This window comes from uncultured Treponema sp. (assembly GCF_934725225.1).
Taxonomy (GTDB): domain Bacteria; phylum Spirochaetota; class Spirochaetia; order Treponematales; family Treponemataceae; genus Treponema_D.
The window spans coordinates 1-115343 of record NZ_CAKVAM010000005.1 but is presented as its reverse complement, the minus strand read 5'-3'; the positions used below and the strand labels follow the sequence as shown (position 1 = coordinate 115343).

The window sequence follows — 115343 nt, the reverse complement described above, 5'->3', positions numbered from 1 at the left end:
TGACTACGCAGGAACACACGAAAGCGGATTTTCTGTGCGCGGAATTTTTGACATCAATTATTCAAGTTCAAATCTTAAAATTTCAGCTGAAGAAGATGATGATGAACTGAACGGATTGAACGGACTTTTTCTTATCGGTGCTGGATACGCGCCAATTTGCACAGACAAGATGTTTCTTGGACTATACGGTGTTCTTGGAGCAGATGTAACTGTGCTTTTCCGCGAATATACTAAATCTTCTTATTACTATGAATCAGAATCCAAATACAGCATGACACATGCGGCCTCTGTTCTTGGAGCAAACGCAACATTTGTTTATACTCCTGCAAAGCATTTTTCAGTTTTTGCTTCACTGTGCGCAAACTATATGTTCCCTGCAAAAGTAGAAGCTGAAATAACACAAAAAGTAAATGGCACAAAAATTTTTGATAGTGATGAAAAATTTGACTACAAAGGTGCTTTTAAATTTGTTCCTACAGTAGGAATCTGCTGGAAGTTCTAATTTTCTGCGCAAAAGGGTGTCTGCAGCAATGCAAGCGCCCTTAACTTTTAACATTTCTTTTAATTGACCAAACAAGACAAAGATATTAAAATTGTTCCCATGGAAAAATTCTTTACAAAACTAAGCTTAATTTCAGTATTTGCATTTTTATCCTGCGCCTCTGCCCCTGTAGAAAATACTCCGCAGATAGAAGAGCAGCCAGCCAAACCAGTGGTAATAGAAGAACCAGAGCCAGTTCCAATTCAGGAAATTGAAGAAGAGCCTGTTGTCATTGAAAAGGCAGACGACGAGTACACAAGGTCAACATCGGCGGTTTCTGTTTCAAAGGAAGTTTTCAACGAAGACAAGTCAAGAATTCTCAATATAATCAAAGACCTTGACACTTACATGAAAAACATGGATTACCGCGGCTGGATTTCATATCTTGATGCGGACAGCTTGAACTATTGGTCAAAAAGGCAGAACCTTCAGAAAGCGGCGAACAGGCTACCAAAAAAAGGTCTGCGCCTAAATACAATCGAAGATTATTTCAAATTTGTCTTTATTCCCGCAAGAGCCGGACACACAGTTGACGAAATCCGCTACGAAACAAAGTCGCTTGTAAAAGCTGTTCAAGTTCAGAACAACACAGACGTAGTTTACTACAACTTCCATAAAGTCAACGACCAGTGGAAAGTTGTGCTTCCAAAGAACCCAGACTAAGTTACATTTTTCTTGCTTTTTTGCGAAATATATTCTAAACTTGAAAAGATTCCATAAGGAGGAATAGTTATGAAAGTATCAAAGCTGATTGCAAGCGCCTGTTGTATTTTTATTTTTCAGGCAGTTTTTGCACAGGAACAGCAGAATGAAAAAGACCAGACTTCAAGAAACGAAACGACTGTAGAAGATGAATACTTAAGCAGCGTACAAGATGTAATAATTGGAGAACTTGCCGCTTCTGATGAATATGACAATAAGAATGTAGCTTTGCAGTATTTGGAAGAAGCTATTGGAGAGGGAAGAAGCTCTCCAGAGATGACAGCAGCTCTTTCCAGCCTTGCAGGTGAAGGAATAAAAAAACAGTCGCGCACAAACGGCCGCATAATGAACAACTTCCCGGACATCCGCGCAAAAGCCTGCGATCTTCTTGGACAAATTCCTACAGTTGAATCAAAGAATACGCTTATTTCAATTGCCACAGAAGACAAAGAGCCTATGGTTGTTACAGCAGCTATCCGCTCGTTGGGAAATATCGGCATGAACGACAATGATGACGTTGTAAGCATGATTGAATTTGTGCATAAACGATATGCCGCTCTCAATCCTACAAGTTCGCTTGCTCTCGAAGTTCTTAACGCTTACGAAAAGCTTGCTCCTACAGTTCAGAATAAAAATGAAATGATTCAGTCAATTACTTCAATTGGAACAAACTACAAATATGTAAGACCTGTAAGAGAAAAGGCATTGAATCTTTTAAAGTCAATTCGGGGAAGCAATAATTCAAACAACAATAACAACAATAATAAAGAGGAAAAATAAAAGACTGCGGGCGTTTTTTCGCCTGCAAGTTTTACAAAAGCGGCTGAAATATTCAAACCACAGTCGCTTCAAAAACTCTTAATTTTCTATTCGGATTCTTTTACACAATCAGTCTTATTTTTGAAAGGAATTTACATTTTAGAAAAGTAACTGAGAGATACGGGATTCGAACCCACAACCTTCGGCTCCGGAGGCCGACGCTCTATCCAGTTGAGCTAATCTCCCGAAAAGCATGAATAGATTATATTTTTGCTTTTAAAATGTCAACTGAAAAAACATTATGGAACCAATAATATTAGCTTCATCCTCTCCTAGGCGGCAAGAGATTTTAAAATTCCTAAACATTCCTTTTGTTGTAAATCCTGCGGATATTGACGAGACAATTCCTGCCGATATAAAGCCAGAGGAAGCCGCGGAATTTTTAGCAGCAAGAAAAATCGATGCGGTTGCAAGAAAGATTCCGGCGGAAAATGAAATCGGCTGGATTTTGGCAGCAGACACAATAATTCTCTACAAAAATAAAATTTTCGGCAAACCAAAAAATCAGGACGAGGCAAGAGAATTCCTAAATTCACTGAAAGGAACAACACACAAAGCAATCACAGGAATCGCTCTTTTTAACGGAACTGCCCACTACATGACCACAAGAACAAGCATAAACAAAGTAACTTTCGCCGAAATGTCGGAAGCCGAAATTGAATCTTATCTTGAAACAAGCGAATGGCACGGAGCGGCTGGAGCATACAGGATTCAGGGAAAAGCCTCGTGCTTTATAAAAAAAATCGAAGGAACTGAAAGCTCGGTTATGGGCTTGCCTATTTTCGAGCTATATGATATGCTTAAAGAGCAAAATTATAAGTTTACAGTTTGATAAACGATTTTGCCGGACATTTTTTCGCAAAGAAATCATGTTACGAAATCATCCGGGCTGATTAATCAGCTACGAGAAACAAAGCCGGTGGAAAATTTTCAGCATTAAGGAAATTTTCCGGTGAAGGAGTTAATCATGGCAGTTGTAACCATGAAAAGTCTTCTTGAGTCTGGAGTTCATTTCGGACATCAAGTAAAACGCTGGGATCCACGTATGAAGAAGTACATCTTCGCAGAACGCAATGGAATCCACATTATCGACCTGCAGAAAACAATCACTGCAATCAAAGACAGCTATGATGTTGTACGCAAAGTTGCATCATCAGGAAAATCAGTTCTTTTCGTAGGAACAAAAAAACAGGCTCAGCAGGCTATTGCAAAAGAAGCAGAACGCTGCGGAATGTACTATGTAAACAACCGCTGGCTTGGTGGAACACTCACAAACTTTACAACAATCAAAAAATCACTTCTCCGTCTTAAGAAAATTGAAAAAATGGAAGTTGACGGAACTTTCGATAAGCTCACAAAGAAAGAAGTCGCCGCATACATGAAAGAGAAAGAGACTCTCACAAAGAACTACGGCGGAATGAAAGACATGAAGGAGCTTCCTGGTGCAGTATTTATCATTGACACACACAAAGAACAGATTGCTGTTGCAGAAGCACGCCGCATGGGAATTCCTATCATTGCTATTGTTGATACAAACTGCAATCCAGAAGGAATCAACTACCCTATTCCTGGCAATGATGACGCAATCCGCGCAATCAGCCTCTTTACTTCTATTATTGCAAACGCTGTAATCGAAGCAGACAATGAGCAGGGACTTAAAATCATCGACACTCTTGGAGACGAAGACGACGTTACAACAGACGCAACAACCAAGAAAGAAGATGAAGAAATTGTTGACTATTCAAACTACACTCCTACAGAGCCAAAAGAAGAAGACACAGAAGCTGACAAAAGAGAAAGCGAGCTTTTGGACGAGGACAATTACACAAAATAAAAATATCTCGGAGTAGAAAATGGCAGATATTACAGCCGCTATGGTAAAAGACTTGCGCGAAACAACAGGCGCAGGAATGATGGACTGCAAAAAAGCTCTTGTTGATACGAACGGAGACTTTGACGCAGCAGTAAAACTCTTAAAAGAAAAAGGACTTGCCGCAGTTGCAAAACGCGCAGAACGCGCAACTTCTGAAGGACGCATTTTCATCCGTCAGAACGGAAACAAAGTTGCTGTTGTTGAGCTTGTATGCGAAACTGACTTTGTTGCAAAGAATGCAGAATTTATTGCTTGCGGTGAAAAAATCCTTGATGAAATTTTCGCAAAGGGATACACAGAAATCAACAAAGAGCTTTCTGATGTTCTTTTGGACTTTGCAACACGCACACGCGAAAATATGTCTTTGTCAAAGATTCAGGTTATCGATGTTCCTGAAAACTCAGTTGCAGGAATTTACATCCACTCTGACTTCAAGACTGCCGCTGTTACAGTTATCAAAGGTTCTACAGACGAAAAAGTAAAGGAATTTGCACGCGACTGCTGTATGCACCTTGCTGCATTTACTCCTGCTTACAACAAACCGGAAGATGTTCCAGCTGAATACATCAATGAGCAGAAAGAAATTTTTGCAAAACAGATGGAAGACGATCCAAAAATGGCCTCAAAGCCACAGAATGTAAAGGACGGAATTCTTCAGGGCAAAATCAACAAGCACCTTGCTGAAATCTGCTTTGTTGACCAGATGTTTGTAAAAGACGACAAAAAGTCTGTAAAAGCAAAACTTGATGAAGTTGGAAAATCAGTGGGCGCAACCCTTGAATTTGCCAGCATAAATCTTTTGCTCTTAGGAAAATAAAATATTGCGGCAGGCATTTTCAAAGCGAAGTGCTTGCCGTAGTTCTTTTTTATCAACTAAAAAAAATACAGACTTAATTATTTGGAGAAATTATGGCAGACAACGAAAGCCGAATGGAAAAAACGGTTAATTCACTGAAAGAAGAATACAAATCAATCAGAACAGGAAGAGCCAGCGCAGCAATTTTTGACAAAGTACGTGTTGACTACTACGGAACACCTACTCCGCTGAATCAAGTTGGAAACATTTCAATTCCAGAAGCCCGCACAATTGTAATTTCTCCTTTTGACAAGTCAATTATGGGCGACATTGAAAAAGCTATCCAGAAAGCAGAGCTTGGACTAAACCCAAACAATGACGGAAAGGTAATCCGCATTGCAATTCCGCCTCTTACAGCAGACAGAAGAAAAGAGCTTGTAAAGCAGGCAAAAGCTACAGCGGAAAACTACCGCACAACAATCAGAAATATCCGCCGCGACGGAAATGAAGATTTGAAAAAGCAGCAGAAAGCAGGCGAACTTACAGAAGATCAGCTCAAGACTGAAACTGAAAAACTTCAGAAGCTCACTGATAAATATATTGAAGAAATCAACAGAATTTACGAAGCCAAAGAAAAGGAAATAATGGAATAAATTCCATGTCTGATTTATTCAACAAAGACGCATTGCCGGTTCACGTAGGAATAATTATGGACGGCAATGGTCGCTGGGCAAAAAAACGGAACCTACTCAGAACAAACGGCCACACAGAAGGCTTAAAAAGAGCAAAAGAAATTGCAAAGGCGGCTTCTGACATCGGCTTGAAATTCCTTACATTTTATGTTTTTTCAACAGAAAACTGGAAACGCACAGAACAGGAAGTTGGATTTTTGATGAATCTCATACATTCCTACCTTTTAAAGGAATTCGATTTCTGCAAATACAACAATGTTAGAGTCCGTATGCTCGGCGACAAGTCAAGATTGCCGGAAAATGTAAGAAAAGACATTGACCAAATCGAAAAAGATACAGAAAATCTTACAGGACTTACAATTTGCCTTGCAATAAACTATGGCGGACGGGACGAAATTATCCGCGGCGTAAAAAAACTTATTGCGGAAAGAAAAACTGAATCTGATATTTCAGAAGAATCTATTTCAAAAAGCTTTGATGTTCCAGAGCTTCCTGATGTAGATTTGCTTATAAGAACTGGCGGAGAAAAACGACTGAGCAATTTTCTGATGTGGCACTCGGCTTATGCGGAGCTGCTTTTTTCAGATACGCTTTGGCCTGATTATTATAAGGAAGAATTTTTCAAAGACATAGGAGAGTTTCAAAAAAGAACTAGAAGATTTGGAGCTGTTCCAGTATGAATAAAGTTGCTTCCCGTTTGTTGATTTTTTTTATAGGAATTCCTATTGTAATTGCCTTCATAGTCGCGCCTTTTTGCAATCACATTTTGCTTCATATTTTGGTTTGTGTGATTTCTGCATTGGGAGCATCGGAACTTTACGATATTTTTTCTGCAAAATACAAGCTTCTGAATAAAAAACTTATTATAACGGAAAGCATTTTCATTCCGATTGTGGCGGCTCTTTACGCTATTTTGCCGTCTTTGGGAATCAGCTTTTATTCCGGGCAGGAAATTATAACTTTCGCGTATATCGTAACAATTTTAATTTCATTTACAGTCGAAGTTTTTTCCCAAAAAGAATTTGAAGAATCAAACGCGCGGCTCGCCTCCTCTATTTTTATAATAACATACACAGGATTTTTACTTACATTTATTTCAAGAATGACAACTTGGACTCTTGACGGAAAAAACATAACAGTTCCAGTTGTTTGCGTCTTTATCCTAATGGTTTTTATGTGCGACAGCATAGCCTGGTTTTTGGGCGTTTTATTCGGAAAAGGCAACCGCGGAATTGTAAAAGCAAGTCCAAACAAAAGCTGCATTGGCTTCCTAGGCGGATTTATTGGTTCTGTCGGAGCTGGAATTTTGGGCTATTACTTGTGGCCGCAAATTTTTTCAGGCTCAGTTCTTAAGATTGTCTTTACAGGACTTTGCATGGCGCTTTCTTCAATTGTCGGCGACTTGACAGAATCTGTATTCAAACGCTCATCTGGAATAAAAGATTCAGGCAAAATAATTCCTGGGCGCGGAGGAATTTTGGATTCAATTGACTCCATCGTTGTTTCCGCTCCTATTTTCTACCTTTTAGTTTCAATTTTATTCGGACCGTTCAACTGATGAAAAAAAGAATTCTTGTTTTAGGCTGCACCGGCTCAATCGGAAGCCAGACTCTTGACATTGCACGCAAAATGAGCGGCAGTTTTGAAGTATGCGGAATTTCAGCTGGGAAAAATGAAGAAAAAGTAAAAGAATTATGCCGCGAATTCAACTGCAAAGGAACTGTTTTTTCAAAAGACGGAATCGAAGGTCTTGAAAAGCTCATAAAAGAAAGCAAAGCCGACATCGCGGTAAACGGAATCGCAGGAGCTGCCGGGCTCAAGCCTTCAGTTCTTGTTTTGGAAAATGGAATCGACTTGGCTCTTGCAAACAAAGAAACTGTTGTAATGGCGTGGAATCTTGTAAAGGAAACTGCCAAAAAAAACGGAGCAAAAATAATTCCAGTAGACAGCGAGCATTCGGCAATCTTCAACTTAGTGCAGAAAATCGGCTCGGAAAATATAAGCGAAATCGTAATAACTGCAAGCGGCGGACCGTTCAGAAATCTTTCAGATGAAGAGCTTAAAACCGTTTCAATTGAAGACGCATTAAAGCATCCGACTTGGTCAATGGGATCAAAAATCACAATCGACAGCGCAAGTCTTGCAAACAAAGGCCTTGAAGTCATTGAAGCTTGCAGACTTTTTGATTTTCCGCCTGAAAAAGTAAGCGTAGTTGTTCATCCGCAGAGCTTGATTCATTCGCTTGTAAGAACAAAAGACGGAATGTTGTATGCGCAAATTTCAAATCCCGATATGCGCCATCCAATATTCGGTGCTTTAGTCTGGCCAGAAATTTCAGAAAATTATCTTGAAAAATTTGATCTTGCCTCTTGCAAAGAGATGACATTTTCCGCACCAAGATTTGACTCGTTTCCGCTTTTAAAGACGGCGTTCAGTTGCGCAAAAAAAGGCGCAGGCTACACAATCGCATTCAACGCCGCAAACGAAATTGCAGTTCAGGCTTTTCTTGAAAAAAAATGCGGCTTCACTGACATTGCAAAAATTGTAATCAACACACTTGAGCTTGACTGGAGCGCACAGCCAGCTTCGATTGAAGAAATTTTCAGCATTGATAAAAAAGTCCGCCTTGAAGCAGAACGTCAGCTTGGTTTGCTGGCAGGAGGAATCCGTTGACATTTGTCTTGGGAATTCTAGGGCTTGGCTTTCTTGTATTTTTCCATGAATTAGGGCATTTTATAGCCGCAAGAATTTTCGGAGTAAAAGTTGAAGCCTTTTCAATTGGAATGGGACCTGTTTTACTTCATCACACTTGGAAAGAAACGGACTACAGAATTTCACTTATTCCTTTTGGCGGATACTGCGCAATGAAAGGCGAAAAGGATTTCCAAGATGCAATGGAAAAAAATCTCAAGGAAATTCAAGGTGAAAAAGATTCGTTTTATGGCATTAATCCTTTAAAAAGGCTCGCAATAGCATTTGCAGGTCCGTTCGCAAATTTTTTGTTCGGATTTCTTGCGTTTTTTACAATTGCAATTATCGGCTACACGTACTACAGCGCAGGCACAAAAGTTTCCATGGCAGACGAAATTTACCCGGAACTTTCCTCTCCTGCCCACAATGCCGGAATGGAAAGCGGAGACAAAATTTTAAGCCTGAACGGAACAGCCGTAAATGACTTCAGCGAAATCGCAGCCTTTATTTCAACTCATCCAGACGAAAACATAAAAATTGAAGTTGAACGTGAAGGTGAAATTCTTTTCTTTGAAGTGAAAACTGAACTGGACAAAGAAACTGGAGCTGGAAAACTCGGAATTGTTTCAGACCCGGAATCAGTTGTTGCGCATGAATATCCGAAGCACGGATTTTTCGGCGCATGCAAAGAAGGATTCACCCAAAGCGCAAAAATTATCGCATTGACTGGAAAAAGCATAAAAATTTTATTCAAAGGCGTAAATCTTACAAATGCAGTTTCTGGGCCGGTAAGAATTACTTCGATTTTGGGAACAACCGTAAAGCACGGATTTGCAGCAGGATTCAAAGAAGGCGTAGTTTCAACATTGGAATTTCTTGCGCTTATAAGCATTTCACTTTTTTTAACAAACCTGCTTCCTATTCCAGTTTTGGACGGCGGACTGATTCTTTTTGCGCTAATAGAATTTTTGGCACGCAAGAAAATGAATCCAAAAGTTTTGTACTATATTCAGTTTGTCGGAATATTTTTTATAGCTTTTCTTTTTATATTTGCCATGACAGGCGACATAATTTATTTCCTAAAAAAATAGAGGTTTTCCATGAAAAAACTCATAAATATCATTCTGCTATTTTTATCGTTCAACCTTTATTCTCAGACAATAGCTTCAACTCAGTCGCACGAAGGAAAAGTCAACGCCCTGATCTCTTCGGAAACAGAATCTTTTTCGGACGATTCATTTTATTCAGTTGGAAACGACGGATTTATCATAAAATGGACTTCGGACGGAATGGGCGACCACTACCAAGTTTCCGACCTGCAAGTGCGGCTTGTGGCAAAAAATCCAGTTTACGGAGACATCGCGGTTTATGAAACAGACGGAGTTTCAAATCACAGGCTGACAGTAATAGATTCAAAGACTTATGCAAAAAAGTTTTCCAAAAAATTCGCAAATTCAATAGTTTCAATTTCGTTCTCAGCAAAGGGAAAATATCTTTTTGCGGGAACAACAGCGGTAAACGGAACTTTTGTTTTAAATGCGCGCACTGGAACTGTAATAAAAAAAGCAACTGATGTTTCAGGAATTGTTCCGCTCATTCTAACAGGCGATTCAGAAAAAACTGCCGTCATGTACTCAAAATCTGGAACGCTCTATTATTACGATTTGATTGGAATGAAAGTCAAGGCGAAATTTTCCGCGCCAAGTTCCTTGAACCAGCTTACACTTTTTGGCACAGGGAATTTCAAAAACAGATTTATTGCCGGAGAAAAAAACAACACAATATTTATAATCGATGCGACTTCGGGAAAAACACTTGCGCAGTATCAGGCAAATTCGCCGCTCATTTTCGCTTCCAAATCCAGCCACGAAAGCAAACAAGGACTTTATTTTATAGCTGACGGCGGAAAAAACTTTTCGTTACAACTTGTAGACCAAGAATCGTTGAAAAAACTTCTTACAGGAAAATCGGCAGTTTCACCACTCATCATCAAAAATTTTACAGGACTTAAGAGCCGCGACAAATTCACTTGTGCCGCAAAAAATGCAGAAACTGTAATGCTCGGAACGCAAAATGGCGCACTCTATTCAATGACGGACATTCCAGAATCAGAATTGTACAGCATTTTTGCAATCACAGAAAATATGTACCAGAAAATCTATGACATTGATTCAGACGAAAGCCTTTTCTACCTTTTGACACAAAACGCAATATTTAAAACTTCTTACGACACAAAAGCCATGTACAGACTTGGCTCAAGTTTTGCGCACACAAATATTCTAAAGTACAACGATTCTCTTATCTTGTGGTCAAAAAATACACAGCGTCCAGTTCAGCTTATGTCTTTGGACGGAAGCGAAAACACAAAAACTTTATTCACGCCATCTGCTCAGCTTAGAAACTTAAGAGCATTCAAAAATAAAATTGTCTATATTCTTGGAACTTCCATTGTCGCAATCTATGACATGGAAACAGGAGCAAATTCAACTGTATACACAGGAACTTCGGTTCAAGATGCGGTTCTTGTAAATGAAAATCTCGTTGTCGTGGCAAAAACTTCTACAGGAAAAGGAGATTCCGCAGTTATTTCTGTAAACACTCAGACAAAAGAAACTGTTCCGCTCAAATTCAATGGAGATGTTGCATTCTCGCTAAGCTATGACGAAAACAAGGAAAATTCTCCTGTATACGGAATTTCAATTGACTCGATAAACGGCACATCAAAGACGCTTGTATTTTCTTACTATCCGAAATCTGGAATCCAAAATTCACTGTTCACGTTGCAGGCAGAAGACGCCACCGCATTTACAGAACTTGAATATCCGTTTGTGTTCACAAACATCGGCAAAAACCAAGTACGCTCATACAATATTTCAGCAGGAAAAACAACTGTATTCCGCCGCTCCGCTTCTATGCCGCTAAAAGCCGCCGCATCAAAAGACAGAGTCGCAGTTCTTAACTACAACGGAAGCATTTCCTGGTACAATCCAAGTTCGCAGATTCTCCTTGCGGACTGGTACTTAACAACAGACGGCGACTGGATAGAATTCTAATTTTCGCTCAAAAAAAATCCGCGCAAAGCAAACAAATGCAATGCACGGATTCACACAAATTTTCGCTGAAACTAGATCCTTATCTTTTTATTCAAGCCGGCGTAATATTCTTTTCTAAGCTGCTTAACCTGATCATTCTTGAGATAATCGTCAAAATTCATCATGCGGTCGATTATTCCCTTTGGAGTAATTTCGATGATTCTGTTTGCAATTGTCGAAATAAATTCATGGTCGTGGCTTGAAAACATTACAACGCCCGGAAACTTTACAAGCCCTTCGTTCAAGCTTTCAATTGACTCAAGATCCAAGTGATTTGTAGGATCGTCAAGAATCAAAACATTCGCGCCGCTAAGCATCATTTTTGAAAGCATACAGCGCACTTTTTCGCCGCCGGAAAGAACCTTTACTTTTTTAAGTCCGTCATCGCCGGAAAAAAGCATTCGTCCCAAAAATCCGCGGACATAAGCATCGTCCTGATCAGGAGAATACTGCTTGAGCCAATCAGTTATTGTAAGCTCATTGTTAAAATACACTGAATTGTCGCGTCCCATGTAGCTATGGCTTGTAGTCTGTCCCCAGCTGTAAGTTCCGCTTTCCGGCTTTTTTGTTTCCGAAACAATGTCGAAGAATGAAGTTATCGAGTTGTGCTCCATTCCAACAAAAGCAACTTTTTCGCCAGGATGAATTGTAATGCTGAAATCATTAAGCAGAATATTTCCGTCATCGTCCTTTGAATTCAGTTTTTCAGCGGTAAGGACAAAGTTTCCAATCTCGCGTTCAGGCTGAAATCCAACATAAGGAAATTTGCGGCTTGTAACTGGAATGTCTTCAAGCTCCATTTTTTCAAGCATTTTTTTGCGGCTCGAAGCCTGTCCTGACTTTGAAACATTGCTTGCAAAACGCTGGATAAACTGCTTAAGATCCGCCATTTTGTCCTCGCGTTTTTTCTGCTGATCCTTTGCCTGCTTTTGAAGAATCTGGCTCATCTGATACCAGAAATCATAGTTTCCAGTAAACTGCGTGATTTTTCCGTAGTCAATATCGCAAGTAAATGTGCAGACTGCATTCAAAAAGTGGCGGTCATGCGAAACAACAATAACGCAGTTTTCAAATTCCAAAAGAAATTCCTCAAGCCAAATAATGGACTCAAGGTCAAGACCGTTTGTAGGCTCATCGAGAATAAGATAATCAGGATTTCCAAAAAGAGCCTGAGCAAGAAGCACGCGAACCTTTTGGCTTTCATCCAGCTCGCTCATCATTCTGTCGTGGAATTCTTCCTCAAGTCCAAGACCTGAAAGCATCTGTTCAATCTGATTTTCAGCCTCGTAGCCGCCAAGCTCGCCAAATTCCGCCTGCATATCCGCAGCTTTCATCCCGTCTTCATCAGAAAAATCTTCTTTTGCGTAAATCGCATCGATGTCTTTTTCCAGCTGATAAAGCTTCGGATAACCCATTTTTACGGTTTCCTTTACCGAATATCCGTCGTACTTAAAGTGATCCTGACTCAAAACCGACATACGTTCGCCGGGAGTAATTGTGATTGTTCCCGTGTCATGCTCGATTTCGCCGGAAAGAATTTTCAAGAAAGTTGACTTGCCCGCGCCGTTCGCACCGATAATTCCGTAGCAGTTTCCTTTCATAAATTTTATGTTCACATCTTTGAACAAAGGTTTTTCACTGAATTTTAGGCTTACGTCTGTTACTGTAATCAATTTTTTTCTCCGATTTATTTTTTTCCAAAGAAGGATTTTATTCTAGCAAACACGCTTTTTTTCTGAGGCGATTTTTTAGATTCCGCAGGCTTTGAAGAATAATTCTTTTTGCCTGAAATATTTTTTTGCGCTGAAGAATTTTTCTTTGCAACGCTCTGTTTTTTTGAAGAAACTTTCTGCTTATTCGAAGATGAAGAAGCAAGGGACGCGTATTTTTCCTTGTAAACTTTCATGCGTTCTTCTGTTGACATTGCGGCGAGTTTGTCTTCATCAATATAAACACGTCTGTCACGCTTGTATTCTTTTTTGGCTTCTTCGTTGCGTGAAGAATAACGTCCGCTTCCTTTTTTTGAAGAACGTCTTCTGTCTGAACTGCCATTTCTTCTATTGTATTCAGCTGCTCGGCGGCGGCCAAATTCGCTTTTGTCATTATAATCTTCGTGGTAGCTGTCAAGTTTTATGTATACGCCTGCGCTTTTGTCTTCCGCAAACATGGATTCATCCGCAACACAGCTAGGAATGGGCTTTTCGATATAACGCTCAATTGGCGGCAAGGAATAAACGTCCTGCTCACTACAAAACGTGAATGCTTTTCCTGATTTTCCGGCGCGGGCAGTTCTTCCAATTCGATGAACGTAGTTTTCAGCCTCGTTCGGCAAGTCGTAGTTTATAACCATCGCAAGGTCGTTTACGTCAATTCCGCGGGCGGCGACATCGGTGGCAACGAGGCACTTTATAGCTCCAGCTTTAAATTTGTCCATTATAGCAAGGCGTTTTTTCTGCGGAAGATCTCCGATTATGAATTCGCTTTCAAATCCGTTCATTCTAAGACGTTTTGCGACAATCTCGCAGCTTTTTTTTGTGTTGCAGAAAACAATCAGGCTTTCAGGCTTTTCACGCGAAATAATTCCAAGCAAAAGTTTCATTTTGTCATCGCTTGAAACATGGAAAAGTTCCTGGGCAATTTCGTCAACTGTTATATTTTCCGCGGCGATTGTAATTTCAGCTGGATTGCGCGTATATTCCCAGGCAAGATTTTTTACATAAGAATTCAAGGTCGCACTAAAAAGCATTGTCTGTCTCTGCTCGCTTGAAGGCAAAACTTTTATAAGCGTTCTTAAATCCGGGTAAAATCCCATGTCAAACATTCTGTCGGCTTCGTCAATCACAAGAAAAGCAACAGAACTCAAGTCCATCTGGTTTCCATGGTTCAAGTCAATTACACGACCCGGAGTTCCAATCATAATGTCCACGCCTTTTTTCAAGGATGAAACCTGTTTGTCATAGCCAACGCCGCCATAAAAACTTGCGCATTTAAGCGAAGTAAACTTTGCAAGCTTTTGAGCTTCCTCCTGAACTTGAACCGCAAGCTCCCTTGTAGGAACCATAATCAATGCCTTTTTTCCAGCCGCTTCTCCGCGTGTTAAAAGCTCCTGAATAACGCTTGTCAAATACGCCGCAGTTTTTCCAGTTCCTGTCTGCGACTGAACATACAAATCTCTTCCTTCCAAAGAAGATTTTAAAACCTGCTCCTGAACCGGCGTACAATCCACGTAGCCTGCACCTTCAATTCCCTGCAAAAGGCTTTCGTGTAAAGAAAATTCTGTAAATTTCATTGCTAAATCCTAAAAATATAATTGCATTTTTTCGACAAAAGTAAATTTCTTTCTATAATAAAGAGTCTGATTAGTATACAAGTTTTTTCAGATAGTATCAATTGAAATAAGATAAATGAATTTTTATTCACGCAAAAAAATCCCGAGGAAAATTCCCCGGGAAAACTTTTCAACTTCTAAGTTTTTATTTTATTTGAATATCAGAAACTTCATAGCTTCCTGCATCCAATGGCTCAAAGAAAACTTGCAGATTTTTTATCCCAGAAGCAGGAGTCGAAATTTCAAATTCACTTTCGCTTCCTGTGCAGAATTTAGTAAAATACCAACCATACCTTTTGTTTTCATCGTTAGTATTTTGATAAGAAATTCCCATTTCAAACCAGTTGCCAGAAGTTCCATTCACCTTTGCTTTTACAGATTTTACAGAAGTATAACCATCAAAAGCTTTTTTGAATTTCACACTTTTTGTTGAAAAGTATACGCGACTGTCATATTCTCTCATTACATCTTTGCTGATAGAAAAAGAAATTCCATTTGCACTTTGATTGCTAGACGCAGGATTCATGCCAGTTGGAATATAACCACTTTCAATGCTCCAGCCATTTTCCAAAGTTGCACCAGAGTAATAAGAACAAGCAGATTCATCATACGCATATTTATACTTTACGTTGCTTGTATCAACTTTTACGCATCCATTGTTGTTGCAATTATGATAGCTACGAATCATTTTATTGTTATAATTGATTGAATACAAAATAAAGTAATAAACATCTTTTTGATTAACGCCATATACTTTGCTCAAGTCCAAATTGTCAGTTTCATATTCACCCAAACCTCCATTCCATTCAGGATCTTCCCATAATTGAATTTGACATTTAGGACTGAATTTGCTTTCAATTTGACCTTTAAATTCTCCTCTTGTAACTTTTATGCAATTATCAGAATAATCAACTTTTATAGGCTCTTTTAGACGGAATTCTCCCACGCCGGAATCTGGAACTATAGCAGCCTTACTGGAAGGGATTTCATTGCCATTGACTTTTGTTACAACATAAAATTTATAAGTTTGCCCCGCCTCAACAAAAGGATACTCGAGCTCATAGTCATCAGAAGCATTTCCATTGTGATAAATCAAGTCATCACTTCCATCTTCATATAAAATCCTTACACTGTTTTCTACTTTTGGAAGATTTGAAATTTTTAGAAGAACGCCACCATCTGCGGATTTGCTTTTTTCAGCCTGAATCAAAACTCCATTTTCAGACTCATCCGAACCAGAACTTCCACCGCCAGAACAAGACACAAAAAACGCCAAAAGACATAGAAGTACTGCTTTTGCGCAAAAAGTGCAAAATTTTTTCATAAGAAATCTCCTTGAGAATGTTAAAAATTTTAATTCCTTTGGCCAAAAGTTTTTAATATTTTAACATTTAAAGGATTTAAAGTCAAAATTTTAATCAAAAAACAGTACAATATTTAAAATTTTGATATTTTATTTTTATGTCTTTCTGGCAAAATGTGGAAAATGAGCTTCAGTATCAAAATATTTCACGCAAAGAGCTTGCGGCAAAAGCAGGATTCGCAGTAAGCGGAATTTCGCTTGGAATAAACAACGGAAATGTCCCAAACGCAGAGCTTGCTGTAAAAATCGCTGATGTTCTAGGAGTTTCAGTCCGCTATCTTGTTACAGGAAAATCAGAAAAAATCCCAGAATCTTCCTGCCAAGCAAAACTTATTCACCTTATAAACGATTTAAGCAAACTTTCATCTTACGATTTAGAAACTGTAAGTTATATTGTAAACCGATTTCTAGCAAATAAAACTGTCTAAAAAGAATTTCTTAAAATTTCAGAGCCGCTGAATAGAAAAATATTAAAACTGAAAGATTTTTACTGATTGGAAAAATGAAAAGCGTTTAAAATAAAAATACGGCAACTTCTTACTTTCCCGCGTTAGCAGTATCATCAGCGTAGAAGAGCTTGACTTCCGTGTTCGGGATGGGAACGGGTATTGCCTCTTCACTTTGGTTACCGTGATTAAGAATATATACTTTCCTAAAAAAAATGTCAATATGAATTTGCAAAAAATATTATTTTTTTAGAAAAATTTTGAATTTTTCAGCATAAAAACAGCTAAAATACGATTTCAAGCACACAAATTTCGTTAAAGCGGCTTAAAATCCGAGGCTGGATGCTTGCATATAGGACAAACAAAATCGTCAGGCAGAGGTTCGCCTTCGTAAATATATCCGCAGACAGTGCAAATAAAGCCCTTTTTCTTTTCCGCGGAAGCTGGCTTTGGCTTTATATTGTTCTGATAAAATGAATATGTTGCTGAAGGAACTTGCGACAGAACTTCACCGTCTGTTACATCAGCAATAAAAAGCGTGTGCGTTCCCAAATCCAAAGTAGAAACAACTTTCGCGCTCAAAAATGCGTTTGTTTCCTCCGCAATATAAACAAGGCCGTTTGCAGATCTTTTAAAAGAAATTGATTCAAGTTTGTCTGCATTTCTGCCGCTTTGAAATCCCCAATGCTTGTAAGTTTCAAATTTAGAATTTTCTGCCAAAACGGAAACATTGAATTCTTTTGTTTTCAGAATCATATCGTGCGTATAATTCGCTTTGTTTACTGTCAAAGAAATTCTGTTTGGCTGGGAAGTAACCTGCCCCACAGTATTCACAATGCAGCCGTTGTCCTTTGCGCCGTCTTTTGCAGTCAAAATAAAAAGCCCATAAGACAAATTGAACATAGCCTTGTTATCCATAAAGAACCTCCGTTAAGAAAGAGAATTACTTTAAATATAATAAAAGCTATAAAATATGCAAAGTTATTTCAGTTTTTTTTCAATTTCCTGAATTTTTTCAAGAATAATGGGCTTGTTTTTTTTGTTGTAGGATTCCGCAAGTTTTCCAAGCGAAAGAAGCTCGTCTTTTAAGGCAAGAAGTTTTTCCATGGGCAGATTTTCAGGAATGTATTCAACAAGAATACTGCCGGTTCTTTCATTGCGCTCAATTTTTTTTACAGCGGAATGGCTTCCCACGGCTGAATACAATGCGGAAAATATATCATTGTCTTTAAAAGCTTCATCGCGTAAACGGATTCTTCCAGGAAAAAAACTTGAAACAATCATTTTTTTAATCCAAAGAACTCATCGCATTCACGCTGATTGCAACTGTTGAGCTGTTATGAAGCAAGGCAGCCATTTGCGGCGTTATAGTGCCTGCAAGTCCGCCAGCAATAAGCGCAGAATTTATTCCAATTATAGCGCGGTTGTTTCCGTGAATTCTTGAAATCAAGTTGCGGCTTATTTTCCGCAGAACTGGAAGCGAATCCAAGCCGTCATCAGGAAGAAGAATATCCGCAGTTTCGCTTGCAATTGAACTTGATTTTCCCATTGCGATTCCAACATTTGCCGCAGAAAGAGCCGGAGAATCATTAATTCCATCTCCAACCATAACAACTTTGTGCCCTTCTTTTTTAAGTTTTTCAATCCAAGACACTTTTGTGTCAGGCAGAGCTTCAGCAACAAAATCCGTCACGCCAGTTTTTTCCGCGACTTCTTTTGCAGTGTGCTTGTTGTCGCCTGTAATCATAATCACATTTTTAAAGCCGGAATCTTTCAGTTTTTTTATCACAGCGCAAGATTCTTTTCTGATTGGATCTTCAATTACAATTATAGCGGCAAGCTCTCCGTCGATTGCAAAATAAAGCTGGGAACAACCAGTTATTGTATTTATGCAGTTCTCGGCTTCCTTTGTAAGCGGAATTTTTTCGTCATCAAAAATAAAATGCGCACTTCCTATACGTAGCTTTTTTCCGTCAAGGCTAGAAGCAATTCCATGCGCAAGAATATATTCGACTTTTGTGTGTTCTTCCTTGTGATTCAATCCTCTGGACGCAGCTTCGTTTACAACCGCACGCGCCAAAGAATGCGGGAAATGCTCTTCAAGGCAAGCGGCAAGTTTTAGAACTTCATTTTCATTTCTGTCGCCAAAAACAACAACCTTTTTTACAACAGGATTTGATTCTGTCAATGTTCCTGTCTTGTCAAACACAATTGTGTCAGCTTCAGCGAATTCCTCAAGAAATTTTCCGCCTTTTGCAAGAATTCCATTCCGGGCGCAATCCCTCATGGCAGAAAGAACTGAAATCGGAGCAGAAAGTTTCATGGCGCAAGAATAATCCACAAGCAACGTTGAAGCCGCCTTTGTAAAGTTGCGCGTAAAGAAATACGCAAGACCGGCAATCAAAAAGTTGTATTTTACAAGATTGTCCGCGACACGCTCCGCTTTTTCCTGGCTCGCAGCCTTAAGCGAATTTGAGCGGTCAATCATATTTGCAATTTTGCTTACTTTGGTTTCGCCGCCGCAAGCCTTCACTTTTATTTTTATTTCGCCTTCTTCAAGAATTGTTGAAGCAAAAACGGATGAGCCTTTTTCACGCTGAACAGGCATCGCTTCTCCAGTCATCGAAGCCTGATTTACCATTCCAACGCCGTCTACAACAGTTCCGTCAACAGGAATTACAGAGCCGGCACGCACAATAACAACATCGCCAGCCTTTAAAAGCTGCGTGGAAATTTCTTTTTCTTCTCCGTCCTGAACAATTGTAACAGTTTCATCAGTTATAAGAAGCGACTGAGTCAAATTGTCGTGGGACTTTCGCTTTGTGTAATCTTCGAGAGTGTCGCCGATATTCAAAAGGAAATTTATAGTTCCAGCCGTATCGATGTCGCCAGTCAAATATGAAAGAGAAATCGCAGCCGCATCAAGAGTTTCCGCGCAGAATGGCTTTCCTCTCGCCACACTTGCCAAGCCTTTTTGAACACGAGGAACAATCGAAACAAGAGAAATTATCTTTCTCAACGGAAGCGGAAGCAGTTTTTTTAGAAAATGTTCAATTGTAAGGGACAGCAACGATTCCAAAAGACTTTCCTGCACAGAAGGCACAGAAACGCTCGAAAGCAGATTCTCATCATCAAGATACTTTCCATCAAGAGCCTTTATATACGAAAGAACTGTTTCCAAGGAAGTATCTTTGTATTCAATAAGAATGCTTCCTGAAACTGTATTAACAGAAACAGAAATTATTCCTTCTTGAAGACCAACAAGCATCTGCACAAGCATTGCCTGACGCAAAGACAGAATATGACGTTCATATCTAAGCCTTACTCTGCCCGGAAGACTGTGCGAAATCTGAAAATCCATTGCAATCCCTTTTTAAAAAGATATTTTTAAATTTTACTGTCATTATCGGGCTTGACCCGATAATCTATTGAAATGCTACAACAGATTCCCGTGTCTTAGCACGGGAATGACACTTAAGTGATATTTTATCAAAACTCGAAATTCAAGGTAAGCAATTTAAGCGTTTGCTTTTGCTGCGTTTCTATTGTAAGCAGCTTCTGCCTTTATATCTTCCGCGTCTTCTTTTACAGTTTCAACAAAAGAAGCAGCGTCATCTTTTAGCTGCATTCCTGCGCTGATAACTTTAGAGCAGACTTTTTTGAATCCAGCTGTTTTTACCAAGGCAAGAGTTACTCCGCCAACCGCAACACCAATAGCAAACGCACCTAATTTTGTCATAAAAACACCTCGCAAGTATTATATTTTCTTTCATTATATAAACTGAATAAAATTTTTCAAGTCTACATTGCACCCAATAAAGATAATCATTTTCAAAATAAAAGCAACTTTTTCACAAAATTTTAACAAAAAAACATAAATTAATGCAAATTAAACAAAAAAATTGTATATTTAAATTGAAACTTTTTACCGGAGGATTTTTTATGGAAAACAAGGAATTGAAAATTGCGTTTTATGATGCCTGCAGCTATGACAAGGAATCTTTTTCAGAGGAAAACAAGAATTTTTTGTTCAACATTGATTTTTTTGACTTTCATCTGACAGAAAAAACTGCATTGACCGCATCTGGCTATGACATTGTATGCACATTCGTAAACGACACCATAAACAGAACCGTTATTTCCATACTGAAAAAATGCGGCGTAAAAATGATTGCATTAAGATGCGCAGGTTTTAACAACGTAGATCTTGAAGCCGCAAAAGAATTCGGCATAAAAGTTGCAAGAGTTCCAGCATACTCTCCACATTCCGTAGCAGAACACGCGCTTTCACTTTTGCTTTCCCTTACAAGAAAAATTCCTCAGGCATATTTAAGAACTCGCTCTGGAAACTTCACCTTGAACGGACTCACAGGCCGGGATTTGTGCGGACTTACAGCCGGAATCATTGGAACTGGAAAAATCGGAAAAGTGATGGCAGAATGTCTTTCTGGAATCGGAATGAAAATCGTAATGTACGACGCATATCCAGACAACGACTGGGCTGAAAAAAAAGGATTTACATACATTCCGCTTATTGAATTGTTCCAAAAAAGTGATGTAATCAGCCTGCATTGCCCTTTAACAGACGACACAAAGCATCTTGTAAACGAGAGATCGCTTTCCATGATGAAAAACGATGCAGTTATAATAAATACAGGACGCGGCGCTTTAATCGACACTCATGCACTAGTAAAAGCCTTAAAGAAAAGAACTATCGGAGGCGCGGCGCTTGATGTTTACGAAGAAGAAAGCCGATATTTCTTTGCCGACTGGTCCGCAGACGTTATAAAAGACGATATGCTTGCCCGCCTTTTGACTTTCCCGAATGTAATTATAACTGGACATCAGGCCTTTCTTACCCAGAATGCGCTCAAGGCAATCGCAAACACAACGCTTCAAAACATTTTGGACTTTACAGAAGGAAAAGAACTTAAAAATGAAGTCAAATAAAAGTCAATAGATTTTCATTATTCCGAATGCCTCCTTTTTAGGGGGCATTTTTTTGTCCATTTTTAGAAATTTCAAACTAAAAGAATTTTGCTAAATTGCATATCTTATAGAACACATTGTATAAGTTATTTCAAAGTGATATAATTAATAGAATATATTTTTTATAGAGGTAAAAAAATGCTTACTTATCTTGCCGGGCTGTGTTCCTCCACACTGTCGGTTATTTTCATTATTTTTATTATTGGCGCGCTTGGTTTTATGCTCGGCGGAATCAATGTAAAAGGAATTTCGCTGGGAACTGCTGGCGTTCTCATTGTTGCCCTTGCTTATGGTATTTTAATCCATTATTTTCCAGAATTTTCAATTGAAGCAAAAAAAATCACTTTGTGGAGCAATTCAATAAAGTCAAGTTTCGGCTTAGTTTCAAATATCGGAACAGCTCTCTTCGTTACAGCGGTCGGACTCATTGCAGGTCCAAAGTTTTTCCGCACTTTCAATAGAAAATCAATTGCATATCTTTTGCTTGGTGTAATAATAATTGCAATCGGCGGAATCACAGCGGCAATTTTCGTTAAATTTGACAACACGCTTTCTCCAGAAATGGCGGCAGGACTTTTGACAGGCGGACTTACAAGCACACCAGGATTTTCAGCGGCAAAAGAAGTTCCAAATGTAAATCAGGACGCAATCAGCGCAGGATACGGAATTGCATATCTTTACGGAGTTCTTGGAGTTGTTCTTTTTGTTCAGCTTGTTCCAAAAATTTTAAAAATTGACATGGCAAAGGAAAGAGAATCATTTGTCGCGGCAAATTCTGTAGTAATTCCTGAGCCAAAGGCAAAGCTTATTCAGCTTGAAGAATTCGGATTTTTTCCATTTTTCCTTGCTGTTGCATTTGGCTGCATAATCGGCGCAATTGAAATTCCAAAAATCAACTTTTCACTCGGAAATTCCGGCGGAACTCTTGTCGCAGGACTTATAATCGGTCATTTCGGAAGAATCGGAAAACTTGACTGCAGAATCAGCAAGCAGACACTGAATTTTATGCGTGAACTCGGACTTGTCTTGTTCCTTATTGGTGCTGGAGTTCCTGGCGGCGTAAACTTTGTTTCAAATGTAAAATTCTCATACTTTATTTACGGCGCAGTTATGACAACAGTTCCAATGGTTGTAGGCTACATAATCGCACGCTATGTGTTCAAGCTAAGCATTTTCAACAACCTTGGTTCTATAACAGGCGGAATGACAAGCACACCGGCGTTGGGTTCATTGATTGCAACTGCTGGAACAGACGAAGTTTCTTCTGCTTATGCCGCAACCTACCCGCTCGCACTCGTTTCAGTTGTTTTGACAGCAAAAATAATCGTAATGATTTTATAACAAATAAAAACTTTTAGACAATATAATTTCTGCTTAGTATAAAATTTTTCATTCCCCGGCATACAGCTGGGGAATTTTTTTGTCTAAAAAACTTTCTATTCAACTTGCTTTAAATAAAAAAAAAGACCTTGAAATTATCAAGGCCTTTAACATCTCCCACGGGAATTGAACCCATGTTGTCGGGATGAAAACCCGATGTCCTAACCACTAGACGAGGGAGACATATACAAGAGCTATTGCTCATTGCGATAATCAGAATATATCATACATCAGCATTTTATGTCAATAGCAAAATACTAAAAAAGTCATTTTTTTTACATATTCATATCAAATTTTTTTATCAGTTTTAGCTTCAGGGTATTTAAATCTTCATTTTCAAGACCAAGCTTCAATGCATTGTTCACATCTTCCATTGCCTTTGTATAGTTTCCAAGATTAAAAAGCGCCAATGCCCTTCTGTAATAAACGTGGCTCTGGAAAGCATCAATTGCAAGCGAACGGTCAAAACATTCAACAGCTTCTTTATCCTTCCCCTGAACAGAATAGACAATGCCTTCATAGTAAATCGACCTAAAGCATTTTGGATCATGTTCAACACTTTTCTTAAAGTCCCTCAAGGCTTCTTCATAAAGACTTTGCGCAAAATACGCCATTCCCCTATGTTTGTAAATTACACTCAAAACCATTGTAGGCGGAAGTGGCTCAGAATTAATTATCTGTGTATAAATTTCAACCGCTTTTTTGAAATTTCCTGTGTTATGCTCGTGCAATGCTGTAAGAACCAAATCATCTATGCTGCCTTTGGAAAACGGACTTTCAATGGAACAAGACTCTGCCGCTTGATGATGAGATTGCCCAAGCATTTCTTCTGAAAATTCATCAGCCTTTTCATAAAAGGAATTCCGTCGCTCACCAAGCTCATTTTGAAGTTTTTTCTGATAATCTCTGATTTCCTGAAAAATAATATCCGCCAAAGTAAGACTTGCGTTTATGGAAGCCAGTTTTCTTCGCAAAGGCTTATCAAAAGGATTAAATTCAGACTTATAAATAAGCTCATGCTCAACTTCCGCCCAGGCATCCTGCAAAATTGTGCGAACCTGAATTTCACACACAAGATTTTTCCTAAGCTCAGGAGAAATTCCTGATTCAGGCAGGCAGTTTTCAGGAATTGCAATAAGAATATGAACTGACTCATATCCAAACTCTTTAAATGACTGGTCTGCGCCTTTACGCTCAATTTCCTTTACATCAAAAGATTCCACAACTTGCTTTTCAACAAGCGCAAGATCTTCAACAAAAGCGCAAATTACACGTATGCCAATCATATCCGTAAGAGTAACAAGCTCATTGCTTTCCGAAGATTCCTTGGCTTTTTGCCTAAGGATTTTTTTATAGTAGCTAGGAAAAGATTTTATTCTGGCTTTATAAGTAGGATTTGAAGGCAAATTGATTTTCTGTTTCAACAGATTTTCAATTTTCTCCAGAATTTCATTGAATGCGGGTCTATAGCTTTCATAGCGTTTTTCAATTTCAAGTTTATTAGGAAGTGTAAAATTCTTTTCAGACATAAGCAAAATATAACAAATTTATTGTTTTATATTCAATTTCATAAAAAAAGACCGTCCCACAAGGACGGTCTTTGACGCAACACAAGTTTCAGAAATTACTGAACAGTAGCTGAAGAATCCTGTGTTGAAGACTGTGCGTTAGAATCAGAGTTTTCTTCAAGAGAAGATGTGAATTCTGCTTCTGTAGCCATCTTAGACTTTTCGAGATAGCGGTTAACCTGCTTGTTTCCAAAGCGAGCCATCTCACCATTCTGGCGGTCTCTTTCTTTCTTTGTAATAATGCCCCAAAGGTCTTCGTCATCGATGTCGCGATCAGAAGTAAGGATTGCGAGGTCATAAATAACCTTTACATCTTTGAAGTAACCAATGAAGTTGTCTCCAATGTGAGAAGCATCACGTGCAACCTGGAATCCAGAGAATTTTACAAATGGAATTCCGCGTGGATAGATTGGGTAAACTCTGATCTCACGAGTGCGAACTTCAGAAATGTAATCTGGGTTGTTCCAAATAAGAGTCTTCCATCCGTCGAAATAGAGATTTCCCATAAGATAGCGGCGTTCTACTCCGTCATTGTCCTTAAGAAGAACATAAAGAGCGTGTGGGTAGTTCATGCCCATTGTTGTAACAGCAATTGACTTCAATGTGCCAACGTTTCTTACAACACCGTATCCGTCTTCAAAAAGATATTTTCCTTTCTGCTCATCTGTTGGCTGCTGGCGTTCACCGTTCTCATCAGCGTCAGAGAGTGGCTCGTAAGCAGGAATATCGAATGCAGGAACGATTTTTGCATTTGCATTGTTTGCCCAAGTTGGGAAAATAACACGAACGCCCATTACATTCTTTCCAGCGAAAGGAACATCTGCTGATTCTTTTACAGGAGCAGCAACTACCTGAGAAAGAGCAACAGAAACCGGGTTCTTGGCAGAAGAATTAAGTACAACTTCCCATTCAGGAAGAGCCAGTGAAGTCTTCATAAGTGTTTTCTGATCACTTGTGAAAGTTGCGCCGGCAGCAACAGAATAATCCATTACAGTTCTGCTGTTCTGTGTTGGATTTCCGTTTTCGTCTGCTACAGTGTCTGCATCGAGCTGTGTGAAATCAATAAGAACTGATTCTCTTGCAACAGCAACTGAACCTGCCAAAATCATTGCAGCAACGGTTAAAAATAAAGTCCTCTTCATTAGAAGCTCCTTTTAATACATATATGATGTAGCCTTGTTATAATAGTATCTATTAAGAAAACATTTTTGTCAACTTCTTTTATTTTTTTTTGGATAAAACACCGCAAAATAAAACAGGCAAACAAAAGCTAATTTTCCGAAAATACTGGCTTTCCATCGATATATATATAAATTTTATTGATATTTGTGAAATTCTTCACAATATTTTTTCTTAACAACGAAACATTTTGTTTCATATTAAATGTTTCTGAATTGACAAAAAGAGCCTGCTTTGAAAGTCCAACGTAAAGCTCTTTTCCGTTTGAAAAACAGAATTCAGTTCTTGTTCCGGGAGAAAAAAGAAATTTAAAGCGGTTTGTCATCGGTCCAAGCAAAAGGTCGTCAACAAAAGCTTTTATTTCCTCATCGCCGCTCTTTTTTTCTGAATAACGAGTTTCTGTGCAAATTCGGCTTGAATCATAGGATTCAAAATAAAAAATCTGCCTGCAATGGTACTTGTAAAAATAAAAAGCCGCGCCCGAAACAATCAGCGAGCCAAAGAAAACGCCTGCAAAAACAAACGCGAAAATATTTATTTTTGATTTTCTATTCAATTTTAGTTTCCTGTAAATCCGCGGGTCCGCTCAAAATTCGTAACAAATTCTTGAAGCCCATTATATATTCCAAGCGACAGTTTCTGCAAGTACTTGTCATCGTTCAAAAGCAAGCCTTCTTTTTTGTTTGTAAGGAAACCAAGTTCTATAAGGACGCTCGGCATTTTTGAATTTCTGACGACAAACCACTCCTCTTCTTTTATTCCGCGTGAATTGCTCAAAGTTCCAACCTGAGCTGAAATTCCGTTCATTATAAACTTTGCCATCAGAATTGATTCAGTTGTGTATTCCTCTTCTGTCATGCTGTTCAAAATCGGCAGAATCGAAGCGTCCTCATTCACTGACTTGGAATTCAAAACCTGACGGCGGTATCCCGGAGAAAGATACCAGACTTCATAGCCGGTAACTTTTTCGCTAAGGCTGGAATTTACGTGGACAGAAACATAAAGAATCGCTTCGTTATCTTTTAGCTTTACTGAATTTGCAATTTCGGTGCGCTGAGAAAGTGTAAGGAAAACATCCGTGCTGCGAGTCATAAGAATATTTTTTTCAGGATAAGCTTTTTTAAGATAATCACGGAGCTTAAGTCCGACTTTTAAATTTATGTCTTTTTCAACAACCTTGATTTTTTTTCCGTCTGAAACATGGCTTGAACTTGCGCCCGGATCTTTTCCGCCGTGTCCCGGATCAATAAGAATCGCGCCGATTTTATAAGGAGCTTCCGAACTCTGCAATTTAAAGAAATTTTCAGCAAGGTTGAAAAATGACTGGGAAGAAACAAGCTTTCCGTTTTCAAATGAAGGAGCGTCTTCCTGCACAAGAGTTTTGTAATCCTGAAGAAAAAATGTGTCGCCTGCCCTGAACGAAATTCTGTGCCCGTTTTTTTCAAGAAGCCCGGAAGAAGTCAGCGGATCCCAGTAAAAGGAAATTCCAGATTTCTGCACATTCTGAAGAAAATCGACTTTTGCGCCTTGAGAAAAAACTGAAAATGGAAAAATCAAAAGCAGAAAAAAAACAAAACTTTTAATTTTCATTTTTCCTCCAGCTGAACAGAATCTGAATAATACAAAATTCCTTGAATGCCGGCACGCAAAAGGCAGCACCAGAATTTTTTGGAATCAAGCCGCGGATGCTCAGGTGAAATTTTATCAAAAAGAAAAAGCGTATCTTTTATTGTTCTGAAATTCCAATCGCGCATTTCCATAAAATTTTTTATGCTTTCTGGAACAAAATTTTGCGCAGGTTGATTTTTTTCAATGAAAGGAATCTGCTCAAGCTCGGCCAGAAATTTTTCATCTTTTGAATTGAAGCAAAACGCGCTGAATGGAAATCCTTTTTCCTGCGGAAGTTCAATGCCAGAAAGAAAATTTTCAGTCTGCGGATTCTTCGGCTCCAATCGAAGAACAATTTGGGCAACGGAGGATTCTGCGCCTTTTTTTGAAAGCTCTCGTTCTTTTGACGACGATATGACGTTTCCGCATTTTTCAACATTGTTCCGCGGAAAATCAACTTCACTTCCCTCTTTTACTCTGAAAAAAATATTTTTTACAAATGGAGAAGCCCAAGCTTTTTCTTCGCCGTATATTTTTTTTATTTTTCCGGGAATTGAAATGAACGCTCTTTCATGGCTGAATTTCGTAGAAGGAATTTCTGTAATATTTGAAAAGTCAGAAGGAATTCCCAACGCGATTTTCATTGCTTCTTTTGTAAGCTCAAATCCTGATGAATAAGGAAAAGTCCAGCCCGACATATATCCGCCGGAAAGTCTCGCCGCAATTTCGCCAATCATCGGACCTTGCTTTGTATATTTTACGTCTCCCTTTGCAACTCCGTTTGTAAGTCCGAGCGCATGAGCCGCATCTGTAAAAACTTTTATAATTTCCTGCTTTTGATTTTCTGAAACTTCAGAAGGCATTGAATGTCCAAGCTCAACAAAATACGGCTCAAAAAAAATATGACGGTCTGCAAATCCGGCAACGATAACTTTTCCGTTTACAACAAGCGCGTCAATTGAAAATTCAGGGCCTTCCATAAAATCTTCAACAATAGCTTTTTTTGTGCGGGAAAAACAAACTGCGTCTTTTAAAGCCGGAAGAAATTCATCTTTATTTCTAACAAGCCGGCATCCGCGCGCTCCCATATTGTCCACTGGCTTTACAACTTTTGGAAAATGAATTTCTGGAGTTTTGTTATTCTGAAATAAATTTATATAATTTTCATCGGCTTCAAAAAAATCAGGAGAAGGAATTTTGTTTTTCTTAAAGCATTCACGCATAAGAATTTTATTGCTGGCATTCATCGCCGATTCAAAACTGTGAGAAACAAATCCGCATTTTTGGCAAGCAAGAGAAACTGGAGCTGAAAAATCCGTTCCGGCTGTAAAAACCGCGCAAAGATTTTTTCCCAAAGACAAAGCAAAATCAACAATTGCGTCCGTATCTTTTAAATCTATTTTTTCAAAGCGATCTGCAAACGGAACACAAACTGCGTCTGGATTCGCATCTATTACAAGAGCTTTGTAGCCAAGTTCTTTTGCTGCTTCTATTGAAGGACGCTGCATTAATCCTGCGCCCAAAATCAAAATATAACGGTCATTCATTTACTTATTATTTTCGACATAAAAGCAAACTGATTTTAGGATTTAATTTTTTTGCAGTAAACCTCGAACGTGTCGCCTAGCTTAAAAAGTTTGCACAAGTCAGCTAAAAATTTCATCGGCAAAGAATTTGAAGTCCATTTCATTTTTTTTGCAAGCGGAAAACGTTCCGGATGAATTCCAGTTGAAACAACTTTTACAATTTTGAAACCGTATTTTTTCAAAATTTTTCTTGCGCATTTTATTTCCCAAATTGTGTAATGGTCGGCAGGACTTTTTTCATAGAAATCATCACTAGAATATTTTCCGCTGACTCCAGAAGCAGATGGAGTGCTGAACGCAAATATTCCGCCGTCCTTTACAATTTCAGAAATTTTTTTCAGCACGGAATCAAGATTTTTAAAATGTTCTATAACGTACCACATTGTAACCGCGTCAAATTTTTCAATTCCGAATTCTGAAACAAAATCCACGTCTGGAAAACTTACGCAGCTAGCCGGAAAATTTAAAGTCTGCTGAACATACTCGACCGCACTTTGAGAAATGTCCGCGCCAAAAACTTGCCATCCAGAATCGTTTGCCGCAGAAAGGAAAGGTCCCATTGCACATCCAATGTCCAAGACAGAAGGAACGTTTTTTGAAATTCTATTTGCAAGTCTGTAGAAAAAATCGATAATTGAAATCCGCCTTAAGCAGACAGATTTTATTGAATCGAAATCATCAAGATAAGTTTTTCCGTATTGCTTTTTATAGTCTTCAAAAAAATACGCATGATTATATTCAGTCTGAAATTCCGACAAAGTCCAGGACATATAAATCATTCCGCAGTTTGAGCATCTTCGGTAAGTTCGATTTTTATTTCTCGCAACAATTTTATTTTTGAAGCCTTCGCCAGTTTTGCAGACAGGACATTCAAAATGACTTCCAAGCGAAAGTTTTTTTGTAAATGAAGCAAGACTTTCAGAAGCTTCTACTTTATTTTTTACTAAAAGATTTTCAGGCTGGATTAAAAGATTTTTGAAATTTTTCTGATTTATTTTTTTAGGAGCAAGGCATTTAAATCCATTTGCAATTGCAAGGCGAATATGCAAAGGTGTTGTTCCCAAAAGAATTACAGCGCAATTTGCTCCAGCAGCTTCAAAAGCAGTAAAACCAAAGTGTGTAACAACAAGCTCATATTTAAAAAGCTCCTCTTTTAAATTTTCTATTGGCGAAGAAACAGTTATATATTTTTTTAAATCTTCTGGAATATTTTTTTCTGTTTCAAAAACTTTTTCTTTTGAAGACGCAACTGCCAAAACATGAACATTATTTTTTGCAAGCGCAACAGCAGATTTTAAAAGAAGATTTGCAGGATCTTCTCCGCCAATGCAAATCAGCGCATTGTTTATTTTTGCAGGAAAAGAAGCGCGTTTTTTTTCTGGCAAAGGAATAAAAGCCGGATTGTAGTAATTTACATTTCGGTTTGATTTTAAAGAAGGAATTATATCAAAAAGATATTCAGCATAGTCATTGTCGCAGTTTCCCTCATCAATGCTTGCAACAGGAATTTTTGATGCAATGGAACGAATAAAATTATTATCAGCAAAAAACAAATCTGTAATTGCAAGACAATATTCAGACAAATCCGAAATATTATTTACAATCTGAAAATCATCAAGTCCGTTTTTGCGCGCATCTTCAATCAAATCCAAACGTTGGGTTAAATCAGCGTCATCTGGAATAAAAATATCCCAGCCATTTGAAATTGCAAGTTCAAGACATCTTCTTAAATGTCCGGTTCCGTGACCTTTCTTTACAGACGGAATTAAAAGGACAGGATTTTTCACAGCAGGAAATGAAAGCGCAGATAAAATTTCAGTTGTAGAATAAGGCTCTGATGGAATTTTCTTATTAGAAATTTTCTTTACAATTCTTAAGGCTCTTTTATAGTCAGAAAAAGTATCAACTGTAGTCCGATAATCTGGATAATAAAATTCCTGCGGTGCTTTTACAAATGCGCAAATATATTTTTCAGAATGATTGTAAAGTGCAGGACCTACATGCTCATGGTCATAAGGCAAGTCGGTTTCTGATGCCGCTTCAAGCAAAGAGTCCGCATTGAACACTTCAACTCCAGAGCCATGAGGAAGTCCAGAAAATGTAATGTAGTCAACAGGAGAATTTTTTTCTCTTGAAAAATATTCATCAACAAGTTTTTGTGCAGCCTCATAAAATAAAAATGGATTATCAGCAGTCGCTCGTAAAACAACATCAGCTTTGGAAATTTTTATAACATTGCAAAATCTATCAAGCACATCAGATTGAGAGCCAGCGTAAAAATCCCAGCCGCATTTTTTTGCAATAGGCACTAGTTCTTTTCCGCTTTTTTCATCGACCGCAAGAAAATATTTTGAAGCCTCAACTTTTTTCATTGAAGCTAAAGTCCATTCAAGAATTGTTTTTCCGCCAAGAGGCAAAAGGGCTTTTCGAGGAAGTCTTGTGGAAGACAAACGGCACTGGACAATTACAACGACACGTTTTTTTCCAGTAACAATTTTTTTAATTCCTTCTTTTATTTTTTTTAAATTCATCTTTTACCTCGGAATTATTTTCCCCAGTTTTCAATAAGAGCAACAGCGTCTGTTTTAAATCTATACTGATTTTCTTTTGTCCACCGCATAGCATCTTTAAATTGTCGCATTGACTCAACAAATCCGCAAGAACTTTTTAGTTTAAAAGCAAAATATGAAATCCACGGTATTTTTGCATGGTCTGATAAAAAAACAGGCAAAAGATTTTTCAAGTAAAACCTAAGATAAGAAATATCTACCGTTAGGTTTTCTTCAGGAACTGCGCCTATGTATTTAAACTCAAATCCTGTGGATAAATTTATTTTTTCCCCCCAAAGCCATGCTCTAAAAAAGAAATCAATTTTTTGCCAGTATTCAGAAGAAATCGTATAATCAATTCCGCCAAGAAGAATAAATTTTTCACGGTTATAAAAACCTGCGTAATCAGCCGGATACAAAGTTGGCTGTCCGTCTAAAAAAACAGAATCAGCTTCAACTTCAAAAACAGATTTTCGTGCTGAAGGAAAAAGCGCAACAGGAAGTTTTGTAGAGCTGTCAGAAAAAAGTCTTGGAGCAATGCAGAACTGATTTTTCTTCATAAACTTAGAAACCATAGAAGCGTCAAAAGAAAATTTTTCAAGGCACATTTCTTCTTGAACAACCAAAACATACTGGGTTTCAGCTTCAGAAAAAGCAATATTCAAAAGCTCGCCCTGCGAAACATTTTCCAATGCAACTAAAAATTTTACAGTAGGAAAATGTCTCGCAAAAGAATCCACAGCTTTCCGCTCATTTTCAGGATTCACGCTTATAATTTTTTCAAATCCTTTATGCAATAAATTTTCAAGAACTCTTGTTCTATAATGCCTACCAGACCTGCTAAGAACCACGCACGTGATAGGCATAAGAATTTGCTTGGGATTTTCCGTTCCGCCGATAACCGTGTAAGAAATTTTATGCTGATTAAAAATTGAAGGTATAGTATTCATCGCAGTCCTTGCATTTTTCTCCATATTTTTTTTCAAGCTGATTTTGAACTTCATCAAAATGTTTTTTCCAGATATTCTCTACACCTTCATCAAAAACGTTTCCTATTGAAGAAAACAAAAATTGTCTGCAAAGCGGAACTTCTCCTGTGCAAAGAATTGTCATGTCGCGCTTTAAATGCCAGCAGACATTTCTTTCAAGCGGAGACAAATCGGCAGGTTTTCTCGAAGGCAAGAGTTTGCAAAAATCATTGTACTTTTGAATTATAACTTTTCCGCCGGAAGGAGAATCTTTTGAGTGCCAAAAACGATAAAATTTTTCAAGTTCATCTTCGTTTTCATTCATTCTTGTAAACTGCGGATAAACAGAAGATGGGAAAAATTTATTTAAAGCAAGAATTGAATTTACAGCTGAATTAAAGTTTCCATTTGAAAAAATTTTGTTGTACATATCTTCGCTAAAAGAATCAATTGAAACTATCCAAGTTACAGAATCAGTTCCATTTTTTCTTTTTCCGGCTCGCTCTGAAATTTCAAAAATTTTTGAAGCAAGCTGCTCAGTAACTAAAATTCCATCTGTTTCTACAAGAACGGAAAGATTTTTATGACGCAAAACAATTTCAACAAATTCAGCAAAGTCTTTATTAAGCAAAGGTTCTCCCCAAGCGCTCAAGCCAATTACGGCATCTTCTGAAAAGCTTGAAATCTGCTCAACAAGAAAATTAAATTTTTCCAAAGTCATATCCTTTGGATTTGGATTTTCTTTTTCAAATGGGAAAAATCCGAATTTATTTTTAAAAGCTTCTGGATAAGGATTGTAAAAAGGATTTGCTAGGCAATTTTCTGAAATCTGAATATTGTAAAACGCCGGCAAAGTCTGCTGAACATCAGCGCAGTTTTCAGCAAGCTCGGAAAGTTTTTCAGCAGTAAATGAAATTTTATTTTTCAGCGCATTCGAATAAAGTCTCTGGCAGGCAAGAAAATTTCTTTTTTGTGAACACGAAAAATCAAAACGCAGCATTCTGAAATCTTTGGGCGCAATCACGGATTCAATTTCAAAAGAATTTATGTCAGCCTTCATAACATTGAAAATGCATTCATTTGAAACCGACAACTCTCCAAGCTCCTTGTGAGTTTCAGATGCAAAAGTTGAAAGAATTTTTAATGTTCCAGAATTTATAATTTCCGGCGTAAATCCATAAGGATAACCGTCAGCAAAAGTATATTCAGAAATATATTTTCTGTGGCTTTCAAGAAGTTCATTTGTAAGCTCTTTATCAAGAAACGGTCTGTCCGCCGAAGAATAAACAACATCGTCCGCTGAAAAACTAGAAACCTGCGCAAACATTTCTTCTATTAATATTGCAGTATTCCAAAAATTTTTTGAAACTATTTTTATTTTTACTTTATCAAACGAAGATGCAAAAGTTTCCACTGTATTTTTATTTTCTTCCGAGCAGGCAACAACAATTCCGCACAAACTTGGAACATCAGCCGCCCAGTCAAGACTTCGTTCAAAAGCTGATTTTTCGGAAAAAACTTTTTCAAAAGCATGAGCTGAATTTTCATCTATGTATAAAAAAACTAAATTCTTCATCATTTCATTATCGGAAAATATCTTGTCTAAATTAAACGGAATGTTTACAATCGGAGCAAAATGGAAATGCAAAACGAATCAAAAAAAGACAACGCTCTAACAGTCTCGCAGCTGACGGAACTTATAAAGACAATGCTTGAAGGCTCTTTTCAAAATATAATTTTAAAAGGAGAAATTTCAAACTATAAGCCAAGCTCATCCGGGCATCTTTATTTTTCGCTTAAAGATTCAGACAGCCAGATTTCAGCGGTAATGTTCAGAGGAGCGGCTTCTGCATTGAATTTCATTCCAAAAGACGGAATGCTTGTTCAAGTAAGAGGAAAAATAACAGTCTACGGCCCGCGCGGAAATTATCAGATTCAAGTTTCGTCAATGATTGAAGCCGGAGCCGGAAACATAATGGAAATGATTGAACTGCGGAAAAGAAAACTTGCCGCAGAAGGACTTTTTGATTCAGCAAGAAAACGTCAGATTCCATTTTTTCCAAAAACTATCGGAGTTGTTACAAGTCCAAACGGAGCAGCTCTGCGTGACATTTTAAATATAAGACGACGCAGAAATGACAAAGTAAGCGTCATTGTTTTTCCTGCGATAGTGCAAGGCGAAAATGCCGCGGACACAATCGAACACATGATAAAAGTTGCAAACGAATATAATATGTGCGATGTTTTGATTGTCGGAAGAGGCGGAGGTTCTTTAGAAGATTTGCTTCCGTTCAGTGAAGAAAAAGTTGTGCGTGCAATTGCAAAATCAAAGATTCCCGTAATCTCTGCGGTCGGACACGAAATTGACTGGGCGTTAAGCGATTTTGCGGCGGACGTAAGAGCACCAACACCAAGCGCGGCGGCGGAAATTGCAATTCCAAGAAAATCCGACATAGAAAGCAATATTGAAAATTTCAAATCAATTCTTTTTTCGGAAATTCAAAACAAAACAAATTCTTTGCGACTTATGCTAAGAAATTTCGATCCTGAAAATATGCGGACCAGATTGCAAAATATCGAGCAAAAATATTCAGAAAGATTTGACAAAGCGTTTGACTCAATGAAAGACGCAATGGAGAACATAATAAAAGATAGAAGAATAAAAATAAAACTTTGCCTGCAAAATTTGGAAAACTGCAATCCGCAGAATATTTTCGACAGAGGATATTCTATGGTTTGCGATGAAAATGGAAAAATAATAAGAAAGTCATCGGAACTTTCCAGCGGCGCAAAAATAAAAATCAGGCCGGCGGAAGGATTGATTTTCGCAACTGTTGATAAAATAAATTAACGGAGAATAAAATGACAAACTTTGAAGAAAAACTAAAAAGACTCGAAGAGCTTTCAGCTTCCATAAAAAAAAGCGACATCAGCCTGGAAGATGCGCTCAAAGATTTTGAAGAAGGAATAAAGCTTGCAAAATCCATGGAAAAATCTCTTGATGAAATGGAAAGCAAAATTCAAATATTAATGAACAATCCTGATGTTTCAGAAGAAGATGAAAAATCCGCGCAAGGAAAAAAGCAAAAGTCAAAAACTGAAAACGCTCCTGTGCTCGGTCTTTTTGATGAATCTTCTGAAATCACAGGAACGAGAGCATGATAGAACAAAGACGCGTAAAAATTCTCAATGCAGAAGTTGCAAGAAAAATTGCCGCTGGGGAAGTCATAGACAAACCATGCGCTATTGTCCGCGAATTTATGGACAATGCAGTTGACAGCGGCGCAACAAGAATCAGAGTTGAAATTTCTAGCGGCGGAATTGAAAAAGTCAGAGTCATAGACAATGGCTGCGGAATGTCAAAAGAAGATTTGATTCAATGCGCACATCCACATGCAACAAGCAAAATTTCAACAGAAACAGATTTGCTTAGTCTTTCAACTTTAGGATTCAGAGGCGAAGCGCTTTCTTCAATTGCAGCAGTTAGCCGTTTGGAAATAAAAAGCGGCGGCTGGAAAATGAACGCTTCTGTAACGGAAGATCACATTATAGAGCCGTGCGCTTCAACAGAAGGAACAATAGCGCAGTCATCAGGTCTTTTTGAAAATTTTCCTGCCAGAAGACAGTTTTTAAAAAGACCTGCTTCAGAAGGAATTCAGTGCAGAACAATTTTTGAAGAAAAAATTCTTCCACGGCCTGACATTGCCTTTACTTTTGTAAATGACGGCGAAGAAAAACTTTTACTTCCCGCAGGACAATCCTTAAAAGAAAGATTCGTTCAGACAAATGAATTTTTTGAAAGCAGCGATTTATTTTATGAGTTGAAGCATGAAGACTCTGAAAAAAATTTTTCATTTACGCTGATTATTGGAGAGCCTTCTGTTGCAAGAACTTCCCGAAAAGATATTTTCATTTACGTGAACGGAAGAAAAATTCAAGAATATTCTCTTGTGCAAGCCATTGTCTACGGAACACAGGGATATTTTCCAAACGGAACTTTTCCAGTCGCCTGTCTTTTTGTAGAAATGAATCCTGCGCTTGTAGACTTCAACATTCATCCTGCAAAACGTGAAGCTAGATTCAAAGACATAAATGCGCTTCACCATGCAGTAAGCTCAACAACAAGAAATTTTTTCAAGCAGTATACTGTAAAATCAATGCTTGTTCAAAATGCAGAAGATAAAACAGAAGACGCGCTTTCAAATGAATTTTCTTTTAATTCTAGCACTGAAAAAAATAATTTTGTTGAAGAAAATTTTTCTCATCAAAATAATATTCCAAAAATAAATTCAATTTATTCTGATGTAAAGCGCGGAAATCCTAGGACAAATTTTTCATCAGGCGGAACAAGACAATCTTTCTTTAAAACAAAAACTTCGCAAGATTTTTTTCATCCGACGAAACCGAATTACGTTCCAGAAATCAGCAGCGAAAATTTTTCAGAATATGAAAAAGGATTTCATTTTGCAGGCTGTGTTCTTGGAACTTTTATCATTGCAGAAAAAAATGAAACACTTTATATAATCGATCAGCACGCCGCCCACGAAAGAATGATTTATAATCAAATCATGGCAGAGGCAGGACAAAAACAATCGCTTCTAGTTCCATACATTGTGCAGACAGATTCCGCCGCTGATGACAATTTTATCCGCGCAATAAAAGACAAACTTGAAGAAGCCGGATTTTCATGCAAAGACTGCGGAAATGGAAAATGGGAATTTTCAACAGTTCCAATAAGATGGAAAGGCACAGAAGCAGATTTAAAAAAAGATGTGCTTGACCGGCGGGTAAATCCTGCGGACATGATAAATGCAGTTGCCGCATCCACAGCATGCAGAAGCGCAGTTATGGACGGAACAGTTCTAGATGAAGAGACTGCAAAAAAAATTGCAAAAGGCGCACTTGAATTGCCAGATCCGCACTGCCCGCACGGACGGCCTGTATACACAACGATTACAAGACAGCAACTTTTTGCGCTTGTAAAGCGGACATAAAGTCCGCTCTAAAAAACAAATCACTGCAACTCAGCAAGCAATCCGTTTACTTCTGAAGTTTTAAAATCAGGAGCCTTGGATTGCAAGTAAAGCAAATATTTTTCCGCGCCATTTCCATCGCCTTGAGCAAGACAGACTTTTGCAAGCTCAAAAAATAAAGCCCATTCACTCTGCTGCTTTTTTACAAGTTCTTCATAAACAGCCCTTGCATTTTTATAATCTTTTGCAGACGTATATGACTTTGCAAGATTTTCTTTTACTGTCAGATTTTCAGGTTCTATGTCCAAAGCATTTTTATAAAATTTAACAGAGTTTGCAAAATCACCAGTATCTCTATAGGCGCTTCCAAGATTATTGTTCACTTCAAAATTCTTAGAATCATTTTTGTAAGCTTTCAGCAAAAGCGCAATCGCAGTATCAGGTTGATTTTTTGAAAGAAGAATCATTCCTAAATTTGTATTTGCTTTTACATGATTTGAATCAAGCTTTAAAGTTTCCTGATAAAATTTTATGCCTTCAGTTTCATTTCCTAATTCTTGATTTAAAAGTCCTAGGTTATATGAAATATTTGCTTTTACTTCCGGTGAAGTTTTTTCTTTATTATCATAAGCCTTTTTTGCAAAATCAAACGCCTCGTTCTTTTTTTCCTGTGCAAACATCACAGTAGAAAGGTTGTAATAAGTAAGCGCATTTTTTTCCGCAGTAGAATCAGGACAAGAAAGAGCCTTTAAAAAATTTTGTTCCGCAAGATTATAATTTTTTAATTCTGAATAGCAAGAACCAAGTTCCTGATAAGTTTGCGCTCTTGACGGATTTATTTTTACAGCTTCTGAATATGATTTCACAGCTTCTGAATAATTTTTTTCTTCAGCCAAAATATGACCTGCGCCCATAAATGCGTTTTCATAATCAGGTTTTATTTTTATTGCATTTCTGTACGAAGCAAGAGCCTCTTTATTTTTTCCGAGCTTTTCACAAACAAAACCAGAATTATAATGAGCAGGCGCAAAGTTTCCATTTATCTTTATTGAAGTCTGGAAAGCTGCAAGCGAATCATTATATTTTTTCTGCATCGCAAGAACTCTTCCAAGCTGATAAAAGTAAGTGCTGTTGCCAGGATCTTTTTTTGTGGCGTTGCGTAAAAAATTTTCTGCGGAAGCATAATTATGTTTTTCGAGAGCATCCATTCCAAGAATAAACATAACGTTAGGTTCTTCTTTAGATTTTTCAAAGGATTTTTCTGCAAATTTCACAGCTTCATCATGAAGGAATTTCTTTTCAGTTCCAGATTTTTTTTCAGAACTGTCAAACAAAGCTGTTGCTGCTTCTCCAAGTTTTTTTCCAGCAAAAGTATTTTCTTCGGCAGGAAGATTTTTTTCAGCATTATAAAATTCTGCAACCGCCTCTTTATTTTTATTTTCAGACAAGAGCTGCTTTCCATGTGAAATATAATTTTCAACAAGCTGCTTTTGGCGTGCAATCGCAGCCTCTTTTGCCTTTTGTTCTGCGAGGGCTTTCTCCTTCGTCTTTTTTTCAGCTTCTGCTTTTTTAGCCGCAGCTTCTCTTGCCAATTTTTCTTCTTGAGCTTTCTTTGCGGCGGCAGCCTTTTTTTGTCTTTCTAACTCCAAGGCTTTTTGTTCTTTTGCTTTTTGTTCTTCAAGAGCTTTTCTTTCAGCTTCTTTTTTTGCATCTTGAATTTTCTGCTCTTCTATTTCACGTTTGTTTTTTGCTTCATTTCTATGACGAAGAATTTCCTCTTCAGAAAGAATTGGATTTCCGTTTTCATCAAAACCAAATTCGCCTAAATCAATTCCAGCCTGCTTTGCTTTTTCCACAGCTTCTTTTTTCAGAGCATTTATTTTATCTTGATTTTTTTCATTTGGATTTAAACTGTTCAATAGAATAAGAGCTTCTTCAAATTTTCCTTCGTCAATAAGTTTTTGTGCAAGCGCAAGTTTTTCTTCGTCAGAAAGATTTTCAGCGGACTGCAAAACCTGTGCTTGTTTTTTCATGCGCTCAATTTTATTTTTCAGCATATCAGAAATTTCATCATCGCCATCGATAGAAATTGCATTCAAAAGTTCAAGTGCATCTGAAAAATTTCCATCATCAATCATCTGTTGAATCAAAGACAAAAGCTCTGAAGTTTTTCCATTTGCAACAGCTTTATCAACAGCGGATTTTTTCAAACTGTCCAGTTTTTCTTTTAAGGAACTTCCCGGCTCTGTTTTTATTGCGTTTAAAATTTTCAACGCAGATTCAACTTCGTCATTGTCAATAAGCGACTGAATAAAATCCAAGATTTCCTGCTCACGTCCATTTTCCAAAGCCTTTGAAAAAGCTTCATTTATTAAAGCAGAAATTTTATTTCTAAGATCTTTTGCAGCCTCGCTGTTTCCCGAAGCATCAATTTCCAAAAGAATTTTTAAAGCTTCTTCATAATTGCCCTGCTCAATCAGTTTTTGAGCCAATGCAAGTTTTTCTTCAACGCTCAATTCAGAAACAACATTATCTTTAGAGCCAAAAAAATTTTGATTATTTAAAACAAAAAATCCGCCGCCAGCTAAAACAGCAAGCAAGAAAATCAGCAAAGCCGCTATTTTTTTATTTGATTTTTTATCTTTTGTTTTTTCAGGCTCAACATTTTTTTGCGCTGATTTTTTTTCAACTGTAAAACTTGAAGCCAAAATCTGTTCGGTCTTTTTTATTGCAACTCCAGTTTCTTCTTTTTTTTCAGGAAGAGAATTTTTTGGAGGCAAGCTAGAAGCGGCAACAGTTTTTTGCAAAGGAACTTTCTGTGCTTCCAATTTTTTTTCTTCTGTCAAAATTTTTGGCTCAACAGTTTTCTTCGCGACAGCAGTTTTCGCAACTGAAGCAGTTTTTGTTTTTTCTGAAGCAACGGAACTTTTTCTTGCCACAGGCTTTTTTTCAGCAGAAGAAGCCGCAGTTTTTCTTGAAGTCGATTTTGTTTCCGCAGAGGAAACAGATATTTTTTTTGTTTCTGGCGAAGATGATTTTTTTTCGGCAGAAACTTTTTTCACAGCGGCAACTTTAGGTTCAGCTGATTTTGCAGAAGCAGAAGAAGCTCTTACAGCTTTTGATTTTTCTAAAAGCCCGGACGTTTTTTTTACAGCAGAAGTTTTCGATTCGACTGTTTTTTTTGAAACGGCAGTTTTGGCAGCAGAACTTTTTGCAGCCGCAGTCGTATTTGTTTTTTCCGAAGAAGCTGAAACTTTTCTTGCCGCAGGCTTTTTTTCCGCAGAAGAAGCCGCAGTTTTTCTTGCAGTTGAAGTTTTTTTTACCGCAGCAGTTTTTTCTTTATCTAAATCTTTATTCGAGTTCTGATTCGTAGCCATAGTCAACCGTTCCTTCTGCACCAGCAGTCATATTTGATGTTTCTGAATTCTGCAGCGAAGCCGCCACATCTTCAAGCAATTTTCTTCTTCTTGCGGCATCTTCTTCCGCTTTTTTTGCAGCCTCTTCTCTTTGAGCTTTTAAAGCCGCTTCCTGATAAGCCTTTTGCTCTTGAAGCATTCGCTCAATTTCTGCGCGCTGCTGTTCAAGCCTAGATTCCTGTTCCGCCATCTTCGCCTCAAGTTCCGCAGCTTTTTCTTCATCTCTGGCTTTCTTTTCTGCGGCGGCCTGTTCTTCAACAAGCTGTTTTTCCTTTGAAATCCGCTCAATTTCCGCACGTTGCTGCTCAAGAAGTGCCTGCTGCTCAGCCATTTTCGCTTCCAATTCCGCAGCCTTGTCTTTTTCATCCTGAATCTGCTTTTGAGCCGCGGCCTGTTGCTCTGCAAGAATCTGCTGTTCCTGCGCCGCCTGAATCAAAGCCGCTTCTTCCTTTAAACGTTTTTGCTCTTCTTCCGCTTTTTTAAAGCCTTCAAGCAGAGAAATCAGCTGCTCAATTTCCGGCTTTTGCCTGTCATTCGGCGACAAATCAAGATAAAGCTTGTAATCCTCAAGACTCGCAATATATTTTTCCTGCTTAAGCTCAGCATTTGCGCGGTTTAAAACTGGCGGAGCATAAAGCCTGTTCGCGGCAATTGCAAGAGAATACCATTTTTCCGCTGAATAAAAATCTTCCATTGCGAAGCAGACATTTCCGGCGTTAAAAGCAAGAACTTTTTTGTCCGTTCCAGAAACTTTCATTCCTTCCGTGCAAACTTCAAGACTTTCCTTTAAAAGTCCCATTTTTTCGTAGCAAAGCGCAAGGTAATTGTAAGCCTTCGGAAATTTTCCAGTACTGATGGCTGATTTCAAAAACGGAACAGCTTCTTCAACACGGTTTTCCTTGAACAGATTTTCACCTTGCAAAAAATCATCATTCTGCGCAAAAGCACTGAACGCAAAAATCAAAAAAGAGAAACAAAAAAATTTCTTAAATTTTATATAAATAGACATCATTTTATTATCTGTAGATTTCAGCAAATTTCTTAGGAAAACAGCAAAATTTTTAAGTCTTCCATATAAATTGACATATTCAGCGAAAAAAGGTAACCTTTTTAACAAAAAACTAAACAAACAGGCGGAATTTCAATGGGCTCACTGACATCTGTAATTATAATAGGTGTTTTAATCGCATTTGTCGCTACAGCGTTGATTTTTATAGTAAAAAATATCATAACTCCTTCAAAAATTGACGGAATTCCAAAACTTATAAAGGACGGAAGATTTCAGGCTGCCCAAAGATGCGCAAAGTCCGTTATTTCAAAAAATCCGCGGAATTATCTGGCTCACTATTTTTTGGGAAAAGCCTATCTAAAAGACGGAAAACCAGAACTTGCCTTTATTGAATACAAAACTGTAAACCAAAACGCGCTTTTTAACGGAGAAATTCCAGAAGCTGAATTCCGAAAAGAAATGGCGGAACTTTACAAACGGTTCAATCAGCCTGACGAAGCCTTAAAAGAATATCTTTTGCTGACAAAACTTGAGCCGAACAATCCCGAAAACACATTTAAAGCCGCGGAAATTCTTGAAACTCAGGGAAATGCCAAGCTTGCGATGGGATTTTATCAAAAAACCATTCTTCTAAACAAACGGAATCCCAAGGCCTACACTTCAATCGGGCGGCTTCTTCTTAGAGCAAAAAATTACACGCAGGCAAAGCAAGCCTTGGAAACTTCAATAAAGCTGAATCCGGAATCTTACGAAAACTATTATTATCTTGGAAAAGTCTGCAAGGAAAACAAAGATTTGTCCACAGCCGTAAAACTTCTGGAAAAAGCTGAACGCTCGCAGGAATACAGGCAAAAAGCTCTTGTGGAAAAAGGAACTTGCCTTATGATGGCGGAACAGCTTGAAAAAGCAACAGATGCATTCGAACGTGCAGTTTCAAACGCAAAAGTTCCAAATTCGCAGGAAACTTTGTACGCAAGATATTTCCTCGGAATCTGCTACGAAAAAAGCAGGAAAATTGAAAAAGCAATCGAACAGTGGGAAACCGTCTACAAATGCAACAGCAAATTCAAGGATGTGGCATCAAAATTAAATCAGTATAAAGAACTTGAAACAAACGACGGAATAAAAGAATATTTAACAGCGAACAACCAGCAGTTCATGGAGCTTTGCAAAAAAATTCTATTGGCAGGATACAATCTTCAAAGCCAAAAAACTGATTTTACTCCTTACGGCTGCCAAATTCTTGCCACAGAAAAAAAGCAGGAAGCATTCTTAAACGCAAAGCAGCAGTTTTTCCTTGCGCAGTTCTACCGTTCCACAGATACAATAGAAGAAACTCCAGTTAGAAAACTCGCTGACACAATAAAAACAAAAGGCTATGTAAAAGGGCTTCTTTTTGCAAGCTCTGATTTTTCACACGCAGCACAAGTTTTTGCAGACAGCCGTCCGCTTGCCCTAATATCCAAAGACACTCTTGAATCGCTTTTCAGAAAGGCTGGCATTCAATGAAATTTCTTTGCGTTTCCGACCAAATCGACCCTTTAGTCTACTCTTCCACAGTAAAAGAAAGATACGGAGATGTTGACGCTGTTTTTTGCGCCGGAGACCTTTCCATGGAATACGTTGATTTTATAGTAGACGCCTTGGGAAAACCGACTTTTTTCGTCTTCGGAAACCATGATTTAAAAGAATACAAATATTACAAAAATAAAATGTTTTCTGATTCGTTGTTTTCAGGCTCAGTGTTCAAATTTGAAGGAACTGGAGTTGAACACGCGCACGGAGCAGACTACGCAAGCAACAAAAATATCAGATGCAAAAATCTTACATTTAAAACTCCAGACGGAAAAACAACGCCGCTTCTTATTTCCGGAGTTACAGGAAGCATAAGATACAACAACGGCCAGGCTCAGTTCACGGACAAGCAGATGAAAAGGCAGCTTGTGGCAATGATTCCGGGCTTGATTTGGAACAAAATTCGATACGGAAGATACTGCGACATTTTTTTAACGCACGCATCTCCAAGACACATACATGACAAAGAAGACCAGTGCCACAAAGGATTTGACTGTTTTAACTGGTTTATCAAAAAATTTTCACCGGGGCTTATGATTCACGGTCATATACATTTGTACGACCTTCAGGCTACAAGATGCACTGTATCAGAAAACACAACAGTCATAAACGCATACAGCCACATCGTAGTCGAATTCGAGCCGAACCTAAAAAAAGGAGCAAATTTTGGAGCAGACGTTTCTATCCTCGCAGACAGATGAAGATTTTTCAAAAGCGCGAAACAAAGCCTTTTTCAACGAAATTCAGCATCTTTTGAATCCAGAGGAAGCAAAGCTTATTTCATTTACCGACATAAAAAAAATGCTCAAGCCAAGCAACGAAGTTTACAAAGGAATGCAAGTTGTTCCAATCAAGCTGATTGTTGGCAGCGAAGGACGCTACAAAGACTTTGACAATCATTTCTTACCAAAAAACAATTTTCTAAAATCCCGCTGGGAACACGTTGACATGGCGCATTATCAGGACATCACGCTTCCGCCAGTAAGCCTTTACGAGCTTGGAGGACTTTATTTTGTAAGAGACGGAAATCACCGCGTTTCTGTTGCAAAAATGAAAGGCATAGAAAATATCGACGCTGAAGTTGTAAGCCTTCAAAGTGAAATCAAGCTTAAGCCTGGAAGCACAAAAGAGCAGATGGAAAAGCAGGTAATCGAATACGAAAAGCGTGTTTTTTACACGGAAACCTGTTTTGGCGATATAACTGACTACTGGTGCCTGAATTTCAGCACGCCCGGCCAGTACGATCTTATTTACAACCACATTCTCTGCCATAAATACTACATAAATTCCGGAAAAAAAGAAGAAGTTTCTATGGAAGAAGCGATTCTTTCCTGGTTCAACAACGTTTATCTTCCCGTAATCAGGGCAATCGAAAGCCGCAAAATCCTAAAAAGCTTCAAAGGTAGAACTTTGTCCGACCTTTACGTTTTTCTTATAAAATACTGGGACGAATTGAAGCAGCGGTTCGGAAACGACTTTCCGCTTGAAGACGCCGCAGAGGATTTTTCAAAAAAATACAAAAAAATTTCCCTTTACCGGCGGATTAAAAATTTCCTTGCAAGGTCAAAGATGAAAAAAGACTTAAAAAACAACTCGCAATAAACTTATTTTGCAGATTTTTGACTGTTAATTTTGCGGTTTTGTGCCGATAATATTTAATGAAAAACTTGACGGTACAATATTTCAATGTTACAATAATAAAAATGCTTTGCGGTTTATTTTTATATTCGGCAAAAGATTTAAAATTATTTAGTTAAAATTGAAAGTTGTACAAGGAGCAGACACCTTGATTTTAGATGACAAATTTGCATACATTCCTCTTTTCGCGGTTTCTGTGATTTGCGCATTTTTATTCGTGCTATTTCTTTTAATCCGCAAGAAAAAAACTGCCAGAGTAAGTTTTATAGCTCTTCTTTCAGACTTGATTCTGGGAGCAGGAAGCCTTGTCGCGGCAATAAAGGAAATAACTGGCGAAGGAAATTCTTTTGTATATTTTGCAGTCGCAGCTTCAATCGCAGCGTTAATTTTGATTCCGTACTGCATAATTTTGTATACTTTTGAGCCAAAGAAAATAGAAAAACTCGTTCCGCATTATGTAAATGTAGCGGAAGAAAAATCTTATGCGCAGGCTCTTCAGCAAGTTTCATCTCAGCAGCAAAAATCAATTCAGCCTGATGAAAATGAATCACGCGCACTTGAAATCAGCTATTCATTTGCCGCAAAAGCATCAGAAGCATTTTCTGAGAAAAACGGAATGAACACGCTTCTTGACTACGTAAACAAAACTATAAGAGAAGAAATAAACGCAGACGGCGGCGCAATCCTCATGGTTGACGACTTTGAAGATGTGATTACAGTCCGCTCATTTGACGGAGATTTTCCGCCTCCATACAAGCTTCCAAGCGATATGCCTCACAAGCCTATCCGCATTGCCACAAATTTCAAATTCGCATCGTTTCCGCTTAGAGAAAACATATTTGGCGAAATCGCAACAGCAGGCAAGCCAGAACTCATCACAAAGCCTGAAAATGACGCGAGAATTTATCAGAACGGACCGGAAGAATTCCTTGAATGCGGAAGCTATATAATGATTCCTATAAAAATTCAGGATTCGGTAATTGGCGTTGCGGCATTTGCAAGAACAAAGAAAAATCCTGTTTTTACAGAAGAAAATTTAAAGACTGCGTCAATGATTACAGATTTTGCGGCAACTTCTATAAAGAGCGTTGTTTCTGTAAAAGATATTATAGAACATAACGACCTTATGAAAGAAGCTGAAATCGCTTCAAAGATTCAGGAAATGCTTCATCCTGCAAAACTCCCTGCCCTTCCAGGAATTCAGCTTGGAACAATTTGGAATCCAGAAGAAGGCGTTTGCGGCGACTATTACGATGTAATTGTTTCAAGAAGAGACCGCGTTTCGTTTGTAATGAGCGATGTCGCAGGAAAAGGAATCAACAGCGTAATTGTCATGTCAATGCTCCGTGCAATGATTCGGCTTGTTGTAAATACAAGGAAAACAGCAGGAACAATTCTTGAATGGGTAAACCACGGAATTGCGGCGGAAAGCTTCAGCACAGACCACTTTGCATCATGCGCGCTTATCAACTATGACCCAATTAAAAAGGTCGCTGAAATTGCAACAGGCGGAACAACTCCAGTTTTCTACTACAGCAAGGAAAAAAATGAGATAAAGCAGATTTCAACACCAAGCGAACCAATTGGAGTTGACAAGGAATCTCAATATAAAGACATCTTGCAAGATATTAAAACTGGTGATATTCTTATTACATATACAGACGGACTTGTTGAAGCATTAAACGAGCAGGGAACTCAATATCCTAAAGAATCCTTGCTGAAAATAGTTTCTTCAAATGCAAATTCAACTGGAAAAGACATTGCAAATCTTGTAAAGTCTGATATTAAGAAGTTTATAGGCAACAGTAGTCTTCATGATGACCAGTCGTTGCTAGTAATAAAATTTTAAGTAAATTTGAGCAGTAAGGAGACATCTTATGGAACTTAAAATAAGGAAGAATGGAGAAGTCTACATCATTGATGTAAATGGTGAAATGGACTTGTACAATTCTTACAAACTCAAGGAACTTGTAATGAAGATGCTTGAGAAAAATGTAAAATCGTTTGTAATCAATCTTGAGCAGGTTGATTATATCGACTCGTCTGGAATTGGAGCTCTTATTTACATCTGTTCAACAATCAAAAAGATGAACTTGAAGCTCTATATTTCAAATGTTCACGGTTCTGTAAAAAAAGTTATTGAACTCACCAAGTTGATGGGCTACTTCCCTATTGCAAATAGTGTTGAAGAAGCGTTGCTTATGATTAACGAATAAGAGGTACTTTAAATGGAAGAATTCAAAGAGCTTCGTTCAGATGGCAATGACCCATTATTTGACAAAACAAATATGCTTTACAAGGCATTTCCGTCAAACTTCAGGCAGATTCGCTACTTTACACTTTTGATTGTGCAGTCAGCTCCTCTTGAAATCAAGGAAATAAACCTTCTTGAGCAGCAGATAAGCGAAGTTATTAAAAACGCAGTAAAACATGGAAATAACTGCGATTTAAATAAGCAGGTTCACGTTTGGTATTCTTTTAGCCCGTCCCACGCTCATATCATCGTTGAAGATGAAGGCGAAGGATTTAAGGATTTGGAAAAATGGAATGAATTCAACAAAAAGCGTTTGGATTGTCTTCATAATTCAAATTTTGAAGAACTTTCAAACTATGTTTCATTCCGTACAAAAAAATCTGACGAACAGGACGGCGGAAACGCTCTCTTTGCAGCTTTGGAATACTGGAACGGCGGATTCGTATACAATGACAAGCGTAATGGCGTTGCGATGCTTAAGAGATTCCAGCAGAAACGTCATGGTGTTGCTGTAGACGGAGAATAATTTTTTGATTATATTATAAGAGGTTGAACTTTTCAGCCTCTTATGAAAACCGGGGATGTACCGGTTTCGACAAGCAAGAGAAATCTTGTGTTGCAGGTAGGTGTGAAGGTGCCTTAAACTGACAAAAAAATAACTGCAAAACGTAGAGAAGACGAACAGTCTGAAAACGAACAGTTTGCACTTGCTGCTTAAGCAGTGCCGGAACTTTTAGTATGCTGTTCCTAATGCTGAAATGTTCTGTTGCTGACAGGGACTTGTTGAGCTAATTTCTTGAGGTTAGTTCGAGACTTTTATCAAGATACGGAAGAGACGCCTTTGAAGCCGCTACCTTTTCCCGACAACCACCTCGCTTCAATAAACCTGTAGAGATGCTTGGTTTGCTTGCATGGACGCGGGTTCAACTCCCGTCATCTCCAAAAGCACTTGGAAACTTTTTTAGTTTCGGGTGCTTTTTTTTATTTTCTTACTCTTTTTGCGGATGTAGAAAAACCTTCTTCCGGCGCATCAAAAGCGATTTCAACTCTTTCAATAATATCAAGTTTTAAGAAGTCAAGGTCTTTGGAAAAATCTATAAAAAGCTGATAAGGATGGATTTTTAGAACTTCAACAAGATTTGCCAAATTCTGACGTGAAGGCCACATTTCCCCAGTTTCGTAATTTGAAATTGTAGCAGGAGAAACGTCTATAAGCTCAGCAAGTTTTTCCTGTGAATAATTGCATTTTTGCCTGAAAAACTTTAAATTTCTTGCAAACGTGGCAGCAAGATTTCTTTCAGTTTTTTTCATAAGCTCTTTTTGCAGCCGCCTCTGCCTTCAATTTAGTATCATAAACAGCCACAAGCGAGCCATCTATCCAGCCCTGCTCTACTTTATACCAGACCAAATAATCTTTGCTGGATTTTTTTTCTTCTGGATTGATTACTTGAACTCTTTGTTTTCCGCAGATTAGAAAAATATCTCCGCTTCTTGCATGGAAGCAAATTTCACTTGAAAAATCAGCGGAAACTCTAAAAGCCGCATAAGGAACTGTTACAACAAGCCATTCCTGATCTGGAGCAATAAAAGATTCGTCTTGAAAATTCAAGTCGATTTTTTTTTGAACACAGCCAGAAAAAATTACAGCAAGAAAAACAACAAGAACTGCAAAAAGTTTTTTCATTTTTTCAGTTCCTCAAGAATATAAGATTTTACCTTTGGATAAAGAAGAAGGTCGCTGTCCACAAAATTCAGTTTTTCAACATCTTCAATCGGAATCCAATTATATTCTGTGTGCTCTGTTAAAATATATTTTTTTTCAATTCCATCATGCGGAACAAAAATTCTATATGCATGCAAAAGAACATTTTCTTCGTTATGAACAAAAGAAGTTTCTGCGATTTTTTCTCCAACTTCAACAGTAATTCCGAATTCTTCTTTTATTTCACGGACAACAGCTTCTTTGTCTGTTTCACCCGGCTCAACTTTTCCGCCTGGAAATTCCCAGCGTCCGCCCATTTGACCTGTAGGATTTCTGTGGGCAACAAGAATTTTTCCGTTTAACAAAGCTATACATGCTATGGAAACTTTTGACATAAAAACCTCTACAAAAGCATGACTTGAGGAAATACAAAATGCAATATGCCAGCCGTGATGCAGATAATTCCAATATATTTTCTTGACTCAATAAAAACTTTATAAACCGCAGGAGGAACAGACTCGCTTTCTGAACTGCTGAAAATATAATATTCCAAAAGAATTGAAGCGCCAGAAAGAAAGCCGGCGACAACAGGAAACAAATCGCCAATTACAGGAATATCATTTCTAAAAACAGAAAGAATTTTCATAACTGCTACAAAAACGCACAAAACACCAACAACAAGCCTGAATCCCGGGCTGTCAAAATTCAGTCCGCCAAACGAAATCTTTTGAGCAGCTTCAGAATCATCATCAGAAGACTTTAAGTCAACAAGATTTTTTCCATAAATCAAAATCAGTCCGGCAAGAATATTTAGCAAAACGGAAAGAAAATAAAACTGAGCCATAATTATTCCTCTATAAAAGAATAAATGAAAATTTGAAAATTGTAAATGGTAAATTTATCTATTTGAAATCTTGCATTCCAAAACAGCCGATTCATTTTCATAGATTAAATGGCATTTTACAGAAACCAAATCATAATCGTTGAAAACTGCATAAACCGGCTTTGGAGATTTTGGAGCGAAATTGAAGTCTGTTTCAAATTTATCAGCAACAGAGCCTTCCGCATTCAGGCATTCAAACTGAACTTTTAGCGGAACAGAATCAATGTTTTCTATTTTTTCAAAGTTGGAAAATTCAACAGAAGCATAAACTTTTTCGTCAAATGAAAATGCGGAAAGTTTCGCTGTTATTCCTGCAATTGAATTTTTGTCTGCGCCGCCATTTATAATTCCAAGGACAAAAAACAAGACAATGCACATCACCATTGTGAAAAATGCGATTTTATTTCCTTTTGTTGAAAAAAGAACTTTTATAAGCCCTTTTTTTGGAGCGTTTTTTCCAGTTGCAAGATCACGGTAAATCGCCTGTTCATGCCGGCGGAACGAGCCTCTTTTGTAATGAAAAACTAAATCGTTTTCATCGTAGCGAATTTCAGGCTGATTTTCATCGTCAAAAATTTCCATTTATAATTCCAAAATTAATTTTTTATAACAGCCTGAATCAAAGAATCGATTCGCCACCAGCAAACAGAAGCCTTTTCATTTTTCACAATCAATGCGGAAATAATTCCTTCGCGGCTCAGATTAAAAGAATAATAAAGGCAGGATTCTCTATCAAGTGAAATTTTCCGCTTTAGGATTCTTTGTCCGTTCGACTGAACCATTTGCAGACTAAAACCGTCGTCAGTGCTTACAATAAAATAAAGCCAGCCGCTATCTGTAATTCCCAAGAAATCGTAAGGAATTTCAAAAGTTTCTTTCGAGAATCCTTCGGAAACAGGCTCGTCGTAAGGCGGAACAGTTATAGGAAAATCGTATGAATTATTTTCAACATCAAAAGGATGAATCAGCGTAGTTATATATTCCACGCCAGACTGAACGCGGCTTGACTCGTCGATGTAGCTTGTAAAATAGTCAACTTTTAAATACAACTTGCGCTCTTTGTAATCAGGAACAATATTTTCAAGTGAAAAAAAAGTTTCAGTTTTTTCCTCTGCAAAAGGATTCGGAACATTTTCTTTTTCAATTGGAATTGTGTACATTAAAAATCCGTCCATCGAAAACCAATAGACAACCGCGCCGGATGAAGTCGTGCATAAAACAACAAGCTCATTTTTGTCCGTCGTGAAAATATTTTTTATATACGGAAACGGAGTTCCTCCAGGACCTTGCTGACCAATATAGTTCATGTATTTTTTTGAATCGTCAAACCTTACAATAATCTGGCTCAAAACTTGATTTGTCTTTGGATCTGTTTCCTGACGATTTAATGGAAGCTTGTCAACCGCATAAAGATATTTTCTTGAGTCAACAGCGATTTTTGAAACTTCATTAAATGAATACGGAACTGCCGCTCGCGTAGAATTAATGTCGCTTGTATTTTCAGAAAATGAAGGACGCGGATTTTCCTGCGGATTATAATACAAGGCAAGCAAATCTCCGTAGCTGTTCATTTCCATTATTTTTTTTGATTCGCCGTTCAAAATATAAAAAAATCCATCCTGCATAGAAATTGAAGTGTTGATATTTCCGGCAGAAGCCATATTAAAAACATTAAGCTCGTCTTCAAAAGTTCCGTAATTCAATTCAAAAAGATTTTCTTTTTCTACGGAAGAAACTATTTTTCCTTTTCTGCATCCGCAAAAAACAGAAATAAAAGCAAAAGCAACCAGAAGATTTTTAAAAAATTTCATAGCACAAAAAGAATAAAAGATTTAGCAAATTTCATCAAGAAGCAACGCAATTAAACATGGCGGCGGATTCCATCAAATTTTACTTCCCACAAAAAAAGTCCGGTTGGCGGCGCGGTAATTCCGGCTTTAGTTCTGTCGCGGCTTTCAAGAATTTTTTTAAATTCGTCCGGGCTGCATTTTTTCTGCGCAAGCTGAATAAGAGTGCCTGTAATGGATCTGACCATTTTCCAAAGAAAAGCATTTGCTTCAATTTGAAAAACAAGCAAATCAGTATTTTCCTTGTCCCAGTAAAAAAACGCGTTATCAATATATCTTTTTGTTGAAAGGCTTGAATCTCCAGAAGCTGCAAACGAAGCGCAGTCAATTTCACCGCGAAGACAAGTGCATATTTCATTTAAAGAATCAATTTCCGGGCGGAACGGAATGAACCATCTGTAGCGGCTTTCACTTGCAAGAGGCGGATTTTTTGTCTGGATAAAATATCTGTACAATCTTGAAGTCGCGCAAAATCTTGAGCTGAAATCTTTTTCAACTACACGTGCTTTTAAAATTCTTATGTCCTGCGGAAGAATTCCATTTAAAGCCCGCACATAATTTTCGCAGGGAATTGTATCAATTGGAGATTCAAAATTTGCAGCCTGCCCCACCGCATGAACTCCGCTGTCGGTTCTTCCGCTGCCAGAAAGTTTTACAGGAACTTTCAGCATTTTAAAAAGCGCGTTTTCAATTTCGCCCTGAACTGTGCGGACTGGACTTCCATTGTCAGATTTGTCCTGTCTTTGCCAGCCGCAAAAATCAGTTCCGTCATAAGAAACTGTAAGAAGAATATTAGTCATCTTCGCTGAAAATATTATTAGAAGAAAGCTCGGAAGTCATTTTGTCATAAAGCGATTTTGCAACTTCAAGAAGCGGGCCTGGTTTTGCCTTGCTGGATTTTCCCAATCCGAAAATTCTTGCAATCGCCTTTTTGCTTTCATCAAGTTTTTTCAGCCTAAGTTCTTGATTTTCTCGCTGACCATACTTGTATTCCAAAAGTCCGCTTAAATAAATCACGCCATCGTAGCCATAGTTTTTATCAGTGTCAGGACCAAAGTTTGCAACAGATTCTATTGATTCAATTCGTCCAGTTTCATTAATCAAAGTCTGCTGATAAAAAAACAAAGCCTTTCTGTAAAAAACCTGAGCGATATAACCATAATTATGATCCGGGCAAACTCGTTCAATTTCATTGCAAAGCCAGGCAAGCCGCAAAGAAATTTCAGCGCGCTTAAAAGTCGGAGCGTAAGCAATGTCTGCCTTCTCATAGCAAAGAAGCGCAAGATAATACATTGCAGTTCCGTCGTACAAAGTCCGCTCGTCATTTAAATCGTAATGCGGAAAAATCGCTTCAACTTCTTTTATTCTATGCTGCTCATCCTGCATAATTCTGTCAAAAGTTTCCGGGTCTTTTATGTCCTTGAAATCTTTCCAAAACAAAGCGGTGTGGCAATGAGGACAGCAGCCGATTTCATAAATAAGCGGATAAACTCTTCCGTATTTTTTTGAAGGCTCGTAATTTCTATGAAGCTCGTCAGTAAGATTTCCTGCGATAGTTCTGCCGCCACCTTGATGCATAAGTTCTTGCCTGAATTTTTTGCGGCAGACTGGACACAAAGCATCTTCTTTTGCCCAATAAGAAACCGCGGGCTTTTTTTCAGCTTCTGTTAAAAAAGTTTTTCTATTGAATTGCGTTGCCATTTTTTCCTCCGCAAAATTTATTTTTCAATTACGCAATTATTTCGATTGCAACGAACGCCAAAGCATATTCTTTTTCATGGCTAAGCGAAACATGGATTTTGTATTTTTCACCGCATTTTTCTTCAAGCAATTTTTTTGCGTTTCCTAAAACTTTTATTTCAGGCTTTTCATTATCGTCTTTTGAAATAAAAACTTCATTTAAATTGAATCCGCGAATTCCAGTTCCAAGCGCTTTTGAAAATGCTTCTTTTGCCGCAAAACGGCTCGCATAAAATTCGCATTTACGCTGAAGTCCTGCGCTTTCAGAAATACGTTCATTTTCGTTGTAAAACCGGCTTATCATATCTTTGGATAAAACCCATTTTTCAAAACGAGAAACTTTTGTTATATCGCAGCCAACACCAAAAATCATGCAAACCTTTACGACAAAACCGGAACTTTCAAAACTGAGCTTGTTGATTTTTTTTCAGGCTCCGGCTCTTCTATAGGAATTTCTTCTTCCTGCTCCGACTTTACAACGTTCAGCACAAAAACGCTGAAACTTTGCGAAGAAACAGTCAGATTTCCCGGAGCGTCAATTTGAACCGGAACTTCATAAATTCCAGGCTCTGTAATAAAAGCGCAGTCGGCAAAAACATTAAAATTCGCCGGGGAAACTTTTTCAATATCAAGCAAATTTCCTGCTACAGAAAAATCAATTTTAACAGCGTCTCCAGAAACTGCAAGGCTTGGCGAAAGATTTACAAGCACAACAGGAACGCTCTTGAATTCTTTTACAGTTCCTTCAATCACGACTGGAACAGAAACTCTAATAGAATTTTTTTCACCAAGAATTGAAATATACGAATTTGTATTTACAGGACTTACAATTTTTGAAATACTTGCGTCCGCACCTTCAATCGAAACAGCTCCAACCGGCAACTTATTTATTGAATCCACCATCGACGCAGGTCCGCACAAAGTTACAAACGAAGGCTCAAGCTCAGCAGAAAGCGCCTTGTATCCATGCGCGGGCTTTCCCAAAACAGAAGCGTAAAGAGGAACTGCTTTTGTTGTTTTCTTTTTAATCTGAATTTTCACATTGTCAGGCTGATTGTAAATTTCAAGCGGCTCCAAATCAAGCTGCACAATTTTTTCATCAAGGTCAACATAAACAGGAAAATCGTAAATTCCTTCTTTTGTCTGGGACGAAATATCTATAAACGCAGTCAAATCCTTTTCCATTATAGAAGCAATCTGGTCGCGTTTTGTCCTGACTTTTACTCTTATGTATTTTACCTGCTCAAGCCCGGAAACAGGAATCATGTTTCCTTCAGCACGGACTTCAAGAGGCACAGAAAAAGTTTTTACATCAAGAAGTGAAATCTGATGGAAAAAATAAATCATCGCAGCCAGAACAAAGCAGATTGCTTTTACAGGCCAGTTTTTAGTTATCTTTGCCAGTAATTGGTTTATGCTCATCAATTGTATCCTCTATAATCTGCTGATCTGGAGTAATATCCAGCTGACGTTCAAGAATTCTTGTAACTTGATCCATTGTAAGGTCATAATGAAGCTTTGAGTCATAAGCAAGGCTGTATGCGCCGGTTTCTTCACTTACAACAAGCACAACGCAGTCGCTTACCTCGCAAAGCCCCAAAGCCGCCCTATGACGCGTTCCAAAAGTCTTTTTTATGTCGTACTGCTCGCTTACCGGAAGAAAACAGCCAGCCGCAAGAATTTTTCCACCCTGAATAAAACAAGCTCCGTCATGTAAAGGCGTATTATGTCCGAAAATTGTTACAAGCAAACTTGAAGAAAGGTCTGCATTAAGCCTTGTTCCTGTGGAAAGAATATTGTCAAGCTTTGTGCGCCGCATAAAAACAGCAAGCATTCCGCGCTTCTGCTTTGAAAGCATTTCAGCGGCAATAAGAACTGAATCCACGTAAGAATGCTTCGCCCTGCTTCCGAAAGTGAACCATTCAGCCTGACCAAGCTTAAGGAAAACTTTTCTTAACTCCGGCTGAAAAACAATCGCAAAAGCCATCATAAGTCCAGGCGCAATCACCGAAAAAATCCAAAGCAAAGTTCTAAGCTGAAGAATAACTGCAACCGCATAAGAAAGAACCACAACGACCGCAGCCCTTATAAGCTGAATCGCATTGGTTTTTGTTATAAGCTGGTAAGCCTTGTACAGAAGAAATGTAATAATTCCTATATCAAGGACAGGCCTGATAAAATCATATATTTTTATTAAAGTTTCAAACTGATTCATACTTTAAAAGCGATTTTAACACAGCAAGTGTATCTTTACAAGGAGCAACGTCATGCACGCGAACCATAAAAGCTCCTTTTAAAACTGAAATCAAATCAGCGGCAAGAGTTCCATAAAGTCTGTCCTGAACTTCCCGCCCCGTAACCTGTCCTATGCAGGATTTTCTTGAAAGCGCCATAAGCACAGGAAATTTTCCGCCGCAAAGAAAGCCGCAGTTTGAAATAAGATTCAAATTTCCTTCAAGATTTTTTCCAAAGCCAATTCCAGGATCTACGATTATTTTTTCTTTTTCAATTCCGTTTTTTATAGCAAATTCCGCTCTTTGCTCAAGATACGAACTGACTTCGTTAAAAATATTTTTGTATTCTGTGTCCGCCTGCATTGTGGAAGGAATTCCACGCTTATGCATCAAAATCACAGGAATTTTCTTTTCCGCGGCAAAAAAAGCAAGCTCCGGGTCGTCTTCCAATGCTGAAATATCGTTTAAAATGTCCGCGCCAGAATCGAACGCAGCCTGCATAACAGATTTTTTTCTTGTGTCAACTGAAATTGGAATATCGCTTTTTCTGCGGATTTCTTCTATAACGGGAACAATGCGTTTTATTTCTTCTTCCGTGCTCACATAATCTGAACCGGGACGCGTGGATTCTCCGCCCAAATCAAGAATGTCCACACCTTCATCAATAAGCTCAAAAGCACGTTCTGCGCCGCCTCTGCTTCCGCTGAAAAAACTGTCTGGAGTGCAGTTTACAATTCCCATTACAAACGCCGGAAAATCTGTTGAAATTTTTCTTGAAGCCAAATTTAAAGTTTTCATATCCGCATTAGCTCCTTAGCAGCATTTATAATTTTTTCAGAAGAAAGTCCAGCTTCGTCCAGAATCTGCTCGCGGTTTCCGTTTGCAACAAATCTGTCAGGAAAAGCCAGAACCGCAGTTTTTAAAAATGAAGTTTCAGGGGAACCGCGCACAAAACTTTCAAGCCATTCTGAAATTCCGCCCATTTTTACGCCGTCTTCTATAAAAACAATTCCGTAATAAAGCTTTGCAACGCCAGCAAAATATTTTTCATCAAAAGGCTTTATAAATCTAAGCGAATAAATGTCAGCGTCAATTCCGTCCAAGACAAGCGCGCGGGCTGCTCTCAATGTTTCTGAAAAAACGCTTCCAGTGCAAACCAAAAGCACTTTTTTTCTCCAGGAATTCTCGCCCTGCCCAAAAGAAGAAATAGACGGTGCAAAATCCGTAGTCTGCAAAAGAACGCCTTTTCCGGGCTCTACAGTAACAGAAAACGGTTCAAGCTCGGAAGGACAAGCCATTTTTGGCCAGCGGATTACAACAGGACCTTGCGCTTTGTTCACCGCCCACTCAAGGCAAAGCTCCATGTCTTTTTTTCCAGCTACGGAAATTATAGAAAGATTCGGAACAGGTCTGAAAAGCGCAATATCAAAAATTCCCTGATGAGTTTCTCCGTCAGAAGGAACAGCTCCGGCTCGGTCAAGCGCAATTATAACGTGCCTGTTTTGCAGCGCAATGTCTTCTATAATTTGGTCAACGCTTCTTTGAATAAAAGTTGAATAAATTGCAACAACTGGAATCAGTCCGCCAGCCGCAATTCCGCCTGCGAAAGTTACAGCGTGCTCCTCTGCAATTCCAACATCAAAAAATCTGTCTTTAAATTTTCTTGAAAAAGCGTCAAGCCCGGTTCCCTTTGACATTGCCGCAGTAATTGCAACAATCCTATTGTCCGCCTGAGCCATTTCAACAATTTTATTGCTGAAATTTTCTGTAAAGCTCAAGTTGTCAAATTTTTCAACAATTCCATCGCTTATATTAAAAGGCCCGACTCCATGAAAGACAGACGGATTATTTTCAGCAGGACTATAGCCTTTTCCTTTTTTTGTAACAACATGAATTACAACTGGCCGCGGAATTTTTTTCGCACGGTTAAAAACACGCTCCATCTCGTCAATGCTGTGTCCGTTCAAAGGTCCTGTATATTCAAATCCAAGGTCAACAAAAAGATTATTTGTAAAAAAAAGCCCTTTAAGTCCGCGTTTCAGCCTGAAAACAACTTTTCCAAGCCAGCGGTTAAAATAAGGAATTTTATCGATAAGACGGTCAACTTTATAGCGGAATCCGTGATAGCTGTCAGAAAAAGCAAGACTGGAAAGATAACGCGAAATTGAGCCGACATTCTTGTCAATCGACATCTGGTTGTCATTTACAACAACAATCAAATTTTTAGCAAGCTGACCTGCGTGACTCAATCCTTCAAAAGCCATTCCGCCGGTAAGAGCTCCATCGCCAATTACAACAACAACTTTGTCTTTTCTTCCTTCAAGTTCCCAGGCAGACAAAAGTCCCAACGCAGATGAAATGGAAGAAGAAGCGTGTCCTGCATCAAAATAATCGTGAGGACTTTCCTTGATTTTTGTAAAGCCAGAAATTCCGTCCTTCATTCTTATTGACGAAAACAGCTCGTAGCGACCAGTAAGAATTTTATGCGGATAGCACTGATGGCTCACATCCCAGATAATGGCATCTTGCGGACTAGAAAAACTTCTGTGCAGGGCAATTGAAAGCTCCACAACGCCAAGGTTGCTTGCAAGATGTCCGCCATTATGCCCTACAACTTCTATAATCTTACTGCGGATTTCTTTTGCCAGTGAAGGAAGAAGCTTTTTTGGAATAAGCTTTAAATCTTCAGGCGAATGAATATCATTTAAAATCAAGTTAAAGCTCCAAAAACACAAAAAAGACCGCAGTCAAATAAAAATAACCGCGGTCTCCATGAAAAAAGGCCTTTTGAAATAATCCAATAACCTTGCAAAAAATTACAAAGCTATTTTACTTACTCTTATGGCGATTTCTTCTAAGCTTCTTCTTACGCTTATGTGTCGCTATCTTTGCGCGCTTTCTTTTCTTTCCACAAGGCACAGTAGAACTCCTTACTATAATAAGTTCTCTTATTATGCGGAATTTCAGACTTTAAGTCAAGAGAAAATGCCAATTATTGCTAAAGCTCAAGCAGAATTTTGTTCAAAAATAAGATTGAATCTTCTGTAAGTGAAAAATTCTTAGAGCTGTCTGGATTTTCAGTAGTTTTAATGCCGAATTTCATTACAGGCTCAAGGCGTTTTTCCAAGTCGCCACGCCACGGCCCAACAGAACAAAAGTTTTTTTTATATTCAACTGAATTCAAGCCTTCAAAAGTCCTAAGTCCCATCATCAAAAACTCAAACTCCCGCGTTTCAAGGTCGAATTCTTCTATATTTCTTGGAATTTTTGATTCAGACGGAAACGGCTTGCTCCAGAAATTTTCATATTCCAAAATATTTTCCGTGTTTGTCCAGCGAAAACTCTTGTTTCCGTAAAAAGTTCCGCAGGCAGAACAGCCAATGCCAACATAATTTTTTTGCGCCCAGTAAGAGCCGTTGTGAACGCTTTTTTTTCCTTCACGGCAAAAGTTCGAAACTTCATACTGAAAAAATCCATTTTTCAAAAGCAAATCGCGCCCGGAAATCCACTGGGAATCAGCCTCGTCAAAGTCAAAATTTATTTTTCCAGACGAAATACTTCTTGCAAGCGGCGTTTTTTCCTCAACTGTAAGCGTATAAAGCGAAATATGCCCCGGATTGTACGAAATTATTTTTTCAAGCGACAAAAGAAATTCTTTTTCAGACTGGCAAGGAAGCCCCGCAATCGCATCAAGGCTAAGCTCGCCCTTCCAGCAGTTTTTTACAGTTTCCAAAGCCGAAATTGCCTTTTCCGCGCTGCAATGACGCTCAACTGCCCTCAACGCATTTTCATTTAATGACTGAATTCCAAGTGAAAGGCGCGTAATGCCGTTTTTCCAGGCGGAATCAAGTTTTTCTTTTGAAACTGACTCTGGATTCATTTCGAGCGTAAATTCCAAAGGCGGAATATTTTTGCAAAGGCAGGAATTTTTCAAGTAAATTGCAAGTTTTTCAATCTGACTGGCAGACAAAAGGCTTGGAGTGCCGCCTCCGATGTAAATTGTGCGCCAAAAATCAATTTTATATTTTTCAGCATAAAAAACGGCTTCATTTTTCAAGCATTCAAGATACAAATCGTCTATGCGCCCGGAATTTTCCACGCTGAAAAAGTCACAGTAGCTGCATTTTTTTAAGCAGAACGGAATGTGGACATATAAAGCCGCGCTGTTCATCAAAAATCAGTAGAGCCTCATTTTTCCAAGCGGAAAGCACTGCCAGATTACGCGGCCTTTTATCCTTGACGAAGGAATTTTTCCATAAACGCGGGAATCCAAGCCTTCTATGCGGTTGTCGGCAAGCACAAAATACTCGTTTTTTCCCAAGGTAGCTTCTTCCATCTGACCCGAGCAGCCCATTCCGTCCCATTCAACAGGAACTGAATAAATGCTTATATTGTAAGGCTTTGAAGCAAGTTCAAATTCAGTAAGATAATGCGATTGTCCGGCTGGCTTAACATAAAGCACAAAGTCTTTCATGTAGTATGAATCTCCCGGAAGAGCCACAACGCGCCTTACAGTGTCTTTTCCAGTCATTCGTGAATTTCTTCCAAACGGCGAATACTTTTGCAATGTAAAAAATTTCACCGCGGCATTTAAAAATTTCTGCCCAGCCGAAAGCTTTTCACCGTCCATGCGCGAAAGATACACAACTTGCCCGCGCGACGGATTTCGCAAAAACGGACAAACAAAGACAATTCCGCCCTTGGACACATCAGTTTCCATTGACGATGAATTTATAAAAACTGAAAATAAAATGCAGTTCAAAAAAACTGAAATAAAAACAAAGACTGAAACCACAAAGACAACAGCATGCATGAATTTTATCTGCTGCTTTTTCTTATATTCAAATGAATAATCGCCGACATTTTGTTTCATGCACAAACAATAGCAAAAAAGAACTTTATTATCAAGCAACACATTTTTGCGGCATACTGAAATTTCAGCTTCAAAAAACTCTTGTTGAAACTATTTGAAAAAAAATATACTATTTATGGATATGGAAGAAGCACGAAAAACTGTCGCACAGAACAGAAAAGCACATTTCAACTATATTGTAACTGACTCTATCGAATGCGGAATCGCGCTTGAAGGCTCGGAAGTAAAATCCATAAAAGCCGGAAACATTTCATTCGGCGACAGTTTTGCTTTTATAGAAAACGGAGAAGTCTGGCTTCAGAACTTCCATATTTCAGAATATTCATTTTCTTCAGTGTTCAACCATGAGCCGGACAGAAAGAAAAAGCTTCTTCTTCACAAAGACGAAATCAAAAGGCTTCAGAGAAAAACAGAGGAAAAAGGATTCACTCTTGTTCCGCTTGAAGTTTACCTGAAAAAAGGGCTTGTAAAAATAAACCTCGGACTTTGCAAAGGAAAGAAAGAATTCGACAAGCGGGCCGCAATAAAAGACAGAGATGTAAAGCGCGACATTGCAAGGGAATTCAGAAACAGGCTGGACGGATAAAGGGAGAAATAGTTGCAGAGCAAAAAAAATCCTGCATTAAAAATAATTATCCTCTTTTTGGCAGCTTTTGCATTTTCTGCGGAAACCGTGGACTTTTTTGCGACCGTATCATCTTCAAAAGATTCCAACATGATAAAAATGACAACGGATCTTTTTTTCTCGCAGTTTCAGGCTGTGGACGGATATTCCGTGAATGACAGAAGAAACGAAAACTACAATCCAAGCGCAGAAACCCGGAACATTTCATTTTACGCGGAAATTCAGGAAGACACGGACGGCGGCTGGCTCTGCACATTGAACGCAATAAAAGCTGATGGAAAGCAAAATGTAAGCTCCACAAAAAAATACGACACATACTATAAAATTATTCTTGACGCAAAGCCTTCGCTGGAAAATCTTCTGCAGAATCTTTCGGGGAACATTCAGCTTCCTTCACAGCCGGAAACACAGAATCAGGAAAAACAAGAACCGCAGACTTCTTCTGCAAATGAAAATTCAATAGAAGCAATTGCCGGAACTTGGACAGGCGAGCCGCTAATCGAAAAGATTTTGATTTTAAGGGGCGGACGCGGCTTTGTTATATTTAAAAACGGCGCAAGCATGAACATTTCAATAACAGTTCAAGGAAATTCTATAAAGATAAAGCAGAACGGAAAGCCAAACGCTTCATTTTTCCCGGAAATTCCGCGGCAAGAAGCATTGAAAAACGCAGCAACCGCAGCTCCAGTTGAATGGAACATGACGCTTTCAGGCAACACGCTTTCTGGAAAAAAGACAACTCTTGTAGAAAACAAAAATTCCCCGGGAGGAATTTCGCAGGGAGAAATTAAAGTCAGCTGGACTAAACGATAACGCTTCCCTGCCTTAAAACTTTCCAGCCGCCATTTTCCAAAAGCACAATAGTCGAAGGCAAAGAGCCTTTTTTGTCGCCGTCGTCAATAATCAAGTCAACTTCATTTGAAAATTCTTTTTCAATTTCGCAGACTGAATCCAACACAGGATTGCCGCTTCTGTTCACGCTTGTGCTGTAAATAGGAAATCCGCATTCGGCAATTACATTTCTAAGCCACAAGTCTCCCGGACATCGGAAGGCAACAGTTGTATTTTTTTCAGAAAAAGGAAATTTCATCGGAACTATAACTGTCAAAGCTCCAGGCCATTTTTTCGCAAGCTGTTCTGGAATTTTAAAGTCGGAATATTTTGATATTTCATCTGGAGAAGAAACAAGCTGAATAAAAGGCTTTTTTTCTTCCCTGCCCTTTATTTTTCTTATTTTTGCGTCTGTGCCGAATTTTTCCTGCAATGAATTTTCAGCAATTCCGCTGAATCCGTAGACTGTGTCTGTTGGAAGAACGCAAATTTTTCCGCGCTTCAAAAAATCCGCCGCAATACGCGCAGACTCTTCATTTTTACTGCATATCATAAACCGCAATCCCGCCGCTTGAGAATTTTTTTCTTGAAGGAAAATGAATGAAGCCTTTCTGCAAATCAGCCAAAAACAAAACAAAGTAAGCTAAAACCATTATAGTCAGCGCAGAAGATTTGCAAAGCCATTCCGGAATATATTTTACTTCATGGTGGCGGACCAAAGTTCCAGGATCAAAAATATGAGTTTCCCGGGAAGCAAGCCCTGAAATTTTTACAAGCTTTTCACTTTCAGAGACATAGCCCAGTTTTTTTGCGTAAGAGGCAATAACATCAAGGTCTTTTTGAAGCGCAATTTGCTCAAGTGAAAGCTCGTCGTAAGTTTTTTCAATTGCAGCCGTATGCGCGCTCAAAAGTTGTTTCTGCTCCTGAAGCTGTTTCATAGCCCAAATTCCGTCGCTTCCGCCTATAAAAGCCATGACGGTATAAAAAAAAGTGCCTATGAAAAATGCCGAAAGCAGTCTGAATCTTTCCATTATGAATTGAATTTCGGCAGTTTTAAGGCAAAACTGAACAGCGCATATAATTTTTTTCTGTGGAATTTTTTTTCAATATATAGTAAAATATTTGTGCTGATTTATAATAATAAAGCCGATAATTTAATAAGAATTTTTTTAAATGCAAATTTTTAAAAGGGGATTCTACATGAGCGAAACACCAGAAAACAAAAGTGAACTCGACGAATACGGTGTATGGATAAAAAGCCCTGCGCCAGCTGAAAAAACCGACGAAACACAAGCGCAGGAACCAGTAGAACTGCCAGACGATTTTTCACTAGACAACATAGAAATTCCAGAAATTCCCCTTGAACAGAGCATCGGAGAAGACTTAGAAAAATCCGTGGACATAGAGCCGGAAATTCCAGCTGTAGAAGACACAGAAATTCCGGCCAACGAAGAAGCCGCCATTGCAGACGAAATTTCCAAGTTAAACAGCTTTGACAATTTTGACATAGACATTCCAGAAGAACCAAAGCCAACTGAAACAGAAGAAGCTCCTGCTGTAGAAGAAATTCAGGCAGAGCCAAAAACAGAAGAAGCTGAAAAAGCTCCAGAGCCAGCGGCAGAAATTCCAGACGGCGAAATAGACTTAGATTCATTTTTGGACAGCAGCTCGGACGCTCCAACGCAGGACGGCGAAGTTGATTTAAGCGCGTTCATGGGAGGAGATTCAGGAAGCTCACCAGACTTTGGCGACGGCGACATTGACCTTGACGCTTTTATGGACGGAGCATCTTTTGAAGGCGAAAAAGAAGAGCAGGCAGAAATTGAAGAAGCAGATCCGCTTGACATTGACCTAGATTTTGAAGAGCCAGTTCTTGAAGGAAGCGACGCAGAATCCCAAGAAAACGAAGCCGAAGATAGCTCAGAAGATTTCGATTCCCTTTTTGAAAATTTATCTGATGAAACTCCAGAATTGCCAGAGCTTCCAGAAATAGAGCCAGAAACTTCACCTTCCCCAGCGGCGGCTTCAGCAACTGATTCAGAAGAAATTGACCTTTCAGACTTTGGATTTGAAGACAATTCTGAAAACTTGAATCCAGTTTTAGGCGATGAAAAAGAGAAAAAAGAACCGGCAGGTCCTGTTGACTATGAAATGAACGTTGACATTGAAGACGACAACGAAACTCAGCCTGAAAAAACAGAAGCATCCGCCGCGAAATCTTCTGATGATGACGACATTCAAGTTGACATTTCGCAGGATTCAGAAAAAGCAGTTCAAAAGGAACAGGAAACAGACCTTTCTTCGCCAGACGACAGCTTTGACATTGATTCTATTTTTAACAATATTGAAGACGAAAACGGACAGACTGTAGATTTTTCAGCAAGCGAAACTCCTAAAGAAGAAATAAAAGAGCCAGAGGTTGCTGAAGAAATTCCAGCAGAACCAATCGCGGATGATTTTCCAGCAGAAGAAACTTTTCCAGAGCCGGAACCAGAAATTGAGCAGCCGGAAAATGTTTTAGAAGAACCTCAAGAAAAAAACTTTTCCCCAGAATTATCTGACACAGAAATTTCTTTGGACGATTTTATGGGCGAAGAAGGCTTTACAGACGGAGGTCCGGGCGTTACAGGTCCTTACAATGAAGACGGAACTTTGATTCAGCGTGAAGAAAAAAAAGATCCGGCCGCGGAAGAACCTGAAACTGTGGAAGAACCTGAAACTGTGGAAGAACCTGAAACTGTGGAAGAACCTGAAGTCGCAGAAGAGCCGGAGATTGCAGATGAAACTTCAGTTGAAGATTTTCCAGAGCCGGATATTTTTGAAGCTCCAGAAATTGCGGATTCAGATGAAGAAGTTCCGCAGCAGGAAGCAGAAAAAGACGACTTGGATGTAAGTTCATATTTGGATGAAGCTCCTGACTACGACATGACAGGTGTAACTGTAACGCCAGAGGACTTGGAAAACATTTCCGAAGTTCCAGAAGAACCGGCAGTTCCTGACACATTTGAGGAAGAAGCCGCTTCCCTTTCAGATGAAGTTTCAGCAGAAAATCCTAAAACCGAAGAAGAAAAGCAGACATACAGCGTCTTTGCTTATAAAGACAATTCAAACACAGATACAATAGAAGAAACTGCTCAAGAAATTCCTGAAATTCAGCAAAATGAAAACGAGCAGCCACTGGAGGAAAATATGCAGACAGAAGATTTTCAGAACGAAGAAAAAATTGACAATTCTGCAATCTTAAATAAAATTGCGGAAGAGCTTGCTTCTTTGAAATCTGAAATAAACGGATTGAAAGACGAATTTGAAGAGCTCAAGAAAAATGGAGTTTCCTCTGAAAAACAAGCTGAAATTCAAGATATAGAAGAAACAGAAATTCCAGCGGAAGAAATGCCAGAACCAGAAGAGCCTTCCGCAACAGAAAAAGAAGACACAGGTTTCTTCAATAATACAGATGAAGACGACACAATTGCGCTTAGCGGCGACGAGCTTAGCAATATTCTTAATTCAGCAGAATTCACTTCGCATGACGCAGAAACAATCGACACTGCAACAGAAGAAAATGAGCCAGCTGAAGAAATTGAAGAGCCTGTTGAAGCAGAGATTTCAGAATCAGAAGAACAGCCGGAAGAAGAAATCACAGTTCCTGCCGCAGCAGAAGATTTCACCGAGCCTGAAATTTCAGAGCCAGAAGAAATCGCTGAACCAGAGCTAGACACATCATCAGAAGTTTCAGAACCAGAAATTGTAGAACAGCCGGAAGAACCAGTTCACCAAGAAGATGAAAAAGCAACCATAACAGACGAAGATATTCCTTCGCCAACTTTGGAATCTCTGAACATTCAGAATACTGAAATAGAAAACGAGCCGCTCACAGAAGACAACATTGAATATCTTACAAGTGAAGTGCCGGAAGAGCTTCGTGAAGAAGAAACTGAAACAGAAGATGAAAATCTTGAAACAGGAATCAGCGAGCATCCAGTAGAAAATGTGTTCACAAATTGGGAGGCCGCTCCAGAACCTGAAAAAACAGAAATTCAGGGTTCACAAGAAACTCCTTCTGAAGCTCCAACAGAAATCAAAGACCGCTCAAACGAAATTCCAGCTGATATGAAAGCAGAAATAAAATCTGTGCTCGCATACATGGATCAGCTTTTGGAAAATCTTCCAGAAGACAAGATTGCAGAATTTGCGCAGTCAGAGCAGTTTGAAACATACAAAAAGCTTTTTGCAGAACTTGGACTTTCATAATAAGAAGGATTCAAGAATATGATTGAAAAGAGCCATGTTTCCATTTGGAAATGTGGCTCTGTTTTTATAAAACTCGGAGAAAAAATTGATGGAATTTTCAACAGCAACAAATGGCGAAACAACTTGCACCGAAAACGGATTCCGCCTGCACTCTTCCTACAATCCATCAAAAGAAGCCGAACGATTTTGCAGCACAGCGGAATGTTCTTTTTTTCCGCGATATGTGCTCATAACGGAGCCTGCCCTTTCCTATTGCGTTCCATTTCTGAAAAAAAAATTCAGCAACGCAATCTTGTGCTGCATTAGATTTTCAAAAGAATTCGAAAACACAAATTCGAACTGGGATAAAGTTTTTTACGCTTACGGAAAATCACAAAAAACAAATCCACTTCTTGAAGAAGAAATTTTCAACTTCATGGGAGACGAGGGAATTTCAGCGTGCCTTTTTCTTTCCTGGAAACCAAGCGAAAATCCGTTCAAGGAACTTTATGAGTTTTCATGGGAAGCAATAAAAAAAGCCGTTTTAAAAAGCCGAAGCGTGCTTGCAACAAGAACTTTTTTCAGCAAGAGATGGACAAAAAATGCTCTTAGATTTTCAATGTTCTGCAAAAAAACTGCGCTGATAAAAAACGGAACATCCGACATTGTTGTATGCGCAAGCGGACCAAGCTTAAAATCAGATATTCCGTTTTTAAAAAAATACCGGGAAAGATTTTTTTTAATAGCAGTTTCGTCATCCCTGTCTCCGCTCATTTACAATGGAATCACGCCGGATTTGTGCATTTCAACTGATGGCGGATACTGGGCAAAACTTCACCTTGTTTCGTTGTGCAACTCAAAAAAAATTCCGCTCGCCTTGCCGGGAGAAGCCTCGTGCTTTGCATCAATATTGGAAAACTATGAAATAATTCCGCTTTTTTACGGAGACGGATGTTCAGAAGAAATTTTAAAAGCTTCTGGCTACAGCGGACATTCGGCATTTAGAAATGGCAGCGTAAGCGGAACCGCAGCTTATTTTGCGCTGTCAATCACAAGCGGAAAAATTTTTTATTGCGGACTTGACCTTTCATTTTCAAAAGGATTTTCACACACACAGCCAAACGAACTTGAAAAGCGAAATTCAATTTTTGACAACAGAATGCTCACAAGCGAAACTCGAAATTTTTCTTCGGAAATAAATACAGCTTCCATTAATATTTACAAAAACTGGTTTTCTTCAAATGATTTTTTCGGACGAATTTTCAGGCTAAGCGACAATTTCAAATATGATTCAGAACTTGGAAAAATAAAAGATGTTGACTGGACTTTTTTTGAAAAGCAAACTTTTGATTTTAAAAGTAAAACAAAACCTCAAATAATTGAAACACAAAATATTTTCAACAAGGAACAGCGGATAAATTTTTTACGCGACATTGTGATAAAAAATATTTCAAATCCAGAATGGATAAAAAACGCTCTGCCAGCCGAAGCCATATCTTTGGAAAGATGCAAAGACTTGTGCGAAAAAGAAAAAATTGAAAAAAGAATTCAAGAAGGAATGAAAATATTTTTTTGTGATATAATGAAAGCCCTAGGAAGAAATGTTGCAATATGATTTATTCAAATGAAATAGCCGAAGCAAAAAACGGAAGCAAAATTCCATTGTTTAAAAACGGAAAGCCTGCAAATTCAAAATACAATCCTGACGCAGAACAAATTTTATTTGAATCTTCTCCGCAAGGCTGCATCATAGTTGCAGGAATTGCCGGCGGATTTCATATAGAAAAACTTCTTAGCGAAAAAAACATTTCTCTTATAATTGCTGTTGAAGCGGATTCTGAAAGCTTAGAGTTTTGCAAGCAATTTTCTTCCGTAAAAAAAATATCAGAATGCACCAAAGTAATACTATGCGACAAATCGAATCTTGAAAAAATTCTTTGCACAAAATACTTTCCTGCGCTTTACAAAAACCTAACGCTAGTTTTTCATAGAGCATGGAAAAATGAAAATCCTCAAATAGCTCAAGAGATTTCTTTAACTGTAAAAAATTTTCTTGAAAAAGTTTCAGCAGATTATTCTGTTCAGGCGCACTTTGGAAAAATATGGCAAAGAAATATTTTGTTAAACTTAAAGTTTATTTCAGAACATAACAATGAAAATTTTTTTTCACCAAATATTGAACAAGACAAAATAAAAAAAACAGCGGCAATAGTAGCCGCAGGACCAACGCTGGATTTTTCAATAGAAGAAATAAAGCATGGAGATTTTTTTATAATTTCAACTGACACTACATTTGGCACACTTCTTCAAAACTCAATAATTCCAGATGCCGTTATAAACATTGACGCGCAGCACATTTCCTCCGAGCATTTTTTCTGCACAAAAAAAGAAACAAAAACAACTTTCGTTTTTGACTTATGCTCAAATCCTGAATCTGTAAATCTTGTTTATAATAAAAAAAATAAAATTCAGTTTTGCATAAATCAGCATCCGCTTTCGCTTCTTGCCACAAAAAATATAGATGTAAAAAAAATTGAATCGGGAGCAGGAACTGTAACAATTGCGGCGGCGGACTGGGCAAAAAACTGCGGATTTCAAAAGCTAAAATTCTTCGGTGCAGATTTTTCATATAGTTTTGGAAAACCATACACAAAAGGAACTTATCTTGAAAAACAATTTTGCTCAAAATCAGACAGATTAATTTCCGCAGAAGAAAAATACGTCGCCTTAATGTTCAGAACAGAACTAGAAAAAATCCAAGGACAAAAAAATTCTTTCACAACAGAAGTTTTAAAGCGATACAAAAAATCTCTTGAAGAATGGGCTGAAAAAAATTCATTCAAATTAGAAAATGGAATTTATATTTCAGAGAAAAAAATCGAAACAGAAAATTTCAACACAAAAAATAATTTCAATTATTCAGATTTTCACAGAGAGTTTACAAACGGAATAAAAGAACTTTTAAAAAATCCGGAGCCGGAAAAAATTTTGAAAAGCAACTGGGGACTTTCAATTTTGCCGATTCTTGCTTTTTTTAAAAACAACACACTTTTTGACAGTTTAAAACTTGCATACAATCAGGCTCTACGGTATAATTGAAGATTATGAGAGCAAAAAGAAATTCGATTTTTATAACAACAATTTGCGCCGTATACATTTTGTCATTGCTGGTTTTTATCATTTCACTTGCCGCAGAATATAAGCAAGGAGCTTTTAATTCCCAGAACAGATTCAATTCAATCACAAGGGATTTAAGCAGAATCAGCAAAAACTATGCGCCGCAAAGCAAAAAGTTTTACGATGAATTTCTAGCTTCACTCGGAAATATTTCAGACATAGCAGGACTTCAAATCAAATATGGCGAAGAGCTGATTTTTTCTTATCCTGGAAAAATGTCGGAATTTGAAAAAATAAATTCTTCACTTGTAAAAATTTATTCGACAACAGTTTTCACAGAAAATGGAATTCCGCTCTCGCTTACAGCTTCTATATATTTGCTCAAGCCTGTTTCGATTTTTTACAAAGGCCGGATTGCTTTTATAGTTGTAATAATTGCAACTTTGGCAACAGCGGCATATCTTGCGTTCTTCATAAAAAATGGAACTTTCCCAAAAGAATCAGAAACTGATGACCTTGAGCAAACTGAATATCCAGAAATAGAATCTTATGATGATTTTTCAGAAGAAAAAGAAGAGCAAGCTGATGAAGAAAAAATAAATGATGAAAACGAGGAAACTTCAGAAAATATCCCAGAACAGGAAGAAGCTCCACAAGAGCAAGAAGAAGATGTTTTGGCATTTTTAAATTCTGAGCCTGAAAAAGAAACAGACAGCGAGCTAGAAAATTCAGAAGACAAAAATGAAGATCCCGCGGAAGAAGAGCCAGCAGGACTTTTCTGCCCTAGCACAGGATTTGGCTGGGAACAATATATGCTTACACGCCTTGACAGCGAGCTTATACGGTCTGCTTCAAGTGATCAGGACTTGTCATTGTTTACAGTAAAAATCAAGAACATTGACTGGAATTCTGAATGCGGAAAAGAAATCAGCAAAACAATTCTTGAAAAAGTTAAATTCAATGATCTTGTTTTCAATTACAAAGAAGACGGAGCAAGCGCAATTTTTCAGAATCAGAACACAGACAAATCGCTTGTAATTGCAGGAGATCTTCACACAGAAATAACTTCAATTCTTTCAAAGTATAACGAACAGCGTTTTGTGGGAATTGGAATTTCATCACGGACGTTGCGCCTAATTTCTGCAACACGTCTTGCAAACGAAAGCGAAGAAGCCTTGAACAGAGCCGATGCGGACTCACCTATAATTGCATTTAGAGTGAATCCAGAAAGATATAAAGATTTTCTAGCGTCAGAATCATTTCAAGAAGAAACAACTTCTTCGGAACAAAAAGAAGGAAACGAAAGCACAGAGAACAAACAGGAAGAATAAAAAATTATTCTAACTCTTCTTCAACAGAAGCTGGTTCCTATTCAGATTCAACATTTTGCTCTGGCAGAAATTCTTCCAGTTTTTTCTTTATAGCAGGAATCGATTCTTCATCTGGAAATTTTTCTTCAAATATTTTAAATTTTTCATTCGCTTCTTCGTATTTTTTTTCAGAGACAAGGACCGCGATAAGATTTTTTAGAATTGAAGAATCGTCTGGATTATTTTCATAAAGAGAAGAATACAAATTTTCAGCTTCTTCTAAATTGCCGCGCATAGCTTCGATATAAGCCAAAGAAGTTTTTAAAGTTGTGTTTTCAGAATCATTTTGCAAAAGCTGCTCAAAAGAAGCCTGCGCTTCATTCCAGTTTTTTAAGTAAACATTGCAAAGCGCAATTTCATAAAAAGCATAGTCATGCAAAGACTCTGACGGCAAAGTTTTTTTATAATATTCAATAGCTTTGCTGTAATTTTCCAAGCTTTTATAATTTTCCGCTATTGAAAAATATTCTTCAAAAAGATTTCTTTCTATAATTTTTTTTTCACAAGGAATGGAAGTTTCGCATCTGCAAAAAACAAACGGCAGCATCAAAAAAAGAAAACTTTGAATTTTCATTTTTTTACAGATTCTTCAATAACTTTGTCATCTACAACTTTGTAATGTTTTCCGGTAATCGGATCGCGCAAAAACAATTCTTCGATTTTATTTTCAGAAATTTCAATTCCGGAAATTTTCAAAGTAAAGTCATCAGTCTGTTCAACCGCGCCGCCCGTCATTGCAAAAGAAAGTCCCAGCAAAGAACGCAACGCAACGACACTTCTTTTATCCAGCAAATGAATGCTGAAAGAAAGCTCATATTTTCCAGAATATTTAGCAGAATCTTTTTTATCAGGGAAATAGCAAAGAGAGCCGAAAATAGCATCAGTTCCAACATTTATGCTCTGCCCTATAAGGCTTCTTAAATACTGGCCGGGCTTTGTTATATAAAAAAGAATTTCACCTTGAGACAAATCTTGTGCAATCCAATTTTTCCAGGCAGTTTCTGGAGCCGGATTATTTTCCGCAAATTTCTTTAAAAGCAAATCAACATTTTGAGATGCGCAAACCAAATTTGAAGAAGGAAACGAAGCCTGAAATCCGTCCGACGCATGAGTAAACTTTTCAAATACCTTTTCATCATAAGAGACAAAAGATTTTTCCCAGCCGTTTTTCTTTGAAAGCGACGACTGAACAACAATGCGGGGAATCGAAGTTTCTGATACAATCTGAAGACGCGAGCGGTCATCCACAGTTCCAAGCCCGGCATATAAAATTTCCGTTCTTGCTGCAATGGCTTTTGCGTCTTTTTCAGCAAGCCCCGAAATTCTGGAGCAAAGAATTTTTGAAACAAGCTCCTGATTTTTGCTTGCAGGAACGCTCATATAAATGCTGGAATTTTCTTCAAGCAAAGAAAGCGGATCAACATTTGGAACTTCAATCTCCACTTTAGAAGATTTGCATCCAAAGAAAATCAGCATCGCAATAAAAACAGGAACAAGTTTCTTTTTCAAATCAGCCTCCAATTTTTAACAAGAACGAATTTAAATTTTCTTTACAGAAACAGTCCACTTTGCATCTTCGCAGTCAATTTCAGTTCCAGAAATATTTTCATTCCAAACGGCAGAAGACGCAAGAGTTTCTCCAGATATGAAATCCTTGAACATTTCAAATGCGGATTTCAAAACTTCAGAGCCGCCAACAGAAAGTTCAATTCGGTCTGTAACTTCAAAGCCGCTTTCTTTTCTAAGATTTTGAATTCCGCGAACCAAATCGCGCACGTAGCCTTCTTTCTTTAGCTCGTCAGTAATTTTTGTATCAAGTCCGACTGTCAAAGTTCCGTCATTTATAACTTTTAAATCTTCTTTTTCAAAACGCTCAACAAGAACATTTTCCTGATTCAAAGAAACATCTTCGCCGTCAACTTTTATAGCAACAGTTTTTCCGTCAAGAATCTGCTCAATCTGTTCAGTTGAAAGCTTTGCAATTTCAGCAGCGGCAGCTTTCATTTTTCCGCCGAGTTGTTTTCCAAGAACTCTGAAATTTGCCTTTGCCTTGTATTCAACAAGCTCATCCTCGCGCTCATGGAAAATTACATTCTTAACATTCAGTTCTTCGGCGATTGTGTTCTGCATATCTGAAAGAACTTTTTTCTCTTCAGCGTTGCGTGTAACAAGAGCTACACTTGCGAGCGGCTGGCGGTTCTTCAAGTTAAACTGATTGCGAAGGCTTCTTCCCATTGAAACGGCTTTTTGAACGCTAGCCATTTTAAACTCAAGATCTTCGTCGCGGAATTTTTCATTGTAAACAGGATAATCCATCAAATGAACAGATTCCTTGTCTTCAGAAGTCTTTAAATTCTGCCACAGTTCTTCGGAAAGGAACGGAATAAACGGAGCGGAAACAAGCGCAAATGTTTTCAAAGCGGAATAAAGAGCGCCGTAAGCTTCAAGTTTGTCAGAGTCGCTCCCAGATTTCCAGAAACGTCTTCTGTTTCTGCGGATATACCAGTTGTTAATCTGGTCAATAAAAGAAAGCATAGGATCAATCGCCGCGCTAAGGTCATAATCGTCCAAGGCAGAAGAAACATCTTTTACCATTTTCTGCGCAACCGAAAGAATCCAGCGGTCAAGAGGATTTTCAGGAAGCTTAGAGTCGAACTCGTGTCCAGTGCAAGCAACTCCATCAATATTCGCATACTGAACAAAGAATGAATAAGAATTCCAAAGAGGAAGAATAATGCTCTTTATTACATCGCGCACGCCTTCATCCGAATAACGGATTTCATCAGCTTTTACAACAGCCGAATGCATAAGGAAAAGACGGATTGCATCCGCGCTAAGCTTATTAATAGCTTCGTTAGGATCTGTGTAATTGCGCAAACTCTTGGACATTTTTCGTCCGTCACTTGCAAGAACAATTCCATTTACAATGCAGTTTTTAAACGCAGGCTTATCAAAAAGATTTGAAGCAAGAACAGTAAGTGTATAGAACCATCCACGTGTCTGATCAAGGCCTTCGCTTATAAAATCAGCCGGGAAATGGCTTTCAAAATATTCCTTGTTTTCAAAAGGATAATGCTGCTGCGCATAAGGCATTGAGCCAGATTCAAACCAGCAGTCAAAAACTTCTGGAATGCGCTTCATTGTTCCGCCGCATTTTTTGCAAGGAATAGTTATTTTATCAACAAACTGCTTATGCAAATCTTCAGGATAAACTCCGCTAAGCTCTTCAAGTTCTTTTCTTGAGCCTACACATAAAGTGTCGTTGCAGTCAGGACATTTCCAAATCGGAATAGGATTTCCCCAATAGCGGTTTCGGCTGATTGCCCAGTCTCTAGCTCCAGCAAGCCATTTTCCAAAGCGGCCTTCTTTTATATGCGCCGGCTGCCATTTTATCTGGGAATTTGCCTTTAAAAGACGCTCATGCTCATCAGCAACTTTTACAAACCAAGAGCCGATTCCTCTGTAAATCAAAGGAGAGCCGCATCTCCAGCAATGCGGATACTGGTGAAGAATCTGATCGCGTTTTACAAGCTTGCCTTCTTTCTTCAAGCGGTCCATTATGTCTTTGTCGCAGTCTTTTACAAAACGTCCTGCATAGTCTGTAACTTCTTTCGTAAATTTACATTCAGCGTCCATCGGCTCAACAGAAGGAATTCCAGTTCCCTTGAAAACCTTAGAGTCTTCTTCACCGAACGCAGGAGCAATATGAACAATTCCAGTTCCGTCTTCCGTTGAAACATAGTCGGCGTTGAACATTCTGAAAGCTCCATCGCTTCCGTCTTCCTTTACAGCCAAATCCTTGAAGTAAGGGAAAAGAGGCTCGTACTTTGCGCCAATAAAATCTTTTCCAGTTCTCTTATAAATAACTTCATAGTCGGCTTCGTTCTTGTAATAAGCTGAAAGGCGGCTTTCTGCCAAAATGTAAAAATCTCCGCTTTCCTTGTCTTTTATTTTTACATACTCGATGTCCGGTCCCATGCAAAGACCTTCATTAGAAGGAAGCGTCCAAGGAGTTGTTGTCCAGGCAAGGAAATAAGTGCTGCCATTTTCCATTTCCGAATCTTCAAATGCAGCCGGAGCTTTTGTTACTTTGAAACGGATTGTAATCGCTGGATCCTGCTTTTCTTTGTAGCCTTGGGCAAGCTCATGTGTAGAAAGAACTGTCGCGCATCTTGGGCAATAAGGAAGAATGTACTTTCCCTCGTAAATCATGCCTTTATCCCAAAGAGATTTCGCAACCCACCAGATTGATTCCATAAAGTCAGGATTCATTGTCTTGTAATCGTTGTCAAAATCAACCCAGCGTCCCATGCGCGTAATCGTCTTGCGCCATTCTGAAGTATATTTCAAAACTGAAGCGCGGCATTTGTCGTTGAAATTTGCAACACCGTAAGCTTCAATTTCGTGCTTAGAGTTGATTCCAAGCTCTTTTTCAATAAGATTTTCAACAGGAAGACCATGGCAGTCCCAGCCGAACCTGCGCTCAACTTTCTTGCCTTTCATTGTCTGATAGCGCGGAATTATATCTTTTATTGTAGACGGAATAAAATGGCCAAAATGAGGAAGTCCAGTCGCAAAAGGAGGTCCGTCATAAAAAACATATTCCTCTGCGCCTTCTCTTTGTGAAACAGACTTTTTAAAAGTTTCGTTTTCTTCCCAGAATTTTAAGATTTTTTCTTCCTGCTTCGGAAAATCAGCTTTTGAATCTACAGGATTGTACATCGCATTCCATCCTTTTATAAAATTATAAATAAATTTTAGCACAAAATTCTTTAGCCTGAATACAAAAAGCACCAGAACTAAAAAGAAAATATGAAGAAGTTTCAAAAATCAGACGAATTTTAAAACTCGTTTCATTATATCAAATTGAATCAAAATAATCTATAAACAAGAAAAATTCAACAGAGATTACCGGCTCAAGCCCCCGACAATGACACAAAAATACAGTCAGCCAAATAGATAATTTTAACCAAAAACACAAATATCTTTTTAATTCCTGCCAATTTCTATATGTCGGAATAGAAATTCCAAATATAAACTTTTTACGGTGGAAATCTAAACGGAGGAAAATCCTTTTTAAGCTGTCCAGACAACAGCTCCACTATCGGCATTGTTCTTTTCAATGCCGTTTTTGCTTTAAATTTCATTCTGTTGAATTTCAAATGCTGAACAATTATAATCAAAAACATGAAAATAATCGCTGAAATTGGAACTGCGCACGCCGGTTCCTTAGATAAAGCACGTGAACTTATTGACGCGGCCGCTTTTGCAGGCGCAGACTGTGTAAAATTTCAATGGGTTTATGCCGATGAGATTTTACATCCAGACACAGGATTTGTAAATTTGCCCGGAGGAAAAACCCGGCTTTACGACACATTTAAACAACTTGAATGCTCTTCTGATTTCTACAAAAAATGCCTTGAATATTCACATAAAAAAGGACTTTTGTTCGCCTGCTCGCCTTTCGGAACAAAATCTTTTGACGAGCTTGTAAAACTTAATCCTGACGCAATAAAAATCGCAAGTCCAGAACTGAATCATTTTCCGCTTTTACAAAAATGCGCAGATTATTATCAAAAAATTCCAATTATCATTTCAAGCGGAGTTTCAAAACTTGGCGACATAGAAAAAGCAATTCAAATAATCCAAAATAAAAAAGAATCTTGTGCAAATGAAAAATGCTTTCCAGACTTAACTTTGCTTCACTGCATAACCTTCTATCCTGCGCCGGAAGAACAATACAATGTAAAATGTGTAAAAACGCTGCGCCAAATATTTGGAATTCCAACGGGAATAAGCGACCACAGCCTTGATCCGGTTTTAGTTCCTGTTCTTACAGTTCTTATGGGCGGAAGTGTAATTGAAAAGCACATTACTTTAAGCAAGAAAGACAGCGGACTAGATGATCCTGTAGCACTTGAACCTGAACAGTTCGCAGTAATGGTTCATTCTGTCAAGCAGGCACTTTCAATACAAGAACGCTACAAAAAGGAAGGAAATGCTGTAAAAGAGAACTTGAAAAATGCAGCTGAAAAAGAGATTCTTAAACAGCTTGAATACGAATTTCCAAGTGAAAAAATCACAGCGGCGTTGGGAACAGGAATAAAAAAACTTGCAGCATCAGAAGAAGAAAACTACGGAAGAACAAACCGCTCTCTTCACTATATGCGCTCGCTAAAAAAAGGAAGCAGAATACAGCCTGACGACATTTCAGTTTTGCGGACAGAAAAAGTACTCTCGCCCGGAATAAGCCCGGAATACTTTTCCACAATAGAAGGCTCTATACTTGAAAAAGATGTACGCTCAGGCGATGGAGTCAAGTGGGAAGATTTTATCCAAAGGTAAAAAACTGACTTCTACAGCACCAAATCAGAAATAATCTTCAGTCCGCGGATTGTCAAGTCTTTGTCAACAACAGTAAACACATCTGTAATTGGTTTTAGAACTTTGTTAAGTCCGCCGGTTGCAACAACTTTTACGGTTTCAGCCTTGTCGCCGGTAAGTTTTTCGAGGTCAGCCTTAACTTGGCGAACCAGATACTCAACAAGTCCTTTATATCCAAGAACAACGCCTGCCTGAATTGCAGTTTCTGTATTCATTCCAAGGCTTGAAGACGGAGCTTCCAAAGAAACAAACGGAAGCTGGGCCGCATTAGTCGCCAAAGCTTTTATAGCAGTTCCCAAGCCAGGAGAAATAGTAACGCCACGGATTGTTCCGCTTGAATCAGCGACAGTTAAAGTCAAAGCCGTTCCAAAATCAACAGCAATAACAGGACCTTTTCCTTCAAACAAATTCCAGGCGCTTACCGCATTGCAAAGCAAATCTGTTCCAATGTTTGTATGAGGCGAATTTGAATCCAGCCTGACAGGAAGTCGTCCGCTATAGGCAAGGTCAGAAGACAAGATAAACGGATTTTTTCCGCACAAATGCTGGCATACAATAACAAAAGGTCCAATCAAGGCAGGAACAACAGAACTTATAATGCTTTTATCAAGAAATTTTGTCTGGATTCCGGCTTCCCTGCAAAGCGTAAGCAAAATAGAAGTATATTCATCTCCTGTGCGCCTTGAATCAGTTGCAATGCGCCACTGAACAGCAATTTTATCGCCATCAAAGATAGCTGCGACAATATTTGTGTTTCCAATATCCACGGCAAAAAGCAATTTCAGCCTCCAGCAATACGTTCTGTTTAATTAAAAATATTGCATTTGCCTTTTTTTTTCAAGCGAAACAAAAAAATCAGCGAAGCAAAAAATTGCCAAAATATTCATACTCATTGAGCAAATTCTATTTATATTATAGTATATTTTATTATGGAAACATTTATTCAACCAAAAATCTTAAAAGGATTCAGAGACTTTCTTCCACAAGATGAAATTTTGAGATCTGACCTAATTGAAAAACTCACAAAAACATTCCGCTCTTACGGATTCGTTCCTATAGACACTCCAGTTCTTGAATATACAGAAATTTTGCTTAGAAAAAGCAACGGCGAAACAGAAAAGCAGATGTTCCGCTTTGAAGACAACGGCGGAAGAGATGTCGCAATGAGATTCGACTTGACAGTTCCTTTCGCGAGGTTCACAGCACAGCACAAAGAAGAGCTTTACTTTCCGTTTAAAAGATACCACATTTCAAAAGTATGGCGCGGAGAAAAACCTCAGGCTGGAAGATACAGAGAATTTGTCCAGTGCGACTTTGACACAGTAGGAAGCGACAGCGCAGTATCGGACTTTGAGACGCTTAGCCTTATGAAAGCCGCCCTTTCTGCAATTGGCGTTGACGAAATAAAAATTCATGTTAACCACAGAGGCATTTTCAACCGCTTTTTAAAGAAACTTGGACTTTCAGAAAAATCGGAAGATGTATTAAGAGCAGTAGACAAGATTGCTAAAATTGGCGAAGAAAAAGTTTCAGCGGAACTTGAAGAAATTACAGGAAGCGCAGATTCAAGCGCAAAAATTATTGACTACATAAAGCCTCTTTCTTCTTTTGAAGAGACACTTTCACACATAGAAGAGCTTGCTGGCGGCCAAGATGAAGACTCAAAGCGCATGAAAACAATTTTCAGCATGATGAAAGCAGCCGGAATTGAAAACACATACATGCTTGATCCTGCAATCACACGCGGACTTGACTATTACACAGGCATTGTCTACGAAACTTTCCTTGAAAAACTGCCGTCAATAGGTTCTGTTTGCTCAGGCGGAAGGTATGATAACCTCGCAGGTCTTTACATGAAGGAAAAATTGCCGGGCGTAGGCTCAAGCATTGGCTTAGACAGGCTGATTGCAGGGCTTTCTGAACTCGGGCTTGCAAATGCAAAAGGCAGCTATCTTGATGCGGAAATATTCAACACTGATGAAAATCTGAATGTTCAATATCAGAAAGTGGCGGCAAAACTCCGAAAAGAAGGAATTTCCGTGGAAGTATTCCCAGACACTGTAAAAATCAACAAGCAGTATTCTGTAACAGACAAAAAACAAATTCCTTGGGGAATTATGCTTTCAAGCAACAGCGAAACTGAAAATACAATCACGCTCAAGAATTTAAAGACAAGGGAAATCTTTGAAGCCATTTCGATTGAAGATGCGGTAAAAAAGATTAAAGGTTAAGTTTAAATAGCTTCCCGTGTCGCAGCACGGGAATGACATTTTATTTTACATCTGCTTGAGCAAGTTCACCATTTCAATTGCTCCAAGCGCGCAGTCGTAGCCTTTATTTCCGGCTTTTGTTCCGGCGCGTTCAATAGCCTGATCAATCGTATCAGTTGTAAGCACTCCGAACATAACAGGAAGTCCAGTCTGTAGGCTAACTTGAGCAATTCCCTTTGAAACTTCAGCGCAAACATAGTCGTAGTGGCTTGTTGCTCCGCGGATTACAGCTCCAAGGCAAATAACAGCATCGTACTTTTTGCTTTCAGCCATTTTTTTTGCGGCAACAGGAATTTCAAAAGCGCCCGGAACCCAGCAAAGAGTTATGTCATCATCTTCAACATCGTGGCGAACAAGTCCGTCTTTTGCGCCCGCGACAAGTTTTGAAACAATAAACTCATTGAACCTTGCGGCGACAATTCCAACTTTGATTTTGCTTGAATTTCCAGCAACAACTTTTCCTTCAATAATTTTCATTTTTTCCTCCAAATATTTTTTTAGAATCGGCTAAACGTTAGAAAGCAGATGCCCCATCCGTTTTGCCTTTGTTTTCAAATAAAATTCATCATATTTTTGAACCGGAATTTCAAGCGGAATACGCTCCTCAATTTCAATTCCGTTTTCCTTGCAGTTCATGGCATCGATTTTCTGCGGATTGTTTGTCATAAGGCGAAGTTTTGAAACTCCGAGGTTTTTAAGAATTTGAATTCCGCACGAATAGTCCCTGGCATCTTCTGGAAGACCAAGCGCAAGATTAGCGTCAACGGTGTCCATGCCTTTATCCTGAAGACTGTAAGCCTTTATCTTGTTAAGAATTCCGATTCCCCTTCCTTCCTGAGAAAGATAAACGAGAACTCCCCTTCCTTCCTGAGAAATTTTTTTCATCGCAAGGTCGAACTGCTCGCCGCAATCGCATTTTCTTGAGCCGAAAGTGTCGCCTGTAAGACATTCGCTGTGAACACGGCACAAAACGCTTTTTCCGTCGGAAACATTTCCCATAACCAAAGCCTCGTGATGCTCGCCGGTTATTGTGTCCAAAAATCCGTAAAGCTTAAAGTCGCCGTACTTTGTGGGAAGATTCGCTTCCGCAACACGCTCAATGAATTTTTCAGTTGACTTTCTATATTCAATCAAATCGGCAATTGTTATAAGAGTCAAATTCCATTCCTTTGCTTTTTCTTCAAGTTCCGGGCGGCGCGCCATGTGTCCGTCTGCGCTCATAATCTCGCAGCAAAGTCCAGCTGGCTCAAGTCCGGCTAAGCAGCACAAATCAACAGTCGCTTCGGTATGTCCCTGGCGTTCAAAAATTCCCTTGTCTTTTGCAACCAAAGGAAACATGTGTCCCGGGCGGCGAAAATCTTCCGGCTTAGTTTCTGGATTTACAAGCGCAACTGCTGTGGCACTTCTTTCAAATGCGCTGATTCCAGTTGTCGTTGAAACATGGTCTACGGAAACAGTGAAGGCAGTTTCGTGGTTGTCCTGATTCTGAAACGTCATCGGATGAAAATTAAATTTTTTTGCGATTTCAGAACTTACCGGCATACAGATAAGTCCGCACGCATTCCGCGCCATGAAATTTATATTTTCGCCTGTAGCAAATCTTGCGGCGCAAATCAAGTCGCCTTCATTCTCGCGGGACTCGTCATCAGTAACCATTATAATTTTTCCGCTGCGCAAATCCTGCAAAGCTTTTTCTATAAGAGCGAATTTTTCAGCCTTCATTTTTTTCCTCCAAAGTAAAATGCCTTATATATTTTCCAACTATGTCGCATTCAATGTTCACCAAGTCGCCGGGCTTTTTTTTGCTTAAAACGGTGTTGCTCCAAGTATGCGGAATCACCGCCGCGAAAATAACACAAGTTGAGCCGCTCCATTTTACAGAAGCAATAGTCAGGCTGATTCCGTCAATTGCGACAGAGCCTTTTTCAATCATAAACTCACCGAGTTTTTTTTCCATTGAAAACTGAATATTCACGGCGTTTTCATTTTTTGAAAAAGCAAGAATTCTTCCAGTTCCGTCGATATGCCCTGAAACAATGTGTCCGCCAAATCTTCCGTCCGCTTTCATTGCGCGCTCAAGATTCACAAAACTTCCGGAGCGAAGGATTTTCAAAGAAGTTCGGCTGAAAGTTTCCGGCGTAACATCGGCTTTAAAAACAGAGCCAGAAAATTCAGCGACAGTAAGGCAAACTCCATTCACGGCAATGCTTTCGCCAAGCACAAGTTTTTCATCAAAATCAGACTGAATCTCAATCGAAAAAGAATGGCCGGATCTCACAATATTTTTTACAGTTCCAAGACTTTCTATAATTCCCGTGAACAAAATTATTCCTCCAAAACTGGATTTTGAAAATTGTATTCCAAAAGCAAATCGTCAGAAAAAGTCTTTACATTTTTCAGCGAAAGATTCACGCAAGACAAAAGGCTTGAACATTCAATTCCCTGAACCGGCGAATGAACTGCTCCGTTTATTCCGCCCAAAATTTTTGGAGCGACAAAGCAAAGCACTTTGTTTACAAGGCATTTTTTTTCTTTTCCGTAAAAAAACAAACTTGAATTAAGAGAGCCGCCGGATTCAACAAGAACGCTGTCAATTGAAAGCTCGCCAAGTTTTTTCAGCACTTGAAAAATGTCGATATGCGAATCTTTTTTTTCTACTTGAATTACTTTTGCGCCTTTTTTTTCAAGAGCGGATTTTTTTTCAGAATCCGAGCAAGTAAAAATTATAAGCGGAACTTCATTCGCAGTTTTTACAAGATTGCATTCAAGCGGAATTTTCAGTTCTGTATCAAGAACAACGCGAGCCGGCTGTTTCAATTCTTCGCCTTGAATTCTGCAAGTCAAAAGCGGATTATCTTTTAGAACAGTTTGAATTCCGCACATAACGGACGCAGTTGTTCCGCGCAAATAATGAACATATTCCCGCGAACTTTCGTTTGTAATCCATTTGCTTTCGCCTGAAGAAAGTGAAGTTTTGCCGTCCGCGCTTTGCGCATATTTTACAATCACAAAAGGAAGTTTAGTTATTATATAATGGAAGAAAATTTCATTCAGAGAATCGCATTCAGTTTTCATAAAATCCCGGAAAACTTTTATTCCCACATTTTCAAACTGAGCAACGCCTTTTCCGTTTACAAGAGAATTCGGATCGCGGCTTCCAATCACGACATTTTTTATTCCGGCTTCTATGATTGCCTGAGTGCACGGCGGCTGTTTTCCTGTATGGCAGCAAGGCTCCAATGTAACATAAAGATTCGCCCCGCGGACACAAGAATTTTTTTCAGCCGCATTTTTTAAAGCATCTCGCTCAGCATGAAGATTTCCGTATTCGTGATGAAAACCTTCCGCAATAATTTTTCCGTCTTTTTCAATTACCGCGCCAACAAGAGGATTCGGATGAACTTTTCCGCCGCCTCTTTTTGCAAGCTCAATTGCACGCTGCATAAAAATTTTCTGAGGAACAAAAATAGCGTTTTTCTCTTCTGCAAAAGCTTCCATACAAGAAAGTTTTATATCAAACTAAAAATATTGTCAATACAAGCCGCTTATGCTCGTTTGACAATAGAAACATTTTTATCTATTATATATTGTTATGAAAAAATGCGGAACTATGCCACTCATTCTTAGCGGAGCATTGCTTTTTTTTGCGCTTGTCTTTGGCTCTCTTCTTGGAGCTGGACTTGCGGCTACACGGAATACAATAAATACTGAAAATTTCACAGATTTTGAAACTTCACTTCCTACAAGACTTTTGGACATAAACGGAGAACTTATAACTGAATTTGCAAGCGACGAGCGGCGTGAAATAATCGCACTGAAAAATCTTCCGCAGCACATGATTGATGCGCTTCTTACAAGAGAAGACCGCATTTTTTACAGCCACCACGGATTCAGCGTAAAAGCTTTGTTCAGGGCAGTTGTCGGAGTTCTTACAAGAAGCTCGCTTGGCGGAGGCTCAACACTTTCACAGCAAATCGCAGGAACTTTGTATTGCGACCGTCAGGAATATTCAGTCAAGCGAAAACTCAAGGAACTTTGGTGGGCAATCCAAATGGAGCGCAGATATTCAAAGGATGAAATCTTAGAGCTTTATCTGAATAAAATTTATTTTGGCGGCGGAACCTACGGAGTCAACGCGGCAAGCAAATATTACTTCGGACACGATGCCACAGAAATAACTCCGGCGGAATCTGCAATTCTCGTAATTCAGCTTTCAAATCCTTCTTTCTATAATCCGTTCGAACATCCAAACCGGGCAATGGCAAGGCAAAAAGATGTTCTTGAAGCGATGGTGAATTCCGGCTACATTTCACAGCAGCAGGCAGACGACAGCTTTGACACATACTGGGCAAACTTTGACTACACAAGAACAAATGCTTCCGCGCACGCAATGCAAAATGACGAAGCGCCTTGGTTCAGCGAATATGTAAGAAGAAATTTAAGCGGAATGATTTACGGAACAGAAGACATTTACACAAGCGGATTCACCGTAAACACAACATTGAATCTTTCGCACCAAAAAGCCGCGGAAGAAATAATGCAGGATTATATCCATGCGGCAAACAGACTTTACCAGCGGACGATGAATTCCCACGAGCGTGCGGCGTTCAGCAAATATATTCCGCTCACAGAACTTTTCAGCCTTGTATTCGACTTGCCGGACTTGAAACTTGGCGAGCAAAGAAATCAGGCAACGGCAATGAATCAGTACCGCGATGAAATAAATCCTATAATCGACGTAATGTCCATGGTCTGCGGAATTGAATCTTTGAAAACTGAAATCGTCAACAAAGGAAATTCCTTGATTCAGCAGAAGGCGGAAAAAACAACGATTGAAGGAACAATGATTGCCATTGAAAATTCAACCGGCTACATAGATGCGCTTGTCGGCGGCTCAAAATATGACAAGACAAACCAGTTTATCCGCGCGGTACAGGCAAAGCTTCAGCCTGGCTCAACATTCAAGCCGCTTTATTATTCCGAAGCAATTGAAAGCCAGAAATTCACAATGACAACAATTATAAGCGACACGCCTCAGGTTTTCCACAAAGAAGATGGAACTCCTTATATTCCGCAGGACTTTAAAGGCCAGTGGGAAGGCGATGTTGAATTCTGGTACGCCCTAGCCCACTCCATGAATGTGCCTTCAATAAAAGTTTTGGACACAATTGGATTCGACTCAGCAATAAAAAGAACTTCCGCGCTTTTAGGAATTCCTTCAAACGAATTTGAAGCAAGGCACTTTGAGCCAGTTTATCCGTTTGGACTTGGAGTTTGCTCTGTGCGCCCAATTGAAGTTGCAAAAGCCTACGCCACAATTGCAAACCACGGAAAAGAAGTCAAGCCGATTGCAATTCTTTCAGTTGAAGACAAAAACGGAAACATAATTTTCAATCCGGGAAAAGAACAGGCAGACGCACAAAAATCCAGAAACGGAGCAAAGCAGATTCTTACAGAAGAAACGGCGTTTATAATGCAGGAAATTATGAAGAATACTGTGGCAAGCGGAACTTTAAGATACGGCTCTGACTGGGACTCAACATATTGGGTTACAGGAAAAAGAAAAGGCCGCGGAAACAAATTCAACTTTGTAAATTCAAACGGAAAAACATTCCAAATGCCTGTAGCAGGAAAAACAGGAACAACGCAAAACTGGGCAGACGCTTGGGCAGCAGGATTTACACCATATTACACTTCTGTTTTCTGGTTCGGATTTGACAAGCCGGGACAGTCGCTTGGACTTTCGATTACTGGCTCAACTTTGGCTGGCGTTGCCTGGGGCGACTATATGAATGCCGCAAACCAAGGCAAGCCATACAAGCCGTTCTATGACGAAAAGCCAAAAGACTTGATTCAGCTTGAGGTCTGCACAAAAAGCGGTGGAATCTTGACTCCTGAATGCGGAAGCAACAGAATTACCGCATATTATTATCCAGGAACAGAGCCGACAGAACCTTGCAAAAAACACACTGATGATTCTGGCAGAAATTTAGGTGCCGCAAGACTTCAAAAAGCAAGAATCAGGGCTGGATACTATTTTGACGAAGGAATTGACGACAGTCCGCTTATGGTTGACTTGAGTTTCCTTAAGAGCGGAAAACTTTCTTCTGAAATAAGGCAGGAAGAATCCGAATATGAACTCTTGCAGCCGCAGAGAAATTCCGATGATTTTTCAAACTGGCTTCTTGACTAAAAAACAAAGATTGCCTATTTTTTAATTAAATGCTTGTAAAAATTGAAGACATAAAAGTAAAAAAAAGAGTTCGCCGTGATTTGGGAGATTTGACCGCATTAAAAGAAAGCATGCACCGTTATGGTCTTATGAATCCAATCACGCTGAATTCAAACTACGAGCTTGTGGCAGGAGAACGCAGGCTTGAAGCAGCAAAATCTTTAGGCTGGGAAAGAATCAACGCAAATGTCCTTGACTCAAATGTTGACAATATCCGCCAGCTTGAAATGGAGCTTGAAGAAAACAATCAACGCAAGGAATTTACAGACGAAGAACTTATGGAAGGATACAAGCGGCTTGAAAAGCTAAAAAATCCTCCGCTGATTATGCGGCTTCTAAAATTCATCGCCAATATCTTTCTAAAAATCGCAGAGTTTATAAAATCGCTTTTTGGAAAAAAATAATTTTTAAGCATTCAACAATTTCTCTTTGCATTTCAACATTTTGTGCCTTATAATTAAAGGATAAAAAATATCATGTTTAAAAATTCAGCAAAGCATTTTGGAGGCGCATCATGAAAAAAATAAAAATCACATTTCCAGACAATTCATTTATAGAAGCAGAAAATGAAATCCGCCCGATTCTTTTCCTTGAAAAATTCAACGCGCAAAATAAAAAAATTGTCGCAGTAAAAGTAAACAACGAAATCTGCTCATTGGACAGCCCGGTAAACATAACTTCAAGCATAGAGCCAATTTTTTCAGACTCAAAGGACGGAAGCGCAATCTACAGAAGATCCCTTTGCTTTGTTTTAGCGGCGGCGGCGCATAAAATTTTCCCGGGCAAAAGACTTTTAGTCGGACACAGCTTGGGCTACGGCTACTATTACACGCTTGAGCTTGGCGAGCCTCTTACAAAAGAAAATATTTTAAAGCTAAAAAATGAAATGGAGCAAATCATAAAAGATGACAAAATAATTGAAACCGACTTCATTTCATATTCAGAAGCCTGCTCACTTTTTGAAGAGCTCGGACTTACAGAAACCCGCAAACAGCTGAACTACAGATGTCCTTCCCGCGTTCAGATTAACAGGCTTGAAGGATTTTCTGATTTGTATTTTGGACCGCTAGTTGGAACGACTGGCATTTTGAATGTTTTTGACTTGCTTCCATATAGCGACGGATTTCTTTTGCGATTCCCCAAAAAAGACCAGCCTGAAAAGCTCACGGAATTTGTTGACCAGCCGAAGCTCTTTGAAATTTACAAATCATACAAACTTTGGGGAAAAAGACTGAATGTAACTTCCGCGGCAAGTTTAAACCAGTTGATTCATGACAGAAAAGAATCTGAATTTATCGATATAACAGAAACGCTTCAGACAAAAAGAATTTCTACAATCGCAGATGAAATTCTAAAAAAGAAGTCAGCAAGAATTGTCCTCATAGCAGGCCCGTCTTCTTCCGGAAAAACAACAACCAGCAAAAAACTTGCATTGCAGCTCGAAGCAATCGGATACAAGCCAAAAGTTATAAGCCTTGACAGCTATTATCTTGGACGAGCGCAAACTCCAAAAGATGAAAACGGAAACTACGACTACGAATGCCTAGAAGCCTTGAACATTGAGCTTTTAAACCAGAATCTTGTTGACTTGTTTGCCGGAAAACAAATCAAACTGCCGTCTTATGATTTTCATGCCGGAGTAAGCTATTTCAAAGGCGACACAATGACTTTGGAAGAAAGCGACATTTTAATCATGGAAGGAATCCACGGACTCAACGACAAGCTTACGCCTTTAGTTCCGGCAGATAAAAAGTTTAAAATCTACATTTCCGCATTGACCCAGCTGAATCTTGACGATCACAATAGAATTTCAACAAGCGACAACAGGCTCATAAGAAGAATTGTAAGAGATTCACGCTACAGAGGAAAAAGCGCGGCAGACACAATCGCAATGTGGGAAAGCGTTCAGAAAGGCGAACAGCTTCACATATTTCCGTTCCAAAACAACGCCGATGCAATGCTGAACACTGCGCTGGACTATGAGCTTCCAGTTTTAAAAGTTTATGCAGAGCCGCTTTTAAGATGCGTAAGTCCGCTCCAAAAAGAATATGCAGAGGCAAACAGGCTTCTTCAATTCTTAAACTGCTTCTCTACAATTCCTGCAACTTCTGTTCCAACGCAGTCTATAATCAGGGAATTTATCGGCGGAAGCGCATTTAAATACTAAAGCAAATTTTTTCTGGCAGTCACAATATCGTCGGCTGCCAATTCCTCTGCTTTTAAGCTATCTTTTTTCCACTGACGGAATTTATTTTCCTTTAGCTTTTCAAGGACTTTGACTTTTTGCATTGCCTGCCGGACAACTTCGCGTTTTTCATCTGCGGCAATCTGCGCCGTGGCAAGTTCTTCCAAAAATTTTTCTTTCTTCTGCTCAAGCATGAAAAAAAAAGACTGGATTTCAGCCTGAACAAGAAAATCTGTATTTGTGTCGAAATTTTTTATCGTGGAAACTTTCCGCCTTGCAATGGATTCAAGCTCGCCCTGAATTCTTGAGACTTCTGCATTCGCCTTGCCAAGTTCCATTTCTGCCTGACGCTGCTCAAATATTCTGAGGTCAAGAATTTTCTGCATTGAAAAAGCAAATTTTTTCATAAAGATAAAAATCAAGCAGGAGATTCTGAATATTCGGCTTCAGGAATTTCAATTCCGCTTAATTCAGAAAGAGATTTCAACGTATCTTCAATTGTAAGATGGCTGTTTTCTTCCTGGCACAAAAATTCTTCAACAGCCTGATGATGGTCAATGGCTTCGTCAATTTCCGGGGAAGAGCCTTTTTGGTAAACGCCGGCATTTATCATTTCTTCCTGCTCTGAATAAACGGAAATCCAACGGCGCACACGCTGCACGGCTTTTTTTGTGCAAGTTCCAGAAACGCGTTTTGAAAGACGGCTGATGCTTGTAAGCATATCGATTGCAGGATAATGCTGACGGGCCGCAAGGGAACGCTGCAAAACAATGTGTCCGTCTAAAGTTCCGCGCACTTTATCAGCAATAGGCTCATCCATGTCATCGCCGTCAACAAGAACTGTATAAAAAGCGGTAATGCTTCCTTTGTCATTTGTTCCTGTGCGCTCAAGAAGCTTTGGCAACATATCAAAAACGCTCGGAGGATAACCTCTTTGCGCAGGAGGCTCGCCTGTTGCAAGTCCAATTTCCCTTTGCGCATGGGCAAAACGAGTTACGCTGTCAAACATCAGCATAACGTCCTTGCCTTGGTCGCGGAAATATTCAGCTATGGCAGTTGTAACATAAGCGGCTCGCAATCTGGAAATAGAAGGCTGGTCGCTAGTTGCAACAACAAGCACAGAACGTTTAAGTCCTTCATCTCCCAAGTCGCGCTTTATAAAGTCCATGACTTCGCGTCCACGCTCACCGATAAGACCGATTACGTTTATATCAGCATTTGTATTTCGCGCAATCATTGAAAGAAGCGTTGATTTTCCAACTCCTGAACCTGCAAAAATTCCAAGACGCTGACCTTTTCCGACTGTGAGAATTCCGTCAATAGCGCGAACTCCAGTTACAATGCGCTTGTCAATCGGCTTGCGTTCCATTGGATTTGGAGGAGATGCCAAAGCCGGATAATAAGCTTCTGGGAAAATTTCACCTTTGCCGTCATAGGGCTTTCCAGTTGCGTCTATTACGCGTCCCAAAAGCGACAGTCCAACAGGAACTTCCAGAACGTGCCCGGAAGCAACAACTTCACAGCCAACTTCAATTCCCTTTGTCTCTCCGTAAGCCATAAGACGCACAGAAGAGCCTTCAAGACCAACAACTTCCGCAAGAACAGAACTTTGAATACTTGGAATATGAATTGTGCAGATTTCGCCGATTACAGAGCGAGGACCTTTGCTTTCTATCATAAGACCTTTTACGCCTATGACAGAGCCGGTATATTTTATGGGTTCAATCCGTTCTATGCTATGAATGTATTTATCAAAAAAATTTTCCATTTTAAATTATCCCGCAACGACTGAAAACTATGCCTTGCAGATTTTTTAGCAAACTGACTTTCTTCTACAAGCACAAAAATAGATTGCCGGAGCAAGTCCGGCAATGACAAAGAAAACAAACAAATAAATCAACTGTCGGGATTTATAACTTCTGACTTGCCCACAGTTTTTATTGGCGAAATATTCAAAATCTGAGTTTCAAGTTCATTCAGCTGGCTTGAAATGCGCGCGTCAATTGCGCCGAAGTCCGTTTCAACAATGCAGCCGCCTTTTTCAACGGAACTGTCTTCAACAACAGAAATATTTTTGATATTTTCAACCTGACGGATAAAGTCTTTTATATGCTCGGTTGTAAGCTTCACATCAGCAAGATTTACGCGCAATGTTACATCTCCAGAGCCTTTTACTTTTTTCAAAGCCTGAAGAACATTCGACATTATAACGCTCTTTTGATTTTCGCTCATAATTTTTACAACTTTGCGCGCTATCAAAATCACAAGATTCACAATCTGCTGCTCTGTGTTATCAAGAATTTCCTGCCTTTTTGCCTGTACAGCTTCAATCATTTTGTGAATGCGCTCAACAAGACGCTGGGCTTCTTCATTTCCAGCCTTATAACCTTCTTCATGGCCGGCTTTAAATCCTTCGCTCTTTGACTTTTCAAAGATAGATTTTTCTTCTATTTTTGCGTTGGAAATAATATCCTGCGCTTCAGCTTTTGCCTTTTCAACAATATCCTGAGCCTCTTTTTGCGCCTGGGATTTTATTATTGCCGCCTGATCGCTTTGATGCTTTACCTGAGCAAACGCCGCATCTTCCGCATTTTTTACAATCTGATCTGCGTCTGCCTGAGCCTTTGCAAGCATCTTGGCCTTTTCATCTTCCCACTGAAGCTTAAAAGCCTCCGCTTCCTTGCGCAAGTCATCAGCTGTAGGTCCTGTATATTCTGGAACTTCCTCAACTTTTTCTTCTACAGGAGGCGCAAAATTTTTTGTAAACTGAAGGACAACTTCGCCCTTAGTATTGTTAACTTCTGCCGGTCTGAATACAGTTTGTGCCATGCTAAATGCCTCCAGTCAAATCAGACTACCATTTCATCATCGCTAGAACGAGCAATAACAATTTCACCAGAATCTTCAAGACGGCGGATTACGCTAACAATCTTCTGCTGGCTTTCTTCAACATCTTTCAAGCGGACAGGTCCCATATATTCCATGTCTTCTTTTAACATTGAAGCGGCTCTCTTTGACATATTGCGGAAAATCTTATCCTGAACTTCTGTATCAACTGATTTCAAAGCCTTTGCAAGCTCCTGAGTATCAACTTCACGCAGAACTTTCTGAATCGCGCGGTCATCAAGCATAACAATATCTTCGAAAACGAACATTCTCTTCTTGATTTCTTCCGCAAGCTCTGGGTCGTCTTCTTCAAGAGTTTCAATAATCGCCTTTTCAGAAGAACGGTCAACAAGGTTAAGAATTTCAACAATCGAGTCAACACCACCGGCAGCTGTGTAATCTTCGCTGGAAAGAGTTGAAAGTTTCTTTTCAAGAACACGCTCAACTTCACGCAGAACTTCCGGGCTTGTGCGGTCCATTGTTGCAAGACGCTTTGAAACTTCCGGCTGAATTTCCGCAGGAAGATTCTGAAGAATTGTTGCGGCTTTCTGAGGCTCAAGGTACGCAAGAATAAGAGAAATTGTCTGCGGATATTCCTGCTGAACAAAGTTCAAAAGATGAGCTGGATCTGTTCGGCGGATAAAATCAAACGGACGGACCTGCAAAGAGCTTGTGAGTCTGTTGATAATATCAATTGCCTTTTGGCTTCCCAAGGATTTTTCAAGAAGCTCGCGGGCAAAGTCAATACCGCCAGTTGTAATAAAATTCTGCGCCTGCATAAGTTCTTGAAATTCTTCAAGAACCTGATCTTTAAAGTCTGCGTCAATTGTATCAAGGCGCGCAATTTCAAACGTAAGAGTTTCAACTTCATCTTCGCGCAAGTGCTTCATTACATCAGAGGCTACATCGCTTCCGATTGCAACGAGGAAAATAGCGGCTTTTTGGCGGCCGGTAAGATTCTTATAATCCTTGATTCCGCCTTTTTTCTTGCTTTTTTTGCCGTCAACAAGTTCTTCTGCCATAAACTATTCCTCCATAAGCCAAGTGCGGATAAGCATTGCAACGTCTTCCGGATGCTCTTTTGCCATTGCAATCGCATTTTCCTGAAGCTCTGCCCGCTTGCGCTCTTCAACAGACATTGTAACTTCCATTCCCTGTTGCTGGGCTTCAAGAAGCGCTCTCTGTCTTTCTTCTTCCTGCTGACGAATTCTAGCTTCCTCTGCAAGACGGCGGCGGCGTTCAATCTCTCTGCTGATAATACGGAATGCAATGAACGCAATAAGAATTATAGCAATTCCAATCAGGCTGAACATAATTGTGCGGTTTCTGTTAAGCTGCGCAATATAAGCCAGATCTTCTTTTTCCTGCTCTTCTGTTCTGTCAAACGGAATATTTGTAACTGTAACGCTGTCTCCTCTGGCTCTGTTATAGCCGACAGCATCCTGAACAAGTTTTGTTGTATTTGCAAGCTGCTCTGGAGTAATAGGAATGTACTCGCGCTTTAAATGTCCGTTTTCAAGAATAGGACGATTGTTTTCATCATAAACTTTGCGCCACTGGCCGTCGATGTTTACAGAAACTGTAATGCGGTCAATCTTAGGGCTTGTAATTTCAGAAACATTTTTTTCATTCAGCGCATAGTTGCGTTTTACACCTTCTTCTGTGGATTTTCCCACGACATTTGACATATCGCTGTAAACTGGAGGATTCTGGCCTTCAACTCCAGCCGGACCTTCAGGATTGTAGCCGGTTCCAGTAAACGACTTGTTTACAGTTTCTTCCGACAAAGTGAGGCTGTTTACAATTTCAGAGTCGTCATAAGGAGTATTCGGATTGTCTGGACGGATTGTGATTCCGCCGTATTCTCTTGAAGTAGTTGTGCGCTCAGACATATTCATGTCAATCTTGATGTTCGCAACTCTTACACGGTTGTCAGAAAAAGTTCCCTTCAATGCGGCAAGAACAAGGCCTGTATATGTAGTTTCCTGCTTAAGAATAAGCTTTCTCTGTTTTTCTATATTTGAAATACGGTCGCTTTCAGCCATGCCTTCAAAGTCATTTATTTGAATATTTGAAGCGCCGTCGTTGATTACGATATTTTCGTCGCGCAAACCTTCTACGCAGGCTTTTATGAGATTTTGGATTCCGCGGATTTTGCGCTTGTCTGTAAGAACATCGCTGTTTCCTTTTGCATACAAAACAATGCTTGCGGATGTAGGATTCTGATTTTCTGTAAACAAAGCTTCATCAGGAAGCACAAGATTTACTTCCGCGCGCTGGATTCCGTCCAAAGACTCAAGCTGCTGCTTTAATGCTGTTTCTGTCGCGCGCTGCCAGTTCACCTTATCATCAAAGTCTGTTCTTGACCAACGCGTAACATCAAAAAGGCTGTAGGCATCAAGGCTCGAAGGTGCATATCCTTCAGCAATGAGGCGGCTTCTGTATTTTTTTGCTATATCGCTGTTTTCAACAGAAATATAATTGTCCGATGAAACATAGGCCTTTACATTGTCCTGATCAAGGCGGGAAAGAATAAGTTCCCGTTCTTTTTCATCATTTACCGGACCGTTAAAAAGGCGCACTGTGGAAGGGCGAGACGACATAGAAGCCATAAGAACAATCACCGCTATAGCAACCACAACGATTGCAGCCACAATAGCTTTTTGGAGAGTTGTCCACTTCGCCCATTTTTCTTTAATGGTTTCTAAATTTTTCTTGAACCATTCGTTCATATTCCCCTCCCATGAACGAACTCATTTTATTTCTATTTTACGCTGTCCCACTCGCATAAAAAGATAGGACAGTATAACACAAATTCCCGAATTTGACAATAAAACTTTTCACCAAACTAGCGCGCTATCTGTTCTGCGAAAGCTCATTCCAGCCTTTTACAAGACGGTCGATTACATTCTGCGCAAGATCCAGCGACATCTGGGCTTTTGCCATGGCAGTTGTAACATCATGGATGTCCACGCTGTCCGGATCTGTTATGACTTTTTCCTGAAGAGCAGAAACATTGAGCTGCTGGCTGTTCATTTCGTTTACAGCTTCAAGAAGGTAAGTTCTAAAAGACTCTTTCTTTTCAGCACCGTCAACAGAAGCGTTTTCGTTTCCCTTTAAAGCCTTGCTGACATTTCCAATGGCTGAAGTCCCAAGATGAGACATATTTGACCTGTTAAGCTCCATTGAGCCAAAAGAAAGATTCATAGTTCCTCCCGTTTACTGATTAACTGCAACTAGCGACTGCCGATTTCCAAAGCAGAGGCAAACATTTCCTTGCTGCCCTGAATAACAGAACTGTTGGCTTCGTAAGCACGGTTTGCGCTTATCATGTTCACCATTTCATTTACAATATTCACGTTAGGATATTCAACGTAGCCTTTGTTCGGTCCAGACTGAATCGCATCCGGGTGGCTTGGGTCGTAAACCATTCTGCCCTGCTCGCTGTCTTTTACGATTTCACGAACACGAACGCCTTTTCCAGGTCCGTTGTCCAGCTCTGAATCCACAAAAGGAAATCTCCACTGAGGATTTGAAGAAGCAATAGGCTCAATAATCACGCTCTGCTTGCGGTAAGCTCCGCCTTCCTGAGTACGCGTTGTTGTGGCATTTGCAATATTGTTTGAAATGACATCAGTGCGCAGACGCTCCACGCTCATGCCTGTTGCCGCTATGTTTATGCTTGTAAATAATCCCATACTTTTCTCCAAAACTCAATAGTAAAAATAAACTATATTGACTTCATTGCAGTCTTGACCTGTGAAAACTCAAAATTCATAAGCTGGGTCAAAAGTCGGTACTGCATCTGAATCTGAACAACATTCATTGCTTCCTGCTCTGCATCAACATTGTTTCCGTTGGCTTTTGAAGCAGTTGTGTAGTCGGAAACACGTCTAGGCTCAACATCACGCCAATCGCGCGGAACTTCGCTCTGAATATGGCGCGCGTCATTTGTCGCCATGCGGAAAGAACTGTGCTCGTTGTCGCGGCTAATGAAGGCTTTTTTCAGCTCGCTTTCAAAGCTTACGGACTGTCTCTTGAAATTCGCAACTTCGCTGTTTGCAATATTGTTTGCAGTAACCTGATAGCGGAGGCTTTCAACATCAAGAGCGCGGTGAAGCAAATCTACAGAATTTGAAAAACTGTTCATACTCTGTTTATCGGCATTTCAGAAAAAAAGTTTATAGTATATTGCAAAGCGTTTTCCACGCTGATATTATAGGCGCATGGCAGAGCGGAACAAGAGAATGAAATCTGTAATCCTTTCATTAAAAGAGTCCGGAGAAAACAACAGGCTTGTAAAAGTAATTTCTGCGGAAAACGGAATTTTCAACGCAATGCTCTACGGAGGCCCAAAAAGCCGCCTGAAGTCCCTTGTTCAGCCGTTTTATTCAGGAATCCTCTATATATACAGCGATGAATCCCGCAATTCAATAAAAATAACCGACTTTGACGCGCAAAACTGCCATCTTTCGTTCAGGACAAGCCTTCTAAAATCCTGGGCGGCATCGTTTGCCTGCGAGCTTGTGCTAAAGACAAAATGCGCCGGAGAAACAGAAAAAGCCTTTGTGCTTCTGTGCGCCTTTCTTGACGGAATAGACAGCGTGGACGAAAACGAAGTCCGCCTTGGAATCCTGCGCTTTCTCTGGAGATACCTTGGGCTTTTGGGGCTTCAGCCTGAACCTAGAACCTGCTGCGGCTGTGGCTCTTCACTTTTAAGCCATGAGCAGAACGCAAGCTATATGGAAAGGCAAAACGGATTTGTCTGCGCGGACTGCATTTCTTTCGCCCCGGAAAACAGAATGCAAGGAAACTTCAGAATCGACCTTGACTCGCTCACCTACCTTGCCGCCATAAACGAGCTTCCGCCCGGACAAGTAAGAAAACTGCTTGTTCCCTCGGAATCCGTTTACAACATGAAGCGGCTTCTGTACAGCATGATTGAAAAAGCCTGCGGAATCCAGCTTGAAACCTTAAAAAGCGGAATCGGAATACTTTAGCCGGAAATTTCTCCCGCATTATCGCCCACTTCACAACGCACTTCACTTGAACAAGACATGGCAAATGACTTTTTTTTCTTTTTGGGATATAATAATATATGTGTTCTTAGTTCGAATATTTTGTCATTGCTGTGCTTGACACGGCAATCTATGCCTGCAGAAGATTCCCTCATCAAGTGCGGGAATGACAAAAAGGTTCAGATATATCAACGACATTAAAAACAACACTTAACAGCGGAGGTCAAAATGCGTGTGGCGGACATAATCATTAAAAAGCGTGGAACTGGAAATCAAAAAGGACAGGAGCTTTCGCGTGATGAAATAGAATTTCTTGTGAACGGCTATGTTGACGGTTCAATTCCTGACTACCAGATGTCGGCTTTTCTTATGGCCGTTTATTTCAGCGGAATGACGTTCGAGGAAACAGGAATTTTAACAGGCTGCATGCTTAAATCCGGCGACACAATCAACCTTGAAAAACCCAAGGGGCTAAAAGGACCTTTTTTGGACAAGCATTCCACAGGCGGCGTGGGAGATAAAATCAGCCTTCCGCTTGCGCCTATCGTGGCGTCTCTTGGCGTAAAAATTCCCATGATGAGCGGCAGAGGGCTTGGGCACACAGGCGGAACTTTGGACAAGCTTGAATCAATAGAAGGCTACAATGTGAATCTTAACGAGGAGCAGTTCGCTTCGATTATCGAAAAGACAGGCTTTGCCATGATGGGACAGACAGAAAAGATTGTTCCGGCAGACAAGAAAATGTACGCCTTGCGGGACGTTACAGGAACTGTTGAAAGTGTTCCTCTGATTACGGCAAGCATTCTTTCAAAAAAAGTCGCGGAAGGAAGCGATGCCCTTGTGTTTGATGTAAAGTGCGGAAAAGGCGCATTTATGAAAAGCGAGGCGGATGCTGAGCAGCTTGCGTCGTTTCTTGTAAAGACAGCCCAGACAATGGGAAAAAAGTCCTGCGCGCTTCTAACCAGAATGGACTCTCCTCTTGGATTCAAAGTAGGAAATTATCTTGAAATAGAGGAAACTCTTGAGTGCCTGCAAGGAAAAGGTCCTGCCGATGTAATGGAGCTTACCTATGAGCTTGGCGCAAGAATGGCTGTCTTCGGCGGAAAGGCAAAAGACACAGAGGACGGAATAGCCAAATGCAAGGAAGCTGTAAAAAGCGGAGAGGCGCTAAAAAAGTTCCTTGAAAACGTAAAGGCTCAGGGCGGAAATCCAGACAAGCTTCTAAGCGAACAGGGAAAACGCCGCTCAAAGTTCAAGTCAGAAATCTTTGCAAGTCAAGACGGATTTTTAACAGTTGATGCGTACAAGACAGGAATCGCGTGCATAAACCTTGGCGTGGGCAGAAACAAGTCGTCAGACAAAGTGGACGCGGACTCTGGAATAATTTTCTGCAGGCGGCAGGGCGACTTTGTAAAGAAAGGCGAAAAGCTTCTTGAAGTCTATGGAAAAAGCCCGGATGCTCTTGAAAGCGGAAAACAGCAGCTTGAGGTGGTCTTGACTTTCAGCGCGGAAAAGCCAGAAGAAAAGAAATTGATTTTAAAGGAAATAAAATAGTGTCATCATCAAAGTGGGTAAAAAAAACAATTTCAAAGGAAGAAGTTGAAAAGCTAAAAAGCAAGTTTTCACTGGACAGACTTACAGCAAGCATTTTTGCACGGCGCGGAATCACCAGCGGAAAAGACATTCTTTATTTCATGGAAGATGACTTAAGGTTTCAGCATAATCCTTTTCTGTTCAATTCAATGGAAGATGCAGTTGATAGAATTCTTGCCGCAGTTCCAGAAAAAGACAGTCCGAAGGAAGAGCATGAAAATGTTTTGATTTTCGGCGACAAGGATGTTGACGGAGTAACGGCGACAACTGTTCTTTACGACGAGCTTTGCTCATTGGGAATTGACGTTCAGTACAGAGTTCCAGAAGGAGATGACGCATACGGGCTTTCGATTCAGGCTGTAGATGATTTTGTAAATCAGAACGGCTCACTTATTATTACAGTTGACTGCGGAATTTCAAACAATGCGGAAATCGAGCACGCGGCGAATCTTGGAATAGATGTAATCGTTCTTGACCATCACAATCCAAAGGAAAACATTCCTTCTCCTGCGATTATTTTAAATGCGAAGCTTTCAGATTCAGGCTATCCGTTTGAAGAAATTTCTGGATGCGCGGTCGTGTACAAAGTTGTTTCAGCGTTAAGATTCAGCAAGAGCAAATGGTACAAGGCAGACGCGGCTTTGCTCAATGCGCGCGAAGAAGAAAACGGGCAGATTGCTATTGAATGCATAAAGCTTAGAAATCTAGTTCCTGTTTCAAGGCTTGTTGAGCATATTTTTCCGGGCGAAAAATCAATTTACGACACGAAGATTCCGCAGTACTTGTCCGACCAGATAATTCTTTGCTGGGACAAAGCCAATGTTGAACACTTGCTAAACCTAACGTTCGGAAACAGCGCGCAGTTCAATATTGCGGACATAAGAACAGAAGCCGCAAAACTTTACCCTTCCCTAAAAAATCTTCCGCTTTCCAGAATAAAGGAAATGTCAAAAATCGCAAAGTACGGCGACCATGCTCCCACGGAAATCGGCGGATTCTACAATATCTTTGTAACTTATGTTCAGCAGGACTTAAAGAAAAATTTTCCATCTGATTCAGAAAAAGAAAAGCATGACTTGCAGCTTGTGGCTTTGGCGGCTCTAGCAGATATAATGCCGATGAAAAATGAAAACAGGCTTTTTGTGCGTAGCGGAATTAATTCAATAAATGAAAATAAAATCCGTCCTGGTCTAAAGGAACTTATGTCAAATATAGGGCTTTTGGGAAAGCGCATTACTTCAACTGACATTTGCTGGACGCTGATTCCAAATTTGAATGCGGCTGGCAGGCTCGGTCAGGCTAGAATCGCAATTGAGCTTTTTACAGCAAAAGACGATTCGTACCGTGAACAGCTTGCAAAAAAAATAATTGAGCTTAACACAAAAAGAAAATCCCTTACTCAAGAAGCGGAATTAATTGCAGGCCTGCAGGCAAAAAATTCTGTGAATGACTTCAGCGGAAAATTAAGCTTTGTAATCGATGAAAAAATAAACAAAGGCGTTTCTGGAATTCTTGCCGGACGCTTGGTTTCTTCGCTTGGTGTTCCTGCAATGGCGATGACTTACGTGGGAAATCTTGTTGTAGGCTCAATGAGAAGCTGCCGCGGATATGACGTAACTGCTTTTCTTGACCAGCTGAAAGATTTGTTTGTAAGCTACGGCGGGCACAACTTTGCGGCCGGATTCAGCTTTGAAAAAGAAAAGTTCGAGGAATTCAAAAGGCGCACAAAGGAGCTTTCAAGCACAATAAATCTTTCTGACAAAACTGACGAGATTCAAATTGACGCAGAACTTCCGCCGTCCTACATGACACCGGACTTGAAAAAAATCATAGACAGATTCGAGCCGACTGGAAACGAAAATCCAAAGCTTGTTTTCTTAGCAAAAAATCTTCCGATTGTTTCCGGACTTGTAATGGGAAAGGCAGAAAAGCAGCATCTAAAAATCACTGTTGACTGCGGAAAAAACAAATGGCCCTGCATCTTTTGGAATGAAGGCGGACGGCTTCACAGGGATTTTGATGTGGGAGACAAGGTTGATATAATTTTCAACATAGAGCGGAATGTTTTTAACGGAGCAGAAACGCTTCAGCTTATGCTTTTAGGAATAGAAAAATCAGTTCAGTAAAAAAATTAAAAATATTTTGGGAGTAAAAAATGAAAAAAAAGATTTTGGTTTCAGCGTTGATTTTTATGTCGGCTTTTGTTTTTGCAAGGGAAGCTTTTTTCACAGGAGATGATTATTGCATTTCCGCGGAATACAATGACAAGGCTTTTCCGGGCGATGCGGTTTTTGTAAAAATGACTTTTTCTCAGTCGGCAAAAAAGGGAAAGTTTTCAAAGCTTGAGTTTTCAAATGCAAACGCATTCTTGCAGTTTTTTGCGGAAGGAAAGCTAAGCAGGGAAAGCAGTTTTTTCACAGTTTCAAAAAACACAAAAACAAGCAGAACATTTCTTGCAGGCATTCCGCTTTCAACTTGGTGGACGGAAGACACAAAATGCTTTTTGAAAATTATCTACACCACTGACGGCGCAAAAAAAATGGAATTCGAGCTGCCTTTTACTTTGGAGAAAAAAGAATTTGTTTCAGAAGTAATTGACCTTGACGAATCGAATTCAAATATAAAAACAGACTCAAGCTTAAAAAGAATGGAGCAGATAAAAAAGCTCAATGGAATTCTTGAAGCTGCAAATTCTTCCGCAGTTTACCAGACAACGCCGTTTTTGCTTCCGACAAGCGCAACAAGACGGACATCTTTTTTTGCAGACCGCAGGGAATACAAATACACAAACGGAAAATCAACAACGGGGCTGCACTACGGAATCGACTTTGGAATTCCAGAAGGCTCGGAAGTTTCAGCTTGCGCGGAAGGAAAAGTTGTTCTTGCAGAAACCCGCGTTACAACAGGCTGGAGCGTTGTTATAGAGCATCTGCCTGGACTTTACAGCCTTTACTACCACATGAGCCAGCTGAAAGTAAAAGAAGGCGACACTGTAAAAGCCGGTCAAGTAATAGGATTCAGCGGTTCAACAGGACTTGCGACAGGTCCGCATCTTCACTGGGAAATGCGGCTGAACACGGAAGCTGTTAATCCTGACTTTTTTACTGGAGACTTTGCATTCTCTGGAAAAAACTAATCTTCAATCAGAGCAAGGAATTCTTTTTCATCTATGACAGGAATTCCAAGCTCCATTGCTTTTTTGTTTTTTGAAGAGCCGGAAGAAGTATCGTTTGTAACAAGAAAACTCAAGCCTTTTACAACAGAAGACTTCACAGCTCCGCCATTTTGTTTTACAAGATTCTGTGCATCTTGTCTCTTCATGGAAACAAGCTCGCCTGTAAAGCAAAACGACTTGCCTGCAAGTTTTCCCTGCGCAGCTCCTTCAACAACAGAAAGTGTTCCACTTGAAACAAGGCTTTGCATTTCTTCCTTGTTTTCTTTAATCCCTTCAACAAGAGTATGCGCCAAAGTTTCTGCGAAACGGTAGACACCTGCAATCTCTTCTTCTTTAGCATCGAAAATTTTCTGCAAAGTATTGAATCCGCCTGCAATCAAAGTTTCAACAACAGTTTCGCCTATTCCTTCAATGTCAAAGCCGGCAATAAATTTTGCAAGTGAAATTTTTCTTCTTGACTGAATCGAAGCAAAAACTTTTTCTGCGCCAAGAGACTTTTTTTCTTTTTCCATGCTTTCCGAATTCAAAAAATATGGAACTAAATCACTGGCAGTCAAAGAATACAAATCTGAAATTGAGCGGACTTTTTTTGTTTCAAAAAGGCTAGTGATTAAAGTCTCGCCCAAGTCGCGGATGTCAATCACATTTATCCATTTTAAAAGCTGGTGGAGAATCCGCTTTTCACAGTTTTTATTTGGACAAAAAAGCCTCGTTCCTTCGTCAATAAGAGCAGTTCCGCAGCAAGCGCATTTCTCAGGAATCTTTACAGGCGGAAGATTTTCTTGCTCCGGAAGCACGCTAACTATTTTTGGAATTATTTCGCCGCGCTTTACAACAACAACGTGGCTTCCGATTTTTACATTCAACGCGCGTATAAGGTTCGGATTTACAAGGCTCGCTCTTTTTACAGTCGTTCCGTTCAAGTCAACAGGATCAAAAACCGCGACTGGAGTATAAGTTGCGCCGGTTTCATTCCATTCAATATTTCTTACAATGGAAACAGCTTCTTCAAGGCTGAATTTAAAAGCAATCTGACGGTCAGGCCTGTCGCGCAAAGCATCTTCGTGATTCACTGCCCGCTCTTTTACAACAAGTCCGTCAATGTCATAGTCAAGATTTTTTCTAAGTTCCATTATAGAAGAACGGTAATCTATAACTTCCTGCGCATTTTTGCAAATTTCAAGGGGAACAACATTAAATCCGTTTCTTTGCAAAAAATCAAGTTTTCCTTCTTCATCAGTGAACGGCTGGTTTCCTTCCGAAGCCCAGACATCGTAAGTTATCAATGTAAGATTTTCGCTGCCCTCGCCGTCTTTGCGCTTCATAAGTCCGTTTGCGGCATTTCGGCAGTTCGCTTTATCAGAAAAAAATTTTTCGTGAACCTGATGAGTCATTATGACTTCGCCGCGGATTCCACCTGTAAACTTTTCCTTTAACGTCTGAACAACACCCTGCATTTTTTTTGCATTCGCTGTAATCACGTCCCCTACAGTTCCGTCGCCTCTTGTAACGGCACGCAGAAAAACTCCGTCGGAATACTGAAGCTCAAGGGACGCGCCGTCAAGCTTGTATTCAACAAGATATTCTGAATAGTCATGTTTTTTCGCCCAGTCAAGAAATTCCTCTGGAGTCGCGGCTTTTTCCTGGCTGCCCATCGGCATTACGTGAGGAGCTTTTTGAAAATTCCCGGAATCCGCGCCAACTTTGTGGAGAATAGGATTTGCGCTGTCCAGCGATTTTAACTCGTCCCAAAGCTTGTCAAATTCCGCATCAGAAATTTCAGCCTCGCCGTTATAATACGAAGCCTGATATTTTTCTATAAGCTTTTCAAGCTCAGAAATTCTTTTTACAGAGGATTTTTTTAAAGCTTCGTCGTTTGCCTTTTTGCATTCCTCAACATCAAAAAGCTCCATCGGGCTATTCCTCATCTTTTACAAAAACAAGCTCGAAAATTTCACGTCCGGCATCAAGTCCTTTCTGCTCAAATTTTGTTCTTGGCCGCCATTCCTGATGAGGCGCAAATTTTTCGTATTTATTATGAATGCCTTCTGTGCAGGAAAGTTCTTCAAGCGCGCTTAAAGCATATTCTTCCCAGTCAGTTGCAAAATAAATATATCCGCCGGGAGATAATTTTGAAACAAGCAAATCAGTGCGCGGACGCTGAAGCAAACGGCGCTTATGGTGTTTTTTCTTTGGCCAAGGGTCTGGAAAGAAAATATGAAATCCCGCAAGCGAATTGTCTGGAATCATAGTTTCAAGGATTTCAAGCGCGTCATATTCAATCAAATAAAGATTTTTAAGCTGCCGTTTTTTTATTTCACCAAGAAGACGTCCAACTCCAGGAACATGCACTTCGCTTCCTATATAATTCATGTTCGGATTGTCCTGCGCAATCTGAGCAGTAGCGTGTCCCATTCCAAATCCGATTTCCATTGTAACAGGATTTGTGTTGTTAAAAATATCTGTAAAATTAAGCGTTCTATGCTCAAAAGGAATGCACCAAACATGATGAAGCTCTTCATAGCTGCGCTTCTCATTTTCGGTCATGCGTCCAGCGCGAATCACATAAGTGCGCACCGGGCGTCTAAAAATACTGTGGTCTTCTAAATTGTCAGTGGGAATATTCCCATCGGCGTCGTTACTAGGCATCAGTTTCCTCGCTGTTTTATATTTTATTGCTGCTCCAAATTTTCTGGAGGCATAAGGCAAATCACAGAATCATTTTTTAAAGTATAGCAGGTTCTAATGAATCCCGCATCTTTATAGTCAACAAGAACGGAATTTCTGTCTTTCCATTCTTTTTTTTCTTTTCCATAATAAAGCAAAATTCCGTCTTTTGTATAAACTGCGGATTTTTTTTCTGAATAATCGAATCCGTCTGGAAAATCTTCGCTCTTTAATGTCAAAATATTTTCAGGATAATCGACGGAAAATGAAATTTCATCTTCATCGCCCGACATGTCAAAATAAGTCAAGACATATTCTCCAGCAGGAATTTTCATTTCCAAAGCGGCGACTATATTCGCACAGCCTGCCCAAGAATTTTTGTTTTTATCCTCAAATTTTACAAGCTCGTCGCAGTTCCATTCAAGCCCGGAATTTTTATTCACAATTTTAATCTTCGAGGCAAGCCTAACATCGCTTTCGGAATTTACAAAAACAGAAAGGCGCATATCAGGCGGATTTTCACTATAATCAAAAATCACAGAAGATTCCGCAGAAGCAATTTGCGCGCTGTCTTGTGAACACGAAAAAAAGAGAACTGAAAAAATAAAAACAAACAGAGCAACTTTCCGCATAACTTAAAAATTGAATTTCAAGTTTATAACGGTAAGGTCGCTGGACGAAGACTGATTTACAATTGATTCAAATTTAATATTGACTTTTTTACAGGCATCTTCCAGATAAGACAAATAGTAAAGTCCCAAGTCCGTTCCTTCCTGACCATCCGGCATCTGGCGGTAAAAGTCAATCAGCGATTTTTTATTAAGATTCGCGGACATTTTGCTTTCGATGTTTTCTTTTACTTCCTGAAACTCATCGTCTTTATTATACAACGTGATTTGCAAAAGTCCCTGCTTTCCAATTGACATAGAGCCGCCGCCCAAAGTCCAGGAAAGAAAAACAAGCTCGTGTTTGCGCTGAAGCTCTTTTACAATTTCCGAGCGGATTTTCGGGTCGAATATGAGCGTGTCGGAATTATCAATTCCCTGATAAAGATATTTTGCCGCCTTTTTTACGTTGTTGTTTTCGCTGTTCAAGGCAAGTTCCATGACCATTACCGAGATGTATTCCGCAACTTTTGATTTTGTCATGTATGAAGCGAGCTGCTGGCGCAAAATTGAAAGAATTTCATTAAAACCGTCAGTTTTGTAAAATTTCACAATTATGTACCAGTTCATCAAAGTGAGCCTGTTCAAAAACTTTTCAGTCATAAGAAGATAAACATTTTTTTCTTCAGGGCTGTACTCTGAATTGGACATTATGCTTTTCCAAACCGGATCAAGAATTGTTTTTTTCGCAGCCTGAATCGTAGAATCTTTCATTGCAAGAGTCATTCTAAGCTGTTTTTCTGGAATCACAGTTTTTTCATCAATAAGCGACGAAGGATTCTGCCTGTTGTGATGTCTTATACATTCACATTTTATAATCGCCGAATAAATTTCGCTGTCAAACTGCTTGTACAAAATTGAAAAAACAATCAGCTTGGACAAATCCATAACATCTTGGCGGTGAGAAACAAATTCCGGCATGGAAATTTCCATCTTGGAAATGTAGCCCAAAAGAATCATGTCCTGCAGAGAGCCAGGCGAAAAAGATGTCATGCTCACGCCATGAGCCGAACGGTTATCTGCGAGCTTCAGATTGAGCAGCTGTTTTTTATGACTTAAAAAATGAGATGTGCCTTCTTCCGTAAGAATAATTTTCAGAGGCAAATCCAAAATAAATTTTTTCTTTTCAGCACACATTCGTTTGATAAAGCTCCTTTGCTTTACATGACTTTAACAATAGTTATAGTATACAACATTGCCGCCTAACTTGCAAACATATTATCTGTATTATATTGTAGAAAATGAAAAATTCAAGTAAACTTTGTTTATGGGAAAAAAATTTCTGCTGAAAGCAATGTGTTTTCTCTTTTTTTTTGCAGCAATCTTTACGCAGAATCTTTTTTCGCAGGAAAACATTGAAACAAACTTAAATATTTGCACAACAAAAGAAATAGAAAATTTTTTAACACAAAGCAAAATTTCGTTTGAAATCCAAGACATTGCTCCGCCAAACGCCGGAAATTTTCCCAAAAACATTCTCGTAGAAATTCCTGCTGACAAAAACAGCAAGGAAGACGACACAAATAAAAGCGGAATTTCTGATGTATTTTTTGTTTTCAGCCAAGAATTTTTTTTAGAAAAAAAGGAATTTATTGCCGATTTCATTGATTCCACTTACAAAAAAAAGCTTCCATATAACTGCATAATTTCATTTACTGCGGACAATGAATCATTTCCTTTGCCTTCCGCTCAAGCCGCAAAAACAGCAACTGAAGAACTGGCAAAAAGCATTTTTTCATCGGAATCAGCCTGCGCAATTTTAATCCGAAATGAAAAAAACGCGCCGCCTTTTATTTTTACAGAAGGAGCAGGAACAATTTCGCCGCAATGGATTGTCCAAACGCTCAAAAAATCCTGCCTTCAAAACCAAAAGCCAATGGGCGTAAAAACTTCCATGCTGTACATTTATAAGCCGCAATACTACAAAAACAACAGACGGCTTTCAGCTTTCCTGCAAAATGAAATTCCTGCAGCAGAAATTCCTCTTGGCCATGCTCAAAAGGACGCAAATATTCTTTCTGATATTCAGGACAACCTTATTTCCGCAAGAAGCCAGACTTGGAACAAACATTACAATTTTATTCCGCTTGGAATTTACGGACTTTGGCTTAATGAAGCGCAATTAACAACAGTATATCTTTTTTTTACAATTTCTGTTCTTTTTTTTATATGTTTTTATTCGTTTACATACACAGGAAAAAACGAAGCGATTTTAAAAGATATGTCAAGAACCTGGTTTTCAATTCCGGCATATATAATCATAACAGCGGCATTTTTAACTTTGTTCCAGAAACTGTTTTTTTTCACAGCGGAAAACGGAGTTCTTTACTTCGGGCTGAAAATTCTTCCTACAGTGCTTGCAATGTTTCTGCTGGTTTTTGTGCAAATTTTGTTCAACTTTAGAATTTCGCTTTCCGCAAACAGATTCCATGGAATTATTTTGAGCGCGCTGAATGTCTTCATTTTTTCAGCATTGGATTTGTCATTAATGTTCATTTTCATAATTGAATATCTGATTGTTTTTCTTTTTAGAAAACGGAAATCTCTTTTTTTTAGCATTCCGTGCATTTTTCTGATGACAATTCCATTGCTCTGGATTGCGGCGTCAGTTTTTGTTGACATTGACCAAAGAAAAATTTCAAATCTTACCGACACGACTTTTTTTGAAAACCTGATTTTTTCATTTGCCATTTTGCCTTTTATTTTTCAGTGGATAAAACTGATTTTGGTTTCGCATATAAAGGAATTCAAGTCAAGCAAAAAAATTTTATTTTTGCAAGGAATTCTCGTTTCGATTGCAGGAGCGGGAATTATATGCGCGATATTTTTTGCAGCCGCCAAATTGGTTCAAGGAAATATTTCAGCTCCAAGAAAAAATCAAACACAAATTTTAGAAAATGCAGAAATTCATCCGGCGAAATTCCTTTGGTCAAAAAAAGCAAAATTCAGCATTTTTGAAAACAGCCTGCAAATCGTTCCAGAAAATGGATTTAAAATACTAAGATGCTTTGCAACTTTTGAATCAACTGACGAACTTCCATTTTATGAATGCAACTTTGACTACAATTTTATTTCGGAAAACAAGGTTTCTATTGAAATTCCCGACGCCCCGGAAAACGAGCTGAAAATTTTATTTATGTCAGAAAACGAGCTTCAGCTAGAAGCGGAAATTGAACTTTTTATGATGAACGCAAACGGACAACTTTTTCATTTTACTGAAAAAGTCAGAAACGAAGGAAAAAATGCAAATGGAATTTGAAAAAGTTTTTCTTCATGTTGACCTTGATGCTTTTTTCGCTTCGATTGAGCAGCACGACCATCCAGAATACAGAGGAAAACCCGTAATTGTCGGCGGAATCCCAGGAGACAGAAGAGCTGTAGTTTCAACGGCATCTTATGAAGCCAGAAAATACGGCGTGCATTCCGCGCTTCCTTTGACAAAGGCGGTTGAACTTTGCCCAAACGCAATTTTTCTGCGCGGAAACCACAAGCATTATGCGGAAGTTTCGCATAAAATAATGAGCATTTTCAAGGAATTTTCGCCTTCAGTAATTCAAATGTCAATTGACGAAGCTTTTATCGACCTTACAGGAACTGAAAAACTTTTTGGTCCGCCTCTGGAAATCGCAAAAAAAATAAAGGCAAAAGTAAAAGAGCAAACAGGACTTACAGTAAGCGTCGGAATTGCAAGCACAATGTATGTTGCAAAAATCGCGTCTGGATATAAAAAGCCGGACGGAATAACACTTGTCAAAAAAGGCGATGAGGAAAAATTCATTCTTTCACTTCCTATAGAAAAAATCTGGGGCATAGGAAAAAAAACTCGGGAACGGCTAAAAAATGCGGGAATATTTTCACCTGCGGATATTCATGGCAAGTCAATTTCGTTGCTTACAACAGTTTTCGGAAACGGAATGGGCAGTTTTTTGTATGATGCAGTCCGCGGCGGAAAAGAAATCACATTCGGCGAAGAAGCAAAAAGCCATTCAATAAGCGTAGAGCGCACTTTTGAATTTGATGTGGCAAACGAATATGCAATCGAAACCGCATTCATGGAACTTTCCGCACAATTAATCTGGAGAATGCGCACAGAAAATGTCAAGGCAAAAACCGTAAATATCCGAATCAGATACGAAGACTTTAAAACTATAACCGCGCAAGAATCTTCAGAAATTCCGGTTTTAAATGCAGACGATTTGCTTGAACGCTGCCTAAGAATTTTCAACAGAAAATATGAAAAAGGAAAAGGAATCAGGCTTTTGGGCGTTGGACTTTCCAGAATAGAAGCCAGCGAAAAACCAACGCAAGCAGAACTTTTTGACTTTGGAAATTCAAAAAAAGCAAAATTGGAAAAAGCCCTTTTTGAAATGGAAAGAAAAAATCCTTCCCTCAAAGTCAGAAAAGCGCGCCTTTTATCTACTGAAGCGGAGCAAAATAGCCTGTTTCGTCGCGGCCTGAACGATTAAGAAGATAAGTTTCAATTTCTACAGGCAAATATTTTCTTCCATATTCAGTCGCAAAAGACGATGTGTACTTAAACTGATACAAACCAGACGGAATGTCAATTATATCTTTTATGACAGTTTCCAAACCTTCCGGCCGATATATATAGTAAGAAGTTCCGTTTGTGTTTCCCGTTATGTACGAAATTTCTTCCGACGGTGAAGATTGAGACAAAAGAACTGTGCTAAAGGAAATCGCATTGTTGTTAAGATAAGCTGTCAAATCCGAAAGCGCGTACTGCGTAAATGTATTTTTTGAATCTCCAGCGGAAAGATAAATTATGCCGCGTTTTTTTTCAGCATTGACAAGTCCGTTCGCAGAAAGCCTTACCGCAAGATCCAAAGCAGGATTTTCTGTATAAGAGTTTTTCAAAGCCTTTACGGAAAAATCAGAAAGCTGAGACGGATTTCCTGAAAATTCTGTAACAGGAACTTTTCCAGCTGAAACAATTGATATTTTTCCTTTTCCGTCCATTGAAGCTGCAAGTTCCCGAACTGCGCCAGAAAGCTGCTCTTCGTATTTTTTCATTGAAATTGAACGGTCAATGAGAATTGTAATGTCCGCAAAGTCATTGTTATTCGCTTCACCCAAAAGCACAAAATTTTCAACCGGCTTCTTTTCTTCAGTTATAAGGAAATTTTGCTGCTTTAAGCCAACAACCGGCTGGCGTTTTCTGTTTTCCACGCGGACTTCAACAATAATTTCCGGAAAATTATCAGAAATCACACGCTCAAACTGAACAAAAAATCCGCCCACGAGTTCTGTCATTTTTGACATAACGTAAATTTCATTCGCCTTAAAATCAGTTACAATTATATTTCCATTTCGATCAGAAACTGCGCTTGTAATCAGGCTTTTTCCTTTTCCAGTAACCGCATTTTCAAAAACAGCCCCGGAAGAAAGCTCAACCGCGTAAACTTTGTTTCTGTCTGTAAGCAAAAGATAATCGCTGCCCCACTGCTTTAAACTTTCAGGACGCGAAAAAGTTCCGTCGTTTACAAGAACTCCAAGGAAATTTCCTGCCTTGTCAAATTCATAAATTCCGCCTTTCACGCTGTCCGCAACAAAAATTCTTCCGCCGCAAACCGCAATTCCAGTCGGGGACTTGAAACCGTCAAAGCCTTCAGTTTTTTCACCAAAATGCAAAAGCCCGTTTCCGTCCGCGTCAAAAACAACAACACGGGCATTTCCAAAATCCGTGGCATAAATGTTTCCAAAGTCGTCTTCTGCAAGATACTGAGGTCCCACAAGCTGTCCTTGTCCTCTTCCGCGCGCGCCAAAATACTTTATAAACGAGCCGTTTTCAGAAAGAATTGAAATTCTGTCTCCTGCGCTTTCTGAAACTGCCAAATTTCCGTTCTTTAAGCGAATCACATCCATTGGGCGGTCGAATCCATTTATCGGTCCTCTGTTTCGTCTTACCACAGTTCCGTTCACGTCAAACTGAAGCAGCTCGTTCGTGCCATAGGAAACAACCCAAATGCTTCCATCGTGATTTGAAAGGGAAGAAACCGGCTGGCTGTAAATGAGATTGTTTCCGTTCACATTTGGATAAGAGCCAGATTCCGTAAAACGCTGAGTAAATCCATAGTCATAGTCTGTAACACGTCGGTCGCTTACAATTTCAATTCTATTCTGAAGAAGAAGTCCGCCATAACCAGCTTCTTTTGCATAATTCCATTGCTGAAGCGCAGCGCCTTCTATTCCCGCTCGGTAATATGCTTTTCCAAGCCAGTCAAGAACCAAAGGCTCGCCCGGCAAATATGAAAGCGCCTTTTCAAATTCAAGAATACTTTCATTAAAAGAACCTCTGTAATAGCTTTGAACTCCACGTCGGAATTCTTCTTCCGCAAAACCAGAATTCGCAGAACGTGAATTTCCTGTGCTAGCCGTGTCTTGCAGATTTGTCTGCGCAAAGGCTGAAAATATAAAAGCTATAAAAACAAAAAATATTTTTTTCATTATTCTTCCGCCTTCTGAACTTCCTGAAGGTGCTCCACTATTATAGGATTTGAACCGTCGGCTTTCATAGCGCGCTTTAAAAATTTCTTTGATTCTGAATAAAGTCCCATTTTATAATAAACCCAGCCAAGGCTATCAAGACACGCTGCGCTTTCCGGCAAAATATCCAGTGCTTTTTTGCAGCAACTTAATGCTTTTGTCAAATCTTCACCTTCGCAAGCAAGAACATAGCCCATTCCGTTTAACGCAGTTGGATTTTCACTGTCGTCTTCAAGAGCTTTTTCATAATAGTCAAGGCTCAAATCAACTTTTCCCTGTTCCCAGGCAACGTAAGCAAGGGAAGCATAAACAGAAGCAGGCTTATATCCAGTGTCCAAAAGTTTATTCAATTCAAAATCAGCAAGTTTTTTTCTTCCGCTAAGACAATAAATAACTGCCAAAAGATAGCGGCACTGCAAAACTCTGTCCTGATTCGAATTATTGTCCTTATCATAAGAAGCTGTAACAACCTGCTCAAGGTAAAGTAAAGCATCATCGTAACGCTTCAACTTTGAATAGCAAAGCCCCAAATAATAAGCAAGCTCCACGGAATCCGCACCGCAATCATCAGGAAGTGAAAGAAAATATGTCAAAGCAGCAGGATAATTTCCTTTTGTATATAAAGAGATTCCTTCTTTCATATAGTTTTCTTCTGCCATTTTTCCGCCTTTTACAAATTAAAATCACATTCTATAGAAGATATATCAGCATAGCTAGGCTCTGTTTCAATAACGCTGACTGAAACAAAACCTTCCTCGCAGGCTTTAAAATCAGATGAATCATCACCGTAAGAATGGACACAGGCATCTCCTCCACATTTAGAAGTCATGCATCCATTTTCACATTCAGAAACCTCCAAAGTTTCCCAGTAACGTCTTATGCAAGGAACTGTAAGCTTTGCGCCCTTGTAGCTTTTCATTGCAGGCGCATTCACGTTGACAAAATTTCTATAATATTTATGCATAGAATCTAAAATTGTAAGATTTCCGCAAAGAGAAATAAGCTTATCAATATTTTTACAGGCAAAGTCAGCAAGATTTTCAAAGTACAAAGAGCCGCTTTGGTCAGATTCATCTTTTGAGCCAGAATCAATGCTAAGAGCAATTCCTGGAATTCCTGCAATGCAAGCCTGACGCGCCGCGCCGCAAGTTCCAGAATAAACAATATCAGTTCCAATATTCGGTCCGTCATTTATGCCAGAAAGAATTACATCGATTTTTTCTGAAATATATTCTCCTTTTAACGCAGAAAGCACGCAGTCCACAGGAGAGCCTTCCAAATAATAAGAAAGGCAGCAGTTTTCTTTGTCCACCTTTTTTAGCTCCAAAGGAACAGCAACATTCATCTGGCTTGAAGCTCCGGATTTATTGAATTTTGGAGCGACTATAAAAACATTGTGCTTTTTTGAAAGAGCCGCAGTAAGAACCCGAATTCCTTCAGCGTTGATTCCGTCATCATTAGTAAGCAAAATATTCATATAAGGTGGACTCCATTTGCGGGTTTTACAGAATAGCATTTTGGGGAAAAGCCGAATATTTTTTCGTATTCCTCCAGTTTTTCCTTGTATTTTTCAACATCGCTGTTTCTTAAGATTGTGTAGATTCCGCGTCCAAAGCCTTTTCCTGTTATTCGGCCGCAGTTTACAGGATTTCTTAAGTCGTCGGGATTTTCGTCAAGCTCATGGACTCTTTTTAAAATCCAGTCGATTTCAGGGCAGGAAATATCGTAATCGCGCATATTCTGATGGCTTCGGTTGACAGAGCGCGCAAAAGAAGCAAAATCGTCCTTTTGAATTGCATTAACGCAGTCAAGAACGCATTTATGTTCATTCATAACGCATAAAAGCCGGCGTTTTGTATCTTCTGAAACAACACTCAAAACTTCGTTGACTTCAGCCTTGTCTTCCTCGTACTGCCAGCCGCCCAAAACATTCGCCTTTCGTTCCTTTAGCTCGCCCAAAAGCAAAACATTTTCCGGCTGCATAAGGCTGTCTTCATTCCAAGTTACAATTCTAGGAACAAGAGCGTCAGTCAGCAAAACTGTTTTTTCTTTAAAATTGAAAGGAACTAGCTCGCAGGATTTTTTCGCATAATCGGTCAAAACCAAATTATTTTCCTTTGAAAAAATCGCAGCAAAACTGTCCGCAGAATGATTTGCCGTTCCAAGGAAATTTTTATTCGCCCGCTCTATAACCTGAAGAATCTGATCCTGACTGCACTTTAATCCGCAAAGCTCTCGTATAGCCCAGCAAGCGGCAACCTTTACAGCGGTTGTTATTCCAAATCCGGCGGAAGGAAGAATTTCAGAATAAATAGTAAAGTCAATTCCCTTTAATTCAAATCCGCCGCTAGAAAATCCGTACAAAATAGATTTTATCGAATTCGCCCATTTGTCTTCTTTTTTTAATTTCAGCGAAGAAAGATTTGTGTGCTTTTCGTCTTCAAGCTGAACAAAATAAAATTTAAATGAAGTGTCTTCCCTTAAAGATGCAGAGACATAAACTGGAAGATTGACCGCCATGGACAAAGTTTTATCTTTGAAGAACCAAGTATGTTCTCCAGCCAAATGGAATCTGCCCGGAGCAACCGCTACAACTTCCGGCTCCACTCCATATATTTTGCGGTGCGCTTCTCTGACTTTTTCCATGATTCCCTTCCCGTTCGTGTTGATTTTTTCTATATATGACATTAAAATAATACAATGAATCAGCTGTTTTTACAAGTTTTTTGTGCAATCTTTTCTGGAGCAACTGAATCTATTTCAATTTCAAATGAAATTCTTCCGTTTGGTTCTCCGCTGACCGCGCTTTTTTGCCTTTCGCCCTTGTACATTGCAGTCTACAAATCAAAATCATACAAACAGACTTTCTGGCTTTTTTTTATACAGACGCTTACAGTTCACTTGCTTTCAAGCTACTGGCTGGCGAATTTTCACGGCTTTGCGGCTTTTACACTCGGAGCCAGCGCATTGGGAACTGCGTTTCAAAGCGGATTCTGCGGAATTATAATGTACGTTTTTCCAAGCAAAATTTCAAAAACAAAAAAACTTCAGGAACAAGCCGGACTTTGCCCATATCAAATTTTCAAAAGAATTTTATGGTTTTGCGCCTGCTGGGTTTTGTATGAATACATAAAATCAACTGGCGCGCTCGGCTATCCCTGGGGAACGCTTTTTATGGCCGCCTACAGCTGGAAAATCTTTACACAAATTGCCGACATAACCGGCGTCTGGGGAATAACATTTTTATACGCTCTTTTTTCTTCACTCGTCGCTGAAATAATAATGAAATGCGAAAATTTCTTAGACAAAGAACAAGCTAAAAATGCAAACAAACAGCTTGTGCAAGCCGCAAAATTTACAGCAGCAGTTTTTGTCATCTGCGGAATTTACGGAATAATTCAAATTGCAATTCCACGCTGGCCTGAAAAACTTTTAAACGCAGTAATCGTGCAGCAAAACATAGATCCCTGGGAAGGCGGAGACAAAAAGTCAATTGAAATTTCAAAAAAACTTACAAAAAAAGGAATCAGGCAGCTTTCGGAGCAAGGAAAAGAAACAGATCTTGTAATTTGGAGCGAAGGAGTTCTTTCAAAAAATTTCCCAAAAGCGGCAAATTATTATTCGCATTTTCCGGAAGATGAAAGCCTAAAGGAATTTATAGCCAGCACGCAGACTCCATTTTTAATCGGCGGCGGAGTTTCCTTGGACCGAAAAAAGCGAAAAAGAACAAACAGCGCAATTCTTTTTGACAAAAACGGAATTTTTTCAGGATTCTACAGCAAAATTCAGCTTGTTCCTTTTGCAGAGCGGATTCCTTATGCGGAAAATCCAGTAATGAATTTTTTTATGCGAAATGTTGTCGGTTTTTATTCAAGTTTGGTGCCGGGATTTCAGTATGCGATTTTTAAAATTCCGCTAAAGGAAAATCAGGAATTTGAAACGCCGCTCGACTTCAACAGAGAAAAATCCGCGGAAATAAGACTTGATGAAAACGGAAATTCAATTCAAAAGGAAAGAATAAAATTTTCAGAAAACAATCAGGAAAATCCGCTTTCATTCTTGAAGTTTTCCACGCCGATTTGCTTTGAAGATTCATTTCCTTCAGTTTGCACAAATCTTTTCAAGCTCGGAAGCGAAATTTTCATAAACATCACAAACGATTCTTGGAGCAAAACAAATTCCGCTGAAATGCAGCACTTTATCGCTTCAAGCTATCTTGCAATCGAATACAGGACAACACTTTTGCGCTGCGCAAATTCAGGATATTCTGTGGCGGTCAATCCTGCAGGAAAAATTTTATTTGATTTGCCTTTGTTCACAGAAGATTCCATGGGAATTTCTGTTCCGATTTACAAACGACAGATTACAATTTTTTCAGTTATGGGCGACTGGTTCGCATACATTTTGATTTTCGCAGTATTTTTATACATAATTTTTTCCGCAGTAAAAGACAACTTTTTCATAAGCAAAAAGAAAATAAGAAAACTTCTGAAAAAAGCCATAAGGAAATTAAAATGAAAACCATTGCAAAGTTAAAAATTATCCGCGGAAGCACAACAGTTTTCTTTGCCGTCATTATTTTTATCTGCGGATTTTTTCCAGAACTGAACATTCAAATTGCGGCGGCAGTTTTTTCCGGCTGTATTTTGGGAGGAATCCAAGGAGCAGGCAGCGCAGGAATTTTTATAATCGCACAATTTATTTTCAGCGGATTTTCTTTAGAACAAGCAGGAAATTTCACAGCAATATTTGCAAGCGCATTTATTTCAGGACTTGTCTCCGGCTCTCCATCTATAAGCGAAAAAAAATTCTCAGCACAAGTATTTTTCAGAATATTTTTTGGATGCCCTGCAGGATTTTGCATTTATTATTTTTTTGAAAGTTTATTCTATAAAAATCTTAACTGGACTTATTTTTTATCCGCCGACATTTTTAAATGCATCGGAATTATTATCTTCTCAATAGCAGTCCGCCCGAAACTAGCTGCGCTTCTATACCCGCCAAAAGAAACAGAAAAGGAAATCGAGGAGCTCATAAAGAAGCTAAAATAGCGCATGGAAATTTGCAAGAACCTCTCTATTTTATCGAAGGAACCGCCTGGAGGCTCCGCTTTACCAGAGGAAAGCAAGACTTCATCTGCGCCTGGGCAAAGAGACCCCCCTCCAGATGCCTGAAGGGGGGGGGTCTTGAAGAGAGTATAGAAAAAGCCGGCCGCGTCCTAGTTTCCCGCCGGTTGGCAGTATCATCGGCGCAGGGGAGCTTGGCTTCCGTGTTCGG

General features: G+C 39.2%; 101 protein-coding genes, 2 tRNA genes, 1 rRNA gene and 1 other RNA gene (1 of these 105 running past the window's edge). 44 read left to right on the top strand and 61 right to left on the bottom strand.

From position 1 onward, the window contains the following. The 3 genes from Q0H92_RS08920 to Q0H92_RS08910 form a co-directional block, all read left to right on the top strand. Window positions 1-502: the 3' portion of a hypothetical protein gene (locus Q0H92_RS08920; RefSeq protein WP_296013956.1), read on the top strand. The gene continues 173 nt to the left of window position 1, outside the view; 502 of the gene's 675 nt are visible here — the last part of the coding sequence; its start codon lies off the left edge, out of view; the stop codon is at window positions 500-502. A gap of 99 nt (window positions 503-601) precedes the next feature. After that, window positions 602-1204: a hypothetical protein gene (locus Q0H92_RS08915; RefSeq protein ID WP_296013953.1), complete on the top strand. Its 603-nt coding sequence runs from the start codon at window positions 602-604 to the stop codon at window positions 1202-1204. Window positions 1205-1273: 69 nt separating this feature from the next. Next, complete coding sequence (locus Q0H92_RS08910) at window positions 1274-2023, top strand: HEAT repeat domain-containing protein (RefSeq protein ID WP_296013949.1); 750 nt, start codon at window positions 1274-1276, stop codon at window positions 2021-2023. Between the two features lie 151 nt (window positions 2024-2174). On the opposite strand, the gene Q0H92_RS08905 is transcribed toward Q0H92_RS08910, so the two are convergent. Continuing rightward, a tRNA-Arg gene (locus Q0H92_RS08905) sits at window positions 2175-2248 on the bottom strand. A 55-nt stretch (window positions 2249-2303) separates the two neighbouring features. Between Q0H92_RS08905 and Q0H92_RS08900 the strand changes: the two genes are divergently transcribed. The 9 genes from Q0H92_RS08900 to Q0H92_RS08860 all read left to right on the top strand — a co-directional run bounded on the left by Q0H92_RS08900 (window position 2304) and on the right by Q0H92_RS08860 (window position 11167). Next, the gene (locus Q0H92_RS08900) at window positions 2304-2894 is read left to right on the top strand and encodes a Maf family protein (RefSeq protein WP_296013944.1); all 591 of its coding nucleotides are present in this window, start codon (window positions 2304-2306) and stop codon (window positions 2892-2894) included. Window positions 2895-3029: 135 nt separating this feature from the next. Next, entirely contained in the window at window positions 3030-3896 is an 867-nt protein-coding gene (gene rpsB, locus Q0H92_RS08895) for a 30S ribosomal protein S2 (RefSeq protein ID WP_296013941.1), read from the top strand. Window positions 3897-3915: 19 nt separating this feature from the next. Further along, window positions 3916-4752, top strand: coding sequence for a translation elongation factor Ts (tsf, locus tag Q0H92_RS08890; protein ID WP_296013937.1), 837 nt, complete (start codon window positions 3916-3918; stop codon window positions 4750-4752). A gap of 92 nt (window positions 4753-4844) precedes the next feature. Beyond that, a complete protein-coding gene (frr, locus tag Q0H92_RS08885; protein WP_296013931.1) occupies window positions 4845-5384 on the top strand; it encodes a ribosome recycling factor in 540 nt (179 codons plus the stop codon). Between the two features lie 5 nt (window positions 5385-5389). Beyond that, the gene (uppS, locus tag Q0H92_RS08880; protein WP_296013928.1) at window positions 5390-6103 is read left to right on the top strand and encodes a polyprenyl diphosphate synthase; all 714 of its coding nucleotides are present in this window, start codon (window positions 5390-5392) and stop codon (window positions 6101-6103) included. Then, window positions 6100-6981 carry a phosphatidate cytidylyltransferase gene (locus tag Q0H92_RS08875; RefSeq protein ID WP_296013925.1) on the top strand — a complete coding sequence of 294 codons (882 nt, stop codon included), beginning with the start codon at window positions 6100-6102 and terminating at the stop codon, window positions 6979-6981. The genes uppS and Q0H92_RS08875 overlap by 4 nt, the downstream gene beginning before the upstream one ends. Further along, entirely contained in the window at window positions 6981-8096 is a 1116-nt protein-coding gene (gene dxr / locus Q0H92_RS08870) for a 1-deoxy-D-xylulose-5-phosphate reductoisomerase (protein WP_296013924.1), read from the top strand. The genes Q0H92_RS08875 and dxr overlap by 1 nt, the downstream gene beginning before the upstream one ends. Beyond that, window positions 8093-9205, top strand: coding sequence for a M50 family metallopeptidase (locus Q0H92_RS08865; RefSeq protein WP_296013921.1), 1113 nt, complete (start codon window positions 8093-8095; stop codon window positions 9203-9205). The genes dxr and Q0H92_RS08865 overlap by 4 nt, the downstream gene beginning before the upstream one ends. Window positions 9206-9214: 9 nt before the next feature. Next, a complete protein-coding gene (locus tag Q0H92_RS08860; protein ID WP_296013920.1) occupies window positions 9215-11167 on the top strand; it encodes a WD40 repeat domain-containing protein in 1953 nt (650 codons plus the stop codon). A 71-nt stretch (window positions 11168-11238) separates the two neighbouring features. Here the strand turns inward: Q0H92_RS08860 and Q0H92_RS08855 are convergent, their stop codons facing one another. The 3 genes from Q0H92_RS08855 to Q0H92_RS08845 all read right to left on the bottom strand — a co-directional run bounded on the left by Q0H92_RS08855 (window position 11239) and on the right by Q0H92_RS08845 (window position 15858). Then, window positions 11239-12879, bottom strand: a complete 1641-nt coding sequence (locus Q0H92_RS08855; protein ID WP_296013916.1) for an ABC-F family ATP-binding cassette domain-containing protein — start codon at window positions 12877-12879, stop codon at window positions 11239-11241. Window positions 12880-12893: 14 nt separating this feature from the next. Further along, window positions 12894-14495 (bottom strand): DEAD/DEAH box helicase, encoded by a 1602-nt coding sequence (locus Q0H92_RS08850; RefSeq protein WP_296013913.1) that lies wholly within the window; start codon window positions 14493-14495, stop codon window positions 12894-12896. A gap of 184 nt (window positions 14496-14679) precedes the next feature. After that, the gene (locus Q0H92_RS08845) at window positions 14680-15858 is read right to left on the bottom strand and encodes a hypothetical protein (RefSeq protein WP_296013910.1); all 1179 of its coding nucleotides are present in this window, start codon (window positions 15856-15858) and stop codon (window positions 14680-14682) included. A 137-nt stretch (window positions 15859-15995) separates the two neighbouring features. On the opposite strand from Q0H92_RS08845, the gene Q0H92_RS08840 reads away from it, so the two are divergent. Beyond that, window positions 15996-16325 (top strand): helix-turn-helix transcriptional regulator, encoded by a 330-nt coding sequence (locus Q0H92_RS08840; RefSeq protein ID WP_296013904.1) that lies wholly within the window; start codon window positions 15996-15998, stop codon window positions 16323-16325. Window positions 16326-16421: 96 nt separating this feature from the next. Here Q0H92_RS08840 and rrf read toward each other — a convergent pair. The 5 genes from rrf to Q0H92_RS08815 all read right to left on the bottom strand — a co-directional run bounded on the left by rrf (window position 16422) and on the right by Q0H92_RS08815 (window position 20082). Continuing rightward, window positions 16422-16530: ribosomal RNA gene (gene rrf, locus Q0H92_RS08835) — 5S ribosomal RNA — on the bottom strand. A gap of 128 nt (window positions 16531-16658) precedes the next feature. Beyond that, on the bottom strand, window positions 16659-17261 hold the full coding sequence (locus Q0H92_RS08830; protein ID WP_296013899.1) for a flavin reductase: 603 nt from the start codon (window positions 17259-17261) through the stop codon (window positions 16659-16661). A gap of 63 nt (window positions 17262-17324) precedes the next feature. Then, complete coding sequence (locus Q0H92_RS08825) at window positions 17325-17627, bottom strand: HMA2 domain-containing protein (RefSeq protein ID WP_296013896.1); 303 nt, start codon at window positions 17625-17627, stop codon at window positions 17325-17327. Between the two features lie 4 nt (window positions 17628-17631). After that, on the bottom strand, window positions 17632-19704 hold the full coding sequence (locus Q0H92_RS08820; protein ID WP_296013893.1) for a heavy metal translocating P-type ATPase: 2073 nt from the start codon (window positions 19702-19704) through the stop codon (window positions 17632-17634). A gap of 156 nt (window positions 19705-19860) precedes the next feature. Next, complete coding sequence (locus Q0H92_RS08815; RefSeq protein ID WP_296013890.1) at window positions 19861-20082, bottom strand: DUF6110 family protein; 222 nt, start codon at window positions 20080-20082, stop codon at window positions 19861-19863. Window positions 20083-20285: 203 nt separating this feature from the next. Between Q0H92_RS08815 and Q0H92_RS08810 the strand changes: the two genes are divergently transcribed. Beyond that, the gene (locus Q0H92_RS08810; RefSeq protein ID WP_296013886.1) at window positions 20286-21293 is read left to right on the top strand and encodes a 2-hydroxyacid dehydrogenase; all 1008 of its coding nucleotides are present in this window, start codon (window positions 20286-20288) and stop codon (window positions 21291-21293) included. A 177-nt stretch (window positions 21294-21470) separates the two neighbouring features. Then, complete coding sequence (locus Q0H92_RS08805) at window positions 21471-22673, top strand: YidE/YbjL duplication (protein WP_296013883.1); 1203 nt, start codon at window positions 21471-21473, stop codon at window positions 22671-22673. 150 nt (window positions 22674-22823) lie between these two features. Here the strand turns inward: Q0H92_RS08805 and Q0H92_RS08800 are convergent. The 9 genes from Q0H92_RS08800 to Q0H92_RS08760 form a co-directional block, all read right to left on the bottom strand. Continuing rightward, a tRNA-Glu gene (locus tag Q0H92_RS08800) sits at window positions 22824-22895 on the bottom strand. A gap of 92 nt (window positions 22896-22987) precedes the next feature. Beyond that, window positions 22988-24241, bottom strand: coding sequence for a tetratricopeptide repeat protein (locus Q0H92_RS08795; protein ID WP_296013879.1), 1254 nt, complete (start codon window positions 24239-24241; stop codon window positions 22988-22990). Window positions 24242-24336: 95 nt separating this feature from the next. Then, entirely contained in the window at window positions 24337-25422 is a 1086-nt protein-coding gene (locus Q0H92_RS08790) for a flagellar filament outer layer protein FlaA (protein WP_294015209.1), read from the bottom strand. 128 nt (window positions 25423-25550) lie between these two features. Next, entirely contained in the window at window positions 25551-26015 is a 465-nt protein-coding gene (locus tag Q0H92_RS08785; RefSeq protein ID WP_296013873.1) for a GerMN domain-containing protein, read from the bottom strand. 2 nt (window positions 26016-26017) lie between these two features. Beyond that, window positions 26018-27049, bottom strand: coding sequence for an N-acetylmuramoyl-L-alanine amidase (locus Q0H92_RS08780; RefSeq protein WP_296013871.1), 1032 nt, complete (start codon window positions 27047-27049; stop codon window positions 26018-26020). After that, a complete protein-coding gene (locus Q0H92_RS08775) occupies window positions 27046-28614 on the bottom strand; it encodes an ATP-grasp domain-containing protein (RefSeq protein WP_296013869.1) in 1569 nt (522 codons plus the stop codon). The genes Q0H92_RS08780 and Q0H92_RS08775 overlap by 4 nt, the downstream gene beginning before the upstream one ends. 35 nt (window positions 28615-28649) lie before the next feature. Further along, entirely contained in the window at window positions 28650-31184 is a 2535-nt protein-coding gene (locus tag Q0H92_RS08770; protein ID WP_296013866.1) for a methyltransferase domain-containing protein, read from the bottom strand. 14 nt (window positions 31185-31198) lie between these two features. Further along, window positions 31199-32152 carry a hypothetical protein gene (locus Q0H92_RS08765; RefSeq protein WP_296013863.1) on the bottom strand — a complete coding sequence of 318 codons (954 nt, stop codon included), beginning with the start codon at window positions 32150-32152 and terminating at the stop codon, window positions 31199-31201. Then, complete coding sequence (locus Q0H92_RS08760) at window positions 32127-33746, bottom strand: spiro-SPASM protein (RefSeq protein WP_296013860.1); 1620 nt, start codon at window positions 33744-33746, stop codon at window positions 32127-32129. The genes Q0H92_RS08765 and Q0H92_RS08760 overlap by 26 nt, the downstream gene beginning before the upstream one ends. A gap of 66 nt (window positions 33747-33812) precedes the next feature. Between Q0H92_RS08760 and xseA the strand changes: the two genes are divergently transcribed. From xseA to mutL, 3 genes are read left to right on the top strand one after another with little or no spacing between them, the layout of a single operon-like run. After that, complete coding sequence (gene xseA, locus Q0H92_RS08755; protein ID WP_296013858.1) at window positions 33813-35021, top strand: exodeoxyribonuclease VII large subunit; 1209 nt, start codon at window positions 33813-33815, stop codon at window positions 35019-35021. Between the two features lie 11 nt (window positions 35022-35032). After that, entirely contained in the window at window positions 35033-35332 is a 300-nt protein-coding gene (gene xseB / locus Q0H92_RS08750) for an exodeoxyribonuclease VII small subunit (RefSeq protein WP_296013854.1), read from the top strand. Then, complete coding sequence (gene mutL, locus Q0H92_RS08745) at window positions 35329-37164, top strand: DNA mismatch repair endonuclease MutL (RefSeq protein WP_296013850.1); 1836 nt, start codon at window positions 35329-35331, stop codon at window positions 37162-37164. The genes xseB and mutL overlap by 4 nt, the downstream gene beginning before the upstream one ends. A gap of 20 nt (window positions 37165-37184) precedes the next feature. Here mutL and Q0H92_RS08740 read toward each other — a convergent pair whose 3' ends face one another. Beyond that, window positions 37185-40520 carry a tetratricopeptide repeat protein gene (locus Q0H92_RS08740; protein ID WP_296013847.1) on the bottom strand — a complete coding sequence of 1112 codons (3336 nt, stop codon included), beginning with the start codon at window positions 40518-40520 and terminating at the stop codon, window positions 37185-37187. Further along, entirely contained in the window at window positions 40495-41568 is a 1074-nt protein-coding gene (locus Q0H92_RS08735; RefSeq protein WP_296013843.1) for a hypothetical protein, read from the bottom strand. Before Q0H92_RS08735 ends, Q0H92_RS08740 begins: the two co-directional genes overlap by 26 nt. Before the next feature lie 135 nt (window positions 41569-41703). Between Q0H92_RS08735 and Q0H92_RS08730 the strand changes: the two genes are divergently transcribed. The 7 genes from Q0H92_RS08730 (at window position 41704) to ssrA (ending at window position 47980) form a co-directional block, all read left to right on the top strand. Then, window positions 41704-43077: a tetratricopeptide repeat protein gene (locus tag Q0H92_RS08730; protein WP_296013839.1), complete on the top strand. Its 1374-nt coding sequence runs from the start codon at window positions 41704-41706 to the stop codon at window positions 43075-43077. After that, window positions 43074-43844 (top strand): metallophosphoesterase family protein, encoded by a 771-nt coding sequence (locus Q0H92_RS08725; protein ID WP_296013838.1) that lies wholly within the window; start codon window positions 43074-43076, stop codon window positions 43842-43844. Before Q0H92_RS08730 ends, Q0H92_RS08725 begins: the two co-directional genes overlap by 4 nt. Then, window positions 43810-44745, top strand: coding sequence for a transcriptional regulator (locus tag Q0H92_RS08720; RefSeq protein WP_296013837.1), 936 nt, complete (start codon window positions 43810-43812; stop codon window positions 44743-44745). Before Q0H92_RS08725 ends, Q0H92_RS08720 begins: the two co-directional genes overlap by 35 nt. 157 nt (window positions 44746-44902) lie before the next feature. Continuing rightward, on the top strand, window positions 44903-46630 hold the full coding sequence (locus Q0H92_RS08715; protein WP_296013836.1) for a GAF domain-containing SpoIIE family protein phosphatase: 1728 nt from the start codon (window positions 44903-44905) through the stop codon (window positions 46628-46630). A gap of 28 nt (window positions 46631-46658) precedes the next feature. Then, entirely contained in the window at window positions 46659-46997 is a 339-nt protein-coding gene (locus Q0H92_RS08710) for an anti-sigma factor antagonist (RefSeq protein WP_013701365.1), read from the top strand. Window positions 46998-47009: 12 nt separating this feature from the next. Continuing rightward, window positions 47010-47561 carry an ATP-binding protein gene (locus Q0H92_RS08705; RefSeq protein ID WP_294015245.1) on the top strand — a complete coding sequence of 184 codons (552 nt, stop codon included), beginning with the start codon at window positions 47010-47012 and terminating at the stop codon, window positions 47559-47561. A 51-nt stretch (window positions 47562-47612) separates the two neighbouring features. Further along, window positions 47613-47980, top strand: a transfer-messenger RNA (tmRNA) gene (ssrA, locus tag Q0H92_RS08700). A 36-nt stretch (window positions 47981-48016) separates the two neighbouring features. Here ssrA and Q0H92_RS08695 read toward each other — a convergent pair. From Q0H92_RS08695 to lepB, 15 genes are all read right to left on the bottom strand, one after another. Continuing rightward, window positions 48017-48346, bottom strand: a complete 330-nt coding sequence (locus Q0H92_RS08695) for a helix-turn-helix transcriptional regulator (RefSeq protein ID WP_296013835.1) — start codon at window positions 48344-48346, stop codon at window positions 48017-48019. Next, window positions 48333-48719, bottom strand: coding sequence for a hypothetical protein (locus tag Q0H92_RS08690; protein ID WP_296013834.1), 387 nt, complete (start codon window positions 48717-48719; stop codon window positions 48333-48335). The genes Q0H92_RS08695 and Q0H92_RS08690 overlap by 14 nt, the downstream gene beginning before the upstream one ends. Then, window positions 48716-49132 (bottom strand): NUDIX domain-containing protein, encoded by a 417-nt coding sequence (locus Q0H92_RS08685; protein ID WP_296013833.1) that lies wholly within the window; start codon window positions 49130-49132, stop codon window positions 48716-48718. The genes Q0H92_RS08690 and Q0H92_RS08685 overlap by 4 nt, the downstream gene beginning before the upstream one ends. An 8-nt stretch (window positions 49133-49140) precedes the next feature. Continuing rightward, on the bottom strand, window positions 49141-49581 hold the full coding sequence (locus Q0H92_RS08680) for a hypothetical protein (protein WP_296013832.1): 441 nt from the start codon (window positions 49579-49581) through the stop codon (window positions 49141-49143). 54 nt (window positions 49582-49635) lie between these two features. After that, entirely contained in the window at window positions 49636-50202 is a 567-nt protein-coding gene (locus Q0H92_RS08675) for a hypothetical protein (RefSeq protein WP_296013830.1), read from the bottom strand. 14 nt (window positions 50203-50216) lie between these two features. Next, the gene (locus tag Q0H92_RS08670) at window positions 50217-51431 is read right to left on the bottom strand and encodes a hypothetical protein (RefSeq protein WP_296013829.1); all 1215 of its coding nucleotides are present in this window, start codon (window positions 51429-51431) and stop codon (window positions 50217-50219) included. 50 nt (window positions 51432-51481) lie between these two features. Further along, the gene (truA, locus tag Q0H92_RS08665) at window positions 51482-52267 is read right to left on the bottom strand and encodes a tRNA pseudouridine(38-40) synthase TruA (RefSeq protein ID WP_296013828.1); all 786 of its coding nucleotides are present in this window, start codon (window positions 52265-52267) and stop codon (window positions 51482-51484) included. Next, window positions 52260-53168 carry a DUF2225 domain-containing protein gene (locus tag Q0H92_RS08660; protein ID WP_296013827.1) on the bottom strand — a complete coding sequence of 303 codons (909 nt, stop codon included), beginning with the start codon at window positions 53166-53168 and terminating at the stop codon, window positions 52260-52262. Before Q0H92_RS08660 ends, truA begins: the two co-directional genes overlap by 8 nt. Window positions 53169-53196: 28 nt before the next feature. Continuing rightward, entirely contained in the window at window positions 53197-53580 is a 384-nt protein-coding gene (gene acpS / locus Q0H92_RS08655; RefSeq protein ID WP_296013826.1) for a holo-ACP synthase, read from the bottom strand. 8 nt (window positions 53581-53588) lie between these two features. Then, window positions 53589-54629: a CdaR family protein gene (locus tag Q0H92_RS08650; RefSeq protein ID WP_296013825.1), complete on the bottom strand. Its 1041-nt coding sequence runs from the start codon at window positions 54627-54629 to the stop codon at window positions 53589-53591. Next, window positions 54595-55422 (bottom strand): diadenylate cyclase CdaA, encoded by an 828-nt coding sequence (cdaA, locus tag Q0H92_RS08645; RefSeq protein ID WP_013701353.1) that lies wholly within the window; start codon window positions 55420-55422, stop codon window positions 54595-54597. Before cdaA ends, Q0H92_RS08650 begins: the two co-directional genes overlap by 35 nt. Then, complete coding sequence (gene folP / locus Q0H92_RS08640; RefSeq protein ID WP_296013824.1) at window positions 55409-56239, bottom strand: dihydropteroate synthase; 831 nt, start codon at window positions 56237-56239, stop codon at window positions 55409-55411. Before folP ends, cdaA begins: the two co-directional genes overlap by 14 nt. Then, a complete protein-coding gene (gene dxs, locus Q0H92_RS08635) occupies window positions 56236-58155 on the bottom strand; it encodes a 1-deoxy-D-xylulose-5-phosphate synthase (protein WP_296013823.1) in 1920 nt (639 codons plus the stop codon). Before dxs ends, folP begins: the two co-directional genes overlap by 4 nt. Before the next feature lie 284 nt (window positions 58156-58439). Further along, a complete protein-coding gene (gene hemW, locus Q0H92_RS08630) occupies window positions 58440-59612 on the bottom strand; it encodes a radical SAM family heme chaperone HemW (RefSeq protein ID WP_296014357.1) in 1173 nt (390 codons plus the stop codon). Between the two features lie 6 nt (window positions 59613-59618). Beyond that, a complete protein-coding gene (gene lepB / locus Q0H92_RS08625) occupies window positions 59619-60314 on the bottom strand; it encodes a signal peptidase I (RefSeq protein WP_296013822.1) in 696 nt (231 codons plus the stop codon). Window positions 60315-60435: 121 nt separating this feature from the next. Here lepB and smpB point away from each other — a divergent pair, with 121 nt between their 5' ends. Beyond that, complete coding sequence (gene smpB / locus Q0H92_RS08620; protein WP_013701348.1) at window positions 60436-60900, top strand: SsrA-binding protein SmpB; 465 nt, start codon at window positions 60436-60438, stop codon at window positions 60898-60900. A gap of 12 nt (window positions 60901-60912) precedes the next feature. Beyond that, window positions 60913-61752: a hypothetical protein gene (locus Q0H92_RS08615; protein ID WP_296013821.1), complete on the top strand. Its 840-nt coding sequence runs from the start codon at window positions 60913-60915 to the stop codon at window positions 61750-61752. Here Q0H92_RS08615 and Q0H92_RS08610 read toward each other — a convergent pair. Together Q0H92_RS08610 and Q0H92_RS08605 are read right to left on the bottom strand one after the other, a co-directional pair. Next, entirely contained in the window at window positions 61742-62323 is a 582-nt protein-coding gene (locus Q0H92_RS08610) for an L-threonylcarbamoyladenylate synthase (RefSeq protein ID WP_296013819.1), read from the bottom strand. The genes Q0H92_RS08615 and Q0H92_RS08610 overlap by 11 nt on opposite strands. Further along, entirely contained in the window at window positions 62310-62744 is a 435-nt protein-coding gene (locus Q0H92_RS08605) for a septum formation initiator family protein (protein WP_296013817.1), read from the bottom strand. Before Q0H92_RS08605 ends, Q0H92_RS08610 begins: the two co-directional genes overlap by 14 nt. A 226-nt stretch (window positions 62745-62970) precedes the next feature. Between Q0H92_RS08605 and Q0H92_RS08600 the strand changes: the two genes are divergently transcribed. The 4 genes from Q0H92_RS08600 to Q0H92_RS08585 all read left to right on the top strand — a co-directional run bounded on the left by Q0H92_RS08600 (window position 62971) and on the right by Q0H92_RS08585 (window position 70448). Further along, a complete protein-coding gene (locus tag Q0H92_RS08600) occupies window positions 62971-66021 on the top strand; it encodes a hypothetical protein (protein ID WP_296013816.1) in 3051 nt (1016 codons plus the stop codon). 88 nt (window positions 66022-66109) lie between these two features. After that, window positions 66110-67615, top strand: a complete 1506-nt coding sequence (locus Q0H92_RS08595) for a 6-hydroxymethylpterin diphosphokinase MptE-like protein (RefSeq protein WP_296013814.1) — start codon at window positions 66110-66112, stop codon at window positions 67613-67615. Continuing rightward, on the top strand, window positions 67612-69099 hold the full coding sequence (locus tag Q0H92_RS08590) for a 6-hydroxymethylpterin diphosphokinase MptE-like protein (protein WP_296013813.1): 1488 nt from the start codon (window positions 67612-67614) through the stop codon (window positions 69097-69099). Before Q0H92_RS08595 ends, Q0H92_RS08590 begins: the two co-directional genes overlap by 4 nt. A 5-nt stretch (window positions 69100-69104) precedes the next feature. Next, entirely contained in the window at window positions 69105-70448 is a 1344-nt protein-coding gene (locus Q0H92_RS08585; RefSeq protein ID WP_296013812.1) for a hypothetical protein, read from the top strand. Between the two features lie 37 nt (window positions 70449-70485). On the opposite strand, the gene Q0H92_RS08580 is transcribed toward Q0H92_RS08585, so the two are convergent. The 3 genes from Q0H92_RS08580 to ileS are packed head-to-tail and all read right to left on the bottom strand — an operon-like array spanning window position 70486 to window position 75209. Continuing rightward, entirely contained in the window at window positions 70486-71061 is a 576-nt protein-coding gene (locus Q0H92_RS08580; protein ID WP_296013811.1) for a tetratricopeptide repeat protein, read from the bottom strand. Continuing rightward, complete coding sequence (locus Q0H92_RS08575) at window positions 71058-71996, bottom strand: hypothetical protein (protein ID WP_296013810.1); 939 nt, start codon at window positions 71994-71996, stop codon at window positions 71058-71060. The genes Q0H92_RS08580 and Q0H92_RS08575 overlap by 4 nt, the downstream gene beginning before the upstream one ends. A 30-nt stretch (window positions 71997-72026) precedes the next feature. Next, window positions 72027-75209: an isoleucine--tRNA ligase gene (gene ileS / locus Q0H92_RS08570; RefSeq protein WP_296014354.1), complete on the bottom strand. Its 3183-nt coding sequence runs from the start codon at window positions 75207-75209 to the stop codon at window positions 72027-72029. A gap of 465 nt (window positions 75210-75674) precedes the next feature. Here ileS and Q0H92_RS08565 point away from each other — a divergent pair, with 465 nt between their 5' ends. Next, window positions 75675-76832 (top strand): N-acetylneuraminate synthase family protein, encoded by a 1158-nt coding sequence (locus Q0H92_RS08565; RefSeq protein ID WP_296013809.1) that lies wholly within the window; start codon window positions 75675-75677, stop codon window positions 76830-76832. A gap of 11 nt (window positions 76833-76843) precedes the next feature. Here Q0H92_RS08565 and Q0H92_RS08560 read toward each other — a convergent pair whose 3' ends face one another. Then, on the bottom strand, window positions 76844-77650 hold the full coding sequence (locus Q0H92_RS08560) for a type III pantothenate kinase (protein WP_296013808.1): 807 nt from the start codon (window positions 77648-77650) through the stop codon (window positions 76844-76846). A gap of 150 nt (window positions 77651-77800) precedes the next feature. On the opposite strand from Q0H92_RS08560, the gene hisS reads away from it, so the two are divergent. Then, entirely contained in the window at window positions 77801-79102 is a 1302-nt protein-coding gene (gene hisS / locus Q0H92_RS08555; RefSeq protein ID WP_296013807.1) for a histidine--tRNA ligase, read from the top strand. 45 nt (window positions 79103-79147) lie between these two features. On the opposite strand, the gene ribE is transcribed toward hisS, so the two are convergent. From ribE to ribD, 4 genes are read right to left on the bottom strand one after another with little or no spacing between them, the layout of a single operon-like run. Continuing rightward, the gene (ribE, locus tag Q0H92_RS08550) at window positions 79148-79618 is read right to left on the bottom strand and encodes a 6,7-dimethyl-8-ribityllumazine synthase (RefSeq protein WP_296013804.1); all 471 of its coding nucleotides are present in this window, start codon (window positions 79616-79618) and stop codon (window positions 79148-79150) included. A 30-nt stretch (window positions 79619-79648) separates the two neighbouring features. Next, window positions 79649-80863 carry a bifunctional 3,4-dihydroxy-2-butanone-4-phosphate synthase/GTP cyclohydrolase II gene (locus Q0H92_RS08545; protein ID WP_296013803.1) on the bottom strand — a complete coding sequence of 405 codons (1215 nt, stop codon included), beginning with the start codon at window positions 80861-80863 and terminating at the stop codon, window positions 79649-79651. Beyond that, entirely contained in the window at window positions 80853-81464 is a 612-nt protein-coding gene (locus tag Q0H92_RS08540; protein ID WP_296013802.1) for a riboflavin synthase, read from the bottom strand. Before Q0H92_RS08540 ends, Q0H92_RS08545 begins: the two co-directional genes overlap by 11 nt. Before the next feature lie 2 nt (window positions 81465-81466). Next, window positions 81467-82639: a bifunctional diaminohydroxyphosphoribosylaminopyrimidine deaminase/5-amino-6-(5-phosphoribosylamino)uracil reductase RibD gene (ribD, locus tag Q0H92_RS08535; RefSeq protein WP_296013801.1), complete on the bottom strand. Its 1173-nt coding sequence runs from the start codon at window positions 82637-82639 to the stop codon at window positions 81467-81469. A gap of 94 nt (window positions 82640-82733) precedes the next feature. On the opposite strand from ribD, the gene Q0H92_RS08530 reads away from it, so the two are divergent. The 3 genes from Q0H92_RS08530 to Q0H92_RS08520 all read left to right on the top strand — a co-directional run bounded on the left by Q0H92_RS08530 (window position 82734) and on the right by Q0H92_RS08520 (window position 87540). Then, on the top strand, window positions 82734-85334 hold the full coding sequence (locus Q0H92_RS08530; protein ID WP_296013800.1) for a PBP1A family penicillin-binding protein: 2601 nt from the start codon (window positions 82734-82736) through the stop codon (window positions 85332-85334). Between the two features lie 29 nt (window positions 85335-85363). Beyond that, window positions 85364-85777: a ParB N-terminal domain-containing protein gene (locus Q0H92_RS08525; RefSeq protein WP_296013799.1), complete on the top strand. Its 414-nt coding sequence runs from the start codon at window positions 85364-85366 to the stop codon at window positions 85775-85777. 110 nt (window positions 85778-85887) lie between these two features. Continuing rightward, window positions 85888-87540, top strand: coding sequence for a nucleoside kinase (locus Q0H92_RS08520; RefSeq protein WP_296013798.1), 1653 nt, complete (start codon window positions 85888-85890; stop codon window positions 87538-87540). On the opposite strand, the gene fliJ is transcribed toward Q0H92_RS08520, so the two are convergent. From fliJ to flgB, 8 genes are all read right to left on the bottom strand, one after another. Next, window positions 87537-87965, bottom strand: coding sequence for a flagellar export protein FliJ (gene fliJ, locus Q0H92_RS08515; protein ID WP_296013797.1), 429 nt, complete (start codon window positions 87963-87965; stop codon window positions 87537-87539). The genes Q0H92_RS08520 and fliJ overlap by 4 nt on opposite strands. A gap of 11 nt (window positions 87966-87976) precedes the next feature. Then, entirely contained in the window at window positions 87977-89326 is a 1350-nt protein-coding gene (locus Q0H92_RS08510; RefSeq protein ID WP_296013796.1) for a FliI/YscN family ATPase, read from the bottom strand. Between the two features lie 128 nt (window positions 89327-89454). Beyond that, window positions 89455-90387, bottom strand: coding sequence for a flagellar assembly protein FliH (gene fliH, locus Q0H92_RS08505; RefSeq protein ID WP_296013795.1), 933 nt, complete (start codon window positions 90385-90387; stop codon window positions 89455-89457). Window positions 90388-90407: 20 nt separating this feature from the next. Continuing rightward, window positions 90408-91466 carry a flagellar motor switch protein FliG gene (fliG, locus tag Q0H92_RS08500; RefSeq protein WP_013701324.1) on the bottom strand — a complete coding sequence of 353 codons (1059 nt, stop codon included), beginning with the start codon at window positions 91464-91466 and terminating at the stop codon, window positions 90408-90410. A gap of 3 nt (window positions 91467-91469) precedes the next feature. Further along, window positions 91470-93176: a flagellar basal-body MS-ring/collar protein FliF gene (gene fliF / locus Q0H92_RS08495; RefSeq protein WP_296013794.1), complete on the bottom strand. Its 1707-nt coding sequence runs from the start codon at window positions 93174-93176 to the stop codon at window positions 91470-91472. A 124-nt stretch (window positions 93177-93300) separates the two neighbouring features. Further along, window positions 93301-93651, bottom strand: coding sequence for a flagellar hook-basal body complex protein FliE (gene fliE, locus Q0H92_RS08490; protein ID WP_296013793.1), 351 nt, complete (start codon window positions 93649-93651; stop codon window positions 93301-93303). Between the two features lie 29 nt (window positions 93652-93680). Further along, entirely contained in the window at window positions 93681-94142 is a 462-nt protein-coding gene (flgC, locus tag Q0H92_RS08485) for a flagellar basal body rod protein FlgC (protein ID WP_296013792.1), read from the bottom strand. A gap of 32 nt (window positions 94143-94174) precedes the next feature. Continuing rightward, a complete protein-coding gene (gene flgB / locus Q0H92_RS08480; RefSeq protein ID WP_296013791.1) occupies window positions 94175-94594 on the bottom strand; it encodes a flagellar basal body rod protein FlgB in 420 nt (139 codons plus the stop codon). A 97-nt stretch (window positions 94595-94691) separates the two neighbouring features. Here flgB and recO point away from each other — a divergent pair, with 97 nt between their 5' ends. The 4 genes from recO (at window position 94692) to Q0H92_RS08460 (ending at window position 100191) form a co-directional block, all read left to right on the top strand. Next, window positions 94692-95444 (top strand): DNA repair protein RecO, encoded by a 753-nt coding sequence (recO, locus tag Q0H92_RS08475; protein WP_296013790.1) that lies wholly within the window; start codon window positions 94692-94694, stop codon window positions 95442-95444. 246 nt (window positions 95445-95690) lie between these two features. Then, window positions 95691-97016 (top strand): thymidine phosphorylase, encoded by a 1326-nt coding sequence (locus tag Q0H92_RS08470; RefSeq protein WP_296013789.1) that lies wholly within the window; start codon window positions 95691-95693, stop codon window positions 97014-97016. After that, the gene (recJ, locus tag Q0H92_RS08465; RefSeq protein WP_296013788.1) at window positions 97016-99181 is read left to right on the top strand and encodes a single-stranded-DNA-specific exonuclease RecJ; all 2166 of its coding nucleotides are present in this window, start codon (window positions 97016-97018) and stop codon (window positions 99179-99181) included. The genes Q0H92_RS08470 and recJ overlap by 1 nt, the downstream gene beginning before the upstream one ends. 29 nt (window positions 99182-99210) lie before the next feature. Beyond that, window positions 99211-100191 carry a M23 family metallopeptidase gene (locus Q0H92_RS08460; protein WP_296013787.1) on the top strand — a complete coding sequence of 327 codons (981 nt, stop codon included), beginning with the start codon at window positions 99211-99213 and terminating at the stop codon, window positions 100189-100191. Here Q0H92_RS08460 and ligA read toward each other — a convergent pair. Genes ligA through Q0H92_RS08440 form a run of 4 tightly spaced genes read right to left on the bottom strand, consistent with a single transcriptional unit; the run spans window position 100188 to window position 104699 of the window. Beyond that, window positions 100188-102143 carry an NAD-dependent DNA ligase LigA gene (ligA, locus tag Q0H92_RS08455; protein ID WP_296013786.1) on the bottom strand — a complete coding sequence of 652 codons (1956 nt, stop codon included), beginning with the start codon at window positions 102141-102143 and terminating at the stop codon, window positions 100188-100190. The genes Q0H92_RS08460 and ligA overlap by 4 nt on opposite strands. Window positions 102144-102147: 4 nt before the next feature. Beyond that, on the bottom strand, window positions 102148-102879 hold the full coding sequence (trmB, locus tag Q0H92_RS08450; RefSeq protein ID WP_273355385.1) for a tRNA (guanosine(46)-N7)-methyltransferase TrmB: 732 nt from the start codon (window positions 102877-102879) through the stop codon (window positions 102148-102150). A 23-nt stretch (window positions 102880-102902) separates the two neighbouring features. Then, complete coding sequence (locus Q0H92_RS08445) at window positions 102903-103529, bottom strand: hypothetical protein (protein WP_296013784.1); 627 nt, start codon at window positions 103527-103529, stop codon at window positions 102903-102905. Window positions 103530-103532: 3 nt separating this feature from the next. Then, window positions 103533-104699, bottom strand: a complete 1167-nt coding sequence (locus tag Q0H92_RS08440) for a hypothetical protein (RefSeq protein WP_296013783.1) — start codon at window positions 104697-104699, stop codon at window positions 103533-103535. A 130-nt stretch (window positions 104700-104829) separates the two neighbouring features. On the opposite strand from Q0H92_RS08440, the gene Q0H92_RS08435 reads away from it, so the two are divergent. Both Q0H92_RS08435 and dinB read left to right on the top strand, forming a co-directional pair. Then, window positions 104830-106821: a hypothetical protein gene (locus Q0H92_RS08435; RefSeq protein ID WP_296013781.1), complete on the top strand. Its 1992-nt coding sequence runs from the start codon at window positions 104830-104832 to the stop codon at window positions 106819-106821. Continuing rightward, entirely contained in the window at window positions 106811-108028 is a 1218-nt protein-coding gene (gene dinB / locus Q0H92_RS08430; protein WP_296013780.1) for a DNA polymerase IV, read from the top strand. Before Q0H92_RS08435 ends, dinB begins: the two co-directional genes overlap by 11 nt. Here the strand turns inward: dinB and Q0H92_RS08425 are convergent. The 4 genes from Q0H92_RS08425 to Q0H92_RS08410 are packed head-to-tail and all read right to left on the bottom strand — an operon-like array spanning window position 107979 to window position 112712. Then, entirely contained in the window at window positions 107979-110027 is a 2049-nt protein-coding gene (locus Q0H92_RS08425; protein ID WP_296013779.1) for a hypothetical protein, read from the bottom strand. The genes dinB and Q0H92_RS08425 overlap by 50 nt on opposite strands. After that, window positions 110027-110725, bottom strand: coding sequence for a tetratricopeptide repeat protein (locus tag Q0H92_RS08420; protein ID WP_296013778.1), 699 nt, complete (start codon window positions 110723-110725; stop codon window positions 110027-110029). The genes Q0H92_RS08425 and Q0H92_RS08420 overlap by 1 nt, the downstream gene beginning before the upstream one ends. A gap of 11 nt (window positions 110726-110736) precedes the next feature. Beyond that, entirely contained in the window at window positions 110737-111543 is an 807-nt protein-coding gene (surE, locus tag Q0H92_RS08415; protein WP_296013777.1) for a 5'/3'-nucleotidase SurE, read from the bottom strand. Further along, window positions 111540-112712 (bottom strand): galactokinase family protein, encoded by a 1173-nt coding sequence (locus tag Q0H92_RS08410; protein WP_296013776.1) that lies wholly within the window; start codon window positions 112710-112712, stop codon window positions 111540-111542. Before Q0H92_RS08410 ends, surE begins: the two co-directional genes overlap by 4 nt. Window positions 112713-112766: 54 nt before the next feature. On the opposite strand from Q0H92_RS08410, the gene lnt reads away from it, so the two are divergent. After that, complete coding sequence (gene lnt, locus Q0H92_RS08405; RefSeq protein ID WP_296013773.1) at window positions 112767-114584, top strand: apolipoprotein N-acyltransferase; 1818 nt, start codon at window positions 112767-112769, stop codon at window positions 114582-114584. Beyond that, a complete protein-coding gene (locus tag Q0H92_RS08400; RefSeq protein ID WP_296013772.1) occupies window positions 114581-115117 on the top strand; it encodes a hypothetical protein in 537 nt (178 codons plus the stop codon). The genes lnt and Q0H92_RS08400 overlap by 4 nt, the downstream gene beginning before the upstream one ends. The last annotated feature ends 226 nt before the right edge of the window (window positions 115118-115343 follow it).

Coding starts and splice junctions, on each gene's coding strand:
- Q0H92_RS08915 (WP_296013953.1), top strand. CDS start 602: ATGGAAAAATTCTTTACAAAACTAAGCTTAATTTCAGTATTTGCATTT.
- Q0H92_RS08910 (WP_296013949.1), top strand. CDS start 1,274: ATGAAAGTATCAAAGCTGATTGCAAGCGCCTGTTGTATTTTTATTTTT.
- Q0H92_RS08900 (WP_296013944.1), top strand. CDS start 2,304: ATGGAACCAATAATATTAGCTTCATCCTCTCCTAGGCGGCAAGAGATT.
- rpsB (WP_296013941.1), top strand. CDS start 3,030: ATGGCAGTTGTAACCATGAAAAGTCTTCTTGAGTCTGGAGTTCATTTC.
- tsf (WP_296013937.1), top strand. CDS start 3,916: ATGGCAGATATTACAGCCGCTATGGTAAAAGACTTGCGCGAAACAACA.
- frr (WP_296013931.1), top strand. CDS start 4,845: ATGGCAGACAACGAAAGCCGAATGGAAAAAACGGTTAATTCACTGAAA.
- uppS (WP_296013928.1), top strand. CDS start 5,390: ATGTCTGATTTATTCAACAAAGACGCATTGCCGGTTCACGTAGGAATA.
- Q0H92_RS08875 (WP_296013925.1), top strand. CDS start 6,100: ATGAATAAAGTTGCTTCCCGTTTGTTGATTTTTTTTATAGGAATTCCT.
- dxr (WP_296013924.1), top strand. CDS start 6,981: ATGAAAAAAAGAATTCTTGTTTTAGGCTGCACCGGCTCAATCGGAAGC.
- Q0H92_RS08860 (WP_296013920.1), top strand. CDS start 9,215: ATGAAAAAACTCATAAATATCATTCTGCTATTTTTATCGTTCAACCTT.
- Q0H92_RS08850 (WP_296013913.1), bottom strand. CDS start 14,495: ATGAAATTTACAGAATTTTCTTTACACGAAAGCCTTTTGCAGGGAATT.
- Q0H92_RS08845 (WP_296013910.1), bottom strand. CDS start 15,858: ATGAAAAAATTTTGCACTTTTTGCGCAAAAGCAGTACTTCTATGTCTT.
- Q0H92_RS08840 (WP_296013904.1), top strand. CDS start 15,996: ATGTCTTTCTGGCAAAATGTGGAAAATGAGCTTCAGTATCAAAATATT.
- Q0H92_RS08830 (WP_296013899.1), bottom strand. CDS start 17,261: ATGGATAACAAGGCTATGTTCAATTTGTCTTATGGGCTTTTTATTTTG.
- Q0H92_RS08825 (WP_296013896.1), bottom strand. CDS start 17,627: ATGATTGTTTCAAGTTTTTTTCCTGGAAGAATCCGTTTACGCGATGAA.
- Q0H92_RS08820 (WP_296013893.1), bottom strand. CDS start 19,704: ATGGATTTTCAGATTTCGCACAGTCTTCCGGGCAGAGTAAGGCTTAGA.
- Q0H92_RS08815 (WP_296013890.1), bottom strand. CDS start 20,082: ATGACAAAATTAGGTGCGTTTGCTATTGGTGTTGCGGTTGGCGGAGTA.
- Q0H92_RS08810 (WP_296013886.1), top strand. CDS start 20,286: ATGGAAAACAAGGAATTGAAAATTGCGTTTTATGATGCCTGCAGCTAT.
- Q0H92_RS08805 (WP_296013883.1), top strand. CDS start 21,471: ATGCTTACTTATCTTGCCGGGCTGTGTTCCTCCACACTGTCGGTTATT.
- Q0H92_RS08795 (WP_296013879.1), bottom strand. CDS start 24,241: ATGTCTGAAAAGAATTTTACACTTCCTAATAAACTTGAAATTGAAAAA.
- Q0H92_RS08790 (WP_294015209.1), bottom strand. CDS start 25,422: ATGAAGAGGACTTTATTTTTAACCGTTGCTGCAATGATTTTGGCAGGT.
- Q0H92_RS08780 (WP_296013871.1), bottom strand. CDS start 27,049: ATGAAAATTAAAAGTTTTGTTTTTTTTCTGCTTTTGATTTTTCCATTT.
- Q0H92_RS08775 (WP_296013869.1), bottom strand. CDS start 28,614: ATGAATGACCGTTATATTTTGATTTTGGGCGCAGGATTAATGCAGCGT.
- Q0H92_RS08770 (WP_296013866.1), bottom strand. CDS start 31,184: ATGAATTTAAAAAAAATAAAAGAAGGAATTAAAAAAATTGTTACTGGA.
- Q0H92_RS08765 (WP_296013863.1), bottom strand. CDS start 32,152: ATGAATACTATACCTTCAATTTTTAATCAGCATAAAATTTCTTACACG.
- Q0H92_RS08760 (WP_296013860.1), bottom strand. CDS start 33,746: ATGAAGAATTTAGTTTTTTTATACATAGATGAAAATTCAGCTCATGCT.
- xseA (WP_296013858.1), top strand. CDS start 33,813: ATGCAAAACGAATCAAAAAAAGACAACGCTCTAACAGTCTCGCAGCTG.
- xseB (WP_296013854.1), top strand. CDS start 35,033: ATGACAAACTTTGAAGAAAAACTAAAAAGACTCGAAGAGCTTTCAGCT.
- mutL (WP_296013850.1), top strand. CDS start 35,329: ATGATAGAACAAAGACGCGTAAAAATTCTCAATGCAGAAGTTGCAAGA.
- Q0H92_RS08740 (WP_296013847.1), bottom strand. CDS start 40,520: ATGGCTACGAATCAGAACTCGAATAAAGATTTAGATAAAGAAAAAACT.
- Q0H92_RS08735 (WP_296013843.1), bottom strand. CDS start 41,568: ATGTCTATTTATATAAAATTTAAGAAATTTTTTTGTTTCTCTTTTTTG.
- Q0H92_RS08730 (WP_296013839.1), top strand. CDS start 41,704: ATGGGCTCACTGACATCTGTAATTATAATAGGTGTTTTAATCGCATTT.
- Q0H92_RS08725 (WP_296013838.1), top strand. CDS start 43,074: ATGAAATTTCTTTGCGTTTCCGACCAAATCGACCCTTTAGTCTACTCT.
- Q0H92_RS08710 (WP_013701365.1), top strand. CDS start 46,659: ATGGAACTTAAAATAAGGAAGAATGGAGAAGTCTACATCATTGATGTA.
- Q0H92_RS08705 (WP_294015245.1), top strand. CDS start 47,010: ATGGAAGAATTCAAAGAGCTTCGTTCAGATGGCAATGACCCATTATTT.
- Q0H92_RS08695 (WP_296013835.1), bottom strand. CDS start 48,346: ATGAAAAAAACTGAAAGAAATCTTGCTGCCACGTTTGCAAGAAATTTA.
- Q0H92_RS08690 (WP_296013834.1), bottom strand. CDS start 48,719: ATGAAAAAACTTTTTGCAGTTCTTGTTGTTTTTCTTGCTGTAATTTTT.
- Q0H92_RS08685 (WP_296013833.1), bottom strand. CDS start 49,132: ATGTCAAAAGTTTCCATAGCATGTATAGCTTTGTTAAACGGAAAAATT.
- Q0H92_RS08680 (WP_296013832.1), bottom strand. CDS start 49,581: ATGGCTCAGTTTTATTTTCTTTCCGTTTTGCTAAATATTCTTGCCGGA.
- Q0H92_RS08675 (WP_296013830.1), bottom strand. CDS start 50,202: ATGGAAATTTTTGACGATGAAAATCAGCCTGAAATTCGCTACGATGAA.
- Q0H92_RS08670 (WP_296013829.1), bottom strand. CDS start 51,431: ATGAAATTTTTTAAAAATCTTCTGGTTGCTTTTGCTTTTATTTCTGTT.
- truA (WP_296013828.1), bottom strand. CDS start 52,267: ATGACTAATATTCTTCTTACAGTTTCTTATGACGGAACTGATTTTTGC.
- Q0H92_RS08660 (WP_296013827.1), bottom strand. CDS start 53,168: ATGGCAACGCAATTCAATAGAAAAACTTTTTTAACAGAAGCTGAAAAA.
- acpS (WP_296013826.1), bottom strand. CDS start 53,580: ATGATTTTTGGTGTTGGCTGCGATATAACAAAAGTTTCTCGTTTTGAA.
- Q0H92_RS08650 (WP_296013825.1), bottom strand. CDS start 54,629: ATGAGCATAAACCAATTACTGGCAAAGATAACTAAAAACTGGCCTGTA.
- cdaA (WP_013701353.1), bottom strand. CDS start 55,422: ATGAATCAGTTTGAAACTTTAATAAAAATATATGATTTTATCAGGCCT.
- folP (WP_296013824.1), bottom strand. CDS start 56,239: ATGAAAACTTTAAATTTGGCTTCAAGAAAAATTTCAACAGATTTTCCG.
- hemW (WP_296014357.1), bottom strand. CDS start 59,612: ATGAACAGCGCGGCTTTATATGTCCACATTCCGTTCTGCTTAAAAAAA.
- lepB (WP_296013822.1), bottom strand. CDS start 60,314: ATGAAACAAAATGTCGGCGATTATTCATTTGAATATAAGAAAAAGCAG.
- smpB (WP_013701348.1), top strand. CDS start 60,436: ATGGAAGAAGCACGAAAAACTGTCGCACAGAACAGAAAAGCACATTTC.
- Q0H92_RS08610 (WP_296013819.1), bottom strand. CDS start 62,323: ATGATATGCAGTAAAAATGAAGAGTCTGCGCGTATTGCGGCGGATTTT.
- Q0H92_RS08605 (WP_296013817.1), bottom strand. CDS start 62,744: ATGGCTTTTATAGGCGGAAGCGACGGAATTTGGGCTATGAAACAGCTT.
- Q0H92_RS08600 (WP_296013816.1), top strand. CDS start 62,971: ATGAGCGAAACACCAGAAAACAAAAGTGAACTCGACGAATACGGTGTA.
- Q0H92_RS08595 (WP_296013814.1), top strand. CDS start 66,110: ATGGAATTTTCAACAGCAACAAATGGCGAAACAACTTGCACCGAAAAC.
- Q0H92_RS08590 (WP_296013813.1), top strand. CDS start 67,612: ATGATTTATTCAAATGAAATAGCCGAAGCAAAAAACGGAAGCAAAATT.
- Q0H92_RS08585 (WP_296013812.1), top strand. CDS start 69,105: ATGAGAGCAAAAAGAAATTCGATTTTTATAACAACAATTTGCGCCGTA.
- Q0H92_RS08580 (WP_296013811.1), bottom strand. CDS start 71,061: ATGAAAATTCAAAGTTTTCTTTTTTTGATGCTGCCGTTTGTTTTTTGC.
- ileS (WP_296014354.1), bottom strand. CDS start 75,209: ATGTACAATCCTGTAGATTCAAAAGCTGATTTTCCGAAGCAGGAAGAA.
- Q0H92_RS08565 (WP_296013809.1), top strand. CDS start 75,675: ATGAAAATAATCGCTGAAATTGGAACTGCGCACGCCGGTTCCTTAGAT.
- hisS (WP_296013807.1), top strand. CDS start 77,801: ATGGAAACATTTATTCAACCAAAAATCTTAAAAGGATTCAGAGACTTT.
- ribE (WP_296013804.1), bottom strand. CDS start 79,618: ATGAAAATTATTGAAGGAAAAGTTGTTGCTGGAAATTCAAGCAAAATC.
- Q0H92_RS08545 (WP_296013803.1), bottom strand. CDS start 80,863: ATGAAGGCTGAAAAATTCGCTCTTATAGAAAAAGCTTTGCAGGATTTG.
- ribD (WP_296013801.1), bottom strand. CDS start 82,639: ATGGAAGCTTTTGCAGAAGAGAAAAACGCTATTTTTGTTCCTCAGAAA.
- Q0H92_RS08530 (WP_296013800.1), top strand. CDS start 82,734: ATGAAAAAATGCGGAACTATGCCACTCATTCTTAGCGGAGCATTGCTT.
- Q0H92_RS08525 (WP_296013799.1), top strand. CDS start 85,364: ATGCTTGTAAAAATTGAAGACATAAAAGTAAAAAAAAGAGTTCGCCGT.
- Q0H92_RS08520 (WP_296013798.1), top strand. CDS start 85,888: ATGAAAAAAATAAAAATCACATTTCCAGACAATTCATTTATAGAAGCA.
- fliJ (WP_296013797.1), bottom strand. CDS start 87,965: ATGAAAAAATTTGCTTTTTCAATGCAGAAAATTCTTGACCTCAGAATA.
- Q0H92_RS08510 (WP_296013796.1), bottom strand. CDS start 89,326: ATGGAAAATTTTTTTGATAAATACATTCATAGCATAGAACGGATTGAA.
- fliH (WP_296013795.1), bottom strand. CDS start 90,387: ATGGCACAAACTGTATTCAGACCGGCAGAAGTTAACAATACTAAGGGC.
- fliG (WP_013701324.1), bottom strand. CDS start 91,466: ATGGCAGAAGAACTTGTTGACGGCAAAAAAAGCAAGAAAAAAGGCGGA.
- fliF (WP_296013794.1), bottom strand. CDS start 93,176: ATGAACGAATGGTTCAAGAAAAATTTAGAAACCATTAAAGAAAAATGG.
- fliE (WP_296013793.1), bottom strand. CDS start 93,651: ATGAATCTTTCTTTTGGCTCAATGGAGCTTAACAGGTCAAATATGTCT.
- flgC (WP_296013792.1), bottom strand. CDS start 94,142: ATGGGATTATTTACAAGCATAAACATAGCGGCAACAGGCATGAGCGTG.
- flgB (WP_296013791.1), bottom strand. CDS start 94,594: ATGAACAGTTTTTCAAATTCTGTAGATTTGCTTCACCGCGCTCTTGAT.
- recO (WP_296013790.1), top strand. CDS start 94,692: ATGAAATCTGTAATCCTTTCATTAAAAGAGTCCGGAGAAAACAACAGG.
- Q0H92_RS08470 (WP_296013789.1), top strand. CDS start 95,691: ATGCGTGTGGCGGACATAATCATTAAAAAGCGTGGAACTGGAAATCAA.
- Q0H92_RS08460 (WP_296013787.1), top strand. CDS start 99,211: ATGAAAAAAAAGATTTTGGTTTCAGCGTTGATTTTTATGTCGGCTTTT.
- ligA (WP_296013786.1), bottom strand. CDS start 102,143: ATGGAGCTTTTTGATGTTGAGGAATGCAAAAAGGCAAACGACGAAGCT.
- trmB (WP_273355385.1), bottom strand. CDS start 102,879: ATGCCTAGTAACGACGCCGATGGGAATATTCCCACTGACAATTTAGAA.
- Q0H92_RS08445 (WP_296013784.1), bottom strand. CDS start 103,529: ATGCGGAAAGTTGCTCTGTTTGTTTTTATTTTTTCAGTTCTCTTTTTT.
- Q0H92_RS08440 (WP_296013783.1), bottom strand. CDS start 104,699: ATGTGTGCTGAAAAGAAAAAATTTATTTTGGATTTGCCTCTGAAAATT.
- Q0H92_RS08435 (WP_296013781.1), top strand. CDS start 104,830: ATGGGAAAAAAATTTCTGCTGAAAGCAATGTGTTTTCTCTTTTTTTTT.
- dinB (WP_296013780.1), top strand. CDS start 106,811: ATGGAATTTGAAAAAGTTTTTCTTCATGTTGACCTTGATGCTTTTTTC.
- Q0H92_RS08425 (WP_296013779.1), bottom strand. CDS start 110,027: ATGAAAAAAATATTTTTTGTTTTTATAGCTTTTATATTTTCAGCCTTT.
- Q0H92_RS08420 (WP_296013778.1), bottom strand. CDS start 110,725: ATGGCAGAAGAAAACTATATGAAAGAAGGAATCTCTTTATATACAAAA.
- surE (WP_296013777.1), bottom strand. CDS start 111,543: ATGAATATTTTGCTTACTAATGATGACGGAATCAACGCTGAAGGAATT.
- Q0H92_RS08410 (WP_296013776.1), bottom strand. CDS start 112,712: ATGGAAAAAGTCAGAGAAGCGCACCGCAAAATATATGGAGTGGAGCCG.
- lnt (WP_296013773.1), top strand. CDS start 112,767: ATGAATCAGCTGTTTTTACAAGTTTTTTGTGCAATCTTTTCTGGAGCA.
- Q0H92_RS08400 (WP_296013772.1), top strand. CDS start 114,581: ATGAAAACCATTGCAAAGTTAAAAATTATCCGCGGAAGCACAACAGTT.